The sequence below is a fragment of the Streptomyces sp. NPDC037288 genome (assembly GCF_055603265.1).
The window spans coordinates 228,805-341,784 of record NZ_JBVJVY010000002.1; the positions used below are offsets into that span (position 1 = coordinate 228,805).

Here is a 112,980-nt window from a genome sequence, read left to right on the forward strand (position 1 = left end):
GCGCTCTGCTACCAGACGGCACGGCTCCTCGACGCCGACCCGTTCGTGCTGCTCCTGCTGCGCGGCCGGGGCGAGAAGAACCTGCTCGACGCGCTGTCCCGGCGCAGCGCGGCCCGCGCGGCCCGCGCCGCCCAGGAGCGGCGGCCGCAGTCCCTGCCCGGCGTACGGGCCACCGATGCCCTGGCCCGGCGCGCACTCCCGCCGCTGCCACCGCCGTTGCCGGCACCCCCGCACCCCGAGCAGCCACCGGTGTATCCGGCGGCACCCGGCGGCCCGGACCCCTTCGCGCTGGACCAGCTGGCGACCGACGCCGCCGCCCGCGCCCATGCGCTGCTCGGCACCGGACGCGACCCGGTGGGCGAGCTGACCCTGTGGCAGGACGCGGTGCGCCTGGCCGCCGCGCGCCCCGGTTCCGGCCTCACCGCCGGCACCCGCACCCTGTACGCCGCGCTCGCCACGGCCGCGGGCCGCACCCCGGCCGACCTCGCGCATGCCGTCGCCGCCTGGCGCCAGGGCGGGCCGGCGGGGCTGGCCGTACTGGAGGAGCCGTGGGATCCGCCGGCCGGCCGCTTCGACCGGGCCCGTCCGTCGCTGCTCGCCGCCGACCTGCCGGCGTTCCGCCCCTGGCGCAACCGCCTCACCCACCCGCGCGCCCATGTCCAGCTCCGCCTGGGCCGCGACGGCCTGTGGTACGCCTACGAGTCGGAGCCCGGCCAGGACGACTGGTGGCCCCGGGGCACCCCGGACCTCGACCCGGTGGGCGCCCTGACGGGTCTCGGCGCACCGGACGCCACCTGACCGGGAACCGCAACCGGGGACGGCGCCGCAGCAGTGCCTGCGGGGTCTCGTCGTCGATGCGGTGGCCCACCCGTTCCAGGACGTCCGCTGCGTGGCGCAGCGTTCCGCCGCCGCGAGGATCCGCGGGCCGGGTTCCGGGCGGGGTGCCGCGCGGGGTTCCGGGCGGTGGCCGGCAGGTCCCGCGGGACCGGGTGGGGGGAAGAACCGCGACCGCTTCACGTCCTCCGTCGCTGGGCCGGCCGGGTTCCGTCAGGCCTCCGGAGGGGCCCGCCCGCTCGTGCTTGCCAAAACGGATCTTGTTCGTGAATGATCACGCCCGGCGGGGGGTGCTGAGCTGACGGTGGCCTGTGGTCCGGCTCACTGCCGCACACCCGCCGCACAGTGCGCGCGACCGCTTTCATCAGCACGAATTCCAGGGGGAACCATGTCTGCTCAGGATGCCATGGGCACGTCAAGAACGGACGCGCGGGCGGCTCGGGCGGAGGAACGCCCGCTGCCGCCCGCCCGGTCCCGGGGCAGCGCCCTGGGCGGCTGGGTCCTCACCATCGCACTGAACGTGGCGGCGCCGATCCTCACGTACCACGCCCTGCGTGATCAGGGGTGGAGCGAGTGCGCCGCGCTGCTGGCCAGTGGTGCCGGGCCGATGCTCGACAGCGCGGTGCACCTCGTGTGGCGGCGCCGCCTCGACGAGTTCGCCGTCGTGACCCTGGTGTTCCTGGTCATCACGGCTGTCGTCTCACTCGTCGGCTCACACTCGGCCGAGGCCCTGCTGGTCAAGGACTCGGCCGTCACCGGGCTCTTCGGCCTGCTGTGCCTGGCGACGCTGCCGGCGCCGCGACCGCTCATGTTCTACTTCGGCCGCAAGTTCGCCACCGACGGTACCGCCGCGAGTACCGAGTGGTGGAACGGCCTCTGGCAGTTCGAAGGGTTCCGCGCGACCACGCGGACGATGACGACGGTCTGGGGCGTGGCCTACTGCCTCGAGGCGGCGGTCCGCGTTGCGCTGGTCTCCGTGCTGAGCACGGACACCATGGTGACCCTCAGCCCGGTCCTGATCTACGGCGTCCTCGGCAGCCTCATCCTGTGGACGGTCACGTACGGCAAGCGGGCACGGCGCAGAGGCGAGGAGCGCGCCGCCGCCGCGGCCGCCGCCCAGGGCTGAGTCCTAGGCGTCCGTCAGCCGGGCCTCCTCCAGGTCCAGCGCGCGCTGCAGCCTGCGGCGGGTGGTGTCGCTGATGGCGTGGGCGTCGTAGAGCCGCTGGAGCTCCCCCGTCTCCACGGCGATCAGGTCGCGCCGCAGTTGGCGGTAGACCAGATCGGCGGACTCGGTGGCCGCGCCGTCGCTCTCGGCGAGACGGTCGCGGGCGTCGTCGAGGCGGGCGGTCAGGCCGCGGCGGAGCCGGTCCAGAACGACCTCGGGGACGACCTCCAGCTCCGCGAGCTCCTCCAGGCGGGCGAGGCCGGCGTGGGCGAGGTGGGAGCGGGCCCGGGCCTCCTCACGTGCGGTGTGGGCGGGCTCCAGGGCGATGCCGGAGGCGCGCACGACCGGGGCGAGGGTGAAGCCCTGACCGACCAGGGTGACGACGACGACCGAGGTGGTCAGGACCAGCACCAGCGGGCGGTCGGCGAGCGGGGTGCCGTTCCCGGCCGCCTCGGGGATGGACAGCGCGGCGGCCAGCGGCATCACCCCGCGGGTGCCGGCCCAGGTGAGCACCATCGGCAGCCGCCAGCTCATCGGGCTGGAGCCGCCCTTGCGCTGCACCACCGCGGACAGCGGCGCCAGCCACAGCAGGCGTACGGCGATGAGCGTGGCGGCGACCGCGAGGGCGTACAGCGGCCAGGACCGGTCGCCGTGGGCCAGGGCCCGCACCTGCGCGGGCAGCGCCAGACCGATCAGGCTGAACACCACGCTTTCCAGCAGGAACACCACCGTGCCGTACACGGCGTGCAGTTGGAGCCGGATGCGGGCGTTGGTGAGCCGGTCGCCCCGGCCGCCCAGGATCACCCCGGCGACCACGCACGAGGTGACGCCGGAGGTGTGCGCGGCCTCCGCCAGCAGATAGGAGGCGTACGGGGTGACCAGCGCGATCACCGTCTCCAGCACCGGGTCCTCGGTGCGGCGCCGGATCAGGGTGATCACTGCGGCCACCGCGGCCCCGATCACCGTGCCGCCGCCGGCCAGCAGCAGGAACTGGCCACCCGCCGCGCCCCAGTGCGCCGCCGTCGACGCCACCGCGACACCGGCCGCGACCCGGACCAGCACCAGCGAGGTCGCGTCGTTGAACAGGCTCTCCGCCTGCACCAGGACCTGTACCCGGGGCGGCAGGGCGAGCCGGCGGCCGAGCGCGGTGACCGCCACCGGGTCGGTGCTGGCCAGCACGGCCCCGAGGACGAACGCCATCTGCCACGACAGGGGGGTCACGAACGCCGCCACCGCCCCTACCGCAGCCGCCGACGCAAGGACCAGACCGATCGCGAGGATGCCGACCGGTTTCCACACCGCACGCAACTCCCGCCACGGCATGGCCTCGGCGCTCGCGTACAGCAGGGGCGGCAGCACCACGAGCCCGATGATCTGCGGGCTGATCTGGATCTGCGGGGTGCCCGGCAGCAGCGCCACGGCCAGGCCGGCTACCACCAGCAGGGAGGGAGCGGGAATCCGCCAGCGGCGCGCGAACGTCGCGACCACCGTGGCGAGGACCACGAGGGCGAGAACCGTACCGACGCTGCGCATGCCGTCCCCCTGGAATTGCGGAAGCCACCCTGGCTTCCGGCCGACCAGACTTCCCGGCACACCTGCTCTCACCCTATAAGGCCGGCCCACGTCAAGACAGCGTCAAGGTCGCCCCGGCCGGCGCCAGGGAACCGCCAACACGCGCGCCGGCCGCTCCGGGAAGCGGCTTCCCCGGACGAGGAACCCTCCCGTCCCCGCTGTCTGATCACCGAGCCCGGTACGGGCTACCGCTTCGACGGATGCCCGACGAGTAGGTGAACCAGTACCGTCGTACCCTCTGACCAGGCACGTCGGCGTCCCGTCCGCCGCGGATGCCATGGGGGTCCGGGTTCGCGCGGGGGCGCCCCGCTGTCCACTCCGCTCGTGAGATGTGCGAGCGTGAACGGGTGAGCACGACGACGACTGAACTCCTGGAACACGGCTTCGACGGGCCGGAAGGCGCCCCGGTCCTGGTCCTTGGACCGTCCCTCGGCACGACCCGCCACATGTGGGACCGCCAGGTGCCGGAGCTGATCAAACAGTGGCGGGTCCTGCGGTTCGACCTGCCCGGCCACGGCGGGGCCCCCGCCCACCCGGCCGGTTCCGTCGCCGAGCTGACCATCCGGCTGCTGGCCACGCTGGACTCGCTGGGTGTGCAGCGGTTCGGCTACGCGGGCTGCGCGCTGGGCGGTGCGGTCGGCATCGAGCTGGCCCTGCGGCGCCCCGAGCGGCTCGCCTCGCTGGTGCTGGTCGCGGCCTCGCCCCGGTTCGGGACCGCCGACGAGTTCCGGCAGCGCGCGGTGGTCGTACGGACGAACGGGCTGGACCCGGTGGCCCGGACCGCGCCCGACCGCTGGTTCACCGGCGGGTTCGCCGCGGCGCAGCCCGCGATCACCGAGTGGGCGGTGCAGATGGTCCGCACCACCGACCCGGGCTGCTACATCGCCGCCTGCGAGGCGCTCGCCGCGTTCGACGTACGGGCCGAACTGGGCCGGGTCGGCGTGCCGACGCTCGTGCTCGTCGGCGCCGACGACCAGGTCACCGGGCCCGCCGAGGCCCGCACCCTGGTCGCCGGTATCCCGGACGCCCGGCTCGCGGTCGTCCCCGGCGCCTCCCACCTGGTCCCGGTCGAGCAGCCGGCGGCCGTCACCGACCTGCTGGTGCACCACTTCTCCAGCGCCTGGCAGCAACCGTACGAGACCGGCCAGACGGTCCTGCCGGCGGCGTCGGCCGTCCAGGTCCCGGCGGTGGCGCCGCCGGCCGCGCCGGTCGCCGAGACAGCCCCGGCCGCCGCACCGGCGCAGCCGGCCGCGCAGCCCGACCGGTACGACACCGGGCTCAAGATCCGCCGGGAGGTGCTGGGCGACGCGCACGTGGACCGGGCGCTGGCGCAGGCCGACGGGTTCTCCGGGGACTTCGAGGACTTCGTCACCCGCTACGCCTGGGGCGAGATCTGGGACCGGCCCGGCCTGGACCGCCGTACCCGCAGCTGCGTCACGCTGTCCGCGCTGGTCGCGGGCGGCCATCTGGAGGAGCTGGCCTTCCACACCCGGGCGGCCCTGCGCAACGGGCTCACCCCGGACGAGATCGAGGAAGTGCTGCTGCAGACCGCCGTGTACTGCGGGGTGCCGGCCGCGGCCGGCGCGTTCCGGGTGGCCCGGCAGGTGATCCAGGAGGAGACCACGCCCGCCGAGTGAGCCGCGCGCCGCCGGGCTCGGCCCGCCGCCGGGTTCGGCAGGATGGTGAGCCATGAAGCTCACGAAGAAGTCCCACGCCTGCGTCCGCCTCGAGAAGGACGGGCGGACGCTCGTCATCGACCCGGGCGGCTTCAGCGAGGAGGACGCCGCGCTCGGCGCGGACGCCGTCCTGATCACGCACGAACACCCGGACCACTTCGACGAGTTCCGGCTGCGCGCCGCCATGGAGAACAACCCGGCCGCCGGGATCTGGACGCTGAAGTCCGTCGCCGACCGGATCTCGGCGGCCTTCCCGGGCCGCGTGCACACCGTCGGCCACGGCGACACCTTCACCGCCGCCGGGTTCGACGTGCAGGTCCACGGTGAGCTGCACGCGGTGATCCACCCGGACATCCCGCGCATCACCAACGTCGGCTACCTGATCGACGGCGGCAGGGTCTTCCACCCCGGCGACGCCCTGACCGTCCCCGGCGCGCCGGTGCAGACGCTGATGCTCCCGGTGATGGCCCCGTGGAACAAGATCTCCGAGGTCATCGACTACGTCCGCGAGGTACGGCCGCAGCGCGCCTACGACGTCCACGACGCCCTGCTCACCGATCTCGCCCGCCCGATCTACGACCGTCAGATCGGCGCCCTGGGCGGCACGGACCACCAGCGGCTGGCGCCGGGGGCCTCGACCGAGATCTGAGTCCGTTGTCAGTGGCTCCGGGTACGTTGTGAGGCATGCGCATCGCTACCTGGAACGTGAACTCGATCACCGCCCGCCTTCCGAGGCTGCTGGCCTGGCTGGAGAGCAGCGGCACCGACGTGCTCTGCCTCCAGGAGGCCAAGGTCGCCGAGGACCAGTTCCCGTCCGACCAGCTGCGCGAGCTGGGCTACGAGTCGGCGGTCCACGCCACCGGCCGGTGGAACGGCGTGGCGGTGCTCTCCCGCGTCGGCATAGAGGACGTGGTCAAGGGCCTTCCCGGCGACCCGGGCTTCGACGGCGTCACCGAGCCGCGCGCCCTCTCGGCGACCTGCGGCCCGGTCCGCGTCTGGTCGGTGTACGTCCCCAACGGCCGCGAGGTGGAGCACCCGCACTACGCCTACAAGCTCCAGTGGTTCGAGGCCCTCAAGGCGGCCGTGTACGGCGACGCACAGGGCAGCCGCCCCTTCGCGGTCATGGGTGACTACAACGTGGCGCCGACCGACGACGACGTCTACGACGTGGCCGCCTTCGAGGGCTCCACGCATGTCACCCCCGCCGAGCGCGCCGCCCTGGCCTCCCTGCGCGAGGCGGGCCTGGACGACGTGGTGCCGCGCCCGCTGAAGTACGACCACCCGTTCACGTACTGGGACTACCGCCAGCTCTGCTTCCCGAAGAACCGCGGCATGCGCATCGACCTGGTGTACGGCAACGAACCGTTCGCCAAGGCCGTCAAGGACGCCTACGTCGACCGCGAGGAGCGCAAGGGCAAGGGTGCCTCCGATCACGCTCCGGTGGTGGTCGACCTCGACGTCTGATGCCACGCTGGGTCCATGAACCTTCCGTTCCTGGGCCACCGGCACAAGAAGAACGGTGACACGGCGCCGCCCAGCGACCCCGAGGCGGTCGCCGCGCTGCTCTCCGAGTGCGAACTGCTCCGCGCGCAGGCGGACCGGGCGGGCGTCCGCCTCGACGACACCCCGGCCTCGCTGGAGGCGCTGGACCAGCTCGTCCCGCGCTGGCGCGACGACGCCGAGACCCTGCCCTGGCTGGGCCACGACGCGGGGCTGTACCTGGGCACGGTCGTGGTGCGCACCGTGCCCGGCGCCGCCTGGCGGATCCGCCCCGACGGCGAGGCGGTCGTACGGCTGGCGTCCGGCCGCGAGGTCGAGGTCACGGGCGCCGGGCAGGACTGGGCGGCGAGCGGTGTCCCCGAGCTGTCCCAGCTGTACGCGGAGATCGCCGAGACCTGAGCGCCCCTGGCGGACGTAAATACGGCTATTGCCCGAAAGGTGCGTGTCGTCCCTCAACTCCGCTGCCGTCCGGATAGTTTGCGGCAACCACGACACGGCTGAGAGCGAACGGGGCCGCGCACGGCCGGCTTCCTCTCCAGGATCCTCACGCACCGACCGGGGGGCGCGACCCGTGTTCCCTGCCGCGCTGGAGACACGGGAGGAAGGACGGCGCCCGGAAGAAGGCGTACGAGGCCGCGCTCGGCCGTCCGGGGTGTCCGCGCCCCCCTCCTCCTCTGCGCCGTGCCGTTCGGGCTGCCGCGGTTCGGACTCGTGCTGCCCTTCGAGGCGTTCGCGGTCCTCGCCCCGCATCTCCTCCTCGCCACCGGCCGGTTCGCCTGCGCCCCGTGGATGCCCTTCGCGTACGGCCAGTTGGCGGTCGCCCTGAGCCATGCCGGGAAACTCATCGCCTCCAACCTCGACTACGATTTGCCGTTCATCCCTGTGGTGATGGTGACCTCGCCGATCCGCATCGGATGTGCACGCTGCTCTCGTGGTGCGCCGGCCGGGTGTCCCGCCGTGAGCAGCGCAGCCCCAAGACCGAGGCCGTGGCGGTCGCCACGGCCGGTCCTGGGGCGCTGCCGCCGGGTGGGGAGCCCCCCATGGCCCCGGAACCCCAGGGGGACGGCAGTTCACGGGCCAGGCTCGTCCGGCGGCAGCCGGAGATCACTGCTCGCGCACGGGGACGGACACGTACGACGGGTCGTCCGAGGGCGAGGAGAAGGTCAGCTGCGCGCCGGACGGGTTGTGCTCGATGTACAGCGGGTCGACCGTGTCGACCACCAGCGCCAGGCGGTGCCCGGCGGGCACGTCGTAGGCCGTGGAGAACAGGTCCAGGTCGACGTCGAACGGCTCGCCGGGCGTCCGCCCGTGCCAGGTGTACGGCGCGTTCGTGACCAGCTTGCCGATACCGAGCGGCCCCACGTCGTACAGGTAGGCGACGAGGGTGCCGCTCTGCGCGGTCGGGGTCAGCGTCGTGTGGAGCCTGGCCGTGCCGCGCACCTGCTGGGTGCTGCCGTACCGCTCCGACTGCCACACGGCCGCCCAGCGGCGCGGCAGCAGCGGAATCGAGGCCATGGGCGGCAGTTGGGCGATCTGGTCGAGGATGCTGGAGAGGAAGACGATCCCGCCGTCCGCGCCGGAGTCCACGTTCGCGTGGATGGTGCTGGAGCCGGGAAGCGCGAACTTCCGCCGCGTCGCCTCGACCGACTTCCAGTCCGGGTAGCCCTCGTATCCCCCCGCGCTACGGGACTTCAGCTGGACCGGCTGCTCACGGTCGACACCGTTGTCGGCGCCCCTGAGGTAGTGGTCGAACCAGCGCCCGGTGTCCGTCCACACGTCGTTGGGCAGTCCGAACAGGCCGGGCAGCTCGGCGGTCGCGTGGTCGCCGGGCCGCAGTTCGAGCCGCTTGGGCACGGTCAGCTTCTCGTAGAAGCCCGCGTACTGGTTCACCGGGAAGACCGTGTCGCCCCAGGCGTTGGCGAGCATCACGGCGGCGCCGTTGCTGTTCAGCTGGTCGACATAGGTCGCGACGGAACGCTTCCGCCCCCAGTCGATCATCTCCTGTTCCTTGGACAGGTTCGAGGAGTACAGGTTGTGGAAGATCTCCTTCAGTTCCGGGCTCTCGCGGCCGGTGAGGGTGGCCGTGCCGTCCAGGACGGCGGCCGCCTGCACATGCTGGGTGCGGCCCGAGTAGATGGAGTCGATCAGGTCCGCCCAGCCGCTGAGCGCGGCCACGGCCTTGATGCGCTTGTCGTGCGCGGCGGCGAGCAGACTGATACCGGCGCCGTACGACACCCCGGCCATGCCGACGTGCCGCGGGTCGGCCGGGGTGTTCGCGAGGGCCCAGTCGATGACCTTGGAGGCGTCCGCTACGTCCGGCGGACCGGCCACTTCTATCTGACCGCCGGACTGCCAGAAACCGCGCACGTTGTAGGTGAGCACCACATAGCCGGCATCGGCGAGCTTCTGCGCCTGCGCGAGGTACTCGACCTGCGGGAAGGACCAGCTCGTGGGCAGCACGACGAGCGGGTACCGGCGCGAGCCGTCGGCGCCGGCGGGTGTGACGACGTTCCCCTTCAGCACGGTGCCGCCGTCGCCCGTGATGTCCACGAAGCGGACGGACGGGGCGGTGGCCTGGGCGGCGGGTGCCAGGCCGACGACGGTGCCGGCGATCAGCGCCGCCGAGACGGCCGTGGCGGCGGCGGAGCGCAGCGTGGTGCGACCATGTCCCATGGGTCACTCCTTCACTAGTCAACAGTGCAAAGTGACCCGACGGTAACCGGGGCCCCATACCGTAAGTAACCCGTCGGTAAGTTACGTGCCAGTAAAGATTGTTGAGGCGCTACTCACCGGCGGCGGCAGCCGGCTCCGGCAGGGGCGTCCGCGCCGCCCGCGTCACGTCCGCCACCAGCTCGACCACATCCGGGCCGTACGCCTGGGAGTTGACCACCTTCAGCAGCAGGACGAAGGATCCGGTGCCGTACTTGCGGTGCAGTCGCTCGTGGTGGCGGGCCAGATAGCGGGCGGCCGCCTGGTTGGTGACGGCGCGCTGGCCGCAGAAGAGGAACACCGGGCGGGACTCCGACCGGCCGTCCGCGGTGAGCCGGGCGAGCAGGACGTACTCGCTCCTGCCGCGCTCCATGCGGTAGTCCTCCCCGCCGATCCGCAGGGCGCCGGTCTCCGGACCGGCGTCGCTCTCCACGTCCATGCGCGCGCCCGGCAGCAGCGAGGAGAGGTGAGCGGCCATCCTGCGGTTCGAGTAGGGCCCGCCGAGGCAGAACTCCGTGCGCTCACCGAAGCCTTGCTGGATGGCGTCGTGCGCCACGACCTGCACGTGCGCGTTGCAGTCCTTGATCAGGGCGGAGAGTTCCAGCAGGGCGAACACGTCCTGGCGCTTCACCGACAGCTCCGGTCCGCCCGCCGTGTGGTTGACCACGAGCAGCGACTCCGAGTGGTCGGGCATCCCGAAGAACGCCTGCTTGCGGCGCAGTTTGCGGCGCCACAGACACGTACGGGCGAGCCAGCCCAGCGAGGCCGGGATCCCGGTCGCCACCAGGCCCAGGACGATGTTGCGCACGTCGTCGTTCATGGCCGCGCATGGTAGCGGGCGACGGCGGCGGCTACGTACCCGTGTTCGACGTGTGACGTTCGTGTGGCAGGGCACCGAGGCGTACTGTCGGTACTGGACCGATCTGGTTACGCTGCGCGGACTGTCCCGACGGGAGGTACGCATGGGTCGCCCAGGTACGCGGAAACTGGCGGTTCTGGCGGTCTCGGCCGCCGTGGTGTCGGTGGGGGTGACGGCGCCGCCCGCACCGGCGACGAGCCGTACGGCCGGCAAGGTTCCGGTGGCCGTCGGCTACGGCGGCGCCGTGGCCAGCGTCGACGCGGACGCGTCCGCCGCCGGCATCGAGGTGCTCAGACACGGCGGCAACGCGGTCGACGCGGCCGTCGCCACGGCCGCCGCGCTCGGCGTCACCGAGCCCTACTCGGCGGGCGTCGGGGGAGGCGGCTACTTCGTCTACTACGACGCGAAAACCCGCACCGTGCACACCATCGACGGCCGTGAGACGGCGCCGCTCAGCGCCGACTCCGACCTGTTCGTGGAGAACGGCAAGCCGCTCGCGTTCGCCGACGCCGTCAGCAGCGGCCTGGGCGTCGGTACCCCGGGCACGCCCGCCACCTGGCAGAAGGCGCTGGACGAGTGGGGCAGCGAACGGCTCGGCACCGTCCTGAGGCCGGCCGAGCGGATCGCCCGGGACGGCTTCACGGTGGACGACACCTTCCGCTCGCAGACCGCGTCCAACGAGACCCGGTTCCGCTACTTCCCCGACACCGCGAAGCTGTTCCTGCCGGACGGGAAACTCCCCGTCGTCGGCTCCACCCTGAAGAACCCCGAACTCGCCCGCACCTACGAGGAGCTGGGCCGCGAGGGCGTCGGCGCGATCTACCGCGGGGACATCGGCGACGACATCGTCAAGACGGTCGAGCACCCGCCCGTGGACCCCGCCTCCGGCTGGAACGCCCGGCCCGGCAAGCTCGCCGAGAAGGACCTCGCCGTCTACCGCGCCAAGCTCCAGGCGCCCACCAGGACGTCGTACCGCGGCCTGGACGTGTACTCCATCGCGCCCTCCTCCTCGGGCGGTACGACGGTCGGTGAGGCCCTCAACATCCTGGAGGACACCGACCTCTCGAAGGCGAGCGAGACGCAGTATCTGCACCACTCCATCGAGGCCAGCCGGATCGCCTTCGCCGACCGCGGGCGCTGGGTCGGCGACCCGGCCTTCGAGGACGTACCGACGAGGCAGCTGCTGTCGCAGCGGTACGCCGACTCGCGCGCCTGCCTGATCAAGGACGACGCGGTCCTCACCAGCCCCCTGGCCCCCGGCGACCCGCGTCACCCCGCGGCCTGCCACCAGGGCGGTACGGCGGCCCCGACGACGTACGAGGGCGAAAACACCACGCATCTGACCGTGGCCGACCGGTGGGGCGACGTCGTCTCCTACACGCTCACCATCGAGCAGACCGGCGGCAGCGGCATCACCGTGCCCGGCCGGGGCTTCCTGCTCAACAACGAGCTGACCGACTTCTCCTTCACCCCGGCCAACCCGGCCGTGCACGACCCGAACCTGCCCGGTCCGGGCAAGCGGCCCCGCTCGTCGATCTCCCCGACGATCGTCCTCGACCGGCGGGGCAGGCCGGTGGTGGCGCTCGGTTCACCCGGTGGCGCGACGATCATCACCACGGTGCTGCAGACCCTCACCGGGTTCCTGGACCGGCACCTGCCGCTGGTCGACGCGATCGCCGCACCCCGCGCCAGCCAGCGCAACGCCGCCCAGACCGAACTCGAACCGGCCCTGTACGACAGCGACCTGAGGAAACAGCTGGAGGCCATCGGGCACAGCTTCAAGCTCAACCCCGAGATCGGCGCGGCCACCGGCGTGCAACGGCTGCCGGACGGCAGGTGGCTGGCCGCCGCGGAGAAGGTGCGCCGCGGCGGCGGCTCGGCGATGGTGGTGGATCCGGAGCCGTAGCCGGATGGTGGTGGAGCCGTAGCCGGGCCGCCGGCCGCCGCGGCCGCGGGGACTCCGGCTCCGAGCGCCGTGACAGTGCCCGGCCGGGGGCCTCACCCCGCGGACGGCGGGCGTCACAACTCGGCGGCGGGCGGCCGTGCTTCCTCGGCCCGGAAGTCCAGCCGGCCGCCCCTCGCGTCCACCGTCACCCGGCTGCCCTCGGAGATCGTGCCGTTCAGCAGCAGCCGGGACAGCTGGTTGTCCACCTCCCGCTGGATGGTGCGCCGCAGCGGGCGGGCGCCGTACTCCGGCTCGTACCCGCGCTCGGCGAGCCAGTCGACGGCCGCGGGTGTGAACTCCACCCCGACGCCCTGCCCGTCCAGCAGCCGCCGGGTGCCCTCCAGCAACAGCTCGGTGATCTGCCGCAGTTGCTCGCCGGTCAGCTGCCTGAAGATCACGATCTCGTCGATGCGGTTGAGGAACTCCGGCCGGAAGTGCTCGCGCAGCGGGCGCAGGACCTGCTCGCGCCGCGCCTCCTCGTCGGCCTCCGCACCGCCCGGCCCGAACCCGATCCCGGCACCGCGCCGGGTGATCGCCTCCGAGCCGAGGTTGCTGGTCATCACGATGACCGTGTTGGTGAAGTCCACCGTCCGGCCCTGCGAGTCGGTCAGCCGGCCGTCGTCCAGGACCTGCAGCAGGATGTTGAAGACGTCCGGGTGGGCCTTCTCCACCTCGTCGAGCAGCAGCAGCGAGTACGGGTGCCGGCGCACCACCTCGGTGAGCTGCCCGGCCTCCTCGTGCCCGACGTATCCGGGCGGGGCGCCGACCAGCCGGGAGACGGTGTGCCGCTCCTGGTACTCGCTCATGTCGAGGCGGACCATGCGGTCCTCGCTGCCGAACAGCGCCTCGGCGAGCGCCCGGGCCAGCTCGGTCTTGCCGACACCGGTCGGGCCGAGGAAGAGGAAGCTGCCGATCGGCCGGTGGGGGTTGGCGAGTCCCGCGCGGGAGCGCAGCACGGCCTCCGCGACCACGCCGACGGCCTCCTCCTGGCCGACGACCCGCTGGTGCAGGTGCACCTCCAGGCCGAGCAGCCGTTCCTTCTCCTCCTGGGTGAGCCGGCTGACCGGGATACCGGTCTGCCGGGACACCACCTCGGCGACGGCCTCCGCGGTCACCTCCAGGTCCAGCCCCTCGTCGGCCTTCTCCTCGCCGCTCGATTCCGTGATGCGCTGCTTCAGTTCGCCGATCCGGTCGCGCAGCTCCTTGGCCTTGTCGTAGTCCTCGTCGGCCACCGCCTGGTCCTTGTCCCGGACCAGCTGCTCGACCTCGCGCTCCATCGCCCGCACGTCCGTGCCCTTGGTCCGCGCGCCGAGCCGCACCCGGGCGCCCGCCTGGTCGATCAGGTCGATGGCCTTGTCCGGCAGCCGCCGGTCGGTGAGATACCGGTCGGACAGCTCCACGGCGGCGACCAGCGCCTCGTCGCTGTAGCGGACCTGGTGGTGGGCCTCGTACCGGTCGCGCAGCCCGCGCAGGATCTCGACGGTGTCCTCGACCGTCGGCTCGGGCACCAGGATCGGCTGGAACCGGCGGGCCAGCGCCGCGTCCTTCTCGATCCGGCGAAACTCCTCCAGCGTCGTCGCGCCCACGATGTGCAGCTCGCCGCGGGCGAGGGCGGGCTTGAGGATGTTCGCGGCGTCCATCGCGCCGCCCTCGCCGCCGGAGCCCGCGCCGACCACGGTGTGCAGCTCGTCGATGAACACGATCAGCCGGTCGGAGTGGGCGCGGATCTCCTCCACGATGGTGTTCAGGCGCTCCTCGAAGTCACCCCGGTAGCGGGTGCCGGCCACGACCCCGGTCAGGTCCAGCGCGACGACCCGGCGGCACGCCAGGACGTCCGGCACGTCCGCGTCGGTGATGCGCTGGGCGAGCCCCTCCACGATGGCCGTCTTGCCGACCCCCGCGTCCCCGATGAGGACGGGGTTGTTCTTGCCGCGCCGCGACAGCACCTCGATGGTCTGCTCGATCTCGGTGTCCCGGCCGATGACCGGGTCGATCCGGCCCTGCCGGGCCAGGTCGGTCAGATCGCGCCCGTACTTGTCCAGCGTCGGCGTGCCGGTGGCGCGCGGCCGCTCCGGGCGGACCGGGGTGCTCTCCGGGGCCTCGGGCGGCAGGGAGCCGGCCGGGAACCGTGCCGCGTGCAGGATGTGGCCGGCCGCCGAGTCCGGGTTGGCGGCCAGCGCGCTCAGCACGTGCTCCGGGCCGATGTACCCGGCGCCGCTCGCCCGCGCCATGTCGTGCGCGTCCAGCAGGGCGCGCTTGACGGCCGGGGTGAGCGACAGCGAGGTCGGCGGCGGCACCTCGCCGGGCGGGTGCTGCGCCGGGCCGGCCCGGTCGTCGATCTCCGTGGCGAGCGAGTCCGGGTCGGCGCCCGCCCGGCTCAGCAGGCTCCGGGTGGGCTCGGCCGCCACCGCCGCGCGCAGCAGGTGCTGGGTGTCCAGATCCCGGCTGCCGTGCTCGGCGGCGTACAGGGCGGCCCCTCTGACCAGCTCACGGGCCGGCTGGCTGAGCAGGCGGCCGATGTCGATATGGCGTTTCGCTCCGCTGGGGGCTCCGCCGAAGAAGCGGGCCAGGAACTCGCCGAAGGGGTCAGGAGGGTAGCCGTTGGTCATGGCGTTGCGCTTCCTTCGCTGACGACTGGCTCCGCCGGGTAACCGGGTGGGGGCTGTTCATGCCCACGATGACACGATCTGTGGGGGTGGGCATGTTCGCCTGCGGGGGAGGGGGTCCCGTGCTTCGGCACGTGCGGCTCTCGTCGTGACGTGTCACGCCCCCGCGGCAGAGCCGCCTGCCGACACGGCCCCGCGCCCCTGGGCCGGCTGCCCCGGGCGCCGCTGGGTGAGAACCCGCGGACCGGTCTCCGTGATCGCCACCGTGTGCTCCACGTGGGCTGCCCTGGAGCCGTCGGTCGTGCGCAGGGTCCAGCCGTCGGACGCCTCGTAGTAGCCGTCCTTGCCGCCCGCGATGAGCATGGGCTCGATGGCGAGGGCCATGCCCGGGCGGAGCGGGAGGCCGCGGCCGGGGCGGCCCTCGTTGGGGACCTCGGGGTCCTCGTGCATACGGCGGCCCACGCCGTGGCCGCCGAAGCCCTGCGGGATGCCGTAGCCGGCGGTACGGCAGACCCGGCCGACGGCGTGGGCGATGTCGCCGACGCGGTTGCCGACGACGGCCGCCTCGATGCCCGCCGCCAGGGCTCGCTCGGCCGTTTCGACCAGGCGGAGGTCCGCCGGGCGCGGGCGGCCCACCGTGAAGCTGAGCGCGGAGTCCCCGACCCAGCCGTCCAGCTCCGCGCCGCAGTCCACGGAGAGCAGGTCGCCGTCGCGGAGCCGGTACCGGGTGGGGATGCCGTGCACGATCGCGTCGTTCACGGAGGTGCAGAGCACGGCCGGGAAGGGGGTCGGAGCGAAGGAGGGGCGGTAGCCGAGGAACGGGGAGGACGCCCCGGCCTCGCGCAGCACCTCCCGTGCCACCTCGTCCAGCTCCAGCAGCGAGACGCCGACGGCCGCGGCCTGCCGTACGGCCGTCAGGGCCCGTGCGACGACCTGGCCCGCCGCGTGCATGGCGTCGATCGATGTGTCCGTCTTCAGTTCCACCATGCCAATTACTATACCGGTATTTTAATGGGGGCGGTGGCGCGGGGCCGGTATTAGAATGGGTGCATGGTGCGCACCCCCCTCACCCCCGAAGAGCGTGAACGCGGCGAGCGGCTCGGGCAGTTGCTGCGCGAGGCGCGCGGCGGCCGGAGCATGACCGAGGTCGCCGCGCGGGCGGGGGTGTCCGCCGAGACGCTCCGCAAGATCGAGACGGGCCGGGCGCCGACGCCCGCGTTCTTCACCGTGGCCGCGCTCGCCCGGGTCCTCGGGCTGTCGATGGACGAGCTGATGGCGCGGTGCGCGCTCGCGACCGCGTGAGACACCGCGTCCGCGCAACGGGCCCGAGGCCGCGATGAGGCGTCCGCGCACTGCCGGAAAACTCTGCGTAGCAGTGCCGTAACACGACTGGTGTTGCCTGCCCGAGGGACATGCCGGCGGTGGGCGGGAGCTGAGCGATGGCGGTGGATCGACTCCCCGGTGGGGTCCGGGAGTTCGCGAGCTACCTGGACGGCCTGCTGGCGCGCCTGGACCAGGGCGGGGGCTGGAGCGGGGTCTTCTGGCAGCGCGACCCCGACGGCATGCGGGCCTGTCTGGACGGCAGTGAGGTACCGCCCTGGGACGTGGTGGAGGCGCTACTGGAGGACCTCGCCGCGGCATACGGCCCCGCCACCGCGGCGGCCGAGCGGGAGCGCGCCCGCGCCCTGTACCGGGCCGCCCTGGCGGCGTACGACGCCCGCCCGGGCGCGCGCGGCACCCTGCTCGACCGGCTCGACGTCATGCTCCGCGAACAGCGCTACGCCGCCGAGCGCCAGACCGAACTGACCCGCCTGCTGTCCGCCCCGGCATCCGCCGACGAGGCCGACTCCCTCCGCCTCGACCTCGCCTGGGCCCAGGACGACCACGCCCGCGCCACCGCGAGGTGCGCTGAACTGCGGGGTCGCTTGGCGGAGTTGGACCGACGCGATGCCGTAGCCCCTGCCCCGGTGCGGACCTCGCATGCGGCCGCGTCCACCACCGGCGAGGGCTCCGGCCTCGCCGGCTTCCCCGGGCAGCCTCCCGTCCCCGGTCGGTCCTCCCGGTCCGGCGATGCCGCAGCCTCAGCCCCGCGTGGTGACGGCTCGGTGCGGGCCCCGTACGCGGCCGCGTCCACCACCGGCGAGGACTCCGGCCTGGTCGGCCCCGCCGCGTACCCTCCCGTCCCCGCCCCCGCCCAGCCCGCCCCGCCCGCCGGCGTGGCCGCTCCGGCCTCGCAAGCGCCCGCGCCGCCCCCGGCGGTCCCCGCGGTGTCCAGCCCGGAAGCGGCCCCTTCGTCCCCTTCCGCAAAGCCCCGCAAACGCCGTCGCGGCAGTGCGCGGTTCGCCGGGGTGGTGGAGGACGGGGGTGCTCCCGGTGCCGCGCGGCAGGCGCCGTCGCCTGCCATGCCGGAGGCGCCGGTGCGGCGGGTGCCGCGCGGGGCCCGGTTCGCCGGGGTCGCGGAGGGCGTCGAGGCGGAGGCCGCGGCCGTCGAGGTGGTGGACGTCGAGGCGGGGACGGCCGTCGCCGGGGTCGTGGAGCGCCTGGCGCGGTTGCGGGCCGAGGGGCGCAGCGGAGAGGCGCATGTGCTGCTGGCCGAGGTCGCGCAGTGGCCCGCCGGCCGGTTCCCGGCACTCGCGGTCGCACTGGCCCGTGCCGGACTCGGCGCCGACTGGGCGACGCTGCTGTGGGAAACCGCCTCACTGCCCGCGGAGCGGCTGGTCGCCGCCGCCGGCGCGCTGACCGCCGCCGGACGGGACGCGGACGGGCGGCAGCTGCTGCGACAGGGCGTCGCCCGGCCGCCGGAGCAGATCGGCGCGGCCGTACTGCGGCTGGCGGAGGAGGGGCGCCGGCGGGAGGCGGAGGCCTTGCTGGACGCGTGCGTGCGGGTCCGTACCGCCGGGGAAGCCGCCCGCAGCGCCGCACCCGATCCCCGCCGGCTCGTGCCGCTGCTGCTGCGCGCCGCGCAGGGCGTCTCCGACGAGCGGCACTGGGACCTCGTGCACGCGTTGCGGGTGGCCGGGCACACGACGTGACCGGCGCCGGGCGGCATCGTCCCGGTCTGCCCCGCTTCACCCCGCCGACCGGCCGCTTCGCTCACCCACAGGGGTGTGAAACATGATCGACTCCGCGGGTTGACGACGATGGTCTTGGCAAGGGCCTGCGGGCAGGCTTACTTTCGTCCCTCTACCGCCTGCTCTACGGGCGTAGAGACTTTGACGGTCCCGTCGAAGGAGCAGCTCATGGCCAACGTCGTACGAGCCGCACTGGTCCAGGCCACCTGGACCGGCGACACCGAGTCCATGGTGGCCAAACACGAGGAGCACGCCCGCGAGGCGGCCCGTCGGGGTGCCAAGGTCATCGGGTTCCAGGAGGTCTTCAACGCGCCCTACTTCTGCCAGGTCCAGGAGCCGGAGCACTACCGCTGGGCCGAGCCGGTGCCCGACGGGCCGACGGTGCGCCGGATGCAGGACCTCGCCAGGGAAACCGGCATGGTCGTCGTCGTTCCCGTCTTCGAGGTCGAGCGGTCCGGCTTCTACTACAACACCGCCGCCGTGATCGACGCCGACGGCACCTACCTCGGCAAGTACCGCAAGCACCACATCCCGCAGGTCAAGGGCTTCTGGGAGAAGTACTACTTCAAGCCCGGCAATCTCGGCTGGCCCGTCTTCGACACCGCCGCCGGCAAGGTCGGCGTCTACATCTGCTACGACCGGCACTTCCCGGAGGGCTGGCGGCAACTCGGGCTCAACGGCGCCCAGTTGGTCTACAATCCCTCCGCCACCCACCGCGGCCTGTCCGCCTACCTGTGGCAGCTGGAGCAGCCCGCGGCGGCCGTCGCCAACGAGTACTTCGTCGCCGCCATCAACCGCGTGGGGCAGGAGGAGTACGGCGACAACGACTTCTACGGGACCAGTTACTTCGTCGATCCCCGCGGGCAGTTCGTCGGCGAGGCCGCGAGCGACCAGTCCGAGGAACTCCTCGTCCGTGACCTCGACTTCGACCTCATCGAGGAAGTGCGGCAGCAGTGGGCCTTCTACCGCGACCGCCGCCCCGACGCCTACGAAGGACTGGTGCAGCCGTGAACGACCTCTACTCCCGCCACCGCCAGGTCCTCCCCGACTGGCTCGCCCTCTACTACGACGAGCCGATCGAGATCACCCACGGCGAGGGCCGCCACGTCTGGGACTCCGCCGGCAACAAGTACCTGGACTTCTTCGGCGGCATCCTGACGACGATGACCGCGCACGCGCTGCCCGAGGTGACCAAGGCGGTCAGCGAGCAGGCCGGGCGGATCATCCACTCCTCGACGCTGTACCTGAACCGGCCGATGGTCGACCTGGCCGAGCGCATCGCCCAGCTCAGCGGCATCCCGGACGCCCGGGTCTTCTTCACCACCTCCGGCACCGAGGCCAACGACACCGCCCTGCTGCTCGCCACCGCCCACCGGCGCAGCAACACGGTCCTGGCGATGCGCAACAGCTACCACGGACGCTCCTTCAGCACCGTCGGCATCACCGGCAACCGCGGCTGGTCCCCGACCTCGCTGTCCCCGCTGCAGACCCTGTACGTGCACGGCGGCGTGCGCACCCGGGGCCCGTACGCCGGGCTGGACGACCGCGCGTTCATCGACGCGTGCGTCGCCGACCTGAAGGACATCCTCGGCCACACCCGGCCGCCCGCCGCACTGATCGCCGAACCGATCCAGGGCGTCGGCGGCTTCACCTCCCCGCCCGACGGACTGTACGCCGCGTTCCGCCAGGTCCTGAAGGAGCAGGGCATCCTGTGGATCGCCGACGAGGTGCAGACCGGCTGGGGCCGCACCGGCGAGCACTTCTGGGGCTGGCAGGCGCACGCCCAGAGCGGCCCGCCGGACCTCGTCACCTTCGCCAAGGGCATCGGCAACGGCATGTCCATCGGCGGGGTGATCGCCCGCGCCGAGATCATGAACTGCCTGGACGCCAACAGCATCTCCACCTTCGGCGGCACCCAGCTCACCATGGCCGCCGGGCTGGCGAACCTGACGTACCTGCTGGAGCACGACCTGCAGGGCAACGCCCGTCGCGTCGGCGGCCTGCTCATCGAGCGGCTGCGGACCGTCGCCGCCCAGCTGCCCGGCGTGCGCGAGGTGCGCGGGCGGGGCCTGATGATCGGCATCGAGCTGGTCAGGCCCGGCACCGACGAGGCCGACCCGCAGGCCGCCGCCGCCGTGCTGGAGGCGGCGCGCGAGGGCGGGCTGCTCATCGGCAAGGGCGGCGGCCACAGCACCAGCGCCCTGCGCATCGCTCCACCGCTGTCCCTCACCGTCGCGGAGGCCGAGGAGGGCGCGGCGATCCTGGAACGGGCGCTCAGGAGTACGTACTAGAGAACGGCGGTACGGCCATGACCACCACCTCGCAGACCCGGTACGCCTGGGAACCCGCCCTCTCCGTCCGCCAGGTGCTCACCCTGGAGCGGGTGCTCGCCGGGGAGCCCGAGGTGGTGGCCGGGGCCGGGCAGCTCGACCGGCCGGTGCGCTGGGTGCATGTCGCCGAGGCCGCCGACGTCGGCGTGATGCTCAGCGGCGGCGAGATGGTGCTCACCACCGGCGTGCTCCTGGCCGGCGACGAGGCCGGGCAGGCCGAGTACGTCCGGTCGCTGCACCGGGCGGAGGCAGCCGCCGTCGTGCTCGGCCTGGGGCGGGCCTTCCCGGCGCCGCCGGAGGTGATGCGCCGGGCCGCCGAGCGGTGCGGACTGCCGATGGTCGTCCTGCACCGGCCCTCCCCCTTCGCCGAGCTGACCGAGGAGGTCCAGTCCCGGCTGGTGCGGCGCAAGTTCGCCGCCGTCAGCCTCTCGGAGACCGTACGGACCGAACTCACCGCCCTGATCACGGCCGGTGCCCCCCTGCAGCGCCTGCTCGACGGGGTCGCCCGGCACAGCGGCTGCCCCGTCGTGGTCACCAACCTCGCCCACCGCGTCCTCGCCACGGCGGGGGAGCGGTCCGCGGTGGACGACGTGCTGCGCGACTGGGAGCGGATCGCCCGGCAGGCCGGCACCGGCGCGGGCGGCGGCTGGATCAGCGCCGAACTCGGCGGACGCGGGGAGCGCTGGGGCCGGCTGCTGCTGTGCGGGTACCGGGGCGAGGCGGCCACCGGGCGGCTGCTCGCCGACCGGGCCGCCGAGGCGCTGGTCCTGCACCGCATGCTCGGCGGCGGCTCCGCGCACTCCTGGGAGGAGGAGTCCGCCCAGAGCCTGCTGACCGACCTGGTCTCCGGTGCCCTGCCCGCCTGCCGGCTGCTGCCCAGGGCCCGCGCGGCCGGGCTGCCGGTCAACCGGCGCACCTTCGTCCCGCTCGTCGTCCTGGACCGCACGGCCGCCGAACTCGACCGGGTGCTGCGCCTGCTGGGATTGTCCGGGCTGGTCGCCGAACTCGCCGACGGCGTGGCCGCGGTGCTGCTCAGCCTCGCCCGCGACCAGGACTCCGGGGTCCTCACCGCCCACTTCGCGGCCCGGCTGCGTGCGCGGGCGCCGGCCGTGGTCGCCGCCGCCTGCCCCCGTACCGCCTGGGACGAGGTGCCCGCCGGACTGCGGGAGGCCCGGCATGTCGCCGACGCCGTCGCCGGCTCCCGTGCCGCCCTCGACCTCCCGCCCGTCGTCCGCCTCAAGGACGTCCACCTGCGCGGACTGATCCGGCTGCTGCGCGACGACCCGCAGGTGCAGTCCTTCGCCGAACGGGAACTGGACGGGCTGCTGGGCGAGGCCGAGCCCGAGCTGCTGAACGTCCTGCGGACCTATCTCGCGACCGGCCGCAACAAGTCCCGCACCGCTCAGCTCCACCATGTCTCCCGGCCCGCCCTCTACCGCCGCCTGGAGGCCATACAGGGACGCCTCGGCGTCGACCTGGACGACTTCGAACAGGCGGCCTCCGTGCACATCGCGCTCCTCGCGCATGACGCGCAACAGGGGTGAAACATGCGACGACCTGCGAAAACGGCGGTGAAACATGGGATCGCGAACACGTGACACGGTGGCACGCCGCACGTCCGCAGACGTGACACGCTGCCCGTCGAACGGTCCTCGCGGGCTTTCTAGGCTCACGGCACACCGAGCTACCGGAGGTCCCGATGAGCCGAGTGATCCGTGCCGCCCTGTTCCAGACCGCGTGGACCGGCGACAAGGAATCCATGATCCAGGCCCACGAGCAGGCGGCCCGCGACGCGGCCGCCCAGGGCGCCCAGGTCCTGTGTTTCCAGGAGCTGTTCTACGGCCCCTACTTCTGCCAGGTCCAGGACAAGGCCTTCTACGAGTACGCCGAGCGGATCCCGGACGGCCCGACCGTCCGGCGCTTCCAGGCACTCGCCCGAGAGCTGGGCATCGTCCTCGTGCTGCCGATGTACGAGGAGGAACAGCCGGGCGTGCTGTACAACACCGCGGCCGTGATCGACGCGGACGGCTCCTACCTCGGCAAGTACCGCAAGACCCACATCCCCCAAGTGCAGGGCTTCTGGGAGAAGTTCTACTTCCGCCCCGGCAACAGCGGCTGGCCCGTCTTCGAGACGGCCGTCGGGAAGATCGGCGTGTACATCTGCTACGACCGCCACTTCCCGGAGGGCTGGCGGGCGTTGGGCCTTGCCGGCGCGGAGATCGTCTTCAACCCCTCGGCCACCTCGCGCGGCCTGTCCCGCTACCTGTGGCAGCTGGAGCAGCCGGCGGCGGCCGTGGCCAACGAGTACTTCGTCGGCGCGATCAACCGGGTCGGCGTGGAGGACCTGGGCGACAACGACTTCTACGGCACGACGTACTTCGTGGACCCCGAGGCCCAGTTCGTCGGCGAGGTCGCGAGCGACAAGGAGACCGAACTCGTCGTCCGCGACCTGGACCTGGCCAGGCTCCGCGAGGTCCGCGACCGCTGGCAGTTCTACCGCGACCGGGCGCCGGGGGCCTACACACCGCTGACGGCACCGTGACAGCACCCCGCAAGGGGCGCGGGGAACTGCGCGACAAGCTACCGACGACCCGCACGTGACCACGAAGGAGAGGGCCCCATGACCCGCCGTACCGTCATCCGCGGTGGCCTGGTCGTCACCGCGTCGGACGAGATCCACGCCGACGTCCTGGTCGAGGACGGCCGCGTCGCCGCCCTCGCCGCCTCCGGCACCCCCGCCGCCGGGGCGTTCACCGCCGAGAGGGTCATCGACGCCACCGGGAAGTACGTCATCCCGGGCGGCGTGGACGCCCACACCCACATGGAGCTGCCGTTCGGCGGCACCTTCGCCTCCGACACCTTCGAGACCGGGACCCGGGCCGCCGCCTGGGGCGGCACGACGACGATCGTCGACTTCGCGGTGCAGAGCGTCGGCCACACCCTGCGCGAGGGCCTGGACACGTGGCACGCCAAGGCCGAGGGCAACTGCGCGATCGACTACGCCTTCCACATGATCGTCTCCGATGTGAACCAGGAGACGCTCAAGGAGATGGACCTGCTGATCGAGGAGGGGGTGACCAGCTTCAAGCAGTTCATGGCGTATCCGGGCGTCTTCTACTCCGACGACGGGCAGATCCTGCGCGCCATGCAGCGCTCCGCCGAGAACGGCGGGCTGATCATGATGCACGCCGAGAACGGCATCGCCATCGACGTCCTGGTCGAGCAGGCGCTCGCCCGGGGCGAGACCGACCCGCGTTACCACGGCGAGGTCCGCAAGGCCCTGCTGGAGGCCGAGGCCACCCACCGCGCCATCCGGCTCGCGCAGGTCGCGGGCGCCCCGCTGTACGTCGTGCACGTCTCGGCCATGGAGGCGGTGGCCGAGCTGGCGCGGGCCCGCGACGAGGGGCTGAACGTCTTCGGCGAGACCTGCCCGCAGTACCTGTTCCTGTCCACCGACAACCTCGCCGAGCCGGACTTCGAGGGCGCCAAGTACGTGTGCTCGACGCCGCTGCGACCGCGCGAACACCAGGCGAAGCTCTGGCAGGGCCTCAGGACGAACGACCTCCAGGTGGTCTCCACCGACCACTGCCCCTTCTGCTTCGCGGGCCAGAAGGAACTGGGCCGCGGCGACTTCTCCAAGATCCCCAACGGCCTGCCCGGCGTGGAGAACCGCATGGACCTCCTCCACCAGGCCGTCGTCGACGGGCACATCTCCCGTCGCCGCTGGATCGAGATCGCCTGCGCCACCCCGGCCCGCATGTTCGGCCTGTACCCGAAGAAGGGCACCATCGCCCCGGGCGCCGACGCCGACATCGTCGTCTACGACCCGCACGCCGAGCAGCTCGTGTCGGCGCGCACGCACCACATGAACGTCGACTACTCGGCCTACGAGGGCAAGCGCGTCACCGGCCGGGTCGAGACCGTGCTCTCGCGCGGGGAGTTGGTCGTCACCGAGCGGGAGTACACCGGACACGCCGGCCACGGCGTCTTCACCCCGCGCACCACCTGTCAGTACCTCACCTAGGAGTGGCGCTCATGGACTTCGGACTCGTCCTGCAGACCGACCCGCCGGCCTCCCGCGTCGTCAGCCTGATGAAACGGGCCGAGCGCAACGGGTTCACGTACGGCTGGACGTTCGACTCCGCCGTGCTCTGGCAGGAGCCGTTCGTGATCTACAGCCAGATCCTCGCGAACACGACGAAGCTGAAGGTCGGCCCGATGGTCACCAACCCGGGCACCCGCACCTGGGAGGTCACCGCCTCCACCTTCGCCACCCTCAACGACATGTTCGGCAACCGCACCGTCTGCGGCATCGGCCGCGGCGACTCCGCGATGCGCGTCGCGGGCCGCAGACCCAACACGCTGGCCCGCATCAGCGAGGCCATGAAGGTCATCCGGGCGCTCGCGCGCGGGGAGCCGGCCGACCTCGGCGGCGGCACGGTCGTCAGGTTCCCGTGGATCGGGCCGGGCGCCGAACTGCCCGTCTGGATGGCCGCGTACGGCCCGAAGGCGCTGAAGATGACCGGCGAGGAGGCCGATGGGTTCATCCTCCAGCTGTCCGACCCCTACCTGACCGAGTACATGGTGAAGGCGGTCAAGGACGCGGCCGTCGCGGCCGGCCGCGACCCGTCCGAGGTCACCGTCTGCGTGGCGGCCCCCGCCTACGTCACCGAGGACGACTCGCCCGGGGCCCTCGCCCACGCCCGCGACCAGTGCCGCTGGTTCGGCGGCATGGTCGGCAACCACGTCGCCGACCTGGTCGCCAAGTACGGCGAACACTCCTCCCAGGTCCCCGACGCGCTCACCGACTACATCAAGGCACGGCAGGGTTACGACTACGCCCACCACGGGCGCAGCGGCAACCCGGACACCCGGTTCGTGCCGGACGAGATCGTCGACCGGTTCTGCGTCATCGGGCCGGCCGAGAAACACATCGAGAAACTGACCGCGCTCCGCGCCCTGGGTGTCGACCAGTTCGCGGTGTACGACATGCACGACGCGCAGGAGGCCACCATCGACGCCTACGGCACGCAGGTGATCCCGGCCGTCAACTCCTGATTACCCCGCCCGAGTTCGCGGTCCTCCCCACCTCCTGGTCATCCCTCCCCGCCGCCGAAGGGGAGGGGCTGGTGCCCGCACGGCCTGTCCCGTCCCACCTCGTTCGATTGGCCTGCCCATGACCGACACCGCTCCCACGGCCATACCGCCGACCCCTCAAGTCACCCTCCCCGACGGCCGCGTGACGATCGCGCCCGGTGCGCCGCAGCCCAGCGGCCCCTACGCCAACGCGGATCTGCTGCCGGTCCCGGTCGAGAAGCGCACCTGGACCACGTACAACTTCTCCGCCCTCTGGGTCGGCATGGCCCACAACACGGCCTCCTGGACGCTGGCCTCCGGTCTGATCGCGGTCGGCATGGACTGGAGGCAGGCGGTGTTCACCATCGCCCTCGCCAACCTGGTCGTGCTGGTCCCGATGCTGCTGACCGGGCACGCCGGCCCCAAGTACGGCATCCCCTTCCCGGTCTTCGCCCGCGCCTCCTTCGGCGTGCGCGGCGCCAACCTGCCTGCCGTCGTACGGGCGTTGGTGGCGTGCGGCTGGTTCGGCATCCAGACCTGGATCGGCGGGGAGGCGATCTACTTCCTCGCCGGGAAGCTGATCGGCGAGAGCTGGTCGAACGCGGCGCACGTCGGCGGCTACGCCTGGACCATGTGGCTGTCGTTCGCGCTGTTCTGGGTGATCCAGGTCGCGATCATCTACCGGGGCATGGAGACCATCCGCCGCTTCGAGAACTGGGCCGCGCCGTTCGTGCTCGTCGGCGCCTTCGTGATGCTGGGGTGGATGAGCAGCAAGGCCGGCGGTGTCGGCCCGCTGTTCGACCAGCCCTCCAAGCTGGGCTGGGGCGAGGACTTCTGGAAGCTGTTCTGGCCGTCCCTGATGGGCATGATCGGCTTCTGGTCGACCCTGTCGCTGAACATCCCGGACTTCACCCGCTACGGCAGGAGCCAGAAGGCCCAGACCTGGGGCCAGGCACTCGGTCTGCCGACCACGATGACCCTGTTCGCGTTCCTGTCCGTCCTGGTGACGTCCGGCTCGCAGGCGGTGTACGGCAAGCCGGTCTGGGACCCGGTACAGCTGGCGGCGAAGACGGACAGCGTCGTGGGTCTGCTCTACGCCCTGGTCACGGTGCTGGTGGCCACCCTCTCGGTGAACATCGCGGCCAACCTCGTCTCACCGGCGTTCGACTTCTCCAACGTGGCGCCGAGGAAGGTGAGTTTCCGCACCGGAGCGCTCATCACATCCGTCCTGGCGGTCGTCATCTTCCCCTGGAAGCTCTACTCCGACCCGCAGGGCTACATCTTCACCTGGCTGGGCCTGGTCGGCGGCCTGCTCGGCACGGTCGCGGGGATCCTCGTCGCCGACTACTGGCTGCTGCGCCGCACCCGCCTGGACCTCGCCGACCTCTACCGCACGGGCGGTCGCTACTGGTACGCGGGCGGCTGGAACTGGCGCGCGGTCGTCGCCTTCCTGGCGGGCGGCATCCTCGCCGTCGGCGGCGCCAGCTTCAAGCCCGTGATCGACGGCCGCCCCATCCCGGCCCTGTCCTCCCTGGCCGACTACGGCTGGGCGGTGGGTCTCGGCACGTCCCTGGTCCTCTACCTGGCCCTCACCCTGCTGACGGCCGGCAGGCGGACCACGCCCTAGCGGATCCGCGGGGGCGGGCGCTCACCCGGACTGCGACTGCCCGCCCCCCAGCGCGCCGGCCGCGGCCCGCGCCGCCTGGATGGCCCCCTTGTTGATCTCGTCCGTACCGGGCGCCTTCTTCGTCTCGAAGTCGCTGCCGTTGTAGGTGACGACCACCAGGGCGTTGGACACCCGGACCAGCACCACGCCCTCGCGGGTCTGCTGCTTGTCCTCGGTGGTCAGGTTCACCACGGAGTAGGCGCTGTCCCCGAGCCCCGGTACGGTCCCGCCGCCGCTCTTCTCGCCCACCCGCTGCTGGTACTCCTGCTGGGCATCCTGCTCCGACGCGCTGATCTCGAACGACACGTCGAGCCAGCGGTAGTCGTAGCCCTGCAGCGCGTTCCAGGAGCAGGTACGGCGCAGCTTGGCGTCCGTGGACGGGATCTCCTTGCCCGCGGTCTTCGCCCCGGGCACCAGGGACTTGACGGTCGCCACGGGCACGCTGGTGCAGGGGGAGGGGGCCGCGGAGTACGCCTTCGCACCCGCGCCGGCCGTGGGGTCGGAGGAGCCGGAGGAACCGGTGGCACCGGAGGAGCCCGAGGAGGCGGACTGGGTGGACGTGTTCTGGGCTGCCTGGTGCCCGGCGGCCGCCGGCGGTGCGGCCGGTCCGGACGTCAGCGCCCAGCCGGCACAGGCGAGGACCGCGACCGGCGAGATCCGCGCGGTCAGGGCGAGCGGCAGGGGAAGAGAACGCACGTCGCACTTCTCGTGGGGGAGGGGGTACGGAAGGGTCCGGATGGTGGACGGGGACGACAGTGTCACACGACTCCCTGTGGGGCGGAAGCGAAAACTCACAGCGTGCCCGCGCGGTCACGGCAGCATGCTCACGACGTCCTGGGATGCCCGTTATGTGCCTCCAGTCGGCGGCGCGCGCCGCCTTCGCTCGGGTACGCGCGGACGGTGAAGGCCGCGATGCGCCAGCCGGCCGCCCAGGCGGTCAGCGCGGGCAGGACGGGTGCCGGGACCAGCCAGAGGGAATCTCGGCGGGTGTCTCGCTCGCTGTCACGCCCCGGTGGAGTGCTCCTGCAGCCAGCGCCGGGCGCCGACTTCGCTGGGGTATTCGCGGACGGCGCGGCCAGGCCGCCGATGTTCGCGCCTTCGTCGACAGCGACCGAGTGCTGCCAGGACCAGCCCTTGTCGTGGTCGTCGGAAGCCTCCAGGGCGCCGCAGGCGCCGGCTGCCACGACGTGCGGCACCCCGGTCTACCACCAGCGTCCGGACATCTTCGGCGTCACCAGCCTGCCGGTGTCGGTACGGGCGGCCTGAGGGCCGGTCGCACGCGCCGCCCCGGTTCACCCGGCCGGGGCGGCGTCCCATGTCCCGGTGGCGGTGAAGCGCTCCAGGTCGGACAGCGGCCCGTGCAGCTGCCAGCCCTTGGCCTCGGTCCAGGCGTCGTCGTAGTACGTGTCCCGGTAGGCCTCCCCGCCGTCCCCGACGACCATCGCCACCGACCCGCGCTCGCCCTGGCGGCGCATCCGGTCCAGGACGTGGAACGCGCCCCACAGACAGCTCCCCGAGGAGGGGCCGGCCATCAGTCCGGTGACGGCGTGCAGATGGCGCATCGCCGCCACGCTGGCGGCGTCCGGCACCGGGATCACCAGGTCGACCACCGAAGCGTCGAAGGCGGGTTCGATGCGCGGTCGTCCGATCCCCTCGATCCGGGAGGGCATGCCGGTGGTGTAGCCGGGGAAGTCGGCGGTCCAGCCGGGGAAGTACGCCGAGTTCTCCGGGTCCACGACGGCGAGCCGGGTCCCGCTGCCCCGCATGCGCAGATACCGGCCGACGGCGGCCGAGGTGACCCCGCTGCCGACGCCGACCACGATCCATGCCGGCGCGGACTCCCCCCGCTTCTCCAGGTCGGAGAGGATCCCGGCGCCGAGACTGTCCGGGCTGCTCCAGTCGACCGCGTCCCCCACCCGTCCGAGGTGGTCGAGGAAATGACCGCCGGACTCCTTTGCGAGGGCGCGGGCCCTGTCGTAGACGGCGAGCGGCGGGTCGAAAGGATGGCAGCGCCCGCCCTGCTCCTCGATCCGGCGCCGCTTGGCGGGACCGGTCTTGCCCGGCACGACGGCGGTGTACTCAAGACCGAGGAGCCGTGCGAAGTAGGCCTGCGCCACGGCCATGTTGCCGCTGGTGGCCTCGAACAGCGGGGTGCCGGCGACGATCTCGCCACTGCGCAGGGCGGCGAGGAAGAGGTCACGGGCGGGCCCGTGCTTCAGACTGCCCGACGGCCGCCGGGACTCGTCCTTCAGGTGCAGCGCCGAGCCCGGCGGCCCGGCGAGCGGGAACGCCCGCAAGGGTGTGGGCGGTTCGGCGGCCCGGTCGGCCAGCAGCAGGTCGATCGCCCGGCCCGCCCAGGCGCGGGTCCTCTCGTCACCGGTTCCCCGTGCCACGCGATGCGTCTCCGTTCTCGTAGCGCTCGGCCGTACGGACGGTCTTCCCCGCCCGGCCGCCTCCCACCTCCGCTTTCGATTGATCGCAAGTGGTGGATCCTGGGGGTCCTCTGCCTGACCCTGCTGACGACGGTGCTCGACAACACCATCCTCAACGTCGCCGTCCCCACCCTCATGGAGGACCTCGGCGCCAGTACGGCGGACGTGCAGTGGGTGATCAACGCCTATTCGCTCGCGCTGGCCGGCTTCCTCATCGCCTCCGGCGGCATGGCCGACCACTTCGGCCGCAAGCGGGCCCTGTTCGCGGGGCTCGCCCTGTTCGGCGCCGGGTCCCTGACCGGCGCCCTGGCCACCTCCGTGGGCACGCTGGTCGCGGCCCGGGTCACCATGGGCCTCGGCGCCTCGCTCCTCATGCCGGCCACCCTCGCGGTCCTCATGCACGTCTTCGACGAGGAAGAACGTATGAAGGCCATCGGCATCTGGATGGCCGTGTCCGCCGCCGGCATGGCGGGCGGTCCCGTCATCGGCGGGTTTCTGCTCGCCCACTTCTGGTGGGGGGCGATCTTCCTGACCAACGTACCGATCGCGGCCATCGGTCTTGTCGCCATCGCCTGGCTGGTCCCCGAGTCCCGCAACCCGCACAGCGTACGGCCCGACTTCGTGGGCCTGCCGCTGTCCGTGCTGGGCATGGCGTCGCTGGTCTGGGTGGTCATCGCCGTACCGGAGCACGGCTGGACGGACGCGCTGGTGCTCGGTCCGCTCGCGATCACCCTGGCCGCGATGGCCGCGTTCGTGCTGTGGGAGCGCCGGGCACCCCATCCGATGCTGGACATGGGGCTGTTCACCGAACGGCGCTTCACGGGGGCGGCGCTCGGCGGGCTGCTCGCCGCGTTCGGTATGGGCGGCTCGCTCTTCCTGCTCACCCAGCAATTGCAGTTCGTCCTCGGCTACACCCCGCTCCAGACGGGCCTGCGGATCGTGCCGTTCGCCGTGGCGCTTCTCATCGGCAGCGGCGCCGCCAGCGCACCCCTGGGCAAGAAGATCGGCCTCGCCCGGAGCGTCGCACTGAGCATGGTGGTGGCCGCGCTCGGCCTGTGCGCCATCGCCGCGACCAGCGACAGCGGCTACGGCTGGACCCTGCCCGGCCTGATCGTGGTCGGGTTCGCCATGGGCACCGCGGGCCCCGCCGCCGGCGCCGCTCTCATGAGCGCGATCCCGCCGGCCCGGGCCGGCACCGCCTCGGGCGTCAACGGCACGCTCCAGGAACTGGGCACCGGTCTGGGTGTGGCCGCGCTCGGCGCCGCGCTGGTGGCCCGGTTCGACGCGGGACTGCCGGACAGCCTTCCGAACGGCGCGGAGAAGTCGCTGCCCGCCGCGCTCGCCGTCGCGGGCGGCACCGTGGACAAGGTCCGCGACGCCTTCGTCTCGGCCCTGGAGACCAGCCAGTTCCTCGGCGCCCTCGCGGTGGCGGTGGGCGGTGTCGCGGCCGGCGCACTGCTCGGCTGGGCCGGGCGGGAGCCGACGGCCCCGCCGACGCCGGTCGGCGCGGCGGTCTCCGGCGATCCGGGCGAACCGGGCGACCCGGACGGGTACACCTCGGCATGACCGGCGTGCCCCGGGACGTGCGCCACACGGCCGTACGATGGCAGGTCTGCGAACCAGTGGCGGAACGAGACCGGGGAGGCCGGGCGTGGGTGAGCGCAAGCGGGGGGCGGCAACGTCCGCGAGCGTATGGCTGACACCCCCCGCGCGGCAGCCCGGTCCGCCGGGACTGAGCCGCGACCGCATCGTGCGGACGGCGGTCGAACTCCTCGACGCCGAGGGCCTGCAGGCACTGTCGATGCGCCGGGTGGCGGCCCGGCTCGCCGCGGGGCACATGTCCCTGTACTGGCATGTGACCACCAAGGGCGCGCTGCTGGAGCTGGCCCTGGACGAGGTGTTCGGCCAGGTCGTGGCACCCCCGGACGACCTCCCCTGGGACGAGCAGCTGCGTGCCCTCGCGGGCAGCCTGCGGGCGGTGTTCGCCCGGCACCGGTGGGCCGCACGGCTGATCGGCGAGTACCTCAACATCGGCCCGAACGCCCTGCGCATGACGGACACCGCGTTGCGCGTGGTGAGCGGCTCGGGGCTCGCCGCCGACCAGACCGACAGCGCCGCCGCCCTCGTCCTGGAGTACGTCTGCGGGTTCGCCACCGCGGAGACCCGCATGATCGAGAACGCCGCGACGGCGGAGCGGAACGGCGAGCAGTCGGCGGACGAGGGCTTCGCGGAGGTCTCGAACGCCGTGCGGTCCGGACTCACGGAGTTCGCGACCCTGCGGGAGCTCGCGAGCCGCGACATCGGCACGGCCACCGAGATCCGCGACCGCAACTTCGCCTTCGGCCTCCAGTGCATCATCGCCGGTCTCAGGGCCCTGGCCGACTCCGGCGAGACACCCGCCTGAGGCGGTCCACCCCCTTGATTCCGTCGCGGCTTTCGCCGGGGATGCGAAGCCGCGGCCCAGCGCCGGCACTCCAGCGAGGTGAGAGATGCAGTTCACCACCCGACCCACGCTTCAAGGAACCTTCGGCATGGTGTCCTCCACCCACTGGCTGGCCTCCCAGTCGGCGATGGCGGTGCTGGAGAGCGGCGGGAACGCCTTCGACGCCGCCGTGGCCGGGGCGTTCGTGCTGCACGTGGTGGAGCCGCATCTGAACGGGCCGGCCGGCGAGGTACCGATTCTGCTCGCCCCGGCGGGCGGCGCGGTGCGGGTGCTGTGCGGGCAGGGGGTCGCCCCGGCCGGTGCCACCGTCGCCCACTACCGGGGGCTCGGGCTGGACCTCGTACCCGGCACCGGGCCGCTCGCGGCCGCCGTGCCCGGAGCCTTCGACGCCTGGCTGCTGCTCCTGCGCGACCACGGCACGAAGTCCCTGGACGACGTCCTCACGTACGCCATCGGATACGCCGAGCACGGGCACGCGCCCGTGGAGAAGGTCGGCGCGACCGCGGAGGCCGTACGGGAGCTGTTCGAGACCGAGTGGACCTCGTCGGCGCAGGTGTACCTGCCCGGCGGCCGGGCGCCCCGGCCCGGTGAGCTCTTCCGCAACCCCGCCCTCGCCGCCACCTGGAAGCGGCTGCTGGCCCAGACCGCTGGCAGCGGCGACCGGGAGGCCCGGATCGACGCCGCGCGCGAGGTGTGGCGCTCCGGCTTCATCGGGCAGGCTCTGGTACGGCAGGCCCGGCGGCCCACGACGGACACCAGCGGGATGCGGCACACCGGCACCCTCACCGAGGCCGACCTCGCCGGCTGGTCGGCGACCTACGAGACCCCGGTGACCTACGACTGGAACGGCTGGACCGTGTGCAAGGCGGGCCCCTGGAGCCAGGGCCCCGCACTCCTGCAGCAGCTCGCCCTGCTCCCGCCCGAGCTGCCCGCCCAGGGCTCCGCCGAGTACGTGCACCTGCTGATCGAGGGCTGCAAGCTCGCCATGGCCGACCGGGAGGCCTGGTACGGCGACGCCGCCGAGGTGCCGCTGGCCGAGCTCCTCTCGGACGAGTACAACGCCGGCCGGCGGGCCCTGGTCGGCGCCAAGGCCTCCTGGGAGCTGCGGCCGGGCAGCCCCGGCGGACGCGCCCCGCGGCTGCCGGCGCAGGCGTACGCGCGCGTGGAGACCGGCGAGCGCGGCTTCGACCCGATGGGGGCCGGTGAGCCGACGGTCGCGGAGATCCCCGGCGAGCCGCACGTGGCCGCCGACGGCACGACCCGCGGCGACACCTGCCACCTGGACGTCGTCGACCGCTGGGGCAACATGGTCGCGGCCACGCCGAGCGGCGGCTGGCTGCAGTCCAACCCGGTCGTGCCCGAGCTGGGCTTCCCGCTCGGCACCCGCCTGCAGATGACCTGGCTGGAGGAGGGCCTGCCGAACTCCCTCACCCCGGGCCGCCGCCCGCGCACCACCCTCACCCCGTCCCTCGCACTGCGCGACGGGGTGCCGGTCCTGGCGTTCGGCACGCCCGGCGGCGACCAGCAGGACCAGTGGCAGCTGCACTTCCTCCTCGCCGCCGCCCTGCGCGCCCCGGTCCGCGGCGCCCTCGACCTGCAGGGCGCGATCGACGCCCCGAACTGGCACAACGACAGCTTCCCCAGCTCCTTCCACCCGCGCGGCCGGCGCCCCGGCGGCGTCACCGTGGAGTCCCGCACGGACCCGGACGTCATCGGGGAGCTGCGGCGGCGCGGCCACGACGTCACCGTCGGCCCCGCCTGGTCCGAGGGACGCCTGTGCGCGGTGGCCCGGGACCCGGAGACCGGCGTGCTGTCGGCGGCGGCGAACCCGCGCGGGATGCAGGGGTACGCCGTCGGCCGCTGACCGGTCATCCGGCACCCGTTCTTCATCCCGATTCCACCGGGCGTGCACCGGGCGGGCGGGGATTGTCAGTGGGGCGTGCTCTCATGGAGGCATGATCGAAGAGACGGAAACCATCGACGAGTTTCTCGGCCGCTGCTCGGCCGACGTGGAGGAGGCGGTCCGCAAGGCGGCCGAGGCCGAGATCCTGCCCCGCTTCCGCCGCCTCGCCGAGCACGAGGTGGACCAGAAGAGCGGCCCCCACGACCTGGTGACGGACGCCGACCGGCTCGCCGAGCTGCGGCTCACCGAGGACCTCAGCGCCCTGCTGCCCGGCTCGGTCGTGGTCGGCGAGGAGGCGGTGCACGCCGACCCGGCGACGTACGCCGCGCTGCAGGGCGACGCACCGGTGTGGATCGTCGACCCGGTCGACGGCACCCGGCAGTTCGTGCACGGCGACGACGGGTTCTGCACCCTGGTCGCGCTCGCCCACCGGGGCGTCGTCCGCGCCTCCTGGACCTACGCCGCGGCGCGCGACCAGCTCGCCACCGCGGTCCGCGGCCGGGGCGCCTTCCTCGACGGCGAGCGGCTGCTCGCGGGCCCGCCCGCGCCCGGCCGCGACCTCGTGGTCGCCACGTCCCACCCGGACTACACCACCGACGAGCAGAAGCGTGCCCTGCACGCCCTGTGGACCGACGGCCTCGCCCCCCGCCCCTGCGGTTCGGCCGGCCTGGAGTACCTCGCCGTCGCCCGGGGCGAGTTGGACGCCGTCGCGTTCTCCTGGGAGGCGGCCTGGGACCACGCGGCCGGCCTGCTCCTCGTCGAGGAGGCGGGCGGCACGCATCTCACCCGCGCCGGTGAACCGTTCCGCGTGACCGGCGGCAACGCACTGCCGTTCACGGCGGCCCGGGACACCGCGACGGCCCACCGGCTGACGGAACTCCTGCGCACCGCAGCCTGAGTCCCACGCCCGCCCCGGTCACCGGCGGCCGGGAGGCGCGCGCGGTTCGCTGTCCGCGGCGGACGGCGGGGCTGTGGCGTGCCGTCTGTCCTCGTCTCGGGGGGCGGGCGGTGGTGGCGGGTCTGGCCGTGCCGGGTGGACGGTGAGGCCGTGGCGTCGGGTCTGTGCCTGTCACCGGCGGCCGGGAGGGCGCCGGCAGGTCGGCTGTGCCCGGCGGCCGGCGGGTGCGTGTCGTCGCGTCGGGTCCCGCCCGCCACGGCCCCTTTCACCCCGCCCGCGGGCCGGAACCGGTCGCGCGGGCCACCCGGGCCGGGGGAGTGTCAGTCCTCCGGCATATCCTGGCCCCGAGTGGCCATCGGCTGACGAAGGGGTCCGAAGGTGCCGTCGATGCTCGATGCGGTCGTGGTGGGTGCGGGACCGAACGGACTGACCGCTGCCGTGGAGCTGGCCCGCCGCGGCTTCTCCGTCGCGGTGTTCGAGGCGAAGTCCGCCGTGGGCGGAGGCGCCCGCACCGAGGAACTGACACTGCCCGGTTTCCGGCACGACCCGTGCTCGGCCGCCCACCCCCTCGGCATCAACTCACCGGCGTTCCGCGCCCTGCCCCTCGACCGCTACGGCCTGCAGTGGCTGCACTCCGAGCTGCCGATGGCGCACCCCTTCCTCGACGGCACCGCGGCCGTGCTCTCCCGCTCGGTCGCCGAGACGGCCGCCTCCTTCGGCCCGCGCGACGCGGGCGCGTACCGCAGACTGGTCGGGCCGTTCCTCCCCCACTGGGACACCCTCGTACGGGACTTCATGTCCCTGCCGCTCAGCGCGCTCCCGCGCGACCCCGTCACCCTGGCCCGCTTCGGTCTGGCCGGGCTGCCGCCGTCCACCTGGCTGCTGCGCCGCTTCAAGGACGAGCGGGCCAAGGCCCTGTTCGCCGGTCTGGTCGCGCATGTGATCGCGCCGCTGAACGGCCTGGCCACCGGCGCCATCGGCCTGGTCTTCGCGCTGTCCGCGCACGCCCGCGGCTGGCCGGTGCCCCGCGGCGGCTCCCAGGCGATCTCCGACGCCCTCGCCGGGTACCTGAAGGACCTGGGCGGTGCCGTACACACCGACTACGAGGTCAAGCGGCTGGACGACCTGCCGCCCGCGCGGGCGTACGTCTTCGACACCTCACCCACCGCGCTCGCCCGCATCGCCGGCTTCGGCGACCACTACCGCACCTACCGCTACGGCCCGAGCGTCTTCAAGATCGACTACGCGCTGGACGGCCCCGTGCCCTGGACCGCGCCCGAGGCCCGCGCCGCCACGACCGTCCAGATCGGCGCGAGCAAGGACGAGATCGCCACCGCCCTGCGCGCCGCCTCCCGCGAGGGCCGCGCCCCCGACCGGCCGTTCATGATCACCGTGCAGCCCGGTATCGTCGACCCGACCCGCGCCCCCGAGGGCAAGCAGGTCTTCTGGGCGTACGGCCATGTCCCGAACGGCTGGACCGGCGACCTCACCGACGCCATGGAACGCCAACTGGAGCGCTTCGCCCCCGGTTTCCGTGACCGCGTCCTCGCCCGCGCCGTCTCCGGCCCCGCCGAACTGGCCGCCCACAACGCCAACTACGTCGGCGGCGACATCGCCTGCGGCGCGACGTCCGGACTCCAGCTGCTGCTGCGCCCGAGACCGACCCTGTTCCCGTACCACACCCCGCATCCGGCGGTCTTCATCTGCTCCGCGGCCACCCCGCCGGGACCCGGCGTGCACGGCATGTCGGGGCACAACGCGGCCAAGGCCGTCTGGCGAAGACTGAGGCAGACATGACCGCCATCACCCTCGTCCAGGGAGACATCACCCGGCAGAGCGCCGACGCGATCGTCAACGCGGCCAACTCCTCCCTGCTCGGCGGCGGAGGGGTCGACGGCGCGATCCACCGGCGCGGCGGCCCGGCCATCCTGGAGGAGTGCCGCGCCCTGCGCGCCTCCCGGTACGGCAAGGGCCTGCCCACCGGCCAGGCGGTCGCCACGACGGCGGGCGCACTGGACGCCCGCTGGGTCATCCACACGGTGGGCCCCGTGTACAGCCGGAGCGAGGACCGCTCACAGCTGCTGGCCTCCTGCTACCGCGAGGCCCTGAAGGTCGCCGACGAACTCGGTGCCCGTACGGTCGCGTTCCCGGCCGTCTCCACCGGCGTGTACCGGTGGCCGATGGAGGACGCGGCACGGATCGCCGTGGAGACGGTGCGGGCCACGGACACCGCGGTCGAGGAGGCCCGGTTCGTCCTCTTCGACGACCGGGCGTACGAGGCGTTCGCCGCCCAGCTTCCCTGACGGAGTCACGGGTCCGGGCTCCAGGGGTCCCCGGACAGGCTGGTCACGACGCGGTTGGTGCCCTCGGCCAGGTCGGCCTCGTACAGCTGGCCGCCGCCGTCAGGTCTCCTTTTCGCCGGCTTGAGATCCACAGGGCGGTCGCCGGTCCGGATCAGGCGCTGAGGGGGTCCGTCCGGTCAGGACAGGTCGCGCAGGGTTCTGCCGAGCAGGGCCACGCCCTCGGCGATGGCTCCCGGCGCGGTGGCCGCGTACCCGAGGACGAGTCCGGGCGGGCCGGGCAACTGCCGGTGCCAGGACAGCGGTTGGCACTTCACGCCCCGTGCCAGCGCGGCGGCGGCCACTTCGGTGTCGGGAACGTCCGCCGCGTACGTGACCGTCAGATGCAGGCCGGCCGAGGCGCCGTGCACGGTCCCGCCGGGCAGATGCTCGGCGAGGGCGGCGATCATCGCGTCACGGCGGTCGCGGTGCCGGCGCCGCACCAGCCGCAGCCGCCGCTCCAGTTCACCGGAGTCCATCAGCCGGGCGAGCACCAGCTGCGGCAGCACCGGATTGCCCAGGTCGTTGAACCGCTTGGCGTCGACCAGGCCCGCGCGATGGCGGGGCGGGGCCACCAGCCAGCCGATGCGCAGCGCCGGGGCGAGCAGCTTGGACACGCTGCCCATGTAGCACACCCGGTCGGCCAGCAGTGCCCGCAGCGCGGGGACCGGCGGGCGGTCGTAGCGGTGCTCCGCGTCGTAGTCGTCCTCCAGGATCAGCCCGCCGTCCCGCGCCCAGCCCAACAGCTCGCGCCGGCGCTCGCCGCTGGTCACCACCCCCGTCGGGAACTGGTGGGCCGGCGTGAGCAGCACCGCCGGGGCGCCGCTCGCGCGCAACGCGTCCACCCGGACCCCGTTCTCGTCCACCGGCACCGGAGGGGTGCCGAGGCCCCCGTTGCGCAGATGCTGACGGGTCCCGAGCGAGCCCGGGTCCTCCACCGCGACGGCGTCGACGCCGTCCGCCCGCAGCACCTGGTGCAGCAGCGTGAGCGCCTGGGCGGTGCCCGCGACGATCAGCACCTCGTCCGGCTCCACCCGCACGCCCCGCATCCGCGCGAGCCAGCCGGCGACGGACCGCCGCAGCGCGGGGGCGCCCCGGGGGTCGCCGTAGCCGAGGTGCTCGGCGGACAGGTCCGACAGGACGGCGCGCTCGGCCCGCAGCCAGGCGGTGCGCGGGAAGGTGGCGAGGTCCGGCCGCCCGGGGGTGAGGTCGACGACGGCCGGGGCCGCCCGCAGCGCGTCGAAGGCATCGGCCTCGGGGGCGCGGGAGAACGGCGTCGGCGGGGTGGGGCCGCGGTGGCCCGCGCTGGAGTGCGGGGCCCGGGGAGTGCGAGGGGCGCTCCGCGCGCGGGAGGGCGGGTGGCCGGGGCCGCGCGAGGGCGGTGTCGTCGTCCCGGACGCGGGGTGGGGCGACGTGGGATGGGGGCCGGTGCCGGTGGGGCCGGGGGATGCGGTTCCGGGTGCGCCGGTGTCCGGTGCCGCGGACGGGCGGAGGGGCGGTGTCGCGGACGTGCCGGGCAGGGGTCCGCCCGCCGCGGTGTGCGCCGGGTCCTTCGCCGGCTCCCCGTCCTCCGGAGCCCCGCCCCCCAAGACGCCCCGCGCCCCGGCGAACGGCGCCGGAGCGAACGGGGCCGCGACCACCACCGTGCCCCCGCGGCGGCGGCCCTCCAGGTGACCGTCCTCGGCGAGGCGGCGGTACGCCTCGGTGATCACCCCGCGGGAGACGTGGAGTTCGGCGGCCAGTACCCGGGTGGGCGGCAGTCTGCTGCCCACCGCCAGCCGGCCGTCCGCTATCGCCTGCCGCAGCCGGCCCGCCAGCCACTCCGCCTTCCCGCCGGCGGGCACGTCACCGGCCGCCAGTTGCAGGAAGTCCGAGCCCCGGCCCGGGAGTTCGCCGGTGGCGGGCACGTATGTCCCCTCGTTCATCCTGCCGATGCTGCCATGCCGCCGGCTCAGTCGCCGAAGACGAAGTCCGGCGCGGCCCGGGTGAGCACGGCCGTCCCGGTGACCGCGCCCCAGTGCGCCGCCACCTCCTCCTGCACCGTCTTCAGCAGCTCGGGCACGATCTGCGCGCCGCCGTCGTGCATGGCCTCCGCCACCACCAGCACCCGGCGGGTGTGCTCCCCGACCGCCGAGTGGCCGCTCTGCCGGTGGGTCCAGCGCCGGGCGTGCGCCCGTCCCGCGGAGTCGACGAACGTCACCTCGCCGGGCGCGGGCCGCTCGACGCCCCCGCCGAACGCCGTGTACGTCTCGTCGCCGACGGCCGGCCGCACCTCCAGCAGCGGCTCGGCGATCCGGTCGACGTCGAGCACCGCCACCGGGACGGCGTACGCCACCGACAGCGCGTTGCACAGGTCGACCAGCGGGTGGATGCGCGGCAGCGTCCCCTCCTTGCGCAGCCGCCGCAGCAGCGACTCGGAGGCGGACCGGTACTGCGTCGGCTTCACTCCCAGCCGGGTGAACGTCCGCCGCCAGGCCAGTACTTCGGGAAACTCGCCCTCGGTGGCGCCGGCCAGCCGGGCCAGGGCGCGGGCGGTGTACGCGGCGGCGCGCGGGCCGGTGTCCGCAGCGGCGTCGACGCCGGTGGCGTACAGCGCGCCGGAGGCCAGTTCGGGGAACGTGGCCCAAAGGGTGTCCGCGTGCCGGAATCGCATGGTGAGGGTCTCCTCGGGGTCGCTCCTCGTGGCCGGGAGCACCACCCTGCCGGGGTCGTGGTCCGGTCACCAGAGCCAAACCCGGTGCGTCCTACCGGTCCATAGCCGTGCGCCGGGTGCCCGTGCCGCCCCGGGAGCGGTAGACGACGTACGGGCGGACGACGTAGCCGAGCGGGACGGCGAACGCGTGCACCAGGCGGCTGAACGGCCACAGCGCGAACAGGGCCAGGGCGAGCAGCGCGTGGCACCGGTAGACGAGCGGTGCGTGCGCCATCGCGCCGACGTCCGGGTCGAGGGCGAACAGACTGCGGAACCAGACGGACACCCCGAGCCGGTAGTCGTAGGGGTTGGTCACCGAGGAGGCGGTGGCGGTCAGGCCGGCGAGCAGGACGAGCGCCAGCAGCGGCAGGGCCAGGCGGTCGCTGCGGCCGCTCGCCCGGCGTACGGCGGACACCCGCAGCCTGCGGTACAGCAGCAGGCCGAGCCCCGCGGCGGCCGCGAGGCCCGCCGCCCCGCCCATGGCCAGCGCGACCGCGTGGTACTGGGCCTCGCTGATCCGCAGCCGCCGGGTCAGCGACTCCGGGACCAGCAGACCCGTCACATGGCCGCCGGCGACGAGGAACAGGGCGTAGTGGAACAGCGGTCCGCCGATCCGCAGCAGCCGGGACTCGTGGAGCTGGCTGGAGCGGGTGGTGAAGCCGAAGCGGTCGTACCGGTAGCGCCAGGCCGTGCCGGCGACCAGCACGGCCAGGGCGAGGTAGGGCAGTACGCCCCACAACGCGATCTGCAGATGCGTCTGCGTCATCAGCGGCGGACTCCTTCGTCGCCCGGGGCGTACGGCAGCGGGTACGGCACCGGCAGCGGGCGGTCTGGTGCGGGAACGGGCGCCGGTGGCGTGGCCGGCAGGGTGGCGCGTACGGCGCGGACCACGTCCAGGTAGGGGCTGCGGTGGGCGTCGAGGCCCCGGGCGAGCAGGTCGAGGGCGCCGCAGTGCTCCCGCAGCACGGCCCGGCCCGGTACGGGGCAGCGCGCCGCGAACTCCAGGACGGCGGGCAGGTAGTCGGGCAGTTCCCCGGCGGCCGGCTCCCAGCCGTGGCGGCGGTAGCGGGCCTTGAGCGCGGCGAGGGAGGCACCCCGGCGGCGGGTGTCGCCGTCGGTGTAGTGGGTCAGGTGCAGGGTGCGGCGGCGGCTGCGGTCGAAGGTGGTGACGTAACGGGCTCCGAGGTCGAGCAGCGGGACGTCGGCCGTGGCCCGGCAGAAGGCCAGCAGGGGCCTCGTCTCGGGGCCCGGTACGGCCGCCAGCACCCCGCTGACCCGGGCCCGGCGCTCCGGCCAGTCCTCACCGGGGTAGTCGAGGAGCAGGGCGGCGGCCTGGTACACCACCCGGTGCACCTGCCTCACCGCGCCTCACCCCCGCGCTCGGGGAACAGCCCCGCGGGACGGCCCCGGCCGTTCCACAGCAGCAGGTTCACCCGTCCCCGCAAGAGGTCCCCGCCCCCGCCGGAACCACTGCCCCCGCTCCTCCCGCGGCGCGAGCCCGTGCCCCCGTCCGTACCCGGCCCGGCCGCCACGAGTCCCCCGTGAAAGGACTCCGCCTCGTACATCCCCGGCCCGCCGGCCCGTTCCAGGCTGCAGCCCGCGGCCGTCGGTCCGTTTCCGCCCGCACCGGCGACATAGGTGGTGGGGACGACGTACCGCTCCTCGTACTTGGCGAGGGCGAGCAGCCGGTACATCGCCTCCAGACCGGACCCGGTCATGCCCACGCCCCGCGCGATCGCCGGGTCGCGTTCCTCGCCGAGGTTCACGCGCCGCATGTGGGCGCGCATCGCGGCGAGCCGGCACAGGGCCGCCTCCACGGGAGCGGAGTCCCCGGCGGTGAACAGCCCGGCGAGATAACCGAGAGGGATGCGCAGGCTGTCGATCGCGCCGAACAGGGCCGCCGGGTCCTCGCCGTCGTGGCCGCTGCGGGTGAGCGCGTCGACGACGGGGGAGAGCGGCGGCACGTACCAGACCATCGGCATGGTGCGGTACTCGGGGTGCAGCGGCAGCGCGATCCGGTAGGTGGTGATCAGGTCCCGCACCGGGGAGCGGCGGGCTGCCGTGACCCAGTCGTGGGGGATGCCCGCCTCCTCCGCGGCCCGTGCCACCGCCGGGTCGTACGGGTCGAGGAAACAGCCCAACTGGGCCTCGTACAGGTCGCGTTCGTCGGGTACGGCCGCGGCCTCGCCCACCTTGTCGGCGTCGTACAGCATGACCCCGAGATAGCGCAGCCGGCCCACACAGGTCTCCGCGCACACGGTCGGCTCACCCGCCTCGATGCGCGGATAGCACAGGGTGCACTTCTCGGCCTTGCCGGTGGCGTGGTTGAAGTACACCTTCTTGTACGGGCATCCGCTCACGCACATCCGCCAGCCCCGGCACCGGTCCTGGTCGACCAGGACGATGCCGTCCTCGATCCGCTTGTACAGCGCCCCGGACGGACACACGGCCACGCATGTCGGGTTGAGGCAGTGCTCGCAGATGCGCGGCAGATGGAACATGAACGCCTGCTCGTAGTCGAGCCGCACCTGCTCGTTCAGTTGCCGGAGCACCGGGTCGCCGGCGAGGTGGTCCGGGCCGCCGCCCAGGTCGTCGTCCCAGTTGGGTCCGCCGGTGACGGCCGTGGGGCGGCCGTCGACCAGTGAGCGGGGGCGGGCCGTGGGCAGGTCGTCGCCGAGCGGGGCGGAGATCAGGGTGTCGTAGTCGTAGGTCCAGGGCTCGTAGTAGTCGCCCAGGGAGGGGAGTTCGGGGTTGGCGAAGAGGCGGGCCAGGCGGCGGGCGCGGCCCCCGGCGCGCGGGACCAGCCGGCCCCGGGCGTCCAGCCGCCAGCCGCCCCGCCACTTCTCCTGGTCCTCGTGCCGCTTCGGGTAGCCCTGCCCCGGGCGGGTCTCGACGTTGTTGAACCACGCGTACTCGGTGCCCCTGCGGTTGGTCCAGGTCTGCTTGCAGGTGACCGAGCAGGTGTGGCAGCCGATGCACTTGTCGAGGTTCATGACCATCGCGACCTGTGCCATACAGCGCATGTCAGTACTGCACCTCCTGCGCGCGGCGGCGGATCACGGTACGGGCGTCGCGCTGGTTGCCGGTGGGACCGTAGTAGTTGGGGGCGAACGACAACTGGCCGTAGCCGCCGATGAGGTGGGTGGGTTTGAGCAGGACGCGGGTCAGCGCGTTGTGGACGCCGCCGCGCCGGCCCGTGGCCTCGGAGCGCGGCACGTTCACCAGGCGCTCCTGCACGTGGTACATGAACACCGTGCCGGGTGGCATCCGGTGCGAGACGACCGCGCGGGCCACCACCACCCCGTTCGGGTTGACCGCCTCCACCCAGTCGTTGTCGGCCGCGCCGATCGCCTGCGCGTCGGTGACGCTCATCCAGATCACCGGGCCGCCGCGGGCCAGGGTCTGCATGAGCAGGTTCTCCTGGTACTCGGAGTGGATCGACCATTTGGAGTGCGGGGTGAGATAGCGGACGTCCACCTCCCGTTCACCGGCGCCGAGGGCGGGGGACAGGTCCAAGGGGGGCCGGTAGACCGGCAGTTGCTCGCCCAGCTCGGCCATCCAGTCGTGGTCGAGGTAGAAGTGCTGACGCCCAGTCAGGGTGTGCCAGGGCTTGCGGTGTTCGGTGTTGACCGTGAAGGGCGAGTAGCGCCGGTCGGGCGCCTCCTTGCCGGACCACTCGTAACTCGTGCCGACCTGGACGGGGCGGTCCTGGGTGTCGGAGAAGACCACGCGCCGTTCGCGGACCGCCTCGGCGAGCGCCGCGAACCCGCTGCCGTGGCCGCAGCGTTCGGCCAGCCGCTCGAAACCCTCTGCGGCCAGCCGCCCGTTGGTCGTCCCGGACAGCGCGAGGACCGCCTCGCACAGCTTGACGTCGGTGTCCAGCAGCGGACGCCCGTGTGCGGGACCGGAGCGGGCGGTGCCGCAGCGGGCGGCCAGCCAGCGCGCCTCAGCGGCCGGCCGTACCGTGACACCTTTGACGGTCATCCCGTGTTCCTCGGCGAGCGGTCCGAGGGCGGCGAGCTGGTCGGCGACGGCCGTGTAGTCGCGCTCGACGAGGGTGAAGTCCGGGAGGTTGCGGCCGGGTTGAGGAGCCCCGCCCTCCCGCCAGTCATGGACGACGCCGCCGGGCTGGGCCGTCTCGCCCGGGGTGTCGTGCGCTTGCGGGGTGGCGACCAGGTCGTACGCCGTGTCCAGCCGGCCCGCGGCGAGCTCGCTGAACGCGGCGGCCAGCGCGTGGAAGATCTCGAAGTCGGTGCGGGCCTCCCACGGCGGGCTGATCGCGGGCGAGAACGCGTGTACGTAGGGGTGCATGTCGGTGCTGGACAGATCGTGCTTCTCGTACCAGGTGGCGGCCGGCAGCACCAGGTCGGCCATCAGCGTCGTCGAGGTCATCCGGAAGTCCAGCGCGAGCAGCAGGTCGAGCTTGCCGCGCGGCGCCTGTTCGTGCCAGACGAGGTCCCGCGGCCGGGCCTCGGGCGGCGCCTCCTCGGCCTGTGCGTTGTCGCTCGCGCCGAGCAGATGCCGCAGGAAGAACTCGTTGCCCTTGGCGGAGGAGCCGATCAGGTTCGCCCGCCAGACCGTCAGCACACGCGGCCAGTTGGCGGGGTCGTCCGGGTCCTCGCAGGCGAACGTCAGCTCTCCGTCGCCGAGTCGGGCGGCCACCCACTCGTCCGGCTCGTGTCCGCTCTCCCGCACGGCGCGGCCGAGGTCGAGGGGGTTGGCCGAGAAGGCGGGCGCGCCGGGCATCCAGCCGAGCCGCACGGACTGCGCCACCAGGTCGGCCGTGTGGCGCCCGGCGAACAGGCCCTTCCCGGTGGGCGAGGCCAGGGCGTCGGCGCGGTGCGGGTCGTACCGCCACTGGTCGGTGTGCAGATACCAGTAGGGAGTCCCCGCCATCTGCCGCGACGGCCGTACCCAGTCCGCGGCCGACTGCAGCTGCTGCCAGCCGGCGTACGGCCGTACCTTCTCCTGGCCCACGTAGTGCGCCCAGCCGCCGCCGTTGACGCCCTGGCAGCCGGTGAGCAGCAGCAGGGTGAGAAAGGCGCGGTAGACGGTGTCGGAGTGGAACCAGTGGTTGGTGCCCGCACCCATCACGATCATGCAGCGGCCCCGGCTCCGCTCCGCCGTGCGCGCGAACTCCCGCGCCAGGCGCTCCACCGCAGTGGCCGGCACCGAGGTGATCGCCTCCTGCCAGGCGGGCGTGTACGGCTGCGCGGGGTCCGTGTAGTCCCTGGCCCAGGTGCCGGGCAGGCCCGCGCGGCCGACGCCGTACTGGGCGAGGAGCAGGTCGAACACGGTCGTGACCCGCCGTCCGGCCAGCTCGCGCACCGGCACCCCGCGCACCGAGGGCGGCTGCCCGTCGAAACGCGGCAGCAGGACGCGCACGGACCTCGACTCGGGCCCGTACAGGGTGAGTCGGGGTTCGAGTGTGCCCAGGTCCAGGTTCCAGCGGCCCTCGCCGCGCTTGGACCAGCGGTCGCCCAGTGTGCCGTTCGGGACGACCGGACGGCCGGAGGCCGCGTCGAGCAGCACCGGCTTCCAGGCGGCCTCCTCCTCGTCCTCCCCGTCCTCGCCGGCGAGCCCGAGCGTGGCCGCCGTGACGAACTTGCCGGGCACGAACTCCCCGTCCCGCTCGTCGAGTTCGACCAGGAACGGCAGGTCGGTGAAGCGGCGCACGTAGTCGGTGAAGTACGGCACCTGCCGGCGGACGAAGAACTCGGTGAGGATCACATGGCCCAGGGCCATCGCCAGCGCGCCGTCGGTGCCCGGGTGCGGGTGCAGCCACTCGTCGCCGAACTTGGCCGCGTCCGAGTAGTCCGGGGACACCACGACGACCTTCTGCCCCCGGTAGCGGGCCTCGGTCATCCAGTGTGCGTCCGGGGTCCGGGTCACCGGCACATTGGAACCCCACAGCACGAGATACGCGGCGTCCCACCAGTCCCCGGACTCCGGTACGTCCGTCTGGTCGCCGAAGACCTGCGGTGAGGCGATGGGCAGGTCGGCGTACCAGTCGTAGAAGGACAGCATCGGCGCGCCGATCAGGGACATGAACCGCGCGCCGACCGCGTGCGAGGCCATCGACATCGCCGGGATCGGGGAGAACCCGGCGATACGGTCGGGGCCGTGGGCGGCGATGTTGTGGACGTGCGCGGCCGCCGCGATCTCCAGCGCCTCCGGCCAGCCCACACGCACCAGACCGCCCTTGCCCCGCGCCGACTGGTAGCGCCGCCGCTTCACCGGGTCCCCGGTGACCTCGGCCCAGGCGGCGACCGGATCGCCGAGCCGGGTGCGGGCCTCGCGGTACAACTCCAGCAGTACGCCCCGGACATGGGGGTACCTGACCCGGGTGGGGGAGTAGGTGTACCAGGAGAACGAGGCGCCGCGCGGGCAGCCGCGCGGCTCGTACTCGGGCCGGTCGGGTCCGGTCGAGGGATAGTCCGTCTCCTGGGTCTCCCAGGTGATCAGACCGTCCTTGACGTACACCTTCCACGAGCACGATCCGGTGCAGTTCACGCCGTGCGTGGAGCGCACGACCCGGTCGTGTGCCCAACGCTCCCGGTACGGTGCGTCGTTGACGCCCTGGTCGGTGCGGAAGACCGCCCTCATATCCGGTGTGGTCGCGGTCCGCCGCAGTATCCCGCCGGCCCGCAGCAGCTGGTCGGCGGCGTAAGCCGCCATCCGTTCCGCTTCCCGCCGGGCACCGCGCCGTCCCACCGAGGTCACTCCTTCCGAAGCCGGACGTTCCACTTCCCCAGCTTGCGGCGTGGATGCGCTCCGGAGTCGAGTGACTACGGACTGTTGATGGTGCTTAGACGGGAGTTTTTCTTGTCTTTTGCAATAGTTGGTCCCCTCATCTTCAGCTCGCGGCGGGCGCGGGCGCGGGGGCCGGGGTCCGCCGGGCCCGCAGGTCAAGGACGCGCTCCGCGTGGTGCTCCTCGTGCAGGTCGATGCGGCGCGCGGTCAGCAGGTGCCGCAGGCTGATGACGCCCTCGACGCGCGGGTGCGGCTCGCGGGTGACCACCAGCAGCCGGGTGACCTCGTGCTGTGCCATGCGGTTGGCGAGCGTCCGCAGGGTCTCGTCGGGATGTGCGGTGACCGCCGGCCGGGCCAGCTCGCCGAGCGGAGTGGCGTCGGCGGGGTCGGCGTGCACCAGAGCGCCGCGCGTGAGGACGCCGGTCAGCCCGCCGTCCGCGTCCAGCACCGGGTACAGCCGCTGGGCGAGCAGCCCCTCGGGATCGCCCGCCTCGTGCGCGGCGCGCAGCAGGGCGGTGACCTCGCCGGCCGGGCGGTCGGCGGCGAAGGTGACCCCCGCGGGCGTCTCCAGCTGGCGGACGAGGTGCACCTCCAGCGGGTCGACGGAGTACTCGCGGCTCAGGTGCAGGCCGCGCCGCGCGAGCTTCTCGGTGAGTACCGACCGCTTCAGCAGGACCACCGACAGCAGGTAGGCGGCCGACGCGGTGATCACCATCGGGATCAGGGCGTTGACCTCGTGGGTGAGTTCCAGGCAGAAGACGATGCCGGTGAGCGGGGAGCGCATGACCCCGCCGAGCACCCCGGCCAGCGAGACCAGGGCCCAGAAGCCGGGGCTGACGTGCGGGAAGACCAGGGCCTCGGCCGCGCCCAGCGCGCCGCCGACCATGAACATGGGCGCGAGGACGCCGCCGGAGGTGCCCGAACCCAGCGACAGGCCCCAGACCAGGGTCTTCACCACCAGGACGCCGACGATCAGCCCGACCGTGGCGTGCCCGGTCAGCAGCGCGCCGATGACGTCGTAGCCGACGCCCAGGGCGCGCGGTTCGATCAGGCCGCCCGCCCCGATGATCGCGCCGCCGATCGCGGGCCACCACATCCAGTGGAGGCGCAGCCGCGAGAAGAGGTCCTCGGAGAGGTAGACGAGGGAGGTGGCGCCCAGTGCGAGCAGACCGGCCGCCGCCCCCGCGACCACACACAGGCCGTACGAGGGCAGGGCGATGCGGTCGGGCACGTGCGCGCCGCCGAACAGCGGGTCGGTGCCCAGCAGCGGTCCGCGCACGAGGGTGGCGGTCACGGCGGCGACGGCGACCGGGAGGTAGGAGCGGGGCCGCCACTCGAAGAGCAGCAGCTCCACCGCGAGCAGGATGGAGGCGAGCGGCGCGTTGAAGGTCGCGGCCATGCCGGCGGCGGACCCCGCCACCAGCAGCGCCTTGCGCTCGTCGGTGGTGACCTTGAGGAACTGGGCCAGCAGGGAGCCGACGGCTCCCCCGGTCATGATGATCGGGCCCTCCGCGCCGAACGGCCCGCCGGTGCCGATGGATATCGCGGCCGACGTGGGCTTCAGCACGGCGACGCGCGGCTGCACCCGGCTGCCGCCCACGAGGATCGACTCGATGGCCTCGGGCATCCCGTGGCCGCGTATCTTCTCCGAGCCGTAGCGGGCCATCACCCCGATGACCAGTCCGCCCGCCACCGGCATCACGGCCAGCAGCCAGCGGTGCGGGGTGTCCGCGGGGACGGCGGGGCCGAAGGCGAGACGGCCGAGGAAGGCGAGGTTGGTGATCAGGGCGATCAGCTTCAGCAGCCCGGCGGCCACGAGCGCGGCGACGGCGCCGACGGGGACGGCCAGCGCCGTGATCACGACGACGCGCGGCGGAACGTGGAAGTCACCCAGGTGCGGGATCTTGAGGGCGGGCAGCGGGCGGGTGGGGGCGTGGGGCCTGGCGGACGTCGTCAGCGGCTGTGGCGGCATGGTGGCTCCGGGTGGGTGCGGGGCGGGTGTGGCGGTGTGGCGGGTACGGCGGCAGGGGACATGGGGCAGGGGTATTGCCGGGCGGTCCCGGCGGTCCGGGTCCTCGCCCTGGGCGGCCCTGGCCCCGGCCCGGGCAGGGCTGTGGGGCAGGTGTGACCGGATCAGGTGAGAGGCGGCGGGTTCGGGCGGCGCTGCCCGTGAGGAGAAGACGTGCGGCCGGTGCCCTCAGCCGGGCGTGGGGCGCGCGGAGTCGACCCGTCCGGGGCGCAGGATGCGCATCCTGCGCCCGCCGCACACCCGGCAGGTGTTCGCCGTGAGCGGCGAGGGGACCGCGAGGCCGCCCGCGACGCGGTACTCGGCGCGCAGGTGCCCTCCGGCGTCCCGGACGTGCCGGATGTCGTAGGCACCCTCCCAGGCGTGCCCGCAGCGCAGGCACACGAAGGAATAGGCTTCGTGTATCGGCTCGGATCTCATCGTCATCACCCTCGGCACCGGAGCCGTCGCGCCCGCTCGGCCCGGTTGCCCGCAGCTTATCATTGCAGTCTGCAATGGTCACCTTGGGTGACGGGCCATGTCCGCATCGCGGACAGGAGATGCGGACAGGAGAAGGGGAACGAGGAGCCCATGGCCCACCAGGACGGCGGCCCGGAACAGGCACGGGGACAGACGAGCGTGCCGGAGAGGGCGCCGGACGGGGTGGGGCGGGCCGAGGAGGCGCTCGACCGGGAGGCCGAGGCGGTCACCCGTGCGGTGATGGCGGCCTCCCGGCTGGTCGTCGCCCTCTCCGCCCGCGCCCTCGCCTCGGTCGACGTGCCGCTGACCCTGCCCCAGCTGCGCTCCCTGGTCGCCCTGCGCACCTGCGGCCCGATCAAACTCGCCGCCATGGCCGCCACCCTGGGCGTCACGCCGTCCACCGCGCTGCGCATGGTCGAGCGCCTGGAGGCCCTGGACCTCACCGACCGGCGGGTCAACCCGGACAACCGCCGTGAGGTCGTCCTGCGGCTGACCTCCGTCGGGGAGGAACTCGTGGACCGGGTGCTGAGCCATCGCCGCGCGGAGATCCGGGCGCTGGTGGAACGTCTGCCCGCCCAGGAGCGCGCCGGTCTGGTCCCGGCGCTCACCGCGCTGACAGCCGCCGCCGGCGACCTCGATCCCGGTCTCGCGCCCTCCGCGCAGGCCGGCCGTCTCGCGGGCGTGGTCGACGACCCGCTGAACCCGGCGCCGTAGCGGCCGGGGATCCCGGCGCGTGCCCGGTGCCCGGTGCCCGGCGGTCGTCGGTGCGCGCTGCGTGCGCTGTGCGAGGACGGGAAGCAGGCGCTCGGACCCGTCTTCGGTGAAGGCCGCTGTCCGCCGGCGAGCGCAGAGCCGCCGGTCGCCCCGCCCCGTGGTCTCCACGTACGCCGGCCGGTCGTCCCGCAGGAGGAAGAGCCCGGAGGAGGCCGGGAGCGGACCGGAGAAGGCAGGGAGCAGACCGGAGAAGGCCGGGAGCAGAAGGGACACGGCCGGCGCCGCCGGTCCGGATCCCCGGCCCGTGCCCCGCCCCGTTGCCTCACCCTCGACCCTCGCCCCGCTGCCCGCGTGACATCATCGGCCGAGGCCAGGAACACCGTCGTACGAGGAGCACGATGAACCCCGCTCTCACCGTCCCCCCGGCCGTCGGTGCCGCTCTGCTGGACGACTTCTCCCTGGAGATGACCGGCAAGGACGTGCCGCGGCTGGAGGAGGCGCAGGGCAGCATCCCGCGGGGCACCCGGATCAACATCACCTTCCTCGCCGGTGAGGACCTCGGCATGCGGCTGGCGGCCGCCCGCGCGGTCAAGCGGCTCGGTTTCGTCCCCGTGCCGCACATCTCCGCGCGCCGTCTGCCCTCCCGCGCCGCCCTGGAGGAGTTCCTGGCCGGCCTGTCCGCGGACGGCACGGCGGAGAACGTCTTCGTCGTCGGCGGCGACCCCGCCCGTCCCGAGGGCCCCTACGAGGACGCCCTCGCCGTCCTGCGTACCGGACTGCTCCAGCGCCACGGCGTCCGCCACGTCGGCATCAGCGGCTATCCGGAGGGCCACCCCGCGATAGCCGACCGCACGCTGTGGTCGGCGCTCACCGACAAGGCGGCGGCCATCGGGGCGCACCGGTTCGGCGGCGACGTCATCACCCAGTTCGGTTTCGACGCCGACCCGGTCCTCACCTGGCTGGAGGCCGCCCGCGCCCGGGGCGTGCACCTGCCCGTCCGCATCGGCGTGCCCGGACCGGCGGGCGTCCGCCGGCTGCTCGGTTACGCCACCCGCTTCGGCGTCGCGACCAGCGCCTCCGTCGCCCGCAAGTACGGCTTCTCGCTGACCAACCTCATGGGCACGACCGGCCCGGACCGCTTCCTGCACGCGCTCGCCCGCCGCCACGACCCCGAGCGGCACGGCGCGGTGAAGGTGCACTTCTACACGTTCGGCGGGCTGCGGCACACCGCCGAGTGGATCGCCCGCTTCCGGCAGGAGAGCCGCTCCTAGGGGGACCGTATGCGGCTACGGCAGGAGCCGTGCTTCTGGGTACGGGCCCGCCGGGGGCGGTGCACTGTGTGCGGATCAGCGGGCGATCGAGATCGCGAAGGGCGCGAATCCGCTGGACCGAATCACGTGCGGTACGAACAGTATGGCGGCCTCCGTGGCGCGGGCGGTCTGGATCCCGCCGAGATCAGTGATCCACTCCTTGCGCCAGCCGAGGTCGATGAGCAGGTCACGGACGGTCTGCTTGGCCTGCGGGTCCTCGCCGGAGAGGAAGGCGTCGGGCGCCTGGGTGAGCGTGGCCGGCGCGGTCATCACCGGGAAGAGCATGGTGTTGAGTGTCTTGACGACGCGCGTTTCGGGGAGCGCTTCCTGGAGTTGCTCGGCGAGGCTTGAGCCGGGGTAGATCAGGTCGGCGGGCAGTCCGTCCGGTCCGTCGACGGTGGCGTTGGAGACGTCGACGAGGATCTTGTCGCGCAGTTCCTCGCGCAGGGCGACGAGCCGGTCCAGCGAGCCGGCGCCCGGGGTGGCGTTGATGACGATCCGGGCTGTCCGGGCAGCGTCGGCGGCGGCGCCCGGCGCGCGGTCCGCCACGGTCACCTCATGCCCTGCCCGGACGAGGGCTGTGGCCAGGTTGCCGCCGACGCGGCCGTTTCCGAGAACTGCGATCGTGGTCATGATGATCTGGTCCTTCCGTGCGTGCAGGTGGTGGTGCGCGGTCAGCGTGAGAGCGTGGCGACGGCCTCGGCGTGGACGCCGGGCGCGGCGGCCAGGAAGCTCTCGCTCTGCGGGGTCCAGGGGCGGCCCTCGGCGTCGGAGATCTGTCCGCCGGCCTCGGTGACGAGCAGCGCCCCGGGCAGCAGGTCCGCGCGGGCGCCGGCGAACTGCCAGAAGGCGTCGATCCGGCCGGCGGCCACGTTCAGCAGGTGCAGGGTCGCGGGCACGGCGGTGCGGACGACGAGCGCGTCGAACAGCATCGCGGTGATCGAGGAGCCGACGCGCCTGACGACCTTCTCGTCCTCGTCCGGCCGGGCCTGGCTGGTGGCCACGATGCTCAGGCCGAGGTCCGCGGTCTGCGAGACGCGCAGCGGCCGGCCGTCGAGGTGGGCGCCCGCGCCGGTGAGCGCGGTGTAGGTCTCGCCGGTCAACGGCAGGTGGACCGCGGTGAGCACCGGCTGGTTCTCACGCACGAGGGTGGCGGTCACCGCCCACTCCGGCAGGGCGTGCAGGTGGTTGACGTTGCCTTCGGCCGGATCCACGACCCACCATTCGCCGGGCGGCAGCGCCCCGCCGTCCAGTTCGTCCTCCACCCAGCCGGCGTCCGGGCGCAGGCGCGTGAGGCGGGGGCGCAGGATGTCGAGGGCCGTGTCGTCGTTGGCGGCGAGCGCGCGCATCAGCTCTTCGCGGGTCTGGTAGCGGACCACCTCGCCGAAGCGCTCGCGCAGCGCCGAACCGGCCGCGCGCACGGCGATCGCGGTCTGGCCGAGCAGGTCGGCGTCGGAGGCGGCGACGTCAGTGGTCTGAAGCGTTTCGGACATGGTGGTACTCCCGGGTGAGGAGGGGGGATGAGGCCGGTCGGGCAAGGTGTGCGTTCCGTCTTGCGCTCTCGTCTCGACGGTATAGAGCCCCTTCATTAACTTCAAATGCATGTCAAGCACGGCTAGGATTACTCAAATGCAATTGGACTTGAACCTGCTCACCGCGCTCGACGCGCTGCTGGAGGAGGGAAGTGTGGCCGGGGCCGCCGCGCGCCTGCACGTCACCGCCCCCGCGATGAGCCGGAGTCTGGGCCGCATCCGGCGCACGACCGGGGATCAGATCCTGGTGCGCACCGGCCGCACGATGACCCCGACGCCGTATGCGATCGCCGTCCGGGAACAGGTGCACGAGCTGCTGCACCAGGTCCAGGGGGTGCTGGCACCGAGCCGTGAACTCGATCTGGCAACGTTGGAGCGCACTTTCACACTCCGCTGGCACGATTCCCTGGTCGCCTTGAGCGGCCCCGCACTGCTCGCGGCCGTGCGCGGACAGGCGCCGGGCGTGCGATTGCGCTTCGTCGCGGAATCGAGCATCGACACCCCCGAGTTGCGGCGCGGCGAGGTCGACCTGGAGGCGAACGCCAACCGCCCGAGCGCACCGGACATCCGTGCCGAGAACGTGGGCGAGACCCGCCTCGTCATCGTCGTGAGGCAGGGGCACCCCCTCACCCGCGTCAGGACCGTCACCGCACAGCGGTACGCCGCCGCTGAGCACGTGACCGTCTCGCGACGTGGAAACCTCGGCAATGCCCTCGACGACGCCCTCGCGCGGCTCGGCCTCACCCGCCGCGTGGTGGCGACCGCGCCCACGGAAGCGGCCGCGCTGGAGTTCGCGCGCGGCTCCGATCTCCTGATCAGCGTCCCCGAAGCCACCACACGGTCCGCGGTCGCCGACCTCGGCCTGGTCGTGCTCCCCCTCCCGCTCGAACTGCCGTCGGCACCGGTATACCTGTCGTGGCATCAGCGCTACGACACCGACCACGCCCACGCCTGGCTGCGCGGGCTGGCGCGAACCGCACTGGCCATGTGCAAAGCGTCGTAGTCGGCGCCGTCCGGCCGCCTCACCCGCCGGCCACGGCAGCCCGTTCCGCACCCCCGCTCCCCGGCCGGCCCCCAGGCCCCGCCGGGAATCGGGAACCCGGCAGGCCGGCGGACGCTGGTGTCGGAATTCCGCCAGCGCCGGCTGCCCCGGGTGGCCGATGCTGGAGGCATGCAGACAGCGACCCACCTCGACCGGGAGCACTGTGTACGCGCCGTGCAGTCCAAGGACGCGCGGTTCGACGGGTGGTTCTTCACGGCCGTCGTGACCACCCGGATCTACTGCCGGCCCAGCTGCCCCGCCGTCCCGCCCAAGCCGGAGAACATGACGTTCTACCCGAGCGCCGCCGCCTGCCAGCAGGCCGGGTTCCGGGCCTGCAAGCGCTGCCGTCCGGACACCAGCCCGGGCTCCCCGGAGTGGAACCAGCGCGCCGACCTGGTGGCCCGCGCCATGCGGCTCATCGCCGACGGAGTCGTGGACCGCGAGGGCGTGCCCGGACTCGCCGCGCGGCTCGGCTACAGCACCCGGCAGGTGGAGCGGCAGCTGCTCGCCGAACTGGGCGCGGGACCCCTCGCGCTCGCCCGCGCCCAGCGGGCCCAGACCGCACGGCTGCTCATCGAGACCACCCCGCTGCCCATGGCGGAGATCGCCTTCGCGGCCGGATTCTCCTCCATCCGCACCTTCAACGACACCGTCCGCGAGGTCTTCGCCCTGACCCCGAGCGAACTGCGCACCCGTGTCCCCGAGTCGGGGACCGGCACGCCGGGCGGGATCAGCCTGCGGCTGCCGTTCCGCGCCCCGCTCAACCCCTCCAACCTCTTCGGCCACCTCGCCGCCACGGCCGTACCCGGCGTCGAGGAGTGGCGCGCCGGTGCCTACCGGCGCACGCTGCGCCTGCCGTACGGCCACGGAATCGTCTCCCTCACCCCCCGCCCCGACCACATCGCCTGCCGTCTCACCCTGAGCGACCTGCGCGACCTGACCGTGGCGATCAGCCGCTGCCGCCGCCTGCTCGACCTGGACGCCGACCCCGTCGCCGTCGACGACCGCCTGCGCACCGACCCGCTGCTCGCGCCGCTGGTCGACAAGGCGCCCGGCCGCCGCGTGCCGCGCACGGTCGACGAGGCCGAGTTCGCCGTACGCGCCGTACTCGGGCAGCAGGTGTCCACGGCCGCCGCCCGCACGCACGCGGCCCGCCTGGTCGCCGCGCACGGCAAGCCCCTGGACGATCCCGAGGGCGGCCTCACCCACCTCTTCCCGTCCCCCGAAGCCCTGGCCGCCGTCGACCCCGGCACACTGGCGATGCCCCGCACCCGGCGCACCACCCTCACCACCCTCGTCCGCGAACTCGCCGACGCCACCCTTCACCTGGGCGTCGAGAGCGACTGGTCCGAGGCTCGCGCGAGGCTCCTCGCCCTCCCCGGCTTCGGCCCCTGGACCGTCGACGTCATCGCCATGCGCGCCCTCGGCGACCCCGACGCCTTCCTCCCCACCGACCTCGGCATCCGGCGCGCGGCGGGGGAGCTGGGCCTGCCGTCCACCCCGGCCGCGCTCACCGCCCGCGCCGAGGCGTGGCGGCCCTGGCGGGCGTACGCGGTGCAGTACCTGTGGGCGACCGACAGCCACCCCGTCAACTTCCTCCCCGTGTAAGAAGGTTCCGCCCGTGACACGCGCGACCCCCGTGACAACCAAGACCTCCGTGACATCCAAGACCTCCATGACCACCGGGACATCGATGGCCACCGGGACATCCGTGACCTGCCACACCGTCATCGAAAGCCCCTACGGCCCGCTCACCCTGGTCGCCGACGCCGAAGGCGCCCTGTGCGGGCTGTACATGGCCGGCCAGCGGCACCGCCCGGCCGAGGAGGGCTTCGGCCCGCGCGACGACACCCCGGCGGCCTTCGGCGAGGCGGAGGAACAGCTGACGGCCTACTTCGCGGGAGAGCTGACGGAGTTCACCGTCGAACTCGCTCTGCGGGGAACGCCGTTCCAGCGCAGCGTCTGGGCACAGCTCACCCGCATCCCCTACGGCGAGACCCGCACCTACGGCGAACTCGCCGACGCCCTCGGCAGCCCCGGTGCCTCCCGTGCCGTCGGCCTGGCCAACGGGCGCAACCCCGTCGGGATCATCGTCCCCTGCCACCGCGTCATCGGCTCCGACGGCAGCCTCACCGGCTACGGCGGCGGCCTGGACCGCAAGCGCCGGCTGCTGGACTTCGAGCGCGGAACGGCTCTCTTCTGAGCCGGGGACGGCCTTCTGCCGGCTCAGGGACGGCCCCGGCGGGCGTGTGGCCCGCCGGGCGTCGCGACGGTCACGTCAGCCGAGGACCCGGACCGGGGCGCCGTCGAGATACGCCTGGATGTCCTCCACGGCCTGGCCGTAGTAGCGCGCGTAGTTGGCGTGGGACACATAGCCCAGATGCGGGGTGGCGAGCAGGCGCGGCGCGCTGCGCATCGGGTGGCCGGCGGGCAGCGGCTCCACGTCGAAGACGTCGACGCCGGCGCCGGCGATACGGCCCTCGTGCAGCGCGGCGAGCAGCGCGTCCTGGTCGACGATCGCGGCCCGCGAGGTGTTGATCAGGTAGGCGGTCGGTTTGAGCAGGGCGATTTCGGCGGCGCCGAGCAGCCCGCGGGTCCGGTCGCCCAGCGAGAGGTGCACGAACACGAAGTCGCTGCTCGCGAGCAGGTCCTCCTTGGAGGGGGCCAGGCGTACGCCGGCCTCGTCGGCGCGCTCCTTGGTGAGGTTCTGGCTCCAGGCGACGACCTCCATCCCGAAGGCGAGCCCGACCTGCGCCACCCGGCTGCCGATCCTGCCCAGACCGAGCAGCCCGAGCGTACGGCCGTGCAGGTCGGCACCGACGGTGGACTGCCAGGGGCCGCCCGCGCGCAGGGCGTTGTTCTCCTGGACGATGCCGCGGGCGAGACCCAGCAGCAGGGCCCAGGTGAGCTCGACCGGCGGTGTGCCGGAGCTCTCGGTCCCGCACACCGTGACGCCGCCGGCCCTGGCCGCCGCGTAGTCGATCACCGAGTTGCGCATGCCGGAGGCGATCAGGAGCCTCAGCCGGGGCAGCCGGTTCAGCACACCGGCCGGGAACGGCACCCGCTCGCGCAGGGTGACCACGCAGTCGAAGTCGGCGAGCGCGGCGACGAGTTCGTCCTCACCCGCGAAGTGCTCCGTGAAGGAGACGACCTCCACGCGGTCGCCCAGCACCGACCAGTCGGCGGACGCGACCGCCACGTTCTGGAAGTCGTCGAGTACGGCGCAGCGGAATCGCATGTCGTTCCTCCCCAGGGAATCGTGTGCCGGGGCACGCGGGTGCGCGGGTGCGCGGCGGCGGTCGCCCGGTCCCGGACCGCCCGGCAGGAAGATCTTGCCCGAGTGGATCACCGCTCCGAAGAACCGGTCATCATGCGGACCGAGACCGTCAAGGTCCGGCCAGTCTCGACGAGCTCACCTCGACGACGGCTCCTGAGGCAGATGGAGCCTGGTGCCGAACGGGCCCTCACATGCCGCTCTCCGCCCGGATGCAGTGCAGCAGGCGGGGCAGGGCGGTGCCGATCGGCTCCCGCACGACCTCCTGGGCGAGGTCGTCGTACGGGGTCGGCTCGGCGTTCACGATGATCAGGTGGGCGCCGTGGTCGGCGGCGATGCCGACCAGGCCGGCGGCGGGCTGGACCTGGAGGCTGCTGCCGACGGCGAGGAACACCGTGCAGGCCTTGGTGATCGACACCGCCTCGCCGAGGACGACCGGGTCCAGTCGTTCACCGAACATCACGGTCGCCGACTTCAGGATGCCGCCGCACGCCAGGCAGGCAGGGTCCTCCTCGCCGGCCTCGACCCGGGCGAGGGCGTCCTCCATCGGCCCGCGGGCGTGGCACCGGGTGCACACCACGCTGCGCGCGCTGCCGTGCAGTTCCAGCACCTTGCGGGCGGGCATCCCGGCCAGCTGGTGCAGTCCGTCCACGTTCTGTGTGATCACCCGCACCGGGACGCCGGACCGCTCCAGCTCGGCGACGGCCCGGTGCGCGGCGTTCGGCTCGGCCTGCAGCGTCCGGTTCTTGCGCCGCATCTGCCACGACCGCCGCCGGATCTCCGGATCGGCCATGTAGTACTCGTACGTCACGAGCTTCTCGGCCTCGGGATCCCGCCGCCACAACCCGTGGGGGCCGCGGTAGTCGGGGATGCCGGAGTCGGTGGAGATACCTGCGCCGCTGAGCACGGCGACGAGGGGCTTGGTCATGCGGTCGAGGGTAGGCCGGGCGGGCGCGGCCCGGCGAACGGATAACGGCCCTCTCCCTCGGCCGAGCGTCGCCCAGCGCGCCGCCGCCACGGCGGCCAGTGCCGGCGCGGGAGCGGCCCCCAGACCAGCGCCCGCGGGCCGAGCAGCCGCAGCCCGGGCACGGCCGCCGCGGCGGCGAGGGGAGACAGGGCGGGGCGATGGCGGCGTACGCGTCGTGGTCCCAGGTGCCCGACGGCCGGGTGACCAGAGCTGCCCGGCAGCAGAAGCCGGCGACGAGGGCCGGCAGGGTCAGCGGCACGGCGAGGACCAGGCGCAGACAGCCGCGGTCGCAGGCACGTCGTCGGTGCGACCGGGGCCGGTCATGCCACCCGGTGGCCGTTCTCCAGCTCCGCCGTGCCGGAGCCGGCCGTGAGGACGTCGAGGGCGGTCAGGACGCGGCGGCCGGGGGCGCCGGGCAGGTGGGCGGTGATCTCCTCGCGCGGGACCAGGCGCCAGGAGAGCAGTTCCGCCTCCTGCAGGCGGATGGCCTTGAGGTCGGCGTCGGCGAGGACACCCCCGTCGTACAGGTACGCCACCAGCGGCGGCCGGCCCTCGCCGTGCACCCAGTCCACGGCCAGCAGCCGGCCGAGCCGCCGGTCGAGCCCGATCTCCTCCAGCGTCTCCCGGCGGGCGCCCTCGCGCGGGGTCTCCCCGTCGTCCGACTCGATCGTGCCGCCCGGAAGCGCCCAGCCCTCGCGGTAGTTCGGCTCGACCAGCAGCACGCGTCCCCCGGCGTCCCGGAAGAGCGCGGCGGCACCGGCGAGGACACGGGGCAGGCTCGCGATGTACGTGGCGAAGTCACCAGTCGTGGTCATTGGGGAAGGGTAACCAGCCGCCGTACGGCTACGGGGCGGCCGTCGCCAGGCGCACGGTGCGTTCCGCCAGCGCACTGATCCGTACGCCGTCGAAGCCGAACACCGCGCTGCGCACCGTGTCCTCGAGCGGGTCCTTCCACTGGGCGGGGATCGCGTCCGCGCCGGTGAGGACGCCCGCCACCGAGCCGGCCGTCGCACCGTTGGAGTCCGTGTCCAGGCCGCCGCGCACGGTCAGCGTGATGGTCCGGGTGAAGTCGCCGTCGCCGTACAGCAGCCCGGCGGTGAGGACGGCGGCGTTCGGGACGGTGTGGATCCAGCCGAGCCCGGCGGTCTCGGCGGTCAGCGTGGCCAGGGTCTCCGCCCAGGGCAGCCGGGTCTCGTGCAGGCTCATGACCCGCCGTACGGTACGGGCCAGGCGGCTGCCCGCCGGGACGACGGCGAGCGCGCTGTCCAGCGTGTCCCGTACGGTCGGCGCGGTGAACGCCGCCGCGATCAGCGCGGCCGCCCACATGGCGCCGTAGACGCCGTTTCCGGTGTGCGAGAGCACCGCGTCCCTGCGGGCCAGGGCGGCGGCGCCGGCCGGGTCCCCGGGACGGGTCCAGCCGTGGACGTCGGCGCGGATCAGCGCGCCGATCCACTCCTGGTACGGGTTGTCGTACGTCGCCGTGAGCGGCGGCTTCAGCCCGTTCGCGAGGTTGCGGTACGCCGCCCGTTCCGCGGTGAAGGTCTGCAGGTACGGCAGCCGGAGCAGCCACAGGTCGCCGACCTGCTCGGTGCTGAAGCCGAAACCGTGCGTCTCCAGCAGGTGCAGGCCGAGGATCGCGTAGTCGACGTCGTCGTCGCGCACGCTGCCGTGGATCCGGCCGCGCACGCAGTCCCGCCACTCCGGGCGCAGTACGGCGGTCTCGGCCGGGTCGGCGGGCTCGGGCAGGTAGTCGGTGAGCGGCAGGGCCTCGGCCTTGCGCAGGTAACGGTCGATGCGCTCGCGGGTCCACACCTCGCCCTGCTCGACCGGTTTGCCGAGCATGTTGCCCGCGATCCGGCCGAGCCAGCCGCCGTGGATGCGGTCGGCGAGGGCGGTGGGTCCGGGGCGCTGGCTGGTCATGGCTGGGGTCTACCCGTTTTCCCCGGGTTGTTCCCGGGGCCCCAGGTCTTCCCGGGTCATGCGCGGGTGCGTCCCAGGCGCTCCCCGGCCGTTGCCGGGCGCTTCCCGGGCGCTTCCCAGCCTTCGGTCGGGGCATGACGGCGAGGGCGTCCTCCGGTTAAGGTCGCAGCGGCGCGACTGGCCCTGACGTGCGCGGGGCCCGGAGAGCAAGGGGAAAGCAAGGTGGCGGACGCTGCAGTGAACGAGACCCGTCGGGTGCTCATCGCCGCGGACAAGTTCAAGGGCTCGCTGACGGCCGTGCAGGTCGCCGAGCGGGTGACGGCCGGGCTGCGCCGGGTCGTGCCGGATCTGCGCGTCGAGGCGCTGCCCGTGGCCGACGGCGGCGACGGGACCGTGGACGCGGCGGTCGCGGCCGGTTTCGAGCGGCGGGAGGTCCGGGTCGCCGGGCCGCTGGGCCAGGAGGTGCCGGCCGCGTTCGCGCTGCGCGGCGACACCGCGGTCGTGGAGATGGCCGAGGCGAGCGGCCTGCAGCGTCTGCCGGCCGGTGTCTTCGCGCCCCTGACGGCCTCGACGTACGGCTCCGGCGAACTGCTGCGGGCCGCGCTCGACGCGGGCGCGCGGACGATCGTGTTCGGCGTCGGCGGCAGCGCCACGACGGACGGCGGCGCGGGCATGCTGGCGGCGCTGGGCGCGCGGTTCCTGAACGAGGACGGGGAACCGGTGCCGCCGGGCGGCGGCGGGCTCGCCGACCTGGCGCGGGCGGATCTGTCCGGCCTGGACGCGCGGCTGTCGTCCGTGGAGCTGGTGCTCGCCAGCGACGTCGACAATCCGCTGACCGGGCCGAAGGGCGCGCCGGCGGTGTACGGCCCGCAGAAGGGCGCCTCGCCGGACGACGTGGCGACCCTGGACGCGGCGCTGGCCCACTTCGCCAAGGTGCTGGAGGCGGCCGTCGGGCCGTGTGCCGCCGAGCACGCGGCGGCGCCGGGCGCGGGCGCGGCGGGCGGCATCGGCTACGGCGCGCTGCTGCTGGGGGCCCGGTTCCGGCCCGGCATCGAGGTCATGCTGGACGTCCTCGGCTTCGCGCCCGCGCTGGAGCGGGCCTCCGTGGTGATCACCGGTGAGGGGTCGCTGGACGAGCAGACGCTGCACGGGAAGGCACCGGCGGGGGTCGCCGCGGCGGCCCGGGCCGCCGGCAAGGAGGTCGTGGCGGTGTGCGGGCGGCTGGCGCTGTCGCCGGAGGCGCTGCGGGGCGCGGGGATCTCCCAGGCGTACCCGCTGACGTCCGTCGAGCCCGATGTCGCCACGTGCATCGCGGACGCAGGGCCGATTCTCGAGCGGGTCGCCGTCCGTATCGCCGAGGACCACCTGGTCTGAGGTCCCTGGGGCTGCGCCCCGGACTCCCGCAGGCCGGGGTTCCGGGGCGGAGCCCCGGCCGGATCAGGCCGTGTCCTTGCGCAGGACACGCGTCATCTGCGCGCCCGCTCCCGGGTGAGACCGCCGTCGCCGGAAACGCCCGGGGCCACGGCCTCGACGGGCACCGCCGGGTCTTCGGCGCCGGCCACCCCTGGCCCGCTCGGTCACCGAACGCCTCGGCCGGCCGCACGCCCCCCTGCCTGGCAGCGTCTGCGTTCCGCCCCAGAAGCACGGGCAAAGGCGAAGGGCCCTGGACCAACCCGGTCCAGGGCCCTTCACAGCGTCGGCCTACGGCTACGGCAACTGCGCCGCGCGAGCCTCGCGGCGGTTGTCGCGGAAGTTGTTCACCCGCCGAGCCGTGGCGAACAACGGGATCACGGCGCCCATGACCAGCTGCAGCGCACAACCCGTCTGCAGCAGGAGCTGGCCGCTCGGCGCGTCGAAGGCCCACGCCGCCAGCAGGCCCATGGACAGCACGATCCAGGACAGCATGGCCCCCGCCAGGCGCCCCCTCGGCTTCGGGTACTCCACCCGGCTCACCATCAGCCAGGCCGTACCGAGAATCGCCAGCAGCGTCGCCACGAAGGGCAGCTCCAGCAGGACGATGGAGACCACCGTCAGTGCTCCGAACGGGCTGGGCATGCCCTGGAACATGCCGTCCTTCATGGTCACGCACGAGAAGCGGGCCAGGCGCAGGACGACGGCCAGGAGCACCACGATCGCCCCGAGCGCCGCCACTCTCTGGTGCGCGTCGTCCGCGACCATGCCGTAGACGAGCACGAAGTACGCGGGCGCGAGCCCGAAGCTGATCAGGTCGGAGAGGTTGTCCAGCTCCGCGCCCATGGGGGACGAGCGCAGCTTGCGGGCCACCAGTCCGTCGAACAGGTCGAAGACGGCCGCGCAGAGCATCAGGATGACGGCCGTGGCGGCGCTGTGCCGTGCCATGCCCGCGGACTCGTCATTGCCGGTCAGATGCGGGATCAGGATGCCGGTGGTGGTGAAGTACACCGCCATGAAGCCGCACGTGGCGTTCCCCAGGGTGAGGGTGTCCGCTATCGACAGGCGGAGCGAGAGGGGCATCTCCTCTTCTTCGTCCACCTCGTCGGCCTCGGGCACCCAGCCCGCCTGGGTCTCCGGATCAATCACGGTCAATGCGAGTCACCCCAGCCACGGTCTTCTGTCCGACCTCGACCGCGACCTCCACGCCCTCGGGCAGGTAGAGGTCGACACGCGAGCCGAAGCGGATCAGACCGATACGGTCGCCCTGCTCGACCTTCGTGCCCTCGGGGATGTAGGGCACGATGCGGCGGGCCACCGCGCCGGCGATCTGGATCATCTCGATGTCGCCGAGTTCGGTGTCGAAATGCCAGACTACGCGCTCGTTGTTCTCGCTCTCCTTGTTGAAAGCCGGAACAAAGCCGCCGGGGATGTGCTCGACGGACGTCACCGTGCCCGCGAGGGGCGCGCGGTTGACGTGGACGTTCAGCGGGCTCATGAAGATCGCGACGCGGGTACGCCCGTCCTTCCACGGCATGATGCTCTGCACCACACCGTCGGCGGGCGAGATGACCCGGCCCGGGGCGATCTCGCGCTCGGGGTCGCGGAAGAACCACAGCATGCCCGCCGCCAGCGCGGTGGCGGGCACGGCCACGGCCCGGGCCGCGCCGGAGCGTCGGGCGCGGGCCAGGCTGAGGGCTGCGGTGGCGACGGTCGGGAGAAGCCACGGCGATGCTCCGCGCGCGAGGCGTACGCCGGCTCGGCTGTCGCGAGGTGCAGAGGTTTGGCTGTGGGGCATGGATGACCTTCGTAGCGGATGATGCCGCGCAATGACGGGGGACGGCGGCTTTCCGGGGATCGTACCGGTCGCGGGCTGCAACTGGGCAAGCTGGGAAGCCGAGTCGGCAGCCGAAGACCGTCGACGGGGTGTGATCTTCTTCTCGAAGAAAACACCCCGTACCCGGACATTCAGCCCTGGAACCGATACTCTTCGAGCAGTCGGCGGCCGATGATCATTTTCTGGATTTCGGCTGTACCTTCACCGATGAGCAGCATCGGGGCCTCGCGGTACAGGCGCTCGATCTCGTACTCCTTGGAGAAGCCGTACCCGCCGTGGATCCGGAAGGCGTCCTCGACGACCTCCTTGCAGTACTCGGAGGCGAGGTACTTCGCCATTCCGGCCTCGAGATCGTTTCGCTCGCCGGAGTCCTTTTTGCGTGCCGCGTTGACCATCATCGCATGCGCGGCCTCGACCTTGGTGGCCATCTCCGCCAGCTTGAACTGGATGGCCTGGTGCTGGGCGATCGGCTTGCCGAAGGTGTGCCGCTGCTGGGCGTACTGCACGCCCAGTTCGAAGGCGCGCTGGGCGACGCCGCAGCCGCGCGCCGCCACGTTGACCCGGCCGACCTCGACGCCGTCCATCATTTGGTAAAAACCTCGGCCGGTGACCCCGCCGAGCACTCGATCGGCCGGAACGCGCAGGCCGTCCATGATGAGCTCGGTCGTGTCGACGCCCTTGTAGCCCATCTTCTCGATCTTGCCGGGAATGGTCAGGCCCGGGCGGACCTCGCCGAAGCCCGGCTCCTTCTCGATCAGGAAGGTCGTCATGGACTTGTGGGGCGCGGTGCCCTCGGCGTGTCCTTCGTCACTCCGGACGAGAACGGCCACGAGCGACGACGTCCCGCCGTTCGTCAGCCACATCTTCTGGCCGCTGAGGACGTACTCGTCGCCGTCCTTCACCGCCTTCGAGGTGATCGCCGACACGTCGGAGCCCAGGCCCGGCTCCGACATCGAGAAGGCGCCCCGGATGTCGCCGGCCGCCATCCGCGGCAGGAAGTGGTCCTTCTGCTCCTGCGTGCCGTGCTGCTTGAGCATGTACGCGACGATGAAGTGGGTGTTGATGATGCCGGACACCGACATCCAGCCCCGGGCGATCTCCTCCACGCACAGCGCGTAGGTGAGGAGCGACTCGCCCAGGCCCCCGTACTCCTCGGGGATCATCAGGCCGAAGAGGCCGAGCTCCTTCAGGCCGTCGACGATCTGCTGCGGGTACTCGTCGCGGTGCTCCAGCTCGGTCGCGACCGGGATGATCTCCTTGTCGACAAAGTCACGGACCGTCGAGAGGATCTCCTGCTGGACGTCGGTCAGACCGGCGGTCTGGGCGAGACGGGCCATCGTTACTTCTCCGACTTCTTCTCCGCAGGTGCGGTCAGCTCCGGGCGGCCGGGCTGCTCGCCGCCGCGCTCCTTGATGTACGTCTCGGTGGGCACCATGACCTTGCGGCGGAAGACGCACACCAGGGTGCCGTCCTGCTTGTAGCCCTTGGTCTCGACGTAGACGATGCCGCGGTCGTTCTTCGACTTCGACGGCCACTTGTCGAGCACGGTCGTCTCGCCGTAGATCGTGTCGCCGTGGAAGGTCGGCGCCACGTGCTTGAGCGACTCGATCTCCAGGTTGGCGATCGCCTTGCCGGAGATGTCCGGCACGGACATGCCGAGCAGCAGGGAGTAGATGTAGTTCCCGACGACGACGTTCTTGCCGAAGTCCGTCGTCTTCTCCGCATAGTTCGTGTCCATGTGGAGGGGGTGGTGGTTCATGGTGAGGAGACAGAACAGGTGGTCGTCGTACTCCGTGACCGTCTTGCCCGGCCAGTGCTTGTACGTCGCCCCGACCTCGAACTCCTCGTAGGTCCGTCCGAACTGCATCGCGCTCAGGCCTCCGGGATCTCGAACTTGCTGGTGCGCTGCATGCCGGCGGCCCGGCCCTTGCCGGAGATGACCAGGGCCATCTTGCGGCTGGCCTCGTCGATCATCTCGTCGCCGAGCATCGCGGAGCCCTTCTTGCCGCCCGCCTCCGACGTGTAGTAGTCGTACGCGTCCAGGATCAGCTCGGCGTGGTCGTAGTCCTCCTGGGAGGGCGAGAAGATCTCGTTGGAGGCCTCGACCTGGCCCGGGTGCAGCACCCACTTGCCGTCGAAACCGAGCGCGGCGGCGCGCCGGGCGACCTCCCGGTAGCCCTCGACGTTGCGGATCTGCAGGTAGGGGCCGTCGATCGCCTGCAGGTTGTTGGCGCGGGCGGCCATCAGGATCTTCATCAGGATGTAGTGGTAGGCGTCCGCCGGGTAGCCGGGCGGCTGCTCGCCCACGACCAGCGACTTCATGTTGATGGACGCCATGAAGTCGGCCGGGCCGAAGATGATGGTCTCGACGCGCGGGGAGGCCTCGGCGATCGCGTTGACGTTGTTCAGGCCCTGCGCGTTCTCGATCTGCGCCTCGATGCCGATCTTGCCGACCTCGAAGCCCATGGTCTTCTCGATCTGGGTCAGCAGCAGGTCGAGGGCGACGACCTGCTGGGCGGTCTGCACCTTCGGCAGCATGATGCAGTCCAGGTTCTGGCCCGCGCCCTCGACGACCGTGACGACATCGCGGTAGGTCCACTCGGTCGTCCAGTCGTTGACGCGCACGACCCGTGTCTTGCCCGTCCAGTCACCCTCGTTGAGGAACTTGACGATGGTGTGCCGCGCCTCCGGCTTGGCGAGCGGCGCGCACGCGTCCTCCAGGTCCAGGAAGACCTGGTCCGCCGGCAGGCCCTGCGCCTTCTCCAGGAAGCGCGGGTTCGAGCCCGGCACGGCCAGGCAGGAGCGCCGCGGGCGAAGGCGGTTGACGGGGGTGGTCATGCGGGGACCTCCAGGGGGTCGAGCTTGTTCGCTTTGCGGATCTCGTCGACGATGCGGCCGATGATTCCGGTGATGTCGAAGTCCTTCGGGGTGAAGACGGCGGCCACTCCGGCGGCCCTGAGCTGGTCGGCGTCACCGTTCGGGATGATGCCACCTGCGATCACCGGTATATCTGTGGCACCGGCCACACGCAGCCGCTGGAGCACGTCCGGGACCAGCTGGGCGTGTGAGCCGGACAGGATCGACAGGCCCACGGCGTGCACGTCCTCGGCGAGGGCCGCGTCCACGATCTGCTCCGGGGTGAGCCGGATGCCCTGGTAGACCACCTCGAAGCCGGCGTCACGCGCGCGTACGGCGATCTGCTCGGCGCCGTTGGAGTGCCCGTCCAGGCCCGGCTTGCCGACCAGGAAGCGCAGTTTGCCGACGCCCAGGTCGCGGGCGGTGGCGTCCACCTTGGTGCGCACCTCGGCGAGCGCGGAGCCCGGCTCGGCGGCGACGGCCACCGGCGCGGAGGAGACCCCGGTGGGCGCCCGGTACTCGCCGAACACCTCGCGCAGGGCGCCGGCCCACTCGCCGGTTGTGACCCCGGCGCGGGCGCACTCCAGCGTGGCCTCCATCAGGTTGTCCGTGCCCTTGGCGGCCTCCTTCAGCCGCTCCAGCGCCTTGCACGGGCGCGGGTGGTTGAAGGGCGGCTGGTAGCGCGTGTCGCGCCAGTTCTGCAGTGAGGCGATGACCCGGGCCTCGACCGCCGGGTCGACCGTCATGATCGCGGTGTCCAGATCGGCCGTGAGCGGGTTCGGCTCGGTGCCCTCGAAGGCGTTGACGCCGACGATCTTCTCCTCGCCGGACTCGATCCGGGCCCGGCGCTCGGCGTGCGAGGAGACCAGCTGGGACTTCAGGTAGCCGGACTCCACGGCGGCCATCGCGCCGCCCATCTCCTGGATGCGGTCGATCTCGGCGAGGGACTCCGCCACCAAGGCGTTCACCTTCGCCTCGATGACGTGCGAGCCCTCGAAGATGTCCTCGTACTCCAGCAGGTCGCTCTCGTAGGCGAGTACCTGCTGGATGCGCAGCGACCACTGCTGGTCCCACGGCCGGGGCAGGCCCAGCGCCTCGTTCCAGGCCGGCAGCTGCACGGCACGCGCGCGTGCGTCCTTCGACAGGGTCACGGCCAGCATCTCCAGCACGATCCGCTGGACGTTGTTCTCCGGCTGCGCCTCGGTCAGGCCGAGCGAGTTGACCTGGACGCCGTAGCGGAACCGGCGCTGCTTGGGGTTCTCGATGCCGTACCGCTCGCGCGTGACCTTGTCCCAGATGCGGCCGAACGCCCGCATCTTGCACATCTCCTCGACGAAGCGGACACCCGCGTTCACGAAGAAGGAGATACGGGCGACGACATCGCCCATGCGCTCCTGCGGCACCTGGCCGGAGTCGCGTACGGCGTCGAGGACGGCGATCGCGGTGGACATCGCGTACGCGATCTCCTGCACCGGCGTGGCCCCGGCCTCCTGCAGGTGGTAGCTGCAGATGTTGATGGGGTTCCACTTCGGGATGTGGGAGACCGTGTACGCGATCATGTCCGTCGTCAGACGGAGGCTCGGCCCCGGCGGGAAGACGTGCGTCCCGCGGGACAGGTACTCCTTGACGATGTCGTTCTGGGTCGTGCCCTGGAGCTTGGTGATGTCCGCGCCCTGCTCCTCGGCGACGACCTGGTAGAGCGCCAGCAGCCACATGGCGGTGGCGTTGATCGTCATCGAGGTGTTCATCTGCTCCAGGGGGATGTCCTGGAACAGCCGGCGCATGTCACCGAGGTGCGCCACGGGCACGCCGACCCGGCCGACCTCGCCGCGGGCGAGGATGTGGTCCGGGTCGTAGCCGGTCTGCGTCGGCAGGTCGAACGCCACCGACAGACCGGTCTGGCCCTTGGCGAGGTTGCGCCGGTACAGCTCGTTGGACGCCTCCGCCGTCGAGTGGCCGGCGTACGTCCGCATGAGCCACGGACGGTCCTTCTGACGCTCTGTCATCTGCGGCTCTCAGACGTTCCGGAAGCGGTTGATGGCGTCGATGTGCTTGGCGCGCATCTCCTCGTCGCGCACACCGAGGCCTTCCTCGGGCGCGAGGCACAGCACGCCGACCTTGCCCTGGTGCAGGTTGCGGTGGACGTCGTAGGCCGCCTGGCCGGTGTCCTCCAGGGAGTACGTCTTCGACAGGGTCGGGTGGATCTTGCCCTTGGCGATGAGGCGGTTGGCCTCCCAGGCCTCGCGGTAGTTCGCGAAGTGCGAGCCGATGATCCGCTTCAGCGACATCCACAGGTAGCGGTTGTCGTACTCGTGCATGTAGCCCGAGGTCGAGGCGCAGGTCGTGATGGTGCCGCCCTTGCGGGTGACGAAGACGCTCGCGCCGAAGGTCTCGCGGCCGGGGTGCTCGAAGACGATGTCGATGTCCTCGCCGCCGGTCAGCTCGCGGATGCGCTTGCCGAAGCGCTTCCACTCCTTCGGGTCCTGGGTCCGCTCGTCCTTCCAGAACTTGTAGCCCTCGGCGTTGCGGTCGATGATCGCCTCGGCGCCCATCGAGCGGCAGATGTCCGCCTTCTGGTCGCTGGAGACCACGCAGATGGGGTTGGCACCGCCGGCCAGGGCGAACTGGGTGGCGTAGGAGCCGAGGCCGCCGCTCGCGCCCCAGATCAGGACGTTGTCGCCCTGCTTCATTCCGGCGCCGTTGCGGGAGACCAGCTGGCGGTAGGCGGTGGAGTTGACCAGGCCCGGGGCCGCGGCCTCCTCCCAGCTGAGGTGGTCCGGCTTCGGCATCAGCTGGTTGGACTTCACCAGGGCGATCTCCGCGAGGCCGCCGAAGTTCGTCTCGAAGCCCCAGATGCGCTGCTCGGGGTCGAGCATCGTGTCGTTGTGGCCGTCGCTCGACTCCAGCTCGACGGACAGGCAGTGGGCGACGACCTCGTCACCGGGCTTCCAGGCGTTGACGCCCGGCCCGGTGCGCAGGACGACGCCCGCGAGGTCGGAGCCGATGATGTGGTACGGCAGGTCGTGCCGCTTGGCCAGCTCGTTGGTGCGGCCGTAGCGCTCCAGGAACCCGAACGTGGACAGCGGCTCGAAGATCGAGGTCCACACCGAGTTGTAGTTGACCGAGGAGGCCATGACGGCCACCAGGGCCTCGCCCGGGCCGAGTTCCGGCACGGGGACCTCATCGAGGTGGATCGACTTGCGCGGGTCCTTGTCGCGGGTCTCGAGGCCCGCGAACATCTCCGTCTCGTCCTTGTGCACGGTGATAGCGCGGTACGAGTCGGGGAGCGGCAGGGCGGCGAAGTCGGCGGACGTGGCGTCCTTCGACTGGATCGCGTCCAGGATGTCCTTCACGGTCACGGTGTTGCCTCCGGCGGTGAGCGTCCCTGAGGGAGGGGGCGCTGGGGATTCGTCGGTGCTGCGATGAGTGCTGCTGAGGGTTTTGGTGTGTGCCGTCGGTTCGGCTCGGTGGTGCTTCGGCAGCGCTTTGTGGCGCGGGAGGTTGCCTGTGACGCAGGCGTCCGGGCGCGCAGGCCATGAGCTTGCGGGGACAGCCGGCGAGCGAACGGTCTCTGCTCGCCGGCCGCCCGGACACCTTCAACGTATGACACCGCGTGTCAGGTGACAAGGCACTGAGTGCCAGAACTTGGCCTCAGATGAAATCTTTACGTAACAAATGAGCGATGATCGATCGAACGGCGCCTGAAATCCGCTTGAAAACGGGCCCTGACATGGCAAAACGGCCACCCGGTCGGGTGGCCGTCGTCACAGCGGGCGAGCGAGCTCAGCGCTCCTTCAGCGCCTCCTCGATGGTCCGCATGACCTCGTCCAGCGGGGCGTCGGTGCGGGCGACCGTGACGAGGACCTCGCCGTGCGCGGACACCGCCGCGGGGACCGTCGCCGCCGGCCTGGGTGCCGCGCTGCGGCCGGCGCCGATGCCCGTGCCGAACGTCTTCCGCACGATCGCGAAGGCGTGGTCCAGCTGCGCCTCCACGTCCCCCTGGCCACCCGCCCGGAGCCAGCGCCTGAGGACGTGGTTGTGGGCCGTGACGACCGCGGAGGCGGCCACCTCGGCCAGCAGCGGGTCGTCGTTGGCGTCGTCGGCGTGCGCGTGCTCGTCGAAGTGGCCGAGGAGGTAACGGGTGAACAGGCGCTCGTAGCGGGCGACGGAGGCGATCTCGGCCTCGCGCAGGGTGGGTACCTCGCGGGTGAGCTTGTAGCGGGCGACCGAGATCTCCGGCCGGGCCGCGTACATCTTCATGACTTCCTTGATGCCGCGGCACACGGTGTCGAGCGGATGCTCGTGCGCGGGGGCGGCGTTGAGGACCGCCTCGGCGCGGATCAGCGTGTCGTCGTGGTCCGGGAAGATCGCCTCTTCCTTGGAACGGAAGTGGCGGAAGAAGGTGCGGCGGGCGACCCCGGCGGCGGCCGCGATCTCGTCGACGGTGGTCGCCTCGTACCCCTTGGTCGCGAACAGCTCCATGGCTGCGGCCGCCAGTTCTCGGCGCATCTTGAGCCGCTGGGCGGCGGCGCGACTGCCTGCGGCACTTTCCGGCGCGTCGGGCGTAGCTGGTGTACGGGAGGACTTGGCGGGCTGGGACATGACCCGAACGTACTGCATGTGCGCAGTTCGGTGCGCGGGTGAGGGGTTTCTCCCGCCCCGGGGGCCGCCCCCGCCCCAGGAGGGCGGGGGCGCGTCCGCGGGGCCGAGCAGTCCGCCCCAGTCCGTCTCCGTGTGCGACCAGTCGCCGGCGCCGTCAGCGGCGGGCATACTCGCGGAAGCCGCGGCCGGTCTTGCGGCCGAGGCAGCCCGCGGCCACCAGGTGCTCCAGCAGCGGGGCCGGGGCGAGGCCGGGGTCGCGGAACTCGCGGTGCAGGACCTTCTCGATGGCCAGCGACACGTCCAGACCGACCACGTCCAGCAGCTCGAAGGGGCCCATCGGGTAGCCGCCGCCGAGCTTCATCGCCGCGTCGATGTCGTCCAGGGACGCGTAGTGCTCCTGGACCATCTTGATCGCGTTGTTCAGGTACGGGAACAGCAGCGCGTTCACGATGAAGCCGGCCCGGTCGCCGCAGTCCACCGCGTGCTTCTTGATCTTCGCGCAGACCTCGCGGACGGTCGCGTGGACGTCGTCGGCCGTCAGCACGGTCCGCACGACCTCGACCAGCTTCATCGCCGGGGCCGGGTTGAAGAAGTGCATGCCGATCACGTCCTGCGGGCGCGAGGTGGCGCGGGCGCAGGCCACGACGGGCAGCGAGGAGGTGGTGGTGGCGAGGACCGCGCCGGGCTTGCAGATCTTGTCCAGCGTGGCGAACAGCTGCTGCTTGACCTGAAGGTCCTCGGCGATCGCCTCGACGGCCAGGTCGACGTCGGCGAAGGCGTCGTACGAGCCCGCCGGGGTGATCCGGTCCAGGATCTGCGCGGCGGCCTCGGCGGTCAGCCGGCCCTTGTCGACCGAGCGCGAAAGCGACTTGCCGATCCGGGCCTTGGCGGCCTGGGCCTTCTCCGCGCTGCGGGCGGCCAGGACGACGTCGTAGCCCGCCTTGGCGAACACCTCGGCGATGCCGGAGGCCATGGTGCCGGAGCCGGCGACGCCCACCGAGCGGACCTCGCGCCCCTGGACCGCGGAGCCGTCCGCGGCCGGGGTCAGCGCGTCCGGCACGACCGTGGCGCTGCCCGGCGCCGCGTAGGTGTAGAAGCCCCGCCCGGACTTGCGGCCGGTCAGGCCCGCCTCGCTGAGCTGCTTCAGGATGGGGGCGGGCGCGTGCAGCCGGTCGCGGGACTCGGCGTACATGGCCTCCAGGACCGTACGCGCGGTGTCGATGCCGATCAGGTCCAGCAGCGCGAGCGGGCCCATCGGCAGCCCGCAGCCGAGCCGCATCGCCGCGTCGATGTCCTCGCGGGAGGCGTACCGCGCCTCGTACATCGCGGCGGCCTGGTTGAGGTAGCCGAAGAGCAGGCCGTCCGCGACGAAGCCGGGACGGTCGCCGACCGCGACCGGCTCCTTGCCGAGCTCGATCGCGAGGTCCGTGACCGCGGCGACGGCCTGCGGCGCGGTCAGCACCGAGGAGACCACCTCGACCAGCCTCATCGCCGGGGCCGGGTTGAAGAAGTGCAGGCCGAGCACCCGCTCGGGGCGGGCCGAGTCGGCCGCGAGCCGGGTGACGGACAGCGCGTTGGTGCCGGTCGCGAGGATGGTCTCCGGGCGGACGACGCCGTCCAGTTCGCGGAAGATCTGCTGCTTGATCTCGTACGACTCCGGGGCCACCTCGATGACGAGGTCGGCGTCGGCCGCCGCGGTGAGGTCGGTGGAGGTGCGCACCCGGGCGAGGGCGTCGGCGCGCTCCTGCTCGGTGAGCCGGCCGCGCTCGACACAGCGGGCGGTGGAGGCTTCCAGGGCGGCGAGCGACTTCGCGGCCTGGGCCTCGCTGATGTCGATGCCGATCACCTCGCGACCGGCCTTCGCGAGGACCTCGGTGATGCCGGTGCCCATGGTGCCGAGGCCGACGACGGCGATCGTCTTCAACGGGGACACGGGGGTGCCGGACTGGGGGGACAGGGGAGTGGCCATCGCGGGACTCCAGGAATGAGGGTGACGACGAGGAGCGCGCCGGGTGCGCCGAGGGGCGCACCACGGAGCGGGAAGGAGTGCGGGTGTTGCGGGCTGCGAGCGCACACGCCCGGTACTGCCGGTGCCCTGGGCGATGCACACGCCCGTGATCGGCAAGCGGCAGGGAATCCGACCGGCCCTGTCCCGGAGCCGGGTCGTACTGCGGTACACGTACGTACCGAACCGACACTTCCCCACTGCCCTGAAGGCGTGGGAGGTGCCCCCGGCGACGGCCGCGTCACCAAACCGTCGCCAGTGGAGGTGCGAGTGGGTAACTCGCTCGTCTGAGCTTAACCGGCCAGTAACGAGCGCGCCAGTCCTCCGTCGGCACCGGACTTTGTGATGTAGCTCCCTCCGGCCGCGCCACCCGCCTACGCTGGCCTTCGTGGACGAAGAGTTGCGATCACTCACGGAGCGCTTACGGCAGGAGTCGCGCGGCTCGGTGGCGTTCGACCGGCTGCTGGCGACCGAGGACCACGACGAACTCGCGGAGGTGCTCACCGCGCCCGGACAGCCGCTGTGGGCCAGGGAACTGGCCGCGTTCCGGCTCGGCCTCGCCGGCGACCGGCGCGCCTTCGAGTCCCTGGTGCTCCTCCTCAACCACCGCGACCCGCCGCGCTGCGCCTCCGCCGCCTACGCCCTCGCCCGCCTGGGCGACCCCCGCACGGCCCGCGCGGCGGCGGCCCTCGCGACGAACGAACTCCGCGTGGCCTACGCCCTGCACCCGGTACGGCTGCTGGCCGAACTCGCCGCGCCCGAGTCCGTGCCCGCCCTGGTCACCACCCTGGAACGCCGCCTGCGCCCGCACGACCCCTACCGCCGGGTCGCCCTCGCCTGCGTGACGGGCCTCGGCACCCTCGGGGACCCCCGCGCCCGACGGGTCCTGACCGAGGCCCTGGCCCACCCGGCCCTGGCCGAGGCGGCAGTGCACGCGCTGGCACGGATCCCGCCGCAGGAGGAGGCGCGGTGAGCGCCGGCCGGGCCGGGAGGCGCGCGGGGTGCGCGACCCTGCCCCAGGGCGTGCGGTTCGCGGGTGAGCTGCGCCCGGGCGCTACCACCGGACGGTGAAGCCCCTGCCGGCCTAGTCGGCCACCACCGCAAGCGCCTCGATCTCCATCAGGAACTCCGGCGCCACCAGCGCGGCCACCTGTACCGCGGAGGACGCCGGGAGGCGGTCGTCGGGTATGTGGGCGGCGCGGGCCGCGCGGATCGCGGGCAGATGGGCCGTGTCGGTGACGAAGTACGTCAGTTTGACGACGTGTTCGAAGCCGGCGCCGGCCGCGGCCAGGCAGCGCTTCAGGTTCTCGAACACCTGGCGGGCCTGGGCCGCGGGGTCGTCCTCGCCGACCAGCCGGCCCTGTTCGTCCAGGGCGAGTTGGCCGGAGACGGCGACGAAGCGGCCGCTCGCCGAGACGACATGGCTGTACTGGGCCGCGGGGGCGACGCCGTCCGGGGCGGCGATCCGGGTCGGTTCACTCATGGCCCCATGATGGACGAGACCGGCCACGGCGATGCCGCGGGCGCGGCACGACGGACGACGGCAGGCGGGTGGAGCGGCTCCAGCGGACGCTCAGCGAAAGCCCAGCAAGCCGTGCAACGCCAGCCCCCGAGACGCGGCCGATGCCGCCTTCGGGGCCACCGGCTTCGGGTCGGGGGACTTGGCGCAGACCGCGTCGGCGACCCCCGTGCCCCGCGGGACCCGGCCGTCCGCCAGGTACGCGGCCAGGTACCCGTCCAGGCAGTCGTTGCCGCTCAGCGTGATGCCGTGGTTGCCGCCGCCCTCCTCGACCACCAGGCTGGACCCGCCGAGCAGGCGGTGGACGGTGACACCGCCGGGGTACGGCGTGGCCGCGTCGTCGGTCGCCTGGAAGAGCAGTACCGGCGGGAGCTTGGCGTTGGCGATGTCCACCGGCTTGCGCTTCGCGGTCGGCCAGAACGCGCAGGGCGCGTTGTACCAGAGGTTGTTCCAGGCCATGAAGGGCGCCTTGGCGTACACCGCCCAGGCGTCCGTGCGCCACTGCTGCCAGCTGCCGGGCCAGGAGGCGTCACGGCACTGCACCGCCGAGTAGACGCTGTAGCCGTTGTCACCGGAGCCGTCCACGGCACCGAGGTTCTCGTACGCCTCCACCAGCGGCCCCGTCTCCCCGTCGCGCGCGTACGCCGCGAACGCCTCGGCGAGGTCGGGCCAGTAGCCGTTGTAGTAGCCGCCGGGGATGAAGGTGTCCTCCAGCTCCGCGGCGCCCACCTCACCGCCGGCCGGCTTCTTCGCCAGGGCAGCCCGCATCGCGTACCACTCGGCCTCGACCTTCTGGGGGTCCTTGCCGAGGTGGTACGTTCCGTCGTACCGGGCGATCCAGGCCATCAGCGCGCGGTGGCGGTCGTCGAAGGCGTGGTCCTGGCCGAGGTTGTCCTCGTACCAGACGCCGGTCGGGTCGACGACCGAGTCCAGCACCAGCCGGCGGACCCGCTGCGGGTACAGCTTCGCGTACACCGCGCCGAGGTAGGTGCCGTAGGAGTAGCCGAAGTAGCTGACCTTCGCGGCGCCGACGGCCGCGCGGATCAGGTCCATGTCGCGCACGGTGCTGACCGTGTCGAGGTACGGCAGCACGTCGGCGTACTTGCGGCCGCAGGCGGCGGCGAAGGACTGCGCGCGGTCGAGGTTCGTCCGCTCCAGCGCGGCCGTGGCGGGCACGGTGTCCGGGCGCACCGGCTTGAAGTGACCGGGCGCGCAGTCCAGGTCCGGGCTGCTCGCGCCGACGCCGCGCGGGTCGAAGCCGATGACGTCGTACTGGGCCGCGACGCTCCGGGGCAGTGCCCCGGCCACGAATCCGGCGAGGTCCAGGCCGCTGCCGCCGGGCCCGCCGGGGTTGACCAGCAGCGGGCCCTGGGAGGTCTGCGCGGTGTGCGGGACGCGGGAGAGGGCGAGCGTGATCTGCCGGCCCGCCGGGTGGGCGTGGTCCAGCGGCACCTCGAGGGAGGCGCACTGGAGCGTCGGATAGTCGGCGGTGCCGCACTTCGTCCAGGCGAGCCGCGCGGCGTGGGCGGCCGGGACGGCCTGCGCGGGCGGGGCGGTGACCGAGCCCGCCAGCACCGCGACGGCTGCGCACAGCACGGCTGCGCGTGTTCTCATGCGTCCTCCCGGGACGGAGGTTTCGGCGGACCACGGGGGTAACCTCTCTCGCCGCATCGTCCCGGGGCCAGCGCTCTGAAGAACGCTTTATAGGCATAGTTGACCCGTTTGGGTTGCCCGAAGCCCTCGAACGCCCTCACCCGAGGCCGGGCGAGGCCTCACAGAAGCGTCAGCTGCGTCGGCTCGGGCACGCCGGCGGATTCCGGCGGGCGGATCCGGCGGGCCGGGCTCGCCCCCGTGGGTCCGATGCCGTACTCCTGCGCCAGCTCGTGCACCTGACGGGTGATCCGGCGCTGGTACCACCTGGGTGCGTAGGCGCCCTCCGCGTACAGCCGCTCGTAGCGCCGCACCAGGTGCGGACGGTGCCGGCCGAGCCAGGCCATGAACCACTCCCGCGCGCCGGGCCGCAGATGCAGTACCAAGGGGGTGACGGAGGTGGCCCCGGCCGCCGATATCGCCCGTACCGTGGCGCGCAGTTGGTCCGGGTGGTCGCTCAGGAACGGGATCACCGGCGCCATCAGCACCCCGCAGCCGATGCCGTGCTCGCCCAGGGTGCGTACGACGTCCAGACGGCGCTCGGGCGCGGGTGTACCCGGCTCCACCGTGCGCCACAGCTCGGTGTCGAGGAAGCCGACGGAGACCGAGATGCCCACGTCCGTCACCTCGGCCGCCCGGACCAGCAGGTCCAGGTCGCGCAGGATCAGGGTGCCCTTGGTCAGGACCGAGAACGGGTTGGCGTACTCGGTGAGGGCGCCGATGATGCCCGGCATCAGCCGGTAGCGGCCCTCCGCGCGCTGGTAGCAGTCGACGTTCGTGCCCATCGCCACGTGATCGCCCTGCCAGCGCCGGGAGGCCAGCTGGCGGCGCAGCACCTCGGGCGCGTTCACCTTGACGACGATCTGGGTGTCGAAGCCGATGCCGGTGTCGAGGTCCAGATAGCTGTGCGTCTTCCTGGCAAAACAGTAGACGCACGCGTGCGTGCAGCCTCGGTAGGGATTGACGGTCCATTCGAACGGCATGCGCGAGGCGCCCGGCACCCGGTTCAGCACCGAGCGGGCCCGGACCTCGTGGAAGGTGATCCCGCGGAACTCGGGCGTGTCGAAGGTGCGGCTGACGACGGCGTCCGCGCCGAACAGCGCGGTCTCGGCCCGGCCGTGTTCGCTCTCCCCGGTGAGGTTCTCCCAGCGCATGACGCCCTCCTCGCTAGCACTGCGCACAGAATAGAACATGTGTTCCCATGATCGTGCGACCCCCGATTTGGGCGGCCGGGCACCGGGGTGGTTGGCTTGCCCCAACCCCGAGAAACCAGGTCCTGGAGGAACGCAATGGCGCAGGTCGAGGCCACTACGGAGCGGGTCGTCGCGGCGGACGCGGAGAAGGTGTTCGACGCCCTCGCCGACTACCGCGGCACGCGGCACAAGCTGCTGCCCGAGCACTTCAGCGAGTACGAGGTCCGCGAGGGCGGCGACGGCGAGGGCACCCTCGTCCACTGGAAGCTCCAGGCCACCAGCAAGCGCGTGCGCGACTGCCTCCTGGAGGTCAGCGAGCCCACCGACGGCGAGCTGGTCGAGAAGGACCGCAACTCCTCCATGGTCACCACCTGGCGCGTCACCCCCGCCGGCGAGGGCAGCTCCCGGGTCGTCGTCACCACCACCTGGAAGGGTGCCGGCGGCATCGGCGGCTTCTTCGAGAAGACCTTCGCGCCCAAGGGCCTCGGCCGGATCTACGACGCCGTGCTCGCCGAGCTGGCCGCCGAGGTCGAGAAGTAGGCCGGGAGGCAGCCAGAACCCCGGGACGGTGAAGGGGTGTTGACCACCGGGTGATCCCCGGCGGACCCCTTCACCGGTTCGAGTGGACCTCCCGCTCGTCCCGAACCGTGCCGTAACTCGCCGAAGTTGTTCGCAGTTGTCGCCTTACGCGGGAAATGTGACAGGTGCGACGAGGGGAGCGGTACGTGGGCGGGACGACTCTGATGCGGGACGAGCCGCGCACGGCGCCGTCCGGCGCACCCGCGGCCCCGCCGGCCGAGACCGGCGAACCCGGCGCCCGCCGCGTGCGGCTGGTGTTCTTCGGGCTGATGCTCGCCCTGCTGCTCGCGGCCCTCGACCAGATGATCGTCGCGACCGCGCTGCCCAAGGTCGTCGGCGAACTGCACGGCCTGGACCGGATGTCCTGGGCGATCACCGCCTATCTGCTCACCTCCACCATCGGCCTGCCCCTGTACGGCAAGCTCGGCGACCTCTTCGGCCGCAAGGGCGTCTTCCAGTTCGCCATCGCCGTCTTCGTGGTCGGCTCCGCGCTCGCCGGCCGGTCCCGGTCGATGGACCAGCTGATCGCCTTCCGCGCGCTCCAGGGAGTCGGCGCGGGCGGGCTCATGACCGGGGTGCAGGCGATCATCGCCGACATCGTGCCGCCCCGGCGGCGCGGCCGCTACATGGGCCTGATCGGCGCCGCCTTCGGGCTCGCCTCCGTCGCCGGGCCGCTGCTCGGCGGCTACTTCACCGACCACCTCTCCTGGCGCTGGTGCTTCTACCTCAACGTCCCCTTCGGCCTGGTCACCCTCGCCGTCGTCACCCTCGTCCTGAGACTGCCCAAGCCGCCCGGCCGCGGACGCCTCGACGTGCTCGGCGCACTGCTGCTGGCCGCCGCATCCACCTGCCTGGTGCTGCTGACCAGTTGGGGCGGCACCGAGTACGCCTGGGACTCACGGCAGATCGCCGGCCTCGGCGCCGGCGCGTTCGCCGCCGTCGTCCTCTTCCTCGTCGTCGAGCGCTTCGCCGTCGAACCCCTGATCCCGCTCAGGCTCTTCCGCGACACCGTCTTCAACGTCAGCGGCCTGGTGGGCCTCGTGACCGGCGTCGCCCTGTTCGGCGCCGCCAGCTATCTGCCGACCTTCCTGCAGATGGCCGACGGGGCCAGCGCCACCGAGTCCGGGCTGCTGATGCTGCCCATGATGGCCGGGATCGTCGGCGCCTCCATCGTCGGCGGGCAACTCGTCAGCCACACCGGCCGCTACAAGCTCTACCCCGTCCTCGGCGGCGCCGCCTCCGCCGTAGGCATGTGGCTGCTCTCCCGCCTCGAAGCGGACACGCCCCGGCTGCACTACAGCATCTGGATGGCCGTCCTCGGCGCCGGCATCGGCCTGGTGATGCCCGTCCTCGTCCTCGCCGTGCAGAACTCCGTACGGCCCGCCGACCTCGGCACCGCCACCAGCGCCCACACCTACTTCCGGCAGATCGGCGGCAGCGTCGGCGCCGCGGTCTTCGGCACCCTCTTCGCCAACCGGCTCACCGACGCCCTGCGCAGGGAACTGCCGCCGCGCACCGGCGCCCGGCTGCCCGACCCCGAGTCCATCACCCCGCACGCGGTCCACGCGCTGCCCCCGGCCCTGCGCGACGGCTACATCCGCGCCTACGCCGACGCGATGCCCCGGATCTTCCTCTACCTCGTCCCGGTGCTCGTCCTCGGCGTGCTCATCGCCTTCTTCCTCAAGGAGAAACCACTGGTGTCCCACCACACCACCGAGACCGGGCCGGAGACCGAGCCCGACCCCGCGCACCCGCCGATCCCGCAAGCCCGTACCCCGTACGCCGCCGGAGTCCCCGTCTGCGGCACCGTGCAGCACCCCGACGGCACCGTGGTGCCCCGCGCGGCGCTCACCCTGATCGACGTCGCCGGAGCACAGATCGGCCGGGGCGCCAGCGGCGAGGACGGGCGGTACGCGCTCAGCACGCCCGGCTCCGGGTCGTACGTGCTCATCGCCGCCGCCGGCGGCCACCAGCCGCAGGCCGTCTCCGTCACCGTCGCTGAACGGCCCGTCGAACTCGACGTGGTCCTCGGCGGCGCCGGGCGCCTGGCCGGCAGCGTGCTCACCGCCGACGGCACGCCCGTGCGCGACGCCACCGTCACCCTGACCAATGTGCACGGCGAGGTCGTCGCCACCACCCGCAGCGGACGCGAGGGCGGCTATGTCATCACCGAGCTGGTCGCCGGCGAGTACACCCTCGCCGCCAGCGCCCCCGCCTTCCGCCCGGCCGCCCTCCCGGTCACCGTGCAGGCCTCCCGGGAGACCCGGCAGGACGTCGAACTCGCGGGCGGCGCCGTGCTGAGGGGCACCGTCCGGGCGAGCGGCGGACGGCCCGTGGAGGACGCGCGCGTCACGCTCCTGGACGCCGCCGGGAACGTCGTCGACACCCTCACCACCCCCGCGGACGGAACGTTCCGGTTCGTCGACCTCGCGTCCGGCGAGTACACCGTCATCGCCGCCGGTTACCCGCCGGTCGCCACCGTACTCCAGGTCGCGGGCGGGGGCCGTACCGAACGGGACCTCCAGCTGGGCCACGAGGACTGAGCGGACGGAACGGGGGCGCGCGCAGAGCGCCGAACTGCGCGCCGGTGCGATCCGGTGACGTCAATTCCAGGATTGCCACACATCGCGACCGGCCGCCGCCGTACCGTAGTGGCGGGCGGCACAGATCGTTTGCGTACAGCCGTGGGGAGAGAGGGCCTGGGCCATGGACCGTGGCAGCGAGCGGGAGACACCTCCCGGGAGCGGCGCCGACGGCGCGGCGGCGGGCCGGATTCCGCTGGCCGTGGTGGTCGTCGACCGCGACGGCCTGGTGTCCCACTGGAGCAGCGGCGCCCGGCGTCTGTTCGGCGTGGACAGGGAGGACGCCGTCGGCCGTGCCGCGGCCGACCTGCTGCCCGTCTCCGGCGCCCTGCCCGAGGACCTGCGCGGCGACGCGATGCCGGACGCCGGCGAGGAGTACGGCGCACTCGGCCCCGGCCTGGAGGCCTCGCTCGGCGGGCACACCGCCTACGCCACGGCCGGCCGCGCCCGGCTCTTCCCGCCCGCGCCGGAACCGGACGGCGAGCGGCTGGACGTGCTGTGGTGGGCCTACCCGCTGGTCGGCCCCGGACCGTCCCGGCTGCTCGTGCTCGCCGCCGACGCCACCCGGCTGCGCGACGAGCGCGGCTACGGCGACGAGACCGCCGAACGCATCGGGCCCGGCTTCGCCCGCCACACCGAACTGCCCGCCTTCGAGGAACTGGAGAGGCGGCTGCCCGAGATCCTGCCCAACATGGGCCCGGGACCGAGCGGCCGCATCGTCTCGCAGGTGCTCGAACTGGGCTACCCCGTCCTGGAGTTCAGCCAGTTCGAACGGGTGCCCGTCACCCCGTACTGGGGCGTGCCCCGCCGGCCGGGACGCACCCGCACCGAGGCCGTCGTACCGCAGCAACAGCGGCGGACGGCGGTCGCCGTGGTCCCGCAGGGCGCCGAGCAGGACCTGGAGTACGCCGCCGTGCGCGAACGGCTGGAGTTCCTCAACGAGGTCAGCTCCGCGATCGGTTCCTCCCTCGACCTCGGCGTGACCATCCGCGAGGTCACCAGCGCCGCCGTACCCCGGTTCGCGGACTTCGCGGGCACCCATCTGCGCGCGGCCGTCCTCGCCGGCGAGGGCTTCCCGGACGGCCCGCCGGACGCCCACACGGTGATGTTCCGCGTGTGGGTCGAGCACAACGACGAACCCGGCCGCTGGGACGACACCGTGCCGGTCGGCGAGTCCTTCGCCTTCCCCGAACACACCCCGTTCTACCAGTGCATGGTCACCGGCGAGCCGGTCATCGTCCCGAGGGTCACCGAGGAACTGGGCGACCGCATCTCCGGCGAGTTCGAGAAGCGCGACCTCAGACCGCTCATCACCGGCCGCTCCCTGCTGATCGTCCCGCTCAAGGCCCGCAACGTCGTCCTCGGCTTCATGGTGCTGATGCGCCGCCCGGACCGCCCGGCCTTCGACGACATCGACCGCGCCACCGGCGCCGAACTCGCCGCCCGCGCGGGTCTCGTACTCGACAACGCCCGCATGTACACCTACCAGGAGAACGTCGCCGACACCCTGCAGGACAGCATGCTCCCGCAGGTCAGCCCCCGGATGGCCGGCTGCGACATCGCCACCCGCTACCTCCCCGGCACCCGGCTCGGCCGGATCGGCGGCGACTGGTTCGACACCATCAAACTGCCCGGCTCGCGCACCGCCCTCGTCGTCGGCGACGTCATGGGACACGGCCTCAACTCGGCCGCGATGATGGGCCAGTTGCGCACGGCCGTGCAGACCATGGCCACCATGGAGACGCCGCCCGCCCAGCTCCTGCGCAACCTCGACGACCTGGCCCGCAGGCTCGGCGACAGCTACCTCGCCACCTGCCTGTACGCCGTCTACGACCCGATCCGCGGCGACCTGCACCTCGCCAACGCCGGACACATCCCGCCCGTCCTGGTCCGCGCCGAGGACGGCAGCAGCGAACTGCTGGAGCTGCCCACCGGCGCCCCCGTCGGCGTCGGCGGCGTCCCCTTCGAGGCCACCCGGATCAGGGTCAGGCCCGGCGACCGGCTGGTGCTGTGCACCGACGGCCTGGTCGAGGTACGCGGCTGCGACATCGGCGAGGGCCTCGCCGCGCTCTGCGAGTCCGCCGCGCACCCCGCCGCCTCCATGGACGACGCCTGCGACACCATCATCCGCGCCCTGAACATGCGCGGCGGCCGCAAGGACGACGTCGCCCTGCTCATGGCCCGCCTCAACGGCATCCCCGACGACCACGTCGCCGCATGGCGGCTCGACGCCGACCCGCGCGAGGTCGCCCGGGCCCGCCGCGAGGTCCGCGCACAGCTCCTCAGGTGGGAGCTGCCGCAGGCCGTGGAGACCGCCGAACTGCTGGTCAGCGAGGTCGTCACCAACGCCGTCCGGCATGCCCAGAGCGAGCCCGTCGGACTGCGCGTGGTCCGCACCGACGCGCTGCTGTTCGAGGTCACCGACGACGAACCCGGCCTGCCCGAGATGCTCAGCGCCGGACCGTACGACGAGTCCGGCCGCGGCCTGCGCGTGGTCAGTCGGCTGGCCCGGGAGTGGGGCGCCAGCGCCACCGGCCACCGTAAGACCGTGTGGTTCGAACAGGCCATCACCGGAGGGACATGACCGGGGGCGTGCGGCCTGCCAATGCGCGCCCCCAGAGTGTTCCGGCGTCCGCACATCCGGTGAAGGTGACCGCGCACCCCTTGCCCGGCCGCAGGTCCCCGCGATATCCCGATCACGGAACCGAACCGTGGGGAGATCGCATGAACGTCTCGGACAAGTACCGCAGCAACTGGGAGAGTTACTGGAGCGAGACCTCCGACGAGGCGGGCGAGGCGATCTGGGACTGCGACCCCGCCCTCTCCGCCGAACCGTACAGCGCCCTGCTGCTGCCCCACGCGGACCCGGCGCGCACCATCGTCGACCTCGGCTGCGGCAACGGCACCCAGACCCGCTACCTCGCCACCCGGTTCGCGCGCGCGGTCGGCGTCGACCTCTCGCACGCCGCCGTCGAGCACGCCCGCCGCGCCACGCAGGACGACGCCGTGGAGTTCCAGCAGCTCGACCTCACCGACGGGGACGCCGTACGCGCCCTGCACGAGCGGCTCGGTGACGCCAACGTCTTCATGCGGGCCGTCATCCACCAGAGCGAACCCGAGGCGCGGCCCGCGGTCGCCGCCGCGGTCGCCGAGATCCTCGGCACCGAGGGCCGCGCGTTCGTCGCCGAGCTCACCTCCGGCTCCCGGGACGTCCTGCGGCGCGCCGCGTCCGAGGGCCCCGGACCCAAGCTCCAGCGCGTCTTCCACCACGGGCTCAAGCCCGCCGACGCCGACGACGAGGAGATCCCGCGGCTGCTCGGCGCGGCCGGCCTGAAGATCCTCGCCGAAGGCGACACCGCCCTGCCGCAGACCGAGAACCTCGCCGACGGCACCCGCATCGACCTGCCGGCCCGCTGGTTCGTCCTCGCCCGGGCGTAGGCCTGAGGGGTGCACGGCCCGCCGTCCGGCCCATGCGCCGGGGTCGTGGCCTGGCCGCGCCTCGGCGCGTAACGTGACGCACCATGAAGATCCTCATCAGTGCCGACATGGAGGGGGCCACGGGCGTCACCTGGCCGGCCGACGTGCTGCCGGGGACGCCGCAGTGGGAGCGGTGCCGGTCGATGTTCACCTCGGACGTGAACGCCGCCGTGGAGGGCTTCTTCGACGGCGGCGCCGACCGGGTGCTCGTCAACGAGGCCCACTGGACCATGCGCAATCTGCTGCTGGAGCGGCTCGACGAGCGGGTCGAGATGCTCACCGGGCGGCACAAGGCGCTGTCCATGGTGGAGGGCGTACAGCACGGTGACGTGGACGGCATCGCGTTCGTCGGCTACCACGCGGGCGCCGGCACGGAGGGCGTCCTCGCCCACACCTACCTGGCCAACCAGATCACCGGAGTGTGGCTGAACGACGTCCGCGCCAGCGAGGGCCTGCTCAACGCGCACGTCGTCGCCGAGTACGGCGTGCCCGTCGTCCTGGTCACCGGTGACGACGTGGCCTGCGAGGACGCGCTCGGCTACGCGCCGGAGGCGCTGAAGGTGGCGGTGAAGGACCATGTGTCGCGGTACGCGGCGGTGTGCCGCACCCCGGCGCGCACCGCCGCCGACATCCGCGCCGCCGCCAAGGAGGCCGCACAGCTGGCGGTGCGCCACGCACCCGTTCAGACCGGACCGTTCACGGTCGCCGTGGAGTTCGACGCCGAGCACCTGGCGATGGCCGCGACCGTCGTGCCCGGGGTCGCGCGGACCGGGGAGCGGAAGGTGGCGTACACCAGCGCCACGATGTACGAGGGAATCAGGACGTTCAAGGCGGTCACCACGATCGTCTCCGCCGCCGTGGAGGAGCAGTATGGCTGACCAGCAGGCCGATGAGCTCGCCCTGGCCGAGGTCGTGGAGTTCACCTCCGGCCTGATCCGCATCGACACCACCAACCGGGGCGGCGGGGACTGCCGGGAGCGGCCCGCCGCCGAGTACGCGGCCGAGCGGCTGGCCGGTGCGGGGGTGGAGCCGCTGTTGCTGGAGCGCACGCCGGGCCGCACCAACGTCGTCGCCCGGATCGAGGGCACCGACCCGTCCGCCGACGCGCTGCTGGTGCACGGTCACCTCGACGTGGTGCCCGCCGAGGCCGCCGACTGGAGCGTCGACCCGTTCTCCGGCGAGGTCCGCGACGGGGTGGTGTGGGGGCGGGGGGCCGTCGACATGAAGAACATGGACGCCATGATCCTCGCGGTCGTCCGCGGCTGGGCCCGGGCCGGCGTACGGCCCCGCCGGGACCTGGTCATCGCGTTCACCGCCGACGAGGAGGCCAGCGCCGAGGACGGCTCCGGCTTCCTCGCCGACGAGCATCCCGAGCTGTTCGAGGGCTGCACCGAGGGCATCAGCGAGTCGGGGGCGTTCACCTTCCACGACGGTGCCGGCCGGCAGATCTATCCGATCGCGGCGGGGGAGCGGGGCACCGGCTGGCTGAAGCTCACCGCCCGCGGCCGGGCCGGGCACGGCTCCAGGGTGAACAAGGAGAACGCGGTGACCCGCCTCGCCGCCGCCGTCACCCGGATCGGTGAGCACGCCTGGCCCCTCCGGCTGACCCCGACCGTGCGGGCCGCCCTCGCCGAACTCGCCGCGCTGTACGGCATCGACGCCGACTTCACGGACGTGGACCGGCTGCTGGAGAAGCTCGGCCCGGCGGCCAGGCTGGTGGAGGCGACCGTCCGCAACAGCGCCAACCCGACCATGCTGGACGCCGGTTACAAGCTGAACGTCATCCCGGGCGAGGCGGTCGCCTACGTCGACGGCCGGTATCTGGCGGGCGCCGAGGAGGAGTTCACCGCCACCCTCGACCACCTGACCGGACCGGACGTGACCTGGGAGTTCGCGCACCGGGAGGTGGCCCTGCAGGCACCGGTGGACTCGCCGGCCTTCGCGAAGATGCGGGCCGCCGTACGGGAGTTCGCACCCGACGGGCACGTGGTGCCGTACTGCATGTCGGGCGGCACGGACGCCAAGCAGTTCTCCCGGCTCGGCATCACCGGCTACGGGTTCACCCCGCTGAAGCTGCCCGAGGACCTCGACTACCAGGCGCTGTTCCACGGCGTGGACGAGCGGGTGCCCGTCGAGGCGCTGCACTTCGGCGTCCGGGTCCTCGACCGCTTCCTGCGGACCGCCTAGGGGACGGGGGACGAGGTGCTGACGTCGCCGTATGGATCGTGGCCGTCGCCCGTCGACGCGGAACTGGCCGCCGCGCACGACGGGCAGCCGGAGTGGGTGGGCTTCGTCGGGGACGAGGTGTGGTGGACCGAGCCCCGGCCTGCGGAGGGCGGTCGGCGGGCGCTGGTGCGGCGCACGGCCGAGGGCACGGAGGAGGCGGTGCTGCCCGCGCCGTGGAACGCGCGCAACCGGGTGATGGAGTACGGCGGCCGGCCCTGGGCCGGGGCGGTGGGCGAGAGCGGGCCGTTCGTCGTGTTCACGCACTTCGCCGACCAGCGGCTGTACCGGTACGAGCCCGGCGGCCAGCCGCGCCCGCTGACCCCCCTCTCCCCGGTCGGCGCGGGACTGCGCTGGGCGGACCCCCACCTGGACCTCGTGCGCGGCGAGGTGTGGTGTGTACTGGAGGAGTTCACCGGCGACGGCCCCTCGGACCTGCGGCGGGTTCTGGCGGCCGTACCGCTGGACGGCTCCGCCGCCGAGGACCGGTCCGCCGTGCGGGAACTCACCGACGGCCGGCACCGGTTCGTCACCGGGCCGCGCGTCTCGCCCGACGGCCGCCGGGCGGCCTGGCTCGCCTGGGACCATCCGCGGATGCCGTGGGACGGCACGGAACTGCTCGTCGCCGAGATCGGTGCCGACGGCACACTGCGTACGGTCCACACCGTCGCCGGCGGGCCCGAGGAGGCGATCGCGCAGGCCGAATGGTCGATGGACAACCGTCTTCTGTATGCAAGCGACCGCAGCGGCTGGTGGAACCTGTACCGGGACGGGGACGGTACCCCGCTGTGCCCACGCGAGGAGGAGTTCGCCGGGCCGCTGTGGAAGCCGGGCCTGCGCTGGTTCGCGCCGCTGGACGACGGTCTGGTGGCGGTCGTACACGGTCGGGGGTCGACCGTACTCGGGATATTGGATACAGAATCCGGGGAGGTCGTCGACGCCGCCGGACCGTGGACCGAGTTCGGCGCCACCCTCGCCGTCCACGGCGGGCGCGTCGTCGGTGTCGGCGCCAGCCCGCGCTCCGCCTGTGAAGTGGTCGAGCTGGACACCGCCACCGGCCGGGCCCGCGCCATCGGCGCCCGGCACCGGGACGCCGTCGACCCCGCCTACTACCCCGAGCCGCGGATCCGCACCTTCACCGGCCCGGACGGCCGCGAGGTGCACGCCCACGTCTACCCGCCGCACCACCCCGAACGGACCGCGCCCGACGGCGAGGCGCCGCCGTACGTCATCTGGGCGCACGGCGGCCCGACCAGCAGGGCGCCGCTCGTGCTGGACCTGGCCATCGCCTACTTCACCTCCCGGGGCATCGGGGTCGCCGAGGTGAACTACGGCGGCTCCACCGGGTACGGCCGGGCCTATCGCGAGCGGCTGCGCGAGCAGTGGGGCGTGGTCGACGTCGAGGACTGCGCAGCCGTCGCCCGCGCCCTCGCCGAGGAGGGCACCGCCGACCCGGACCGGCTCGCGATCCGCGGCGGCAGCGCGGGCGGCTGGACCAGCGCCGCCTCCCTGACCACCACCGACGTCTACGCCTGCGGCACCATCGTCTACCCGGTCCTCGACCTGGCCGCCTGGGGCCCCGGCGAGACCCACGACTTCGAGTCCCGCTACCTGGAGTCGCTGGTCGGGCCGCTCGCCGAGGTGCCGGCCCGGTACGCCGAGCGGTCGCCGACCGCGCACGCCGACCGGCTCACCGTGCCGTTCCTGCTGCTGCAGGGCCTGGACGACGTGATCTGCCCGCCCGCCCAGTGCGAACGCTTCCTCGCCCGGATCACGGGCCGGGGTGTGCCGCACGCCTACATCACCTTTGCGGGGGAGGGACACGGGTTCCGGCGGGCCGATACGATGATCCGCGCCCTGGAGGCCGAAATCTCCCTGTACGCCCAGGCCTTCGGGCTGGACGTGCCCGGTGTTCCGAGACTGGAGCTGCACACGTGAAGGAACTGACACGGCCGAAGCGGCTGGCTCCGGGCGCTCGGGTGGCCGTCGTCGCCACCAGCGGGCCGGTGCCCGAGGAGCGGCTCCAGGCAGGGCTCGACGTGCTGCGCGGCTGGGGCCTCGACCCGGTGGTCGGGCCCCATGTGCTGGACCGTCACCCCGAGTTCGGCTACCTGGCCGGCACGGACGCCGACCGCGCCGCCGACCTCCGGAACGCCTGGTGCGACCCGGCGGTGGACGCGGTGCTGTGTGCCCGCGGCGGATACGGGGCACAACGCATGATCGACCTGCTGGACTGGGAGGCGCTGCGGGCGGCTGGGCCGAAGGCCTTCGTCGGTTTCAGCGACCACACCGTCCTGCACGAGGCCTTCGCCACCCGCCTCGGGCTCGCCACGCTGTACGGGCCGATGGCGGCCGGCGCCGACTTCGTCAAGAACGCCCGGGCGCAGGAGCACCTGCGGGCCACGCTCTTCGCCCCCGAGACCGTCCGCACCATCGCCTCCGGCGGCACGGCCCTCGTGCCCGGCCGGGCCCGCGGTGTCACCCTCGGCGGCCTGCTGTGCCTGCTCGCCGCGGAACTGGGCACGCCGCACGCACGAGCCTCGGCGGCCGGCGGGCTGCTGTGCCTGGAGGACGTGGGGGAGGAGACGTACCGGCTGGACCGGTATCTCACCCAGCTCCTGCGCGCCGGCCTGCTGGAGCAGGTGCGCGGGGTGCTGCTCGGCTCCTGGGAGGACTGCTCCCGCTACGAGGAGATACGGCCGCTGCTGGCCGACCGGCTCGGCGCGCTCGGTGTACCGGTGGTGGAGGAGTTCGGCTTCGGCCACTGCCCCGGCGCGCTGACCATACCCTTCGGCGTCGCGGCCGAACTCGACGCGGACACGGCCACGTTGACGCTCGACGAGCCCGCGCTGCGCTGACCGCGGCCACTGAATCCCCGTCAGAAAGCCACGTGCGCGCCGGTTGACCCGCGTCTGACACGTGTCACAGCATGCCCCCCGGCCAGACCCGCTGGTCGGTATCCGTGTGCCTCAGTGTGGAGGACCCCGTGCCCCGACGTGTGCCCCGACCGGCGCGCCGCCGCGCGTCCCGATCCCGTGCCGCCCTAGGACGAAAGGCCCTCGCCGCGCTCCTCGGCGTGGCCCTCGCCGCACCCCTCACGCTCGCCGCCGGCCCGGCCCACGCGGGCGGCCAGTACACCGTGACCCCGCTGAAGTTCACCGTCGAGGCCGGCGGCCGCAGATGCGCGGTCGACGCCGACCTGTACCGTCCCACCGGCGTCGACCACGCCCACCCCGCTCCCGCCGTCCTCGGCACCAACGGCTTCGGCGGCAGCAAGTCGGACGGCTCCACCGACGCCATCGGCAAGGAATTCGCCGCGCGCGGTTACGTCGCCCTCGTCTACTCCGGCCTCGGCTTCGGCCAGACCGGCTGCCTGATCTCCCTGGACGATCCCGGCATCGACGGCGCAGCCGCCTCCCGGCTGGTGGACTTCCTCGGCGGCAGGCGCACCGCCGACGACGGCACCCGCGCCGACTTCGTCACCCTCGACGCCCCCGGAGACCCCCGCGTCGGCATGATCGGCGGCTCCTACGGCGGCGCGATCCAGCTGGCCACGGCCTCCGTCGACCACCGCGTCGACGCCCTCGTCCCGCTCATCACCTGGAACGACCTCGTCTACTCCCTGGACCCGAACAACGCCGTCGGCGCCCCCGACGTGCCCGGCGCCTTCAAGTGGCAGTGGACCAACGGTTTCTACCTGGCCGGCGAGAGCCAGCCGCTGACCGTCCCGAACCTCGATCCGTCCCGGATCAACTCGCTGGCCTGCCTGCACTTCGTCTCCGACGTCTGCGACACCGTCCGCACACTCAACTCCGGCACCTACCCCGCCGACCGCACCGCCCGGCTGCTCGCCTACGCCCGCAGCGTCTCCCCGACGAGCTACCTCCCCCGCGTGCAGGCACCCACCCTGCTCGTCCAGGGCCAGGCCGACAGCCTGTTCAACCTCAACGAGGCGACGGCCAGTTACCGCGCCCTCAGGGCCCAGGGCACCCCGGCCGCGCTGATCTGGCAGTCCTGGGGCCACAGCGGCGGAATCACCGCCCCCGCGCCCGGCGAACTCAACATGGTCCAGAGCGACCTGGAGTCCAGCTATGTCGGCCGGCGCATCCTCGCCTGGTTCGCCCGCTACCTGAAGAAGGACAAGGCCGCCGGCACCGGCCCCGCCTTCGCCTACTACCGGGACTGGATCACCGACCCCGCCCACACCTACGCCACCGCCGACCGGGTCCCCGCCCTCAGCCGGACCCTCTACCTCTCCGGGGACGGCAAGCTCGTCGACGACCGCGCCGAGGTCACCCGCGGCAGCCGCGGTTACGCCAACGGACCCGTCCCCACGAGCCATTCGGAAAGCTCCCTGACCGGATCCGTCGGCCTGCCCGACCCGGCGCCGTACGACACCGAGGGCACCTACCTCGCCTGGACCGGCGCCGCCCTCAGCAGGAACCTCGACCTCGTCGGCGCCCCGCGGGTCACCCTCAGGGTCGTCTCCCCGCAGGCCGAACGCACCCAGAACTCCGGCGACGCCGCCGACCGGCTGGTGCTGTTCGCCAAGCTGTACGACGTCGCGCCCGACGGCACCCAGACACTCGTCCACCGGCTGGTCGCACCGGTCCGGGTGCCCGACGTCACCAGGAGCTTCACCGTCACCCTGCCGGGCATCGTGCACCGGTACGCGACCGGGCACCGCCTGCGGTTCGTGATCGCGGCGAGCGACGACGCCTACTTCGGCAACCGGGGGATCAAGCCGGTGACCGTGGTCAGCGCGCCCGGGGACACCGGGGTGCTGCGGCTGCCGGTCGTCGGCGGCTGAGCCGGGCCCGGACGAGGCGGGCGGGGTGCGAAACGCGGCCGCGCGGCCGGCGACGCCGTAAGCTGACCCGATGCCGCACACCGCACCCCACTACCTGGCCGAGGGGCCCCGCGTGGCCATCCGTCACTTCACCCTCGAGGACGGCCCGGAGTTCACCGCGCGGACCCGCGAGAGCAAGGACCTGCACCGGCCCTGGCTGTTCCCGCCGGACACCGACGAGGCCTACGCCGCCTACGCCGGCCGGCTGCTCGAGGACCCGGCCAAGGCCGGCTTCCTGGTGTGCGAGAAGGACAGCGGGGACATCGCCGGGTTCATCAACATCAACAACATCGTGCGCGGCGGCTTCCAGTGCGGCGCCCTCGGCTACGGGGCCTTCGCCCACGCCGCGGGGCGCGGCCTGATGCGCGAGGGCCTCGACCTGGTCATCGGCTACGCCTTCGGGCCGCTGGGACTGCACCGGCTGGAGATCAACGCGCAGCCCGAGAACACCGCCTCCCTCGCGCTCGCCCGGGGCGCCGGGTTCCGGCACGAGGGCTTCTCACCGAACATGATCTACATCGACGGCGCCTGGCGCGACCACGAACGCTGGGCAGTGACCGCGGAGATGAGGGCGTCCGGCTGATCGTCCGGCGGGGGGAGAGCATCTGTGAGGATGGAGAGCATGCGGACTCTCGTGGTGCTCGACGCCCCCTCCAACCTCGGACTGCGCCCACCCGCCCCCGGCACCGTACCCGGCTGCTACAAGCTCGCCGGGGCCCTGCGGGAACAGGGCATCCTGCAGCGGCTGGGAACCCGGGAGGGCGGCGTCGTCGTGCCCCCGCGCTACGACCGGGGCGACTGGCGGGAGGGTGACGGCGTCTTCAACGCGGCCGCGCTCGCCGCCTACACCGTCCGGCTCGCCGACCGGATCGAACACCACGTCCACGCCGGTGACTTCCCCGACCCCGACCTCGACCCCGAGGGCACGGCGGGCGCGCTGCTCGCCGACCTGGTCGTGGACGCCTTTGCGCAATCCTGACCAGCCGGTCCCCTGGCCGAGTGCCGCGCCGCCGGGTTCCATGGTCATCGTGACGAGGATCCGACGTGAGGTACTGACACTGCCCGCCGCGCCGTTGGGCCCGGACAACCCCCTGCCCCCGCTGCGCCCCCTCGACCAGGCCCACCGCATCGACGACCGCGACCGGGACGGCATGCCCGGGGACATGGCCCGCCAGCTGGGGTACGAGCCACTGCGCAGCCTCCTCCCGGTCCGCGTCCGCGACGGCTACGGCAGAGCCCGCGAGCCCCGCGCCCTTGACGCCCTGGTGATCGAGAACGACCGGCTGCGCGCCACCGTCCTGCCCGGCCTCGGCGGCCGGGTCACCTCCCTGCTCCACCTGCCCACCGGCCGCGAACTCCTGTACCGCAACCCGGTGTTCCAGCCGGCCGGCTTCGCCCTCAACGGCGCCTGGTACTCCGGCGGCATCGAATGGAACATCGGCGCCACCGGCCACACCACCCTCTCCTGCGCACCCCTGCACGCCGCGCGTGTCCCCGCCCCCGACGGGGGAGAGATGCTGCGCCTGTGGGAGTGGGAACGCCTGCGGGACCTGCCCTTCCAGGTGGACCTGTGGCTGCCCGACGGCTCCGACTTCCTCTACGCCGGCGTCCGCATCCGCAACCCGCACGAGCGGCCGGTGCCGACGTACTGGTGGTCCAACACCGCGGTGCCGGAGGAGGTCCGGGTCCTGGCCCCCGCCGACGAGGCCTGGCTCCCCCACCCCGTGGGAGGTGCCCCCACCGGCTACGAGCGCCGACTGCGCAAGGTCCCCGTCCCGTCGTACGACGGCATCGACCGCACCCGCCCCCTCAACAGCCCCTACGCCGCCGACTACTTCTACGAGGTGCCGAACGGCCGCCGCCGCTGGATCGCCGCGCTGGGCGCCGACGGGCACGGGCTCGTGCAGACCTCCACCGACACCCTGCGTGGCCGCAAGCTCTTCGTGTGGGGCCACCGGCCCGGCGGACGGCGATGGCAGGAGTGGCTGACCGAACCCGGCACCGGCGGCTACTGCGAGATCCAGGCCGGCCTCACCCGCACCCAGCTGGAACACGTCAGGCTGGAGGCCGAGAGCGAGGTGTCCTGGGTGGAGGCGTACGGCCCGCTCGACGCGTCGCCCGACGGCGAGTGGACGCGGGTCGTCCAGGAGGCCCAGGAACGGCTGGAGTCGACCCTGCCCCGCACCCGCGTCGAGGAAGCGTACGCGGCCTGGAAACCGTACGCCGACACCGAACCCGGCGAGACGCTGGCCACCGGATCCGGCTGGGGCGCCCTGGAAGTCCTGCGCGCCGACTGGAAACTGCCCGGCACCCCGTTCCCCGGGTCCACGCTCGGCGAGCCGCAGGCACCCTGGCGGGAACTGCTGCGCACCGGTTCGCTGCCCGAGCCGCGCCGGGTACGGCCGCCCGGCGAGACGCTCGTCGCCCCGCACTGGCGGGACATGCTGGAGACCGCGCCCGCCACCCCGCACACCGAGTACCACCTCGGGATCGCCCAGTGGCACGCCGGCGACCGCGCCCAGGCCGTGCGCAGCTGGGAGCGCGCCCTTGCCCTGGCCCCGTCGCTGTGGCCGTTGCTGCGCTGCCTGGCCGTCGCCGACCAGGAAGCCGGCCACCACGAGCGGGCCGCCGAACGCTACGCCGACGCCTTCGACGACCTGTGCCGCGAGCGGCGCGACGACGGCGAGGCATGGACCGCCGCCGTCGCCGCGCTCGGCCGGGAAACCCTGGAGGCGCTGCTCCGGGTGCGGCGGACGGCGGACGCCCGCGCCGTCTGGAACCGGCTGCTGCCCGCCGTCCGCCGGCGCGGCCGGTTCCGGCTCCTGGAAGCCGAACTGCTCCTCACCGAGGGACGGCCCGGCGAGGCACGGGCCGTCTTCGACGCGGGCTTCGAGGTCGCGGACCTGCGGGAGGGGGAGGAGACGATCGGCCGGCTGTGGGCCCGCCTCACCGACGAGCCGCTGCCCGCCCGCCTCGACTTCCGGATGCGGCCGGAGACGGCCTGAGCAACTGCCGGGGCTGCGCGGCTCAGGCCCGCTGGTCGACGTACTCGAAGACCGACCCGTCCGGATGCATCGCCAGCAGGTTCCGGCCCGCCGGCGTCGCCACCGGCCCCGCGACGATCCGGGCGCCGAGGTCGGCCAGCAGCCGGTGCGCCTCGTCCACGTCCTTGACCGCGATGGTCGCCGCCACCCGGCGCAGGACCTCCAGCTCCGTCTCCGGGCCGCTCATCAGCAGAAAGGAGCCGATCGCGGCGACCTGGACCCCGCCGCGCTCGAAACGCAGGGCTCTGCCGCCCGCCAGCCGCTCGTAGAAGGGGATCGCGGTCTCGAGGTCGTCGACGCAGATGCGCAGCGAGGCGCCCAGAATCTCCATGTGTCCGAGCGTAGTTGGGGCGGCCCGGGCCGTGCAGGGCGCCCGCGTTACCCGCCGTGCTGGCCGGGTACCCGCAGGGTATGGACGGTTCGGATCACCTGGAACACCTGGACAGGCACCTGGTCGAAGAGCTGGCACAGGTGGCACGCGAGACGGTGCGCGACGAGCTGCGCGAGCAGAGCCGCAAGCAACGCCGCACGGCCCTGCTCTACGCCGCGTCCGGCGCAGCCGCCCTCTACGCGGGTGCCGCCGTGGCCCTGGCCGCGGGCGTCGCCCTGGCGATGGTCCTGCCCGGCTGGGCCGCCGCCCTGATCACGGCGGCGATCCTGGGCGCGGCGGCCTACGTGCTGCGGGGGGCCGCCCACCCGAAGCACGGTCACCCGTCCGCGCCGGGCCGTGCCGTCGGCGGCACCGCACCGGGCGCCCCGCCGAGCGGCCTGGGCATGCCGTACCCGCCGATGCCGGCGGAGCCCCCGGAGCCCCCGGACACGGGCCACCACAGGGCCTGAGGTCCGGGTGGAAGCCACCCCGCCCACCCCACCGGCCGGCCTCAGCCGGCAAGCCGGGGCAGCACCTTCGTCCGGTAGAAGTCGAAGAACCCCTGCTGATCCGCCCCGATCTGGTTCACGTACACCCGGTCGAACCCGGCGTCGGCGAACGCGTTCAGCGTGGAGACATGCTGCTCGACGTCGTCCCCGCACACCACCTTCTCGCGGACCATGTCCTCGGTGACCAGCTCGTGCAGCTGCTCGAAGTGCCGCGGCGACGGCAGCACCTGCCCCATCTCGCCGGGCAGGACCTCGTTGTACCAGAGCGAGTGCACCGTACGGACGCACTCCTCGCGATCGGTGCCGTAACACACCTTCGTGCCGCCGCTGACCGGCTTCGTCCCGCCCCCGCCCTTGCGGAACCGCGTGACCATCTCCTCCTCCGGCATCATCGTGATGTAGCCGTCGCCCACCCGCGCGGCCAGCGACGTCGCCTTCGGACCGAAGCCGGAGACGTCGATCGGGACGGGCTCGTCGGGCACCGTGTAGAGGCGCGCGTTCTCCACGGTGTAGTGCGTGCCGCGGTGGTTGACCTCCTCCCCGGTGAACAGCCGGCGCATCACCTGGATCGCCTCCTCCAGCATCTCCAGGCGGACGTGCAGCGGCGGCCAGCGGTCGCCGAGGATGTGCTCGTTGAGCGCCTCGCCCGTGCCGACGCCGAGCCGGAAGCGGCCCTCGGTCATCACCGCGCTCGTCGCCGCGGCCTGCGCCGTCACCGCCGGATGCATCCGCACGGTCGGACAGGTCACCGCCGTCTCGACCGGCAGCGACACCGCCTCCGACAGGGCACCGATGACCGACCACACGAACGCGCTCTGGCCCTGCGCGTCGTTCCACGGGTGGAAGTGGTCGGAGATCCACAGCGCCCGGAAGCCGGCCTGCTCGGCCATCCGGGCCTGCTCGACGAGCGCGGCGGGGTCGTGCTCCTCGCTCGCCAGGAAATAGCCGTACTCGGGCATGGGACGTACCTCCGTGTCGGCGCGGCCGGCCCCGGTGTGATCCGGCCCAGGCCGGGTAACCGGGGCCCTCGCCGCGAAACGCGGGCCGGTGCCGCGTTCGGGTGCCGTGACCGGCGGACGGGTGACCCGCCCGGCGTTTGGGTGCCCCGCCCCCGGTTACGCGGAAAGCCTCGCACGAGCCACACCGCCGGAGGCGCATCGTGAGCCGACCTCACGTCGTGATCGTCGGCGCCGGTTTCGCCGGGTACCGGGCTGCCCGCACCCTGGCCCGCCTGACCCGCGACCGGGCCGACATCACGCTGCTGAACCCGACCGACTACTTCCTCTACCTGCCGCTGCTGCCCCAGGTCGCCGCCGGCATCCTGGAGGCCCGCAGGGTCACCGTGTCGCTGCCGGGCACCCTGCGCGGTGTGCGGCTGGTGCTCGGCGAGGCGAACCGCGTCGACCTGGACGGGTGCACCGTCCATTACACCGGCCCCGAGGGCGGCGCCGGCACCCTCGGATACGACCGGCTGGTCCTCAGCGTCGGCAGCGTCAACAAGCTGCTGCCCGTCCCGGGGGTCGCCGAGCACGCGCACGGGTTCCGCGGGCTGCCGGAGGCGCTGTACCTGCGGGACCACGTGACCCGGCAGGTCGAACTCGCCGCCGCGGAGGAGGACGCGAGGGCGTGTGCCGCCCGGTGCACGTTCGTGGTGGTCGGGGCCGGCTACACCGGTACCGAGGTCGCCGCCCACATGCAGCTGCTCACCGACGGGCTGGCGCGCCGGAACCGGCTGCCCGGCGGGATCCGGCCCCGCTGGCTGCTGCTGGACGTGGCGGAGCACGTGCTGCCCGAGATGGCGGCACGGCTGTCCCGCACCGCCGACCGGGTGCTGCGGGCGCGGGGTGTGGATGTGCGGATGGGTACGTCGGTGAAGGAGGCCACCCACGACGGGGTGCTGCTCACCGACGGGGAGTTCGTGCCGACCCGGACTCTGGTGTGGTGCGTGGGTGTACGCCCGGATCCGCTGGTGGAGGCCGTCGGGCAGCCGCTGGAGCGGGGCCGGCTGATCGTCGACCCGCATCTGCGGGTGCCGGGCCGGCCGGAGGTGTTCGGCTGCGGGGACGCGGCCGCCGTACCCGACCTGGAGCGCCCCGGGTCGTTCACGCCGATGACCGCCCAGCACGCGTGGCGGCAGGGCCGGGTGGCGGGGGAGAACGTGGCCGCCTCGCTCGGCCTCGGCCGGCGCCGGCGGCCCTACCGCCACCGTGACCTGGGTTTCGCGGTCGACCTCGGCGGGGCCCGGGCCGCCGCCAACCCGTTCGGCATCCCGCTGTCCGGCCCGGTGGCCGGCGCGGTCACCCGCGGCTACCATCTGGCCGCGCTGCCCGGCAACCGCGTCCGGGTGGCCGCCGACTGGCTGCTGGACGCCGTACTGCCGCGCCAGGGTGTCCAGTTGGGCCTCGTGCGCTCCTGGTCGGTCCCCCTGGACACGGCCTCCCCCGAACTGGCACGCGTCCCGGGCGGCCCCGGCGGACCGGACCAGGCGCGGAAGCCGGGACGTGGGGGCGAGCCGGAGCGGACGGGCAGGCCGGGCCAGGGCGAGGAGCCGGTACGGCCGCGACGGGCGGAGGGCCGGACACCCGTGCCCGGCCCTGAACCGGCGGCCGGCCCGCCGGCCACCGAGCACGGGGACCACCCCGCCTCCGGCCCGGTCAGGCGTACGGACCCGTCGGACCATCCTGCCCCGGGTCCGGTCGGGCGTACCGACGGCCCAGACCACCCCGCTCCTGGTCCGGTCAGGCGTACGGACCCGTCGGACCATCCTGCCCCGGGTCCGGTCGGGCGTACCGACGGCCCAGACCACCCTTCCCCTGGTCCGGTCAGGCGTACGGACCCGTCGGACCATCCTGCCCCGGGCTCGGTCAGGCGTACCGACGTCCCAGACCACCCCGCCCCCGGTCCGGTCAGGCGCACGGACCCGTCGGACCATCCTGCCCCCGGCCCGGTCAGGCGTACCGACGGCCCAGACCACCCCGCCCCTGGTCCGGTCAGGCGTACCGACCTGCCGGGCTACCCCGCACCGGGCCCCGTACGGGACGCCGACCCGCCGGGCCATCCTGCCTCCGGCCCCGTCCGGCGCGGCGATGCGCCGGGTCACCGTGCCCCCGGGCCCGTGAAGCGTGCCGGTCCTGCGGGCTCCGCCGGTCGGTGACCGGGCGGCCGGGATCGCCGGCCGGCGTTCTTCGGGCCGGGCCGCCCCTCGGACCCCACTCGACTCTGTGCAAGGAGACTCATGAAAACCGCCGAACTCGCAGAACTGGGACAGCAGTTGCGCGTGGACAGTGTGCGGGCGTCCGCCGCCGCGGGATCCGGGCACCCCACCTCCTCGATGTCCGCCGCCGACCTGATGGCCGTCCTCCTCGCGAACCATCTGCGCTACGACTTCGAACGCCCCGAACACCCCGCCAACGACCGCTTCGTGCTGTCCAAGGGACACGCCTCGCCGCTGCTGTACGCCGCGTACAAGGCGGCCGGTGCCATCGAGGACGGCGAACTGCTCACCTTCCGCAGGATCGGCAGCCGGCTCGAAGGGCATCCGACGCCCCGGCGGCTGCCCTGGGTGGAGACCGCCACCGGATCCCTCGGCCAGGGCCTGCCGGTCGGCGTCGGCATCGCCCTCGCCGGCAAGCGCCTGGAGCGTACCGGCTACCGGGTGTGGGTGCTGTGCGGCGACAGCGAGCTGGCGGAGGGCTCGGTGTGGGAGGCCGCCGAACACGCCGGGCACGAGCACCTGGACAACCTGGTCACCATCGTGGACGTCAACCGGCTCGGCCAGCGCGGCCCCACCCGGCACGGCCACGACCTGGACGCCTACGCCCGCCGCTTCCAGGCCTTCGGCTGGCACACCGTCGAGATCGACGGCCATGACGTCGACAAGATCGACCGGGCCTACGGCGAGGCGCTGTCCACGGCCGGGCAGCCCGTCGTGATCCTCGCCCGCACCCTCAAGGGCAAGGGCGTCACCGCGGTCGAGGACCTGGAGGGCCACCACGGCAAACCCCTGCCGGACGCCGAGGAGGCCATCGCCGAACTCGGCGGACCGCGCGAGCTGCACGTCCGGGTCAGCGAGCCGCCGGCCGCCGCCGCGCTGCGCGACCTGACCACCGAGGTGCTCCAGCTCCCGCGCTACGACGAGGGCGACGAGGTCGCGACCCGGGACGCCTTCGGCGCGGCCCTCGCCGCGCTCGGCACCGCCCGCGGCGACGTGGTCGCCCTGGACGGCGAGGTCGGCGACTCCACCCGCACCGAGGAGTTCGCCAAGGCGCACCCCGAGCGGTTCTTCGAGTGCTACATCGCCGAGCAGCAACTGGTCGCCGCGGCCGTCGGCATGGCCACGCGGGGCCTGCTGCCGTACGCCTCCACGTTCGCCGCGTTCCTCACCCGCGCCTACGACTTCGTGCGGATGGCATCGATCAGCGGATCCGGCATCAACCTGGTCGGTTCGCACGCCGGTGTCGCGATCGGGCAGGACGGGCCCTCGCAGATGGGTCTGGAGGACCTGGCGATGTTCCGTGCCGTGCACGGCTCGACCGTGCTGTACCCGTGCGACGCCAACCAGACCGCCCGGCTGGTCGCGACCATGGCCGGCCTCGACGGCGTCCGCTACCTGCGCACCTCGCGCGGCAAGACACCGGTGATCTACGGCCCCGGCGAGGAGTTCCCGGTGGGCGGCAGCAAGACACTCGTCAGCAGCGAGGAGGACCGGCTGACGGTCGTCGCGGCCGGGGTCACGGTGCCGGAGGCCCTGGCCGCGGCCGACCGCCTCGCCGAGGACGGCATCCGGGTGCGGGTGATCGACCTGTACTCGGTCAAGCCCGTCGACGTGGACACGCTGCGCCTGGCCGCCGAGGAGACCGGCTGTCTGCTCACCGTGGAGGACCACCACGCCGAGGGCGGCCTCGGCGACGCCGTCGCGGAGGCCTTCGGCGACGGCCGGCCCGTGCCCCGGCTGGTCCGGCTCGCGGTGCGGACCATGCCGGGTTCGGCGGCGCCCGACGAGCAGCTGCACGCGGCCGGTATCGACGCCGTGGGCATCGCGGCGGCCGCCAAGCTGCTGGTGGAGGAGGCGGTCGTGCGATGAGCGACGCCGACGCGCGGACCCTGCGGACGGGCCGCCGTTCGGTGGCGATCCAGCGGCCCGGGAAGGTGCTCTTCCCGGGCCGTGGGGACGCGAAGGAGTACACCAAGGGCGACCTCGCCGACTACTACCGGTCCGTGGCTCCCTTCCTCCTGCCGCACCTGCGGGGCCGCCCGCTGATGCTGGAGCGGTATCCGGACGGCGTCGACGGGCAGCGGTTCATGCAGAAGAACACCCCCGAGCACTATCCGGACTGGATCGGGCGGGCCGAGGTCGCCAAGGAGGGCGGCACGGTCACGCACGTCGTCTGCGACGACACCGCCACCCTGCTCTACCTCGCCGACCAGGCCTGTCTCACCCTGCACCGCTGGCTCTCGCGCACCGACCGGGCTGCCGGCGCCGATCACCCGGACCGGCTGGTCTTCGACCTCGATCCTCCCGGCGACGACTTCGCCCGGGTCCGTGCGGCGGCCGGATGGCTGCGGGAGCTCTTGGAGGAGCTGGGCCTGCCCGCCGCGCCCATGACCACCGGCTCGCGCGGACTCCATCTCGTCGTCCCCCTCAACGGCCGCCACGGCTTCGACGAGGTGCGTCGATTCGCCCGCGACGTGGCCGATCTGGCCGCCTCCCGGCACCCGGACCGGCTCACCACCGCCGCCCGCAAGCAGGACCGCGGCGACCGTCTCTACCTCGACGTGCAGCGCAACGCCTACGCGCAGACCGCCGTCGCCCCCTACACCGTCCGGGCCCGCCCCGGCGCCCCCGTCGCCGTACCCCTCGCCTGGGAGCAGCTGGACGATCCGGGGATCGACGCCCGCCGCTGGACGATCGCGGACGCCCTCGACCAGGCCCGCACCGGTCCCTGGGGCGGACTGCCGAACCGCGGGCGCGGCCTTGGCCCGGCCCGGCGGCGTCTCGCGGACATCCGCTCCTGAGGTTTGCCCACGGGATGAGGGGCCACCCGCAGGGGGAGGTGGCCATGTCGAATACAAAAAACACATCCCAGTCACAGGATTCACGGGAAACCCAGAATTCACGCGAGCCACAGAACGACACGCGGAGCACGGCGGACGAGCGACGGCCGGCGCCCATGGAGGTGCTGCGCCAGGCCCGGAGCCAGCTCGCCGAACTCACCGGGCTCGCCCCTGAGTCGGTGACCTCCTTCGAGCAGACCGAGGACGGATGGGAGCTCGAGGTGGAGGTCCTCGAACTCGCGAGGGTGCCGGACACGATGAGCCTGATGGCGAGCTACCAGGTCGATCTCGACGGCGACGGGCAGCTCACCGGCTACCGGCGCGTTCGCCGCTACGAACGCGGGCGGGCCGACGCGCGCCGTCCCGGTGGCCCCTAGGCCGCCCGGCCGCCTGCCCGCCGCGCGGCCACCGTGGCACCGACTACTACACAGGAGGAGGAACAGCCGGCATGACCGTTGTCCCGGCACAGCAGACCGGAGGCGGAGGCGGCACCAGCGGCCTCTACGACGTGCTCGAACTGGTCCTCGACAGGGGACTGGTGATCGACGCCTTCGTGCGGGTCTCCCTGGTCGGCATCGAGATTCTGAAGATCGACGTGAGGGTCGTGGTGGCCAGCGTCGACACCTACCTGCGGTTCGCCGAGGCGTGCAACCGTCTGGACCTGGAGGCGGGCCCCCACAAGAGCCCCGGGCTGCCCGACATGGTCGGCGAGATCACCGAGTCCGGTGCCCGCGGCAAGTCCAAGGGTGCCCTGTCCGGAGCCGCGGAGACCATCTCCGACGCCTTCAAGCAGGCCCGCGAGGAGGGCGGCGAGGCCCGGCCCCGCCCCCGTAAGTCCACGACCCGCCGGAAGGAGGAGCAGGAGTGAGCACCTACGTCTACGGGATCACCGCCCGCTCGCACCCCGCCCTGCCCGAGGGCATGACCGGCGTGGGCGAGCCGGCCCTGCCCGTGCGGGTCGTCACGGCCGGCGAGCTGGCCGCCGTGGTCAGCGACGCCCCCGAGGGGCTGCGGGCCAAGCGCCGGGACCTGCTCGCGCACCAGAACGTGCTCGCCGAGACCGGCGCGGGCGGCTGTGTGCTGCCCATGCGGTTCGGGAACGTGGCGCCGGACGACGACACCGTCGCCCAGGTGCTCGACGAGCGTGCGGAGCACTACCTGGAGCGGCTGAAGGCCCTGGACGGCAGGGTCGAGTACAACGTCAAGGCCAACCACGTCGAAGAGGCGGTCCTGCACCGCGTGATGGCCGAGAACACCGAGATCCGCAGCCTCGCCGAGTCCAACCGGCGTACCGGCGGAGGCAGTTACGACGAGAAGCTGCGCCTGGGCGAGATGGTCGCGGCCGCGGTCAAGGCCAAGGAGGCCGAGGACGCCGCCGAGGTGCAGGCCGCGCTGGAGCCGGCCGCCGCCGCGGTCAGCGCCGGCCCGCAGTCCACCGGCTGGCTGCTCAACGTCTCGTTCCTGGTGGGCCGGGACACGGCCGAGGACTTCCTGGCCGCCGTCGAGCGGGTCCGTGCCGGCCATCCGCATCTGGAACTGCGCGTCAACGGCCCGCTGCCGCCCTACAGCTTCGTCGAGCCCGGTCCCGCCCAGCCGGCGGCCGACACCGCGGGCGCGGACCAGGGCGCGGACGCCGGGGCGTAGGTGACGGGGCGGTCCCCGGCGGAAGGAGGAGTCCATGGGACTGATCAAGGAGGTGCTGCTGCTGCCGTTCGCACCGGTGCGCGGCAGCGGCTGGGCGATCGGCCAGGTACTCCGCGAGGCGGAACGGATCTACTACGACCCCGCCGTCGTACGGGCCGAACTTGCGCGACTGGAAGAGCAGCTGGAGGCGGGTGAGATCACCGAGGAGGAGTTCGACCGGCGCGAGGACGAGCTGCTCGACCGGCTGGAGACCGCCATGCGCTCCGGCGACACCACAGGCGACGGGACGTCATGATGAACCGCACGGCACTGGGCCTCGCCATAGGGGCCGGATATCTGCTCGGACGCACGAGGAAACTGAAAATGGCGCTCGCGGTCGGTTCCCTGGCCGCCGGCAAGAAGCTGAACCTCGGCCCGGGGGCGCTCGCGGCGATGGCACGCCAACAGCTGCGCGACAACCCGCAGTTCAAGGAGATCGGCGATCAGCTGCGCGAGGATTTCAGGGGCGTCGGCAAAGCCGCGTCCGGGGCCGTGGTCGAGCGGCAGATGGGCGCGCTCGCCGACCGGCTGCACGACCGTACCGCCCAGGTGCGCGACCAGTTGTCCGGAGCGCTGCCCACGGCCGGCTCCGACGAGGACCGGGAGGAAGGCGGCGACCGCGAGGCGCGGGACGACCGCGAGGAGCGGGACACGGGCGACCGCGAGGCGCCGGAGGACGGCGACCGGGACGACCAGGAGGACAACAAGCCGTCCGGCGGGAAGGCGGCCAGGAAGGCCCCGTCGAAGAAGGCCGCCGCCAGGAATCCCGTCGCGAAGAAGACGGCCCCCGCGAAGAAGGCGGCGGCCCAGAAGACCGGCAGGGCCCGCAAGACGGCCGGGAAGAAGACGGCCGGCACCCGGCAGCCCAAGGGTGGTGAAGACCGATGACCGAGACCCTGGGGTCGGCCACGTCCGCGGTCGGCAAGGCCACGGGCGGGGCCAAGGACAACCCGCTCGCCGACCTCGCCCACGGCGAGGCCGCCGACCGGCTCAAGGCCGAGGCGCAGGAGTACCTGGCGGTGCAGGCCCAGCGGCTGCTCAGCGGCCTCGGCCGCAAGCTCGGCGAGACCACGGTCAGGCTCAACGACATCGCCGAGGGCAACAGCCCCGGCTTCGCCAAGCTGGCACTCGACGGCGGCCGCAAGCTCGCCGAGGGCAAGGGGCCGCTGCGCTCCGCTCTGGAGCTCGGGGCCTCCCGCGCCAAGGAGAACGTGATGGACGCGGTCAGGAACCTCGGGGGCGGCGGGGGCAGAAAGAAGGGCGGAGGGGGCAACAAGCCCACCGTCATCATGGAATCCGTCGACGTGGGCGTGCCGCTGCGCGCCGCCTACGACCAGTGGACCCAGTACCAGGACTTCTCCACCTTCGCCAAGGGCGTCAAGAGCGCGAGCCGGGCCGACGACACCGATTCCGACTGGCAGGCCAAGATCTTCTGGTCCAGCCGCAGCTGGAAGGCGCACACCACCGAGCAGGTACCGGACTACCGCATCCAGTGGACGTCCGAGGGCGCCAAGGGCAGCACCAAGGGTGTCGTCACCTTCCACCCGCTCGGCGAGAACCTCACCCGGATCCTGCTGGTCATGGAGTACTACCCGAGCGGCCTGTTCGAGAAGACCGGCAATCTGTGGCGCGCCCAGGGCCGCCGGGCCAGGCTGGACCTGAAGAACTTCGCCCGGTTCATCACCCTGAAGGGAGAGGCGGAGGACGGCTGGCGCGGCGAGATCCGCGACGGCGAGGTGGTCCGCAGCCACGAGGACGCCGTGGCGGAAGAGGAGGAGTCCGGGAAGCCGCGCGCCGAGGACGAGGAAGAGGACGAGGACGAGGAGGAGGAAGAGGAGGAGGAAGAGGAGGAGGAAGAGGAAGAGGGGGAGCCCGGGGAGTACCGGGACGAGGAGGAGGAAGAAGAGGAACCTGAGGAGTACGAGGCCGAGACAGAGCAGCCGTACGAGGAGGAGCCCGCGGAAGAGGACGAGGAAGGCGAGGAAGAGGGCGAGGAAGAGGACGAGTACCCGGACGAGGAAGAAGACGAGGAAGAAGGCGAGAAAGCAGAGGAGCCCGAGTACGCCGGGCGCGGGAGCCGTCGATGACGACGCCCAGCCGGTTCCCCGAGCCGTACGGCCACAGCAGCGGAGCCAACCTCGCCGACATCCTGGAGCGTGTGCTCGACAAGGGCGTGGTGATCGCGGGTGACATCCGGATCAATCTGCTCGACATCGAACTGCTGACCGTCAAGCTGCGGCTCATCGTGGCCTCGGTCGACAAGGCCAAGGAGATGGGCATCGACTGGTGGGAGACCGACCCGGCCCTCTCCTCCCGGGCCCGCCGCGACGAGCTGACCCGGGAGAACGCCGAGCTGAGAGAACGGCTGGCCCGGCTGGAGGAGCTGGAGCCGGGCCACGTGCCGAAGGAGGCCCCATGACCGGACTGCGCTACGTCTACGCCGTCTGCCGCCCCTTCGGGACGCCCCTGCAGTCCCAGCTCACGGGCGTCGGGGGCGCCCCGCCGGGGCTGGTGCACCACCACGGGCTGGTCGCGGTCGTCAGCCAGGTCCCGGAGGCCGACTTCTGCGAGGAAGCGCTCAAGGCCCACCTGGAGGACCTGGACTGGCTGGCCGCGACCGCCCGCGCGCACCAGGGCGTGATCGACGCCCTCACCACGGTCACCACGCCCCTGCCGCTCCGGCTCGGGACCGTCTTCCGGGACTGCAGCGGGGTGCGCTCGATGATCGAGGCCCGCGAGGACGACTTCCGGCGCATCCTCGACCGGCTGGAGGGCCGCGTCGAGTGGGGCGTGAAGGTGTACCTGGAGCCCGAGTCCGCCGAGGCCGCCGAGCCCGCGCCCGCCGTGGCGGGGAAGCCCGGGAGCGGCCGGGACTATCTGCGCCGGCGGCGCGAGAGCACCCACGCCCAGGAGGAGAAATGGCAGCGCGCCGAGGCGTTCGCCCGGTCACTGCACGAGCGGCTCTGCCGGTACGCCGAGGATTCCCGGATGCACCCCCCGCAGAATTCCGCGCTTTCCGCGGCGTCCGGCCGTAACGTCCTCAACGCGGCCTATCTCGTACCGCGCATGCATTCCGAGGAATTCGTGGAACTGGTGGACCGAACAAAGGACGAGGCACCCGGAATCCGGGTGGAACTCACCGGGCCCTGGGCCGCCTATTCGTTCACGGGGGAGGCGGAGTCGTGACCGTCGTGGAACGGCGCGAGATCGCACTCGTCGACCTGCTCGACAGGCTGCTGGCCGGCGGGGTCGTCGTCACCGGCGACATCACCCTCAGGATCGCGGACGTCGACCTGGTCCGCATCGACTTGAACGCCCTGATCAGCTCGGTGAACGAGTCGGTCCCCTCACCTTTCGAGCTGGCTCTCCCATCGTCCGAGGAGGTCGTGTGACCCCGCGCAACCGGCTCGACCTCGAACCCGACACGGTCGAGCGCGACTTGGTGAAACTGGTGCTCACCGTCGTGGAACTCCTGCGGCAGCTCATGGAACGGCAGGCCGTGCGCCGCTTCGACACCGGTGAGCTGACCGAGGAGCAGGAGGAGCGGATCGGGCTCACCCTGATGCTCCTGGAGGAGCGGATGGCCGAGCTGCGCGAGCGCTACGGACTGCGGCCCGAGGACCTGAACCTGGACCTCGGGCCGCTCGGACCGCTGCTTCCGCGCGACTGACCTCACGTCACCACCGGTACCACCGGCCCCTGCCGCCGCCGGCGGTCGTGCCGCGGGTCACGAAACCCAGCAGCCAGATGACCAGCACCGCCAGGGCAATCCACCAGAGAATCTTCACCGCGAATCCGGCCCCGAAAAGAACCAGAGCCAGAAGCAGTACCAGCAGAATGGGAACCATAATGTGAAACCTCCTGCAGTCCGGGTTTCCCGGATTCAGCGAATCAGGCTTCCTTACGGCACAGAATCTCCCCGTGCAGGACCGCGAACCAGCCGTCCTCCCGTCCGCCCCAGGCACGCCAGGCCTCGGACACGGCCCGCAGCTGTTCCCCGGTCGCGTGACCACCCCGGGTGGCCCGCTCCGCGTAGGCGGAGGCCAGGGTGCGGTCCGCCCACAACCCGCTCCACCAGGCCCGCTCCTCGGGTGTGGCGAACGTCCAGGTGCTCGAGGTGGCCGTGACGTCCCGCACTCCGGCGGCCAGCGCCCACCCCTTCAGCCGGCGCCCGGCGTCGGGCTCGCCGCCGTTGGCGCGGGCCACCCGCTCGTACAGGTCCAGCCAGTCCGCCAGCCCCGGCACCGCCGGATGCCAGGTCATCGCCGCGTAGTCCGCGTCGCGTACGGCGATGAACCCGCCCGGCCTCGTCACCCGGTGCATCTCGCGCAGCGCCTGCACCGGGTCGCCGACGTGCTGGAGCACCTGGTGGGCGTGGACCACGCAGAAGGTGTCGTCCGGGTAGTCCAGGGCGTGCACGTCGGCGACCGCGAAGTCCACGTTGGCCAGGCCGCGCGCGGCGGCGGTGGCCCGGGCCTGCTCCAGGATCCCCGGCGCGTGGTCGACGCCGGTGACACGGCCCCCGGGAACCCGTTCCGCCAGGTCGGCGGTGATGGTCCCGGGCCCGCAGCCGATGTCCAGGATCTTCATGTGGGGTTTCAGGGAGCCGAGCAGATAGGCCGCGGAGTTCTCGGCGGTCCGCCAGGTGTGCGACCGCAGCACCGACTCGTGGTGCCCGTGCGTGTAGACGGCGGTCTCCTGCGCTTTCGGCATGACGGTTTCCCCTTCACCCTCGTCGCCGCTGTCGCGGCGGGCCGGTGCGCATCACCGTACGCGCGTGCGCCGAATAATGAGATCCAGGTTTCACGATATGGACTGATGGTGCGTCAAGGGGCGGTGCGCAGCGGGCGGTAGACCGTCAGGGCCTCCGGCAGCTTCTCCAGGGTGAGCTCGCCCGACACCGCCGTCACCTCGCCGTCGTACGCCAGCGGGGTCCCCGGTGCGATGCCGGTCAGCCGGAGCCGGTTCACCTGCACCGCCGCATGCGCCGGGGACCGCGTCAGCGGGCCCGCCGCGGCGGCGGCCAGCAGCCGCAGCGCCGGCCGGCGGCCCCCGTGCACCACCCGCACGTCCAGCAGCCCGTCCGCGAGATCGGTACGCCGGCCCGGCCCGAGCCCCATCCGGTGGTAGACGCCGTTGCCGACGAACAGCAGCCACAGCGCCCGCCGTCCACCGCCCACCTCCAGCTCCAGCGGATGCCGGTGCGCGCGCAGCACCCGCAGCGCGCCCAGCACCCCGGCCGGCCAGCCGCCGATCCGGCGCGACCAGCGTTCCCGCTCGCGCACCAGCTCCGGGTAGACGCCCAGGCTCAGCGTGTTCAGGAACAGGCCCCCACGGCCGCCGCTCCCGTAGCGGGCCGCGTCCACCCGCACCGCCTCGCCGTGCCGGACCGCACGGGCCAGATCGCGTTCGTCCTCCACACCGAGGTCGTAGGCGAAGTGGTTGAGGGTGCCGCCGGGCAGCACCGCGAGCGGCAGACCGTGCCGCAGGGCGATCCCGGCGGCCGTGTTCACCGTGCCGTCGCCGCCGCACACCCCCAGCACCCGGGCGCGGGCCGCCGCCTTCGCCAGCGCGTCGCCGATCTCCTCCGGCGCGCACTCGACGATCTCCGCCTTCGGCAGCGCGCCGCGCAGCGCGCGGACCCGGTCGGCGGTGCCCGAGCCGCGGTTGGCGACCATCACCAGACCGTCGCCGTCCGGCAGCGCGGGCGCCTCGGCACGCGGCCGGGCCGGCCGCCGCACCTGGGCGCGGGTCGGCACCAGCCGCCGTACCAGGAAGGCCGCGCCCGCGCCGAGCGCCGCCCCGGCCAGTACGTCACTCGGGAAATGCACGCCCGTGTACACCCGGGAGGCCGCCACCGAGAACGCCACCGGCGCCACCGCCGCCCCCCACGCCGGGGACTCCAGCGCGACGCCGGTCGCGAAGGCGGCGGCCGACGCGGAGTGCCCGGACGGGAAGGACGTGGTGATCGGCTGCCGCTTCAGCTGCCGCACCAGCGGCACCGGATCCAGTACCGGCCGTGCCCGGCGCACGGAACGCTTGCCGATCGTGTTGATGGCCAGCGACGCCACGCTGAGCGAGGCCACGCCCCTGGCGGCCGCCCGGCGGGCCCTCGGCGTACGGCTCGCGGCCATCGCGGCGGCCGTCGCGAACCACAGCACCCCGTGGTTCGCACCGCGGCTGAGGCGGGGCAGTACCCGCTCGGCACCGGGCCAGTGCCAGGCGGCGGCCGCCTCGAACAGCAGGCCGTCCAGATCCAGCAGCCGGCACAGCGCACTGTGGCCGGTCGTACGGTCAGTCAGGTCCAGGTCTGGGCTCATGGGGTGCGGTTACCCTGAAGTGCCCGGTTCTTGTTCCCGCTCGCGCCGGGGCCAGGCCGGCGCGCAAGGAGTTCCCCCGCATGCGCCTGCTCCTCGTCCGCCACGGTGAGACCCCCTCCAACGCGGACCACCTGCTGGACACCGCCGTACCCGGACCGGGGCTCACCCCGCTCGGCGAGGCGCAGGCCGCCGCACTGCCCGAGGCGCTCGCCGACGAGGACCTCGAGGCCCTCTACGCCTCCCCGCTGCTGCGCGCCCGGCTCACCGCCGCCCCGCTGGCCGCCGCGTTCGGACTGGAGGTGCACGTCCGCGACGGCATCCGCGAGGTGTCCGCCGGCGACCTGGAGATGCTGCCGGGCGAATCCGCCCGGGGCCGGGAGTACATGCGCACGGTGTTCTCCTGGGCGGCCGGCGACACCGCGCTGCGCATCCCCGGCGGGGAGAGCGGCGAGGAGGCCCTCGCCCGGTACGACGCCGTGGTCGCCGAGGCCGCCGCGAGCGGTGCCCGGACCGTCGCCATGGTCAGCCACGGCGCCGCGATCCGCATGTGGACCGCCGCCCGCGCCGCCAACGTCGACGTCCCCTTCGCCGCCGCCCGCCCCCTGAAGAACACCGGCGTGATCATCCTCGAGGGCTCCCCGTCCGACACCTGGAAGGCGGTGACCTGGGAGGGCGCCACGGTGGAACCGGCGCACGAGGGCGGCCCGGCGGGCGAACGGGTGGAGTCGGTGGGGTAGGCCCGGCCGGCGAGCGGGGGGCGGAGAAGCGGGGCTCGCCTGGGAGGCGAGTGGGGGCAGGGGGGTGGGGCTCGCTTGGGAGGTTGGCGGAGCCCGGTGGGGCCGACGAGAACGGCGAATCGGGACACGCGCCGCGGCGAGGCGTTCGTCGCGGGGAGGGCCCGGACAGCCGCAGCCCGGGACGGTACGCGGGCACCCCTGGCGGGGGTGGGGCCGGGTGCGGAGTCCAGTGGGGCGTGAGGGGAGGACGGGTGGAGGCCGGCCGGGGCGGTGGGGTGGGCGGAGCCCGGCGGGGGTGCTGAGGGTCTCGCGGTGCGGTGAAGCATCGGTCGCAGGCGGGCCTCAGGCCGCTCCTGGACAGCCGCAGCCCGTGACGGTTGCCGGCGCGCCTGGCGGAGGGCCCCGTGGGGCGGGCCGGGTGCGGGCGGAGCCCGGTGGCAAGCCCATGGGAAGGCGTGGAGTCCGGGGCGCTGCGGCGGGCCGGCAAGAGTGTGCCGGGCGCCGATATCCGTTTGCCGTTATCCGCGCCGCCCCGGAGAATGCCTCGCCATGGGACATCTGGAAGCCGCGCACCTCGAGTACCAGCTCCCCGACGGGAGGACCCTGCTCGGGGACGTGTCCTTCCGGGTCGGCGACGGCGCCGCCGTCGCGCTCGTCGGCCCGAACGGCGCCGGCAAGACCACCCTGCTCCGGCTGATCTCCGGCGAGCTGCAGCCGCACGCCGGCACCGTCACCGTCAGCGGCGGCCTCGGCGTGATGCGCCAGTTCGTGGGCTCCGTACGCGACGAGACGACCGTACGCGACCTGCTCGTCTCCGTCGCCCCGCCCCGGATCCGCCAGGCGGCGAAGGCCGTCGACGACGCCGAGCACGCCCTCATGACCGTCGACGACGAGGCCGCCCAGCTGTCGTACGCGCAGGCCCTCGCCGACTGGGCCGAGGCCCGCGGCTACGAGGCCGAGACCCAGTGGGACATGTGCACCACCGCCGCCCTCGGCGTGCCGTACGAGAAAGCGCAGTGGCGTCTGGTCCGCACCCTCTCCGGCGGCGAGCAGAAACGCCTCGTGCTGGAGGCGCTGCTGCGCGGCACCGACGAGGTACTGCTGCTGGACGAGCCGGACAACTACCTCGACGTGCCCGGCAAGCGGTGGCTGGAGGAGCAGCTCAAGCAGACCCGCAAGACGGTCCTGTTCGTCTCCCACGACCGTGAACTCCTCGCCCGCGCCGCCGACAAGATCGTCTCCGTGGAGCCGGGCCCGGCCGGCGCCGACGCCTGGGTGCACGGCGGCGGCTTCGCCACCTACCACGACGCCCGCCGCGAGCGCTTCGCCCGCTTCGAGGAGCTGCGCCGCCGCTGGGACGAGAAACACGCCCAGCTGAAGAAGCTGGTCCTGAACCTGCGGCAGGCCGCCGCCGTCAGCCACGAGATGGCCTCCCGGTACGCGGCCGCCCAGACCCGCCTGCGCAAGTTCGAGGAGGCCGGCCCGCCACCGGAGCCGCCGCGCGAGCAGGACATCACCATGCGTCTGAAGGGCGGCCGCACCGGCGTAAGAGCCGTCACCTGCGAGCGACTCGAACTGACCGGGCTGATGAAACCGTTCGACCTGGAGGTCTTCTACGGCGAACGGGTCGCCGTCCTCGGCTCCAACGGCTCCGGCAAGTCCCACTTCCTGCGCCTGCTGGCCGGCGAGGACGTCGCCCACACAGGCCAGTGGAAACTGGGCGCACGTGTCGTGCCCGGCCACTTCGCGCAGACCCACGCGCACCCCGAACTCCAGGGCCGCACCCTGCTCGACATCCTGTGGAAGGAGCACTCCCAGGACCGCGGCGCCGCCATGTCGAGGCTGCGTCGCTACGAGCTGACCCAGCAGGCCGAGCAGACCTTCGACCGGCTCTCCGGCGGCCAGCAGGCCCGCTTCCAGATCCTGCTGCTGGAACTGGCGGGCGCCACCGCGCTGCTGCTGGACGAGCCCACCGACAACCTCGACCTGGAGTCCGCCGAGGCCCTCCAGGAAGGCCTGGAGAACTTCGAGGGCACGGTCCTCGCCGTCACCCACGACCGCTGGTTCGCCCGCTCCTTCGACCGGTACCTGGTCTTCGGCAGCGACGGCCGCGTCCGCGAGACATCGGAACCGGTCTGGGACGAACGCCGCGTCTCACGCGCCCGCTAGGGGCGGGCGGCGCGCTCGCCGTGGGGGCGCGGGCCGTGTCGCGTGTACCGGTCTGCCGGGGCTCGTCGCGCCCGCACGGCACCGGAGGTATCGGTCACTTCCAGCGCAGCAGTGCGCCCAGGCCGCCCGCCGCGATCTCGTCGCCGGTGTCCTGAAGGACCGGGCTCAGTGACACCACCGGCGCGTCCGTCACCACCGCCGCCCGGACCAGCGCGTCGTCGGCGCGGGCCGGCCACGCCTGCCGCTCGCCGATGTCCTTCAGCTCCGTACCGCGCGCCGCCAGCTGGTCCGGGTCCTCGCCGATCCACACCTCACGGTGCGTGTCGGGCGCGTCCCGGCCGATCAGCAGCTCGGCCGGCCGGCGCTCACGCGCCGCCTCGATCAGCTGCGGCACACCCTCCACAGCGGCCGCCCGCCGCTCCCGGTCCGGTGTCCGCGCCGCCCGGAACCGGTCCACGTCGGCGCGGATCCGCCGCCGGACGTGCTCGGCCCGGATCTCCTCCAGCTCCCTGGGCAGGCACCACCTCGCCGTCCCGGGCGGACACCGCCCGGCCGTACGGCTCGCCGGTGTGCCGCAGTTCCTCCACGGCCTCGTACACCACCCGGCAGGTCACCTCGTCGGCGCCCTGTTCCCGCAGCTGCCGGGACACCGCCTCCGCCACCAGATGCCGCCGGTGCTCCCTGTCCTCGTCGTGCCGGGACAGGCCGACGTACGCCGAGGCCCAGGACCCCGGATGTTCGTACAGTGGACTCAGAACGCGAGCTCCATGGATTCCTCCCGGAACCGCTCGGGGCAGTGCACGCCGGGCGGGTACCCGTACCCCATGAACGAACACGACGAGCGGGGCACCACGATGACCGGAGTCGACGCCAGCCGGCTGGACGACCAGCAGCTCATGAAGGAGCTGGAGACGATCCACCGCACGCGCCACGACACTCTGCTGTACGGCTCGAACGACGCGCTGCGGGCCCACAACGAGCGCATGGCACAGCTGGAGGGCGAGTACCTGCGCCGCAACCCGCGCCGCCTGGTGAGCGCCGGACGCACCCGCGAGGGCGCCCGCGAGCGTGGCTGCGGCGACACGGCGAGCCCCGGCGTGCCGGGCACCTGACCGGCCCCACGCGGTGAACGGGCCGGCCCGCGCAGGCCGGCCCGTCCACCGTCGCCGCAGGTCAGCCAGGCTCCCCGGCGAACACGTGCAGGAACGCGTCGCAGAACGCCTTCAGATCGTCCGGCTTGCGGCTCGTCACCAGCTGGTTGGAGCCGTGGTCGCAGATCTTCACCTGCTCGTCCACCCAGGTGCCGCCCGCATTGCGGATGTCGGTCCTCAGGCTCGGCCAGGACGTCAGCACCCGGCCCCGTACGACGTCCGCCTCCACCAGTGTCCACGGCGCGTGACAGATCGCCGCGACCGGGCGGCCCCGGTCGAAGAAGTCCTTCACGAACGCCACGGCCTTGCCGTCCATCCGCAGGAAGTCCGGATTCGCCACCCCGCCGGGCAGCACCAGAGCCCCGAACTGCCCCGCCGCCTCACCCACGACCTCGTCCACGTCGAAGGTGTCCGCCTTGTCGAGATGCTGGAACGCCTGGACCTTCCC

Annotated in this window: 99 protein-coding genes and 2 pseudogenes (2 of these 101 cut by a window edge); 59 read left to right on the forward strand and 42 right to left on the reverse strand. The window is 72.9% G+C overall.

Annotated elements, in window-relative coordinates; all coding sequences use genetic code 11:
- On the forward strand, positions 1-798 hold the 3' end of the coding sequence (locus ACZ7GZ_RS03390; RefSeq protein WP_471020570.1) for an SWIM zinc finger family protein. It extends 1,134 nt beyond the left edge of the window; only the last 798 of its 1,932 coding nucleotides appear in the window; its start codon lies beyond the left edge, outside the window; it ends in the stop codon at positions 796-798.
- A gap of 424 nt (positions 799-1,222) precedes the next feature.
- The gene (locus tag ACZ7GZ_RS03395; protein WP_471020572.1) at positions 1,223-1,960 is read left to right on the forward strand and encodes a VC0807 family protein; all 738 of its coding nucleotides are present in this window, start codon (positions 1,223-1,225) and stop codon (positions 1,958-1,960) included.
- 3 nt (positions 1,961-1,963) lie between these two features.
- Here ACZ7GZ_RS03395 and ACZ7GZ_RS03400 read toward each other — a convergent pair whose 3' ends face one another.
- Positions 1,964-3,532: a Na+/H+ antiporter gene (locus ACZ7GZ_RS03400; RefSeq protein WP_471020575.1), complete on the reverse strand. Its 1,569-nt coding sequence runs from the start codon at positions 3,530-3,532 to the stop codon at positions 1,964-1,966.
- A gap of 368 nt (positions 3,533-3,900) precedes the next feature.
- Here ACZ7GZ_RS03400 and pcaDC point away from each other — a divergent pair, with 368 nt between their 5' ends.
- From pcaDC to ACZ7GZ_RS03425, 5 genes and pseudogenes are all read left to right on the forward strand, one after another.
- A complete protein-coding gene (gene pcaDC / locus ACZ7GZ_RS03405; protein ID WP_471020576.1) occupies positions 3,901-5,208 on the forward strand; it encodes a bifunctional 3-oxoadipate enol-lactonase/4-carboxymuconolactone decarboxylase PcaDC in 1,308 nt (435 codons plus the stop codon).
- A gap of 52 nt (positions 5,209-5,260) precedes the next feature.
- Positions 5,261-5,896, forward strand: coding sequence for an MBL fold metallo-hydrolase (locus ACZ7GZ_RS03410; RefSeq protein WP_471020578.1), 636 nt, complete (start codon positions 5,261-5,263; stop codon positions 5,894-5,896).
- A gap of 35 nt (positions 5,897-5,931) precedes the next feature.
- Complete coding sequence (locus ACZ7GZ_RS03415; RefSeq protein WP_471020581.1) at positions 5,932-6,711, forward strand: exodeoxyribonuclease III; 780 nt, start codon at positions 5,932-5,934, stop codon at positions 6,709-6,711.
- 15 nt (positions 6,712-6,726) lie between these two features.
- A complete protein-coding gene (locus ACZ7GZ_RS03420; RefSeq protein ID WP_471020584.1) occupies positions 6,727-7,146 on the forward strand; it encodes a DUF6278 family protein in 420 nt (139 codons plus the stop codon).
- A 336-nt stretch (positions 7,147-7,482) separates the two neighbouring features.
- Positions 7,483-7,778: pseudogene (locus ACZ7GZ_RS03425) on the forward strand (amino acid ABC transporter permease); the annotation flags it as partial.
- Positions 7,779-7,851: 73 nt separating this feature from the next.
- On the opposite strand, the gene ACZ7GZ_RS03430 reads toward ACZ7GZ_RS03425, so the two are convergent.
- Complete coding sequence (locus tag ACZ7GZ_RS03430) at positions 7,852-9,420, reverse strand: alpha/beta fold hydrolase (protein ID WP_471020586.1); 1,569 nt, start codon at positions 9,418-9,420, stop codon at positions 7,852-7,854.
- A 109-nt stretch (positions 9,421-9,529) separates the two neighbouring features.
- Positions 9,530-10,276: a hypothetical protein gene (locus ACZ7GZ_RS03435; protein WP_471020588.1), complete on the reverse strand. Its 747-nt coding sequence runs from the start codon at positions 10,274-10,276 to the stop codon at positions 9,530-9,532.
- A gap of 142 nt (positions 10,277-10,418) precedes the next feature.
- On the opposite strand from ACZ7GZ_RS03435, the gene ggt reads away from it, so the two are divergent.
- Positions 10,419-12,221, forward strand: coding sequence for a gamma-glutamyltransferase (gene ggt, locus ACZ7GZ_RS03440; RefSeq protein WP_471020590.1), 1,803 nt, complete (start codon positions 10,419-10,421; stop codon positions 12,219-12,221).
- Between the two features lie 113 nt (positions 12,222-12,334).
- Here the strand turns inward: ggt and ACZ7GZ_RS03445 are convergent, their stop codons facing one another.
- Both ACZ7GZ_RS03445 and map read right to left on the reverse strand, forming a co-directional pair.
- On the reverse strand, positions 12,335-14,869 hold the full coding sequence (locus ACZ7GZ_RS03445) for an ATP-dependent Clp protease ATP-binding subunit (protein WP_471020592.1): 2,535 nt from the start codon (positions 14,867-14,869) through the stop codon (positions 12,335-12,337).
- A 153-nt stretch (positions 14,870-15,022) separates the two neighbouring features.
- On the reverse strand, positions 15,023-15,853 hold the full coding sequence (gene map, locus ACZ7GZ_RS03450; RefSeq protein ID WP_471020594.1) for a type I methionyl aminopeptidase: 831 nt from the start codon (positions 15,851-15,853) through the stop codon (positions 15,023-15,025).
- A gap of 63 nt (positions 15,854-15,916) precedes the next feature.
- Between map and ACZ7GZ_RS03455 the strand changes: the two genes are divergently transcribed.
- From ACZ7GZ_RS03455 to ACZ7GZ_RS03495, 9 genes are all read left to right on the forward strand, one after another.
- Complete coding sequence (locus ACZ7GZ_RS03455; protein WP_471020596.1) at positions 15,917-16,168, forward strand: helix-turn-helix domain-containing protein; 252 nt, start codon at positions 15,917-15,919, stop codon at positions 16,166-16,168.
- A gap of 137 nt (positions 16,169-16,305) precedes the next feature.
- A complete protein-coding gene (locus ACZ7GZ_RS03460) occupies positions 16,306-17,898 on the forward strand; it encodes a hypothetical protein (RefSeq protein ID WP_471020599.1) in 1,593 nt (530 codons plus the stop codon).
- 207 nt (positions 17,899-18,105) lie between these two features.
- Entirely contained in the window at positions 18,106-18,948 is an 843-nt protein-coding gene (locus tag ACZ7GZ_RS03465; protein WP_471020601.1) for a nitrilase-related carbon-nitrogen hydrolase, read from the forward strand.
- On the forward strand, positions 18,945-20,228 hold the full coding sequence (locus ACZ7GZ_RS03470) for an aspartate aminotransferase family protein (protein ID WP_471020603.1): 1,284 nt from the start codon (positions 18,945-18,947) through the stop codon (positions 20,226-20,228). Before ACZ7GZ_RS03465 ends, ACZ7GZ_RS03470 begins: the two co-directional genes overlap by 4 nt.
- Before the next feature lie 17 nt (positions 20,229-20,245).
- Entirely contained in the window at positions 20,246-21,811 is a 1,566-nt protein-coding gene (locus ACZ7GZ_RS03475) for a PucR family transcriptional regulator (protein WP_471020606.1), read from the forward strand.
- Positions 21,812-21,966: 155 nt separating this feature from the next.
- Positions 21,967-22,809 (forward strand): nitrilase-related carbon-nitrogen hydrolase, encoded by an 843-nt coding sequence (locus tag ACZ7GZ_RS03480; RefSeq protein ID WP_471020607.1) that lies wholly within the window; start codon positions 21,967-21,969, stop codon positions 22,807-22,809.
- A gap of 78 nt (positions 22,810-22,887) precedes the next feature.
- Positions 22,888-24,291, forward strand: coding sequence for a dihydropyrimidinase (hydA, locus tag ACZ7GZ_RS03485; protein WP_471020608.1), 1,404 nt, complete (start codon positions 22,888-22,890; stop codon positions 24,289-24,291).
- Between the two features lie 11 nt (positions 24,292-24,302).
- The gene (locus ACZ7GZ_RS03490) at positions 24,303-25,325 is read left to right on the forward strand and encodes a TIGR03842 family LLM class F420-dependent oxidoreductase (protein WP_471020610.1); all 1,023 of its coding nucleotides are present in this window, start codon (positions 24,303-24,305) and stop codon (positions 25,323-25,325) included.
- Between the two features lie 118 nt (positions 25,326-25,443).
- The gene (locus tag ACZ7GZ_RS03495) at positions 25,444-26,970 is read left to right on the forward strand and encodes an NCS1 family nucleobase:cation symporter-1 (protein WP_471020612.1); all 1,527 of its coding nucleotides are present in this window, start codon (positions 25,444-25,446) and stop codon (positions 26,968-26,970) included.
- A gap of 21 nt (positions 26,971-26,991) precedes the next feature.
- Here the strand turns inward: ACZ7GZ_RS03495 and ACZ7GZ_RS03500 are convergent, their stop codons facing one another.
- The 3 genes from ACZ7GZ_RS03500 to ACZ7GZ_RS03510 form a co-directional block, all read right to left on the reverse strand.
- Positions 26,992-27,705, reverse strand: a complete 714-nt coding sequence (locus ACZ7GZ_RS03500) for a hypothetical protein (protein ID WP_471020613.1) — start codon at positions 27,703-27,705, stop codon at positions 26,992-26,994.
- A 128-nt stretch (positions 27,706-27,833) separates the two neighbouring features.
- Complete coding sequence (locus ACZ7GZ_RS03505) at positions 27,834-28,193, reverse strand: hypothetical protein (RefSeq protein ID WP_471020614.1); 360 nt, start codon at positions 28,191-28,193, stop codon at positions 27,834-27,836.
- A gap of 108 nt (positions 28,194-28,301) precedes the next feature.
- Positions 28,302-29,402, reverse strand: coding sequence for a PLP-dependent cysteine synthase family protein (locus ACZ7GZ_RS03510; RefSeq protein WP_471020617.1), 1,101 nt, complete (start codon positions 29,400-29,402; stop codon positions 28,302-28,304).
- A 3-nt stretch (positions 29,403-29,405) separates the two neighbouring features.
- Between ACZ7GZ_RS03510 and ACZ7GZ_RS03515 the strand changes: the two genes are divergently transcribed.
- From ACZ7GZ_RS03515 to ACZ7GZ_RS03540, 6 genes are all read left to right on the forward strand, one after another.
- Positions 29,406-31,007 carry a DHA2 family efflux MFS transporter permease subunit gene (locus ACZ7GZ_RS03515; RefSeq protein WP_471020620.1) on the forward strand — a complete coding sequence of 534 codons (1,602 nt, stop codon included), beginning with the start codon at positions 29,406-29,408 and terminating at the stop codon, positions 31,005-31,007.
- A gap of 85 nt (positions 31,008-31,092) precedes the next feature.
- Positions 31,093-31,845 carry a TetR/AcrR family transcriptional regulator C-terminal domain-containing protein gene (locus tag ACZ7GZ_RS03520; RefSeq protein WP_471020622.1) on the forward strand — a complete coding sequence of 251 codons (753 nt, stop codon included), beginning with the start codon at positions 31,093-31,095 and terminating at the stop codon, positions 31,843-31,845.
- An 85-nt stretch (positions 31,846-31,930) separates the two neighbouring features.
- On the forward strand, positions 31,931-33,748 hold the full coding sequence (locus tag ACZ7GZ_RS03525; protein WP_471020623.1) for a gamma-glutamyltransferase family protein: 1,818 nt from the start codon (positions 31,931-31,933) through the stop codon (positions 33,746-33,748).
- Between the two features lie 91 nt (positions 33,749-33,839).
- Positions 33,840-34,685, forward strand: coding sequence for an inositol monophosphatase family protein (locus ACZ7GZ_RS03530; protein ID WP_471020625.1), 846 nt, complete (start codon positions 33,840-33,842; stop codon positions 34,683-34,685).
- 378 nt (positions 34,686-35,063) lie between these two features.
- The gene (locus ACZ7GZ_RS03535) at positions 35,064-36,482 is read left to right on the forward strand and encodes a phytoene desaturase family protein (protein ID WP_471020627.1); all 1,419 of its coding nucleotides are present in this window, start codon (positions 35,064-35,066) and stop codon (positions 36,480-36,482) included.
- Entirely contained in the window at positions 36,479-36,988 is a 510-nt protein-coding gene (locus ACZ7GZ_RS03540; protein ID WP_471020629.1) for an O-acetyl-ADP-ribose deacetylase, read from the forward strand. Before ACZ7GZ_RS03535 ends, ACZ7GZ_RS03540 begins: the two co-directional genes overlap by 4 nt.
- Before the next feature lie 5 nt (positions 36,989-36,993).
- Here the strand turns inward: ACZ7GZ_RS03540 and ACZ7GZ_RS03545 are convergent, their stop codons facing one another.
- The 9 genes from ACZ7GZ_RS03545 to ACZ7GZ_RS03585 all read right to left on the reverse strand — a co-directional run bounded on the left by ACZ7GZ_RS03545 (position 36,994) and on the right by ACZ7GZ_RS03585 (position 48,915).
- On the reverse strand, positions 36,994-37,119 hold the full coding sequence (locus ACZ7GZ_RS03545) for a hypothetical protein (RefSeq protein ID WP_471020631.1): 126 nt from the start codon (positions 37,117-37,119) through the stop codon (positions 36,994-36,996).
- Between the two features lie 45 nt (positions 37,120-37,164).
- Positions 37,165-38,949 carry an aminotransferase-like domain-containing protein gene (locus ACZ7GZ_RS03550; RefSeq protein WP_471020632.1) on the reverse strand — a complete coding sequence of 595 codons (1,785 nt, stop codon included), beginning with the start codon at positions 38,947-38,949 and terminating at the stop codon, positions 37,165-37,167.
- A 26-nt stretch (positions 38,950-38,975) separates the two neighbouring features.
- Positions 38,976-39,677 (reverse strand): B3/B4 domain-containing protein, encoded by a 702-nt coding sequence (locus ACZ7GZ_RS03555; protein ID WP_471020634.1) that lies wholly within the window; start codon positions 39,675-39,677, stop codon positions 38,976-38,978.
- A 91-nt stretch (positions 39,678-39,768) separates the two neighbouring features.
- Positions 39,769-40,482, reverse strand: coding sequence for a respiratory nitrate reductase subunit gamma (gene narI / locus ACZ7GZ_RS03560; RefSeq protein ID WP_471020635.1), 714 nt, complete (start codon positions 40,480-40,482; stop codon positions 39,769-39,771).
- Positions 40,482-41,078, reverse strand: a complete 597-nt coding sequence (gene narJ / locus ACZ7GZ_RS03565; RefSeq protein ID WP_471020637.1) for a nitrate reductase molybdenum cofactor assembly chaperone — start codon at positions 41,076-41,078, stop codon at positions 40,482-40,484. The genes narI and narJ overlap by 1 nt, the downstream gene beginning before the upstream one ends.
- A complete protein-coding gene (gene narH, locus ACZ7GZ_RS03570; RefSeq protein ID WP_471020638.1) occupies positions 41,075-42,739 on the reverse strand; it encodes a nitrate reductase subunit beta in 1,665 nt (554 codons plus the stop codon). The genes narJ and narH overlap by 4 nt, the downstream gene beginning before the upstream one ends.
- Before the next feature lies 1 nt (position 42,740).
- Positions 42,741-46,394, reverse strand: a complete 3,654-nt coding sequence (locus ACZ7GZ_RS03575) for a nitrate reductase subunit alpha (RefSeq protein WP_471020778.1) — start codon at positions 46,392-46,394, stop codon at positions 42,741-42,743.
- Between the two features lie 178 nt (positions 46,395-46,572).
- A complete protein-coding gene (locus ACZ7GZ_RS03580) occupies positions 46,573-48,441 on the reverse strand; it encodes a chloride channel protein (RefSeq protein ID WP_471020639.1) in 1,869 nt (622 codons plus the stop codon).
- Positions 48,442-48,666: 225 nt separating this feature from the next.
- Positions 48,667-48,915: a hypothetical protein gene (locus tag ACZ7GZ_RS03585; protein WP_471020641.1), complete on the reverse strand. Its 249-nt coding sequence runs from the start codon at positions 48,913-48,915 to the stop codon at positions 48,667-48,669.
- 150 nt (positions 48,916-49,065) lie between these two features.
- On the opposite strand from ACZ7GZ_RS03585, the gene ACZ7GZ_RS03590 reads away from it, so the two are divergent.
- On the forward strand, positions 49,066-49,668 hold the full coding sequence (locus ACZ7GZ_RS03590) for a MarR family winged helix-turn-helix transcriptional regulator (RefSeq protein WP_471020642.1): 603 nt from the start codon (positions 49,066-49,068) through the stop codon (positions 49,666-49,668).
- Between the two features lie 398 nt (positions 49,669-50,066).
- Positions 50,067-50,939: a methylenetetrahydrofolate reductase gene (locus ACZ7GZ_RS03595; RefSeq protein WP_471020644.1), complete on the forward strand. Its 873-nt coding sequence runs from the start codon at positions 50,067-50,069 to the stop codon at positions 50,937-50,939.
- A gap of 75 nt (positions 50,940-51,014) precedes the next feature.
- On the opposite strand, the gene ACZ7GZ_RS03600 is transcribed toward ACZ7GZ_RS03595, so the two are convergent.
- Positions 51,015-51,611 carry an NADPH-dependent F420 reductase gene (locus ACZ7GZ_RS03600; RefSeq protein WP_471020645.1) on the reverse strand — a complete coding sequence of 199 codons (597 nt, stop codon included), beginning with the start codon at positions 51,609-51,611 and terminating at the stop codon, positions 51,015-51,017.
- Between the two features lie 41 nt (positions 51,612-51,652).
- A complete protein-coding gene (locus ACZ7GZ_RS03605) occupies positions 51,653-52,471 on the reverse strand; it encodes a 3'(2'),5'-bisphosphate nucleotidase CysQ (protein WP_471020646.1) in 819 nt (272 codons plus the stop codon).
- 136 nt (positions 52,472-52,607) lie between these two features.
- On the opposite strand from ACZ7GZ_RS03605, the gene ACZ7GZ_RS03610 reads away from it, so the two are divergent.
- From ACZ7GZ_RS03610 to ACZ7GZ_RS03620, 3 genes are all read left to right on the forward strand, one after another.
- Positions 52,608-53,513, forward strand: coding sequence for a LysR family transcriptional regulator (locus ACZ7GZ_RS03610; protein ID WP_471020647.1), 906 nt, complete (start codon positions 52,608-52,610; stop codon positions 53,511-53,513).
- 168 nt (positions 53,514-53,681) lie between these two features.
- Positions 53,682-55,160, forward strand: a complete 1,479-nt coding sequence (locus ACZ7GZ_RS03615) for an AlkA N-terminal domain-containing protein (RefSeq protein WP_471020649.1) — start codon at positions 53,682-53,684, stop codon at positions 55,158-55,160.
- Positions 55,161-55,263: 103 nt separating this feature from the next.
- Positions 55,264-55,755: a methylated-DNA--[protein]-cysteine S-methyltransferase gene (locus ACZ7GZ_RS03620; RefSeq protein ID WP_471020780.1), complete on the forward strand. Its 492-nt coding sequence runs from the start codon at positions 55,264-55,266 to the stop codon at positions 55,753-55,755.
- 75 nt (positions 55,756-55,830) lie between these two features.
- Here ACZ7GZ_RS03620 and ACZ7GZ_RS03625 read toward each other — a convergent pair whose 3' ends face one another.
- The 4 genes from ACZ7GZ_RS03625 to ACZ7GZ_RS03640 all read right to left on the reverse strand — a co-directional run bounded on the left by ACZ7GZ_RS03625 (position 55,831) and on the right by ACZ7GZ_RS03640 (position 59,713).
- Entirely contained in the window at positions 55,831-56,790 is a 960-nt protein-coding gene (locus ACZ7GZ_RS03625; RefSeq protein ID WP_471020651.1) for a D-2-hydroxyacid dehydrogenase family protein, read from the reverse strand.
- 226 nt (positions 56,791-57,016) lie between these two features.
- Entirely contained in the window at positions 57,017-57,754 is a 738-nt protein-coding gene (locus tag ACZ7GZ_RS03630; RefSeq protein WP_471020652.1) for an SIR2 family NAD-dependent protein deacylase, read from the reverse strand.
- Between the two features lie 359 nt (positions 57,755-58,113).
- Positions 58,114-58,608, reverse strand: coding sequence for an NUDIX domain-containing protein (locus ACZ7GZ_RS03635; protein ID WP_471020653.1), 495 nt, complete (start codon positions 58,606-58,608; stop codon positions 58,114-58,116).
- Between the two features lie 28 nt (positions 58,609-58,636).
- Positions 58,637-59,713 carry an ADP-ribosylglycohydrolase family protein gene (locus tag ACZ7GZ_RS03640; protein WP_471020655.1) on the reverse strand — a complete coding sequence of 359 codons (1,077 nt, stop codon included), beginning with the start codon at positions 59,711-59,713 and terminating at the stop codon, positions 58,637-58,639.
- 237 nt (positions 59,714-59,950) lie between these two features.
- Here ACZ7GZ_RS03640 and ACZ7GZ_RS03645 point away from each other — a divergent pair, with 237 nt between their 5' ends.
- A complete protein-coding gene (locus ACZ7GZ_RS03645; protein ID WP_471020656.1) occupies positions 59,951-61,087 on the forward strand; it encodes a glycerate kinase in 1,137 nt (378 codons plus the stop codon).
- Between the two features lie 333 nt (positions 61,088-61,420).
- Here ACZ7GZ_RS03645 and pssA read toward each other — a convergent pair whose 3' ends face one another.
- The 9 genes from pssA to ACZ7GZ_RS03690 form a co-directional block, all read right to left on the reverse strand.
- Positions 61,421-62,242, reverse strand: a complete 822-nt coding sequence (pssA, locus tag ACZ7GZ_RS03650; RefSeq protein WP_361243492.1) for a CDP-diacylglycerol--serine O-phosphatidyltransferase — start codon at positions 62,240-62,242, stop codon at positions 61,421-61,423.
- Between the two features lie 22 nt (positions 62,243-62,264).
- The gene (locus ACZ7GZ_RS03655; RefSeq protein WP_363217069.1) at positions 62,265-62,921 is read right to left on the reverse strand and encodes a phosphatidylserine decarboxylase; all 657 of its coding nucleotides are present in this window, start codon (positions 62,919-62,921) and stop codon (positions 62,265-62,267) included.
- Between the two features lie 170 nt (positions 62,922-63,091).
- Positions 63,092-64,297, reverse strand: coding sequence for an acyl-CoA dehydrogenase family protein (locus tag ACZ7GZ_RS03660; RefSeq protein WP_471020657.1), 1,206 nt, complete (start codon positions 64,295-64,297; stop codon positions 63,092-63,094).
- A 2-nt stretch (positions 64,298-64,299) separates the two neighbouring features.
- Positions 64,300-64,827: a MaoC family dehydratase gene (locus ACZ7GZ_RS03665; protein ID WP_031168225.1), complete on the reverse strand. Its 528-nt coding sequence runs from the start codon at positions 64,825-64,827 to the stop codon at positions 64,300-64,302.
- Between the two features lie 5 nt (positions 64,828-64,832).
- A complete protein-coding gene (locus ACZ7GZ_RS03670) occupies positions 64,833-65,798 on the reverse strand; it encodes an HpcH/HpaI aldolase/citrate lyase family protein (protein ID WP_471020658.1) in 966 nt (321 codons plus the stop codon).
- The gene (locus ACZ7GZ_RS03675) at positions 65,795-67,822 is read right to left on the reverse strand and encodes a protein meaA (protein ID WP_471020659.1); all 2,028 of its coding nucleotides are present in this window, start codon (positions 67,820-67,822) and stop codon (positions 65,795-65,797) included. Before ACZ7GZ_RS03675 ends, ACZ7GZ_RS03670 begins: the two co-directional genes overlap by 4 nt.
- A gap of 9 nt (positions 67,823-67,831) precedes the next feature.
- On the reverse strand, positions 67,832-69,169 hold the full coding sequence (ccrA, locus tag ACZ7GZ_RS03680) for a crotonyl-CoA carboxylase/reductase (RefSeq protein WP_471020782.1): 1,338 nt from the start codon (positions 69,167-69,169) through the stop codon (positions 67,832-67,834).
- Positions 69,170-69,599: 430 nt separating this feature from the next.
- Positions 69,600-70,418 (reverse strand): TetR family transcriptional regulator, encoded by an 819-nt coding sequence (locus ACZ7GZ_RS03685; RefSeq protein ID WP_471020660.1) that lies wholly within the window; start codon positions 70,416-70,418, stop codon positions 69,600-69,602.
- Positions 70,419-70,572: 154 nt separating this feature from the next.
- Positions 70,573-72,387, reverse strand: coding sequence for a 3-hydroxyacyl-CoA dehydrogenase family protein (locus ACZ7GZ_RS03690; RefSeq protein ID WP_471020661.1), 1,815 nt, complete (start codon positions 72,385-72,387; stop codon positions 70,573-70,575).
- A 424-nt stretch (positions 72,388-72,811) separates the two neighbouring features.
- Between ACZ7GZ_RS03690 and ACZ7GZ_RS03695 the strand changes: the two genes are divergently transcribed.
- On the forward strand, positions 72,812-73,396 hold the full coding sequence (locus ACZ7GZ_RS03695; RefSeq protein ID WP_471020662.1) for an adenylosuccinate lyase: 585 nt from the start codon (positions 72,812-72,814) through the stop codon (positions 73,394-73,396).
- Positions 73,397-73,507: 111 nt separating this feature from the next.
- On the opposite strand, the gene ACZ7GZ_RS03700 is transcribed toward ACZ7GZ_RS03695, so the two are convergent.
- The 3 genes from ACZ7GZ_RS03700 to ACZ7GZ_RS03710 form a co-directional block, all read right to left on the reverse strand.
- Positions 73,508-73,906 carry a RidA family protein gene (locus ACZ7GZ_RS03700; protein ID WP_471020663.1) on the reverse strand — a complete coding sequence of 133 codons (399 nt, stop codon included), beginning with the start codon at positions 73,904-73,906 and terminating at the stop codon, positions 73,508-73,510.
- A gap of 90 nt (positions 73,907-73,996) precedes the next feature.
- Complete coding sequence (locus ACZ7GZ_RS03705) at positions 73,997-75,556, reverse strand: alpha/beta hydrolase (protein ID WP_471020664.1); 1,560 nt, start codon at positions 75,554-75,556, stop codon at positions 73,997-73,999.
- 158 nt (positions 75,557-75,714) lie between these two features.
- Positions 75,715-76,746 (reverse strand): Rv2578c family radical SAM protein, encoded by a 1,032-nt coding sequence (locus tag ACZ7GZ_RS03710; RefSeq protein WP_471020783.1) that lies wholly within the window; start codon positions 76,744-76,746, stop codon positions 75,715-75,717.
- Positions 76,747-76,881: 135 nt separating this feature from the next.
- Between ACZ7GZ_RS03710 and ACZ7GZ_RS03715 the strand changes: the two genes are divergently transcribed.
- From ACZ7GZ_RS03715 to ACZ7GZ_RS03770, 12 genes and pseudogenes are all read left to right on the forward strand, one after another.
- Positions 76,882-77,325, forward strand: coding sequence for an SRPBCC family protein (locus ACZ7GZ_RS03715; protein ID WP_471020665.1), 444 nt, complete (start codon positions 76,882-76,884; stop codon positions 77,323-77,325).
- Between the two features lie 185 nt (positions 77,326-77,510).
- Positions 77,511-79,907, forward strand: a complete 2,397-nt coding sequence (locus ACZ7GZ_RS03720; protein ID WP_471020667.1) for an MFS transporter — start codon at positions 77,511-77,513, stop codon at positions 79,905-79,907.
- A gap of 163 nt (positions 79,908-80,070) precedes the next feature.
- Positions 80,071-82,530, forward strand: coding sequence for an ATP-binding SpoIIE family protein phosphatase (locus tag ACZ7GZ_RS03725; protein WP_471020668.1), 2,460 nt, complete (start codon positions 80,071-80,073; stop codon positions 82,528-82,530).
- 140 nt (positions 82,531-82,670) lie between these two features.
- Positions 82,671-83,384: a class I SAM-dependent methyltransferase gene (locus ACZ7GZ_RS03730; RefSeq protein WP_471020669.1), complete on the forward strand. Its 714-nt coding sequence runs from the start codon at positions 82,671-82,673 to the stop codon at positions 83,382-83,384.
- 83 nt (positions 83,385-83,467) lie between these two features.
- The gene (locus ACZ7GZ_RS03735; RefSeq protein ID WP_471020671.1) at positions 83,468-84,301 is read left to right on the forward strand and encodes a M55 family metallopeptidase; all 834 of its coding nucleotides are present in this window, start codon (positions 83,468-83,470) and stop codon (positions 84,299-84,301) included.
- The gene (locus tag ACZ7GZ_RS03740) at positions 84,294-85,610 is read left to right on the forward strand and encodes a M20/M25/M40 family metallo-hydrolase (RefSeq protein WP_471020672.1); all 1,317 of its coding nucleotides are present in this window, start codon (positions 84,294-84,296) and stop codon (positions 85,608-85,610) included. Before ACZ7GZ_RS03735 ends, ACZ7GZ_RS03740 begins: the two co-directional genes overlap by 8 nt.
- 15 nt (positions 85,611-85,625) lie before the next feature.
- Positions 85,626-87,584 carry a prolyl oligopeptidase family serine peptidase gene (locus ACZ7GZ_RS03745; protein ID WP_471020674.1) on the forward strand — a complete coding sequence of 653 codons (1,959 nt, stop codon included), beginning with the start codon at positions 85,626-85,628 and terminating at the stop codon, positions 87,582-87,584.
- Positions 87,581-88,504 (forward strand): S66 peptidase family protein, encoded by a 924-nt coding sequence (locus ACZ7GZ_RS03750; protein ID WP_471020675.1) that lies wholly within the window; start codon positions 87,581-87,583, stop codon positions 88,502-88,504. The genes ACZ7GZ_RS03745 and ACZ7GZ_RS03750 overlap by 4 nt, the downstream gene beginning before the upstream one ends.
- 71 nt (positions 88,505-88,575) lie before the next feature.
- A complete protein-coding gene (locus tag ACZ7GZ_RS03755; RefSeq protein ID WP_471020676.1) occupies positions 88,576-90,456 on the forward strand; it encodes an alpha/beta fold hydrolase in 1,881 nt (626 codons plus the stop codon).
- 70 nt (positions 90,457-90,526) lie between these two features.
- Positions 90,527-91,078, forward strand: a complete 552-nt coding sequence (locus ACZ7GZ_RS03760; RefSeq protein ID WP_471020677.1) for a GNAT family N-acetyltransferase — start codon at positions 90,527-90,529, stop codon at positions 91,076-91,078.
- Between the two features lie 39 nt (positions 91,079-91,117).
- Positions 91,118-91,393 (forward strand): annotated as a pseudogene (locus tag ACZ7GZ_RS03765) (arginase family protein); the annotation flags it as partial.
- A gap of 121 nt (positions 91,394-91,514) precedes the next feature.
- A complete protein-coding gene (locus tag ACZ7GZ_RS03770) occupies positions 91,515-93,500 on the forward strand; it encodes a DUF5107 domain-containing protein (protein ID WP_471020679.1) in 1,986 nt (661 codons plus the stop codon).
- Between the two features lie 22 nt (positions 93,501-93,522).
- Here the strand turns inward: ACZ7GZ_RS03770 and ACZ7GZ_RS03775 are convergent, their stop codons facing one another.
- On the reverse strand, positions 93,523-93,870 hold the full coding sequence (locus ACZ7GZ_RS03775) for a VOC family protein (RefSeq protein ID WP_471020680.1): 348 nt from the start codon (positions 93,868-93,870) through the stop codon (positions 93,523-93,525).
- An 80-nt stretch (positions 93,871-93,950) separates the two neighbouring features.
- Between ACZ7GZ_RS03775 and ACZ7GZ_RS03780 the strand changes: the two genes are divergently transcribed.
- Positions 93,951-94,379 (forward strand): phage holin family protein, encoded by a 429-nt coding sequence (locus tag ACZ7GZ_RS03780; protein ID WP_471020682.1) that lies wholly within the window; start codon positions 93,951-93,953, stop codon positions 94,377-94,379.
- 41 nt (positions 94,380-94,420) lie between these two features.
- Here ACZ7GZ_RS03780 and ACZ7GZ_RS03785 read toward each other — a convergent pair whose 3' ends face one another.
- Positions 94,421-95,377, reverse strand: a complete 957-nt coding sequence (locus ACZ7GZ_RS03785; RefSeq protein WP_471020683.1) for an LLM class F420-dependent oxidoreductase — start codon at positions 95,375-95,377, stop codon at positions 94,421-94,423.
- A gap of 200 nt (positions 95,378-95,577) precedes the next feature.
- On the opposite strand from ACZ7GZ_RS03785, the gene ACZ7GZ_RS03790 reads away from it, so the two are divergent.
- The 13 genes from ACZ7GZ_RS03790 to ACZ7GZ_RS03850 all read left to right on the forward strand — a co-directional run bounded on the left by ACZ7GZ_RS03790 (position 95,578) and on the right by ACZ7GZ_RS03850 (position 105,825).
- Complete coding sequence (locus tag ACZ7GZ_RS03790) at positions 95,578-97,572, forward strand: NAD(P)/FAD-dependent oxidoreductase (RefSeq protein ID WP_471020685.1); 1,995 nt, start codon at positions 95,578-95,580, stop codon at positions 97,570-97,572.
- A gap of 81 nt (positions 97,573-97,653) precedes the next feature.
- Complete coding sequence (locus ACZ7GZ_RS03795; protein WP_471020686.1) at positions 97,654-99,501, forward strand: transketolase; 1,848 nt, start codon at positions 97,654-97,656, stop codon at positions 99,499-99,501.
- Positions 99,498-100,433 carry a non-homologous end-joining DNA ligase gene (gene ligD / locus ACZ7GZ_RS03800; RefSeq protein WP_471020687.1) on the forward strand — a complete coding sequence of 312 codons (936 nt, stop codon included), beginning with the start codon at positions 99,498-99,500 and terminating at the stop codon, positions 100,431-100,433. Before ACZ7GZ_RS03795 ends, ligD begins: the two co-directional genes overlap by 4 nt.
- Positions 100,434-100,477: 44 nt before the next feature.
- On the forward strand, positions 100,478-100,849 hold the full coding sequence (locus ACZ7GZ_RS03805) for a gas vesicle protein GvpO (RefSeq protein ID WP_471020689.1): 372 nt from the start codon (positions 100,478-100,480) through the stop codon (positions 100,847-100,849).
- A 71-nt stretch (positions 100,850-100,920) separates the two neighbouring features.
- Positions 100,921-101,340: a gas vesicle structural protein GvpA gene (locus ACZ7GZ_RS03810; RefSeq protein WP_471020690.1), complete on the forward strand. Its 420-nt coding sequence runs from the start codon at positions 100,921-100,923 to the stop codon at positions 101,338-101,340.
- On the forward strand, positions 101,337-102,116 hold the full coding sequence (locus tag ACZ7GZ_RS03815) for a GvpL/GvpF family gas vesicle protein (protein ID WP_471020692.1): 780 nt from the start codon (positions 101,337-101,339) through the stop codon (positions 102,114-102,116). Before ACZ7GZ_RS03810 ends, ACZ7GZ_RS03815 begins: the two co-directional genes overlap by 4 nt.
- 34 nt (positions 102,117-102,150) lie before the next feature.
- A complete protein-coding gene (locus ACZ7GZ_RS03820; protein ID WP_471020693.1) occupies positions 102,151-102,411 on the forward strand; it encodes a gas vesicle protein GvpG in 261 nt (86 codons plus the stop codon).
- Entirely contained in the window at positions 102,411-103,043 is a 633-nt protein-coding gene (locus ACZ7GZ_RS03825) for a DNA primase (protein ID WP_471020784.1), read from the forward strand. The genes ACZ7GZ_RS03820 and ACZ7GZ_RS03825 overlap by 1 nt, the downstream gene beginning before the upstream one ends.
- The gene (locus ACZ7GZ_RS03830) at positions 103,040-104,242 is read left to right on the forward strand and encodes an SRPBCC family protein (protein WP_471020695.1); all 1,203 of its coding nucleotides are present in this window, start codon (positions 103,040-103,042) and stop codon (positions 104,240-104,242) included. The genes ACZ7GZ_RS03825 and ACZ7GZ_RS03830 overlap by 4 nt, the downstream gene beginning before the upstream one ends.
- A complete protein-coding gene (locus ACZ7GZ_RS03835; RefSeq protein WP_031168158.1) occupies positions 104,239-104,574 on the forward strand; it encodes a gas vesicle protein in 336 nt (111 codons plus the stop codon). The genes ACZ7GZ_RS03830 and ACZ7GZ_RS03835 overlap by 4 nt, the downstream gene beginning before the upstream one ends.
- Positions 104,571-105,341: a GvpL/GvpF family gas vesicle protein gene (locus ACZ7GZ_RS03840; RefSeq protein ID WP_471020697.1), complete on the forward strand. Its 771-nt coding sequence runs from the start codon at positions 104,571-104,573 to the stop codon at positions 105,339-105,341. Before ACZ7GZ_RS03835 ends, ACZ7GZ_RS03840 begins: the two co-directional genes overlap by 4 nt.
- Positions 105,338-105,547 carry a gas vesicle protein gene (locus ACZ7GZ_RS03845; protein ID WP_471020699.1) on the forward strand — a complete coding sequence of 70 codons (210 nt, stop codon included), beginning with the start codon at positions 105,338-105,340 and terminating at the stop codon, positions 105,545-105,547. The genes ACZ7GZ_RS03840 and ACZ7GZ_RS03845 overlap by 4 nt, the downstream gene beginning before the upstream one ends.
- Positions 105,544-105,825 carry a gas vesicle protein K gene (locus ACZ7GZ_RS03850; protein ID WP_069777790.1) on the forward strand — a complete coding sequence of 94 codons (282 nt, stop codon included), beginning with the start codon at positions 105,544-105,546 and terminating at the stop codon, positions 105,823-105,825. Before ACZ7GZ_RS03845 ends, ACZ7GZ_RS03850 begins: the two co-directional genes overlap by 4 nt.
- 7 nt (positions 105,826-105,832) lie before the next feature.
- On the opposite strand, the gene ACZ7GZ_RS03855 is transcribed toward ACZ7GZ_RS03850, so the two are convergent.
- The 3 genes from ACZ7GZ_RS03855 to ACZ7GZ_RS03865 all read right to left on the reverse strand — a co-directional run bounded on the left by ACZ7GZ_RS03855 (position 105,833) and on the right by ACZ7GZ_RS03865 (position 108,475).
- The gene (locus ACZ7GZ_RS03855) at positions 105,833-106,003 is read right to left on the reverse strand and encodes a hydrophobic protein (RefSeq protein WP_471020700.1); all 171 of its coding nucleotides are present in this window, start codon (positions 106,001-106,003) and stop codon (positions 105,833-105,835) included.
- A 43-nt stretch (positions 106,004-106,046) separates the two neighbouring features.
- Positions 106,047-106,868, reverse strand: coding sequence for a class I SAM-dependent methyltransferase (locus ACZ7GZ_RS03860; RefSeq protein WP_471020702.1), 822 nt, complete (start codon positions 106,866-106,868; stop codon positions 106,047-106,049).
- Between the two features lie 113 nt (positions 106,869-106,981).
- A complete protein-coding gene (locus tag ACZ7GZ_RS03865) occupies positions 106,982-108,475 on the reverse strand; it encodes a phosphatase PAP2 family protein (protein ID WP_471020704.1) in 1,494 nt (497 codons plus the stop codon).
- Between the two features lie 80 nt (positions 108,476-108,555).
- On the opposite strand from ACZ7GZ_RS03865, the gene ACZ7GZ_RS03870 reads away from it, so the two are divergent.
- Together ACZ7GZ_RS03870 and ACZ7GZ_RS03875 are read left to right on the forward strand one after the other, a co-directional pair.
- A complete protein-coding gene (locus ACZ7GZ_RS03870; RefSeq protein WP_471020705.1) occupies positions 108,556-109,212 on the forward strand; it encodes a histidine phosphatase family protein in 657 nt (218 codons plus the stop codon).
- Between the two features lie 549 nt (positions 109,213-109,761).
- A complete protein-coding gene (locus ACZ7GZ_RS03875) occupies positions 109,762-111,381 on the forward strand; it encodes an ABC-F family ATP-binding cassette domain-containing protein (RefSeq protein WP_471020706.1) in 1,620 nt (539 codons plus the stop codon).
- Between the two features lie 94 nt (positions 111,382-111,475).
- Here ACZ7GZ_RS03875 and ACZ7GZ_RS03880 read toward each other — a convergent pair whose 3' ends face one another.
- Positions 111,476-111,838, reverse strand: coding sequence for a hypothetical protein (locus ACZ7GZ_RS03880; RefSeq protein ID WP_471020709.1), 363 nt, complete (start codon positions 111,836-111,838; stop codon positions 111,476-111,478).
- A 367-nt stretch (positions 111,839-112,205) separates the two neighbouring features.
- Here ACZ7GZ_RS03880 and ACZ7GZ_RS03885 point away from each other — a divergent pair, with 367 nt between their 5' ends.
- Positions 112,206-112,493, forward strand: a complete 288-nt coding sequence (locus ACZ7GZ_RS03885) for a DUF6158 family protein (protein WP_471020710.1) — start codon at positions 112,206-112,208, stop codon at positions 112,491-112,493.
- Positions 112,494-112,554: 61 nt separating this feature from the next.
- Here the strand turns inward: ACZ7GZ_RS03885 and ACZ7GZ_RS03890 are convergent, their stop codons facing one another.
- Positions 112,555-112,980, reverse strand: the 3' portion of a protein-coding gene (locus ACZ7GZ_RS03890; RefSeq protein WP_471020713.1) for a type 1 glutamine amidotransferase domain-containing protein. It continues 114 nt past the right edge of the window; only the last 426 of its 540 coding nucleotides appear in the window; its start codon lies off the right edge, out of view; it ends in the stop codon at positions 112,555-112,557.

Coding starts and splice junctions, on each gene's coding strand:
- ACZ7GZ_RS03770 (WP_471020679.1), top strand. CDS start 91,515: ATGGTCATCGTGACGAGGATCCGACGTGAGGTACTGACACTGCCCGCC.
- ACZ7GZ_RS03465 (WP_471020601.1), top strand. CDS start 18,106: ATGGCCAACGTCGTACGAGCCGCACTGGTCCAGGCCACCTGGACCGGC.
- ACZ7GZ_RS03780 (WP_471020682.1), top strand. CDS start 93,951: ATGGACGGTTCGGATCACCTGGAACACCTGGACAGGCACCTGGTCGAA.
- ACZ7GZ_RS03630 (WP_471020652.1), bottom strand. CDS start 57,754: ATGACCAAGCCCCTCGTCGCCGTGCTCAGCGGCGCAGGTATCTCCACC.
- ACZ7GZ_RS03615 (WP_471020649.1), top strand. CDS start 53,682: ATGCAGACAGCGACCCACCTCGACCGGGAGCACTGTGTACGCGCCGTG.
- ACZ7GZ_RS03685 (WP_471020660.1), bottom strand. CDS start 70,418: ATGTCCCAGCCCGCCAAGTCCTCCCGTACACCAGCTACGCCCGACGCG.
- ACZ7GZ_RS03840 (WP_471020697.1), top strand. CDS start 104,571: ATGACCGGACTGCGCTACGTCTACGCCGTCTGCCGCCCCTTCGGGACG.
- ACZ7GZ_RS03640 (WP_471020655.1), bottom strand. CDS start 59,713: ATGACCAGCCAGCGCCCCGGACCCACCGCCCTCGCCGACCGCATCCAC.
- ACZ7GZ_RS03870 (WP_471020705.1), top strand. CDS start 108,556: ATGCGCCTGCTCCTCGTCCGCCACGGTGAGACCCCCTCCAACGCGGAC.
- ggt (WP_471020590.1), top strand. CDS start 10,419: ATGGGTCGCCCAGGTACGCGGAAACTGGCGGTTCTGGCGGTCTCGGCC.
- ACZ7GZ_RS03580 (WP_471020639.1), bottom strand. CDS start 48,441: ATGCCGCCACAGCCGCTGACGACGTCCGCCAGGCCCCACGCCCCCACC.
- ACZ7GZ_RS03855 (WP_471020700.1), bottom strand. CDS start 106,003: ATGGTTCCCATTCTGCTGGTACTGCTTCTGGCTCTGGTTCTTTTCGGG.
- ACZ7GZ_RS03795 (WP_471020686.1), top strand. CDS start 97,654: ATGAAAACCGCCGAACTCGCAGAACTGGGACAGCAGTTGCGCGTGGAC.
- ACZ7GZ_RS03830 (WP_471020695.1), top strand. CDS start 103,040: ATGACCGAGACCCTGGGGTCGGCCACGTCCGCGGTCGGCAAGGCCACG.
- ACZ7GZ_RS03490 (WP_471020610.1), top strand. CDS start 24,303: ATGGACTTCGGACTCGTCCTGCAGACCGACCCGCCGGCCTCCCGCGTC.
- ACZ7GZ_RS03690 (WP_471020661.1), bottom strand. CDS start 72,387: ATGGCCACTCCCCTGTCCCCCCAGTCCGGCACCCCCGTGTCCCCGTTG.
- ACZ7GZ_RS03625 (WP_471020651.1), bottom strand. CDS start 56,790: ATGCGATTCCGCTGCGCCGTACTCGACGACTTCCAGAACGTGGCGGTC.
- ACZ7GZ_RS03725 (WP_471020668.1), top strand. CDS start 80,071: ATGGACCGTGGCAGCGAGCGGGAGACACCTCCCGGGAGCGGCGCCGAC.
- ACZ7GZ_RS03820 (WP_471020693.1), top strand. CDS start 102,151: ATGGGACTGATCAAGGAGGTGCTGCTGCTGCCGTTCGCACCGGTGCGC.
- ACZ7GZ_RS03755 (WP_471020676.1), top strand. CDS start 88,576: ATGCCCCCCGGCCAGACCCGCTGGTCGGTATCCGTGTGCCTCAGTGTG.
- ACZ7GZ_RS03675 (WP_471020659.1), bottom strand. CDS start 67,822: ATGACAGAGCGTCAGAAGGACCGTCCGTGGCTCATGCGGACGTACGCC.
- ACZ7GZ_RS03730 (WP_471020669.1), top strand. CDS start 82,671: ATGAACGTCTCGGACAAGTACCGCAGCAACTGGGAGAGTTACTGGAGC.
- ACZ7GZ_RS03480 (WP_471020607.1), top strand. CDS start 21,967: ATGAGCCGAGTGATCCGTGCCGCCCTGTTCCAGACCGCGTGGACCGGC.
- ACZ7GZ_RS03700 (WP_471020663.1), bottom strand. CDS start 73,906: ATGAGTGAACCGACCCGGATCGCCGCCCCGGACGGCGTCGCCCCCGCG.
- map (WP_471020594.1), bottom strand. CDS start 15,853: ATGGTGGAACTGAAGACGGACACATCGATCGACGCCATGCACGCGGCG.
- ACZ7GZ_RS03595 (WP_471020644.1), top strand. CDS start 50,067: ATGAACCCCGCTCTCACCGTCCCCCCGGCCGTCGGTGCCGCTCTGCTG.
- ACZ7GZ_RS03810 (WP_471020690.1), top strand. CDS start 100,921: ATGACCGTTGTCCCGGCACAGCAGACCGGAGGCGGAGGCGGCACCAGC.
- pcaDC (WP_471020576.1), top strand. CDS start 3,901: ATGTGCGAGCGTGAACGGGTGAGCACGACGACGACTGAACTCCTGGAA.
- ACZ7GZ_RS03715 (WP_471020665.1), top strand. CDS start 76,882: ATGGCGCAGGTCGAGGCCACTACGGAGCGGGTCGTCGCGGCGGACGCG.
- ACZ7GZ_RS03835 (WP_031168158.1), top strand. CDS start 104,239: ATGACGACGCCCAGCCGGTTCCCCGAGCCGTACGGCCACAGCAGCGGA.
- ACZ7GZ_RS03575 (WP_471020778.1), bottom strand. CDS start 46,394: ATGGCGGCTTACGCCGCCGACCAGCTGCTGCGGGCCGGCGGGATACTG.
- ACZ7GZ_RS03415 (WP_471020581.1), top strand. CDS start 5,932: ATGCGCATCGCTACCTGGAACGTGAACTCGATCACCGCCCGCCTTCCG.
- ligD (WP_471020687.1), top strand. CDS start 99,498: ATGAGCGACGCCGACGCGCGGACCCTGCGGACGGGCCGCCGTTCGGTG.
- ACZ7GZ_RS03825 (WP_471020784.1), top strand. CDS start 102,411: ATGAACCGCACGGCACTGGGCCTCGCCATAGGGGCCGGATATCTGCTC.
- ACZ7GZ_RS03605 (WP_471020646.1), bottom strand. CDS start 52,471: ATGTCCGAAACGCTTCAGACCACTGACGTCGCCGCCTCCGACGCCGAC.
- ACZ7GZ_RS03785 (WP_471020683.1), bottom strand. CDS start 95,377: ATGCCCGAGTACGGCTATTTCCTGGCGAGCGAGGAGCACGACCCCGCC.
- narI (WP_471020635.1), bottom strand. CDS start 40,482: ATGACGCAGACGCATCTGCAGATCGCGTTGTGGGGCGTACTGCCCTAC.
- ACZ7GZ_RS03875 (WP_471020706.1), top strand. CDS start 109,762: ATGGGACATCTGGAAGCCGCGCACCTCGAGTACCAGCTCCCCGACGGG.
- ACZ7GZ_RS03445 (WP_471020592.1), bottom strand. CDS start 14,869: ATGACCAACGGCTACCCTCCTGACCCCTTCGGCGAGTTCCTGGCCCGC.
- ACZ7GZ_RS03540 (WP_471020629.1), top strand. CDS start 36,479: ATGACCGCCATCACCCTCGTCCAGGGAGACATCACCCGGCAGAGCGCC.
- ACZ7GZ_RS03585 (WP_471020641.1), bottom strand. CDS start 48,915: ATGAGATCCGAGCCGATACACGAAGCCTATTCCTTCGTGTGCCTGCGC.
- ACZ7GZ_RS03530 (WP_471020625.1), top strand. CDS start 33,840: ATGATCGAAGAGACGGAAACCATCGACGAGTTTCTCGGCCGCTGCTCG.
- ACZ7GZ_RS03460 (WP_471020599.1), top strand. CDS start 16,306: ATGGCGGTGGATCGACTCCCCGGTGGGGTCCGGGAGTTCGCGAGCTAC.
- ACZ7GZ_RS03550 (WP_471020632.1), bottom strand. CDS start 38,949: ATGAACGAGGGGACATACGTGCCCGCCACCGGCGAACTCCCGGGCCGG.
- ACZ7GZ_RS03610 (WP_471020647.1), top strand. CDS start 52,608: ATGCAATTGGACTTGAACCTGCTCACCGCGCTCGACGCGCTGCTGGAG.
- ACZ7GZ_RS03865 (WP_471020704.1), bottom strand. CDS start 108,475: ATGAGCCCAGACCTGGACCTGACTGACCGTACGACCGGCCACAGTGCG.
- ACZ7GZ_RS03760 (WP_471020677.1), top strand. CDS start 90,527: ATGCCGCACACCGCACCCCACTACCTGGCCGAGGGGCCCCGCGTGGCC.
- narH (WP_471020638.1), bottom strand. CDS start 42,739: ATGCGCTGTATGGCACAGGTCGCGATGGTCATGAACCTCGACAAGTGC.
- ACZ7GZ_RS03555 (WP_471020634.1), bottom strand. CDS start 39,677: ATGCGATTCCGGCACGCGGACACCCTTTGGGCCACGTTCCCCGAACTG.
- ACZ7GZ_RS03395 (WP_471020572.1), top strand. CDS start 1,223: ATGTCTGCTCAGGATGCCATGGGCACGTCAAGAACGGACGCGCGGGCG.
- ACZ7GZ_RS03410 (WP_471020578.1), top strand. CDS start 5,261: ATGAAGCTCACGAAGAAGTCCCACGCCTGCGTCCGCCTCGAGAAGGAC.
- ACZ7GZ_RS03590 (WP_471020642.1), top strand. CDS start 49,066: ATGGCCCACCAGGACGGCGGCCCGGAACAGGCACGGGGACAGACGAGC.
- ACZ7GZ_RS03710 (WP_471020783.1), bottom strand. CDS start 76,746: ATGCGCTGGGAGAACCTCACCGGGGAGAGCGAACACGGCCGGGCCGAG.
- ACZ7GZ_RS03420 (WP_471020584.1), top strand. CDS start 6,727: ATGAACCTTCCGTTCCTGGGCCACCGGCACAAGAAGAACGGTGACACG.
- ACZ7GZ_RS03805 (WP_471020689.1), top strand. CDS start 100,478: ATGTCGAATACAAAAAACACATCCCAGTCACAGGATTCACGGGAAACC.
- ACZ7GZ_RS03860 (WP_471020702.1), bottom strand. CDS start 106,868: ATGCCGAAAGCGCAGGAGACCGCCGTCTACACGCACGGGCACCACGAG.
- ACZ7GZ_RS03740 (WP_471020672.1), top strand. CDS start 84,294: ATGGCTGACCAGCAGGCCGATGAGCTCGCCCTGGCCGAGGTCGTGGAG.
- ACZ7GZ_RS03660 (WP_471020657.1), bottom strand. CDS start 64,297: ATGGCCCGTCTCGCCCAGACCGCCGGTCTGACCGACGTCCAGCAGGAG.
- ACZ7GZ_RS03600 (WP_471020645.1), bottom strand. CDS start 51,611: ATGACCACGATCGCAGTTCTCGGAAACGGCCGCGTCGGCGGCAACCTG.
- ACZ7GZ_RS03665 (WP_031168225.1), bottom strand. CDS start 64,827: ATGCAGTTCGGACGGACCTACGAGGAGTTCGAGGTCGGGGCGACGTAC.
- ACZ7GZ_RS03455 (WP_471020596.1), top strand. CDS start 15,917: ATGGTGCGCACCCCCCTCACCCCCGAAGAGCGTGAACGCGGCGAGCGG.
- ACZ7GZ_RS03435 (WP_471020588.1), bottom strand. CDS start 10,276: ATGAACGACGACGTGCGCAACATCGTCCTGGGCCTGGTGGCGACCGGG.
- ACZ7GZ_RS03430 (WP_471020586.1), bottom strand. CDS start 9,420: ATGGGACATGGTCGCACCACGCTGCGCTCCGCCGCCGCCACGGCCGTC.
- ACZ7GZ_RS03655 (WP_363217069.1), bottom strand. CDS start 62,921: ATGCCCCACAGCCAAACCTCTGCACCTCGCGACAGCCGAGCCGGCGTA.
- ACZ7GZ_RS03670 (WP_471020658.1), bottom strand. CDS start 65,798: ATGACCACCCCCGTCAACCGCCTTCGCCCGCGGCGCTCCTGCCTGGCC.
- ACZ7GZ_RS03635 (WP_471020653.1), bottom strand. CDS start 58,608: ATGACCACGACTGGTGACTTCGCCACGTACATCGCGAGCCTGCCCCGT.
- ACZ7GZ_RS03525 (WP_471020623.1), top strand. CDS start 31,931: ATGCAGTTCACCACCCGACCCACGCTTCAAGGAACCTTCGGCATGGTG.
- ACZ7GZ_RS03400 (WP_471020575.1), bottom strand. CDS start 3,532: ATGCGCAGCGTCGGTACGGTTCTCGCCCTCGTGGTCCTCGCCACGGTG.
- ACZ7GZ_RS03705 (WP_471020664.1), bottom strand. CDS start 75,556: ATGAGAACACGCGCAGCCGTGCTGTGCGCAGCCGTCGCGGTGCTGGCG.
- ACZ7GZ_RS03885 (WP_471020710.1), top strand. CDS start 112,206: ATGAACGAACACGACGAGCGGGGCACCACGATGACCGGAGTCGACGCC.
- ACZ7GZ_RS03475 (WP_471020606.1), top strand. CDS start 20,246: ATGACCACCACCTCGCAGACCCGGTACGCCTGGGAACCCGCCCTCTCC.
- ACZ7GZ_RS03735 (WP_471020671.1), top strand. CDS start 83,468: ATGAAGATCCTCATCAGTGCCGACATGGAGGGGGCCACGGGCGTCACC.
- ACZ7GZ_RS03775 (WP_471020680.1), bottom strand. CDS start 93,870: ATGGAGATTCTGGGCGCCTCGCTGCGCATCTGCGTCGACGACCTCGAG.
- hydA (WP_471020608.1), top strand. CDS start 22,888: ATGACCCGCCGTACCGTCATCCGCGGTGGCCTGGTCGTCACCGCGTCG.
- ACZ7GZ_RS03495 (WP_471020612.1), top strand. CDS start 25,444: ATGACCGACACCGCTCCCACGGCCATACCGCCGACCCCTCAAGTCACC.
- ACZ7GZ_RS03515 (WP_471020620.1), top strand. CDS start 29,406: ATGCGTCTCCGTTCTCGTAGCGCTCGGCCGTACGGACGGTCTTCCCCG.